Annotated in this window: 107 protein-coding genes and 1 tRNA gene (1 of these 108 only partly in view); 42 read left to right on the top strand and 66 right to left on the bottom strand. The window is 70.4% G+C overall.

Translation table 11 applies throughout. The features are described 5' to 3' along the window. Positions 1 to 553 carry the 5' portion of an NAD-dependent protein deacetylase gene (locus tag AC1MBW_RS13985; RefSeq protein WP_480024859.1) on the bottom strand. It extends 290 nt beyond the left edge of the window, so the window shows 553 of its 843 coding nt (coding positions 1–553); the start codon lies at positions 551 to 553; the stop codon falls past the left edge of the window. 103 nt (positions 554 to 656) lie between these two features. On the opposite strand from AC1MBW_RS13985, the gene AC1MBW_RS13980 reads away from it, so the two are divergent. Continuing rightward, complete coding sequence (locus AC1MBW_RS13980; protein WP_054146112.1) at positions 657 to 1484, top strand: TrmH family RNA methyltransferase; 828 nt, start codon at positions 657 to 659, stop codon at positions 1482 to 1484. Further along, entirely contained in the window at positions 1481 to 2713 is a 1233-nt protein-coding gene (locus tag AC1MBW_RS13975; RefSeq protein WP_480024858.1) for a D-alanyl-D-alanine carboxypeptidase family protein, read from the top strand. Before AC1MBW_RS13980 ends, AC1MBW_RS13975 begins: the two co-directional genes overlap by 4 nt. A gap of 39 nt (positions 2714 to 2752) precedes the next feature. Here the strand turns inward: AC1MBW_RS13975 and AC1MBW_RS13970 are convergent, their stop codons facing one another. After that, positions 2753 to 3541, bottom strand: a complete 789-nt coding sequence (locus AC1MBW_RS13970) for an SGNH/GDSL hydrolase family protein (RefSeq protein WP_054146114.1) — start codon at positions 3539 to 3541, stop codon at positions 2753 to 2755. Positions 3542 to 3563: 22 nt separating this feature from the next. Between AC1MBW_RS13970 and AC1MBW_RS13965 the strand changes: the two genes are divergently transcribed. The 4 genes from AC1MBW_RS13965 to AC1MBW_RS13950 all read left to right on the top strand — a co-directional run bounded on the left by AC1MBW_RS13965 (position 3564) and on the right by AC1MBW_RS13950 (position 8270). Further along, positions 3564 to 4766: an acyl-CoA dehydrogenase family protein gene (locus tag AC1MBW_RS13965; protein WP_480024857.1), complete on the top strand. Its 1203-nt coding sequence runs from the start codon at positions 3564 to 3566 to the stop codon at positions 4764 to 4766. A 79-nt stretch (positions 4767 to 4845) separates the two neighbouring features. Further along, a complete protein-coding gene (dinB, locus tag AC1MBW_RS13960) occupies positions 4846 to 6129 on the top strand; it encodes a DNA polymerase IV (protein WP_071253322.1) in 1284 nt (427 codons plus the stop codon). Between the two features lie 11 nt (positions 6130 to 6140). Next, positions 6141 to 7997: a DEAD/DEAH box helicase gene (locus AC1MBW_RS13955; RefSeq protein WP_054146117.1), complete on the top strand. Its 1857-nt coding sequence runs from the start codon at positions 6141 to 6143 to the stop codon at positions 7995 to 7997. A gap of 18 nt (positions 7998 to 8015) precedes the next feature. Further along, positions 8016 to 8270: a hypothetical protein gene (locus tag AC1MBW_RS13950; RefSeq protein WP_054146118.1), complete on the top strand. Its 255-nt coding sequence runs from the start codon at positions 8016 to 8018 to the stop codon at positions 8268 to 8270. On the opposite strand, the gene AC1MBW_RS13945 is transcribed toward AC1MBW_RS13950, so the two are convergent. From AC1MBW_RS13945 to AC1MBW_RS13895, 11 genes are all read right to left on the bottom strand, one after another. Continuing rightward, positions 8219 to 8785 (bottom strand): hypothetical protein, encoded by a 567-nt coding sequence (locus AC1MBW_RS13945; protein WP_480024856.1) that lies wholly within the window; start codon positions 8783 to 8785, stop codon positions 8219 to 8221. The genes AC1MBW_RS13950 and AC1MBW_RS13945 overlap by 52 nt on opposite strands. A 91-nt stretch (positions 8786 to 8876) precedes the next feature. Next, a complete protein-coding gene (locus tag AC1MBW_RS13940; protein ID WP_480026122.1) occupies positions 8877 to 9374 on the bottom strand; it encodes an FAD synthase family protein in 498 nt (165 codons plus the stop codon). Between the two features lie 89 nt (positions 9375 to 9463). Next, on the bottom strand, positions 9464 to 10912 hold the full coding sequence (locus tag AC1MBW_RS13935; protein ID WP_480024855.1) for a hypothetical protein: 1449 nt from the start codon (positions 10910 to 10912) through the stop codon (positions 9464 to 9466). Beyond that, positions 10909 to 11706 (bottom strand): CDP-alcohol phosphatidyltransferase family protein, encoded by a 798-nt coding sequence (locus tag AC1MBW_RS13930; protein WP_480024854.1) that lies wholly within the window; start codon positions 11704 to 11706, stop codon positions 10909 to 10911. The genes AC1MBW_RS13935 and AC1MBW_RS13930 overlap by 4 nt, the downstream gene beginning before the upstream one ends. Beyond that, on the bottom strand, positions 11703 to 12965 hold the full coding sequence (locus AC1MBW_RS13925; RefSeq protein ID WP_480024853.1) for a glycosyltransferase family 4 protein: 1263 nt from the start codon (positions 12963 to 12965) through the stop codon (positions 11703 to 11705). The genes AC1MBW_RS13930 and AC1MBW_RS13925 overlap by 4 nt, the downstream gene beginning before the upstream one ends. A 77-nt stretch (positions 12966 to 13042) precedes the next feature. Then, positions 13043 to 14614, bottom strand: coding sequence for a sugar transferase (locus AC1MBW_RS13920; protein ID WP_480024852.1), 1572 nt, complete (start codon positions 14612 to 14614; stop codon positions 13043 to 13045). Positions 14615 to 15310: 696 nt separating this feature from the next. Then, positions 15311 to 16324 (bottom strand): glycine betaine ABC transporter substrate-binding protein, encoded by a 1014-nt coding sequence (locus AC1MBW_RS13915; RefSeq protein ID WP_480024851.1) that lies wholly within the window; start codon positions 16322 to 16324, stop codon positions 15311 to 15313. Next, entirely contained in the window at positions 16321 to 17031 is a 711-nt protein-coding gene (locus AC1MBW_RS13910) for an ABC transporter permease (protein ID WP_054146196.1), read from the bottom strand. The genes AC1MBW_RS13915 and AC1MBW_RS13910 overlap by 4 nt, the downstream gene beginning before the upstream one ends. Positions 17032 to 17105: 74 nt before the next feature. After that, positions 17106 to 18368 (bottom strand): ATP-binding cassette domain-containing protein, encoded by a 1263-nt coding sequence (locus AC1MBW_RS13905; protein WP_480024850.1) that lies wholly within the window; start codon positions 18366 to 18368, stop codon positions 17106 to 17108. Then, positions 18355 to 19005, bottom strand: coding sequence for an ABC transporter permease (locus AC1MBW_RS13900; RefSeq protein ID WP_480024849.1), 651 nt, complete (start codon positions 19003 to 19005; stop codon positions 18355 to 18357). Before AC1MBW_RS13900 ends, AC1MBW_RS13905 begins: the two co-directional genes overlap by 14 nt. A gap of 244 nt (positions 19006 to 19249) precedes the next feature. After that, complete coding sequence (locus AC1MBW_RS13895) at positions 19250 to 20638, bottom strand: LLM class flavin-dependent oxidoreductase (RefSeq protein WP_054146126.1); 1389 nt, start codon at positions 20636 to 20638, stop codon at positions 19250 to 19252. Positions 20639 to 20720: 82 nt separating this feature from the next. Between AC1MBW_RS13895 and AC1MBW_RS13890 the strand changes: the two genes are divergently transcribed. Further along, on the top strand, positions 20721 to 21932 hold the full coding sequence (locus AC1MBW_RS13890; protein ID WP_480024848.1) for an MFS transporter: 1212 nt from the start codon (positions 20721 to 20723) through the stop codon (positions 21930 to 21932). On the opposite strand, the gene AC1MBW_RS13885 is transcribed toward AC1MBW_RS13890, so the two are convergent. Continuing rightward, positions 21933 to 23390 (bottom strand): MFS transporter, encoded by a 1458-nt coding sequence (locus AC1MBW_RS13885; RefSeq protein ID WP_056226540.1) that lies wholly within the window; start codon positions 23388 to 23390, stop codon positions 21933 to 21935. It abuts the gene before it with no gap. An 81-nt stretch (positions 23391 to 23471) separates the two neighbouring features. Here AC1MBW_RS13885 and AC1MBW_RS13880 point away from each other — a divergent pair, with 81 nt between their 5' ends. Beyond that, positions 23472 to 24044 carry a TetR/AcrR family transcriptional regulator gene (locus tag AC1MBW_RS13880; protein WP_054146129.1) on the top strand — a complete coding sequence of 191 codons (573 nt, stop codon included), beginning with the start codon at positions 23472 to 23474 and terminating at the stop codon, positions 24042 to 24044. Between the two features lie 89 nt (positions 24045 to 24133). On the opposite strand, the gene AC1MBW_RS13875 is transcribed toward AC1MBW_RS13880, so the two are convergent. The 5 genes from AC1MBW_RS13875 to AC1MBW_RS13855 form a co-directional block, all read right to left on the bottom strand. Next, entirely contained in the window at positions 24134 to 25465 is a 1332-nt protein-coding gene (locus tag AC1MBW_RS13875; RefSeq protein WP_054146130.1) for an NAD(P)/FAD-dependent oxidoreductase, read from the bottom strand. Positions 25466 to 25578: 113 nt separating this feature from the next. Continuing rightward, positions 25579 to 25866: a hypothetical protein gene (locus AC1MBW_RS13870; RefSeq protein WP_480024847.1), complete on the bottom strand. Its 288-nt coding sequence runs from the start codon at positions 25864 to 25866 to the stop codon at positions 25579 to 25581. A 97-nt stretch (positions 25867 to 25963) separates the two neighbouring features. Next, entirely contained in the window at positions 25964 to 26941 is a 978-nt protein-coding gene (locus tag AC1MBW_RS13865) for an aldo/keto reductase (RefSeq protein ID WP_480024846.1), read from the bottom strand. Between the two features lie 54 nt (positions 26942 to 26995). Beyond that, positions 26996 to 27913 carry an alpha/beta hydrolase fold domain-containing protein gene (locus tag AC1MBW_RS13860; protein WP_480024845.1) on the bottom strand — a complete coding sequence of 306 codons (918 nt, stop codon included), beginning with the start codon at positions 27911 to 27913 and terminating at the stop codon, positions 26996 to 26998. 153 nt (positions 27914 to 28066) lie between these two features. Continuing rightward, positions 28067 to 28151: transfer RNA gene (locus AC1MBW_RS13855), tRNA-Leu, on the bottom strand. Between the two features lie 109 nt (positions 28152 to 28260). Between AC1MBW_RS13855 and AC1MBW_RS13850 the strand changes: the two genes are divergently transcribed. The 5 genes from AC1MBW_RS13850 (at position 28261) to AC1MBW_RS13830 (ending at position 33886) form a co-directional block, all read left to right on the top strand. Next, entirely contained in the window at positions 28261 to 29589 is a 1329-nt protein-coding gene (locus tag AC1MBW_RS13850; RefSeq protein ID WP_480024844.1) for a M20/M25/M40 family metallo-hydrolase, read from the top strand. A gap of 28 nt (positions 29590 to 29617) precedes the next feature. Further along, positions 29618 to 30460 (top strand): undecaprenyl-diphosphate phosphatase, encoded by an 843-nt coding sequence (locus AC1MBW_RS13845; protein WP_480024843.1) that lies wholly within the window; start codon positions 29618 to 29620, stop codon positions 30458 to 30460. Then, positions 30457 to 31719 (top strand): cysteine--1-D-myo-inosityl 2-amino-2-deoxy-alpha-D-glucopyranoside ligase, encoded by a 1263-nt coding sequence (gene mshC, locus AC1MBW_RS13840; RefSeq protein ID WP_480024842.1) that lies wholly within the window; start codon positions 30457 to 30459, stop codon positions 31717 to 31719. Before AC1MBW_RS13845 ends, mshC begins: the two co-directional genes overlap by 4 nt. A 131-nt stretch (positions 31720 to 31850) precedes the next feature. Continuing rightward, positions 31851 to 33191, top strand: coding sequence for a sensor histidine kinase (locus AC1MBW_RS13835; protein ID WP_480024841.1), 1341 nt, complete (start codon positions 31851 to 31853; stop codon positions 33189 to 33191). Beyond that, complete coding sequence (locus AC1MBW_RS13830; protein ID WP_480024840.1) at positions 33188 to 33886, top strand: response regulator; 699 nt, start codon at positions 33188 to 33190, stop codon at positions 33884 to 33886. Before AC1MBW_RS13835 ends, AC1MBW_RS13830 begins: the two co-directional genes overlap by 4 nt. Before the next feature lie 58 nt (positions 33887 to 33944). Here AC1MBW_RS13830 and AC1MBW_RS13825 read toward each other — a convergent pair whose 3' ends face one another. Continuing rightward, positions 33945 to 34856: a proteasome assembly chaperone family protein gene (locus AC1MBW_RS13825; RefSeq protein ID WP_054146139.1), complete on the bottom strand. Its 912-nt coding sequence runs from the start codon at positions 34854 to 34856 to the stop codon at positions 33945 to 33947. A gap of 121 nt (positions 34857 to 34977) precedes the next feature. On the opposite strand from AC1MBW_RS13825, the gene AC1MBW_RS13820 reads away from it, so the two are divergent. The 9 genes from AC1MBW_RS13820 to lnt all read left to right on the top strand — a co-directional run bounded on the left by AC1MBW_RS13820 (position 34978) and on the right by lnt (position 45274). Then, a complete protein-coding gene (locus tag AC1MBW_RS13820; RefSeq protein ID WP_235451018.1) occupies positions 34978 to 35670 on the top strand; it encodes an HAD family hydrolase in 693 nt (230 codons plus the stop codon). 67 nt (positions 35671 to 35737) lie between these two features. Then, a complete protein-coding gene (locus tag AC1MBW_RS13815; RefSeq protein ID WP_054146141.1) occupies positions 35738 to 36775 on the top strand; it encodes a tRNA (adenine-N1)-methyltransferase in 1038 nt (345 codons plus the stop codon). A 105-nt stretch (positions 36776 to 36880) separates the two neighbouring features. After that, positions 36881 to 37810, top strand: a complete 930-nt coding sequence (locus AC1MBW_RS13810) for an FKBP-type peptidyl-prolyl cis-trans isomerase (RefSeq protein ID WP_054146142.1) — start codon at positions 36881 to 36883, stop codon at positions 37808 to 37810. A 24-nt stretch (positions 37811 to 37834) separates the two neighbouring features. Then, a complete protein-coding gene (locus AC1MBW_RS13805) occupies positions 37835 to 38854 on the top strand; it encodes a helix-turn-helix transcriptional regulator (RefSeq protein WP_480024839.1) in 1020 nt (339 codons plus the stop codon). Beyond that, complete coding sequence (locus AC1MBW_RS13800; RefSeq protein WP_054146144.1) at positions 38847 to 39839, top strand: helix-turn-helix transcriptional regulator; 993 nt, start codon at positions 38847 to 38849, stop codon at positions 39837 to 39839. Before AC1MBW_RS13805 ends, AC1MBW_RS13800 begins: the two co-directional genes overlap by 8 nt. 104 nt (positions 39840 to 39943) lie before the next feature. Further along, a complete protein-coding gene (gene tatA / locus AC1MBW_RS13795; protein WP_054146145.1) occupies positions 39944 to 40237 on the top strand; it encodes a twin-arginine translocase TatA/TatE family subunit in 294 nt (97 codons plus the stop codon). 78 nt (positions 40238 to 40315) lie between these two features. Further along, on the top strand, positions 40316 to 41071 hold the full coding sequence (tatC, locus tag AC1MBW_RS13790; protein ID WP_054146197.1) for a twin-arginine translocase subunit TatC: 756 nt from the start codon (positions 40316 to 40318) through the stop codon (positions 41069 to 41071). Positions 41072 to 41075: 4 nt separating this feature from the next. Continuing rightward, positions 41076 to 43571, top strand: coding sequence for a DEAD/DEAH box helicase (locus tag AC1MBW_RS13785; protein ID WP_480024838.1), 2496 nt, complete (start codon positions 41076 to 41078; stop codon positions 43569 to 43571). Positions 43572 to 43645: 74 nt separating this feature from the next. Continuing rightward, positions 43646 to 45274, top strand: coding sequence for an apolipoprotein N-acyltransferase (gene lnt, locus AC1MBW_RS13780; protein WP_480024837.1), 1629 nt, complete (start codon positions 43646 to 43648; stop codon positions 45272 to 45274). Between the two features lie 84 nt (positions 45275 to 45358). On the opposite strand, the gene AC1MBW_RS13775 is transcribed toward lnt, so the two are convergent. The 4 genes from AC1MBW_RS13775 to AC1MBW_RS13760 all read right to left on the bottom strand — a co-directional run bounded on the left by AC1MBW_RS13775 (position 45359) and on the right by AC1MBW_RS13760 (position 48252). Further along, positions 45359 to 45724 carry an RNA polymerase-binding protein RbpA gene (locus AC1MBW_RS13775; protein ID WP_480024836.1) on the bottom strand — a complete coding sequence of 122 codons (366 nt, stop codon included), beginning with the start codon at positions 45722 to 45724 and terminating at the stop codon, positions 45359 to 45361. Between the two features lie 116 nt (positions 45725 to 45840). Further along, positions 45841 to 46629: a glycerophosphodiester phosphodiesterase family protein gene (locus tag AC1MBW_RS13770; RefSeq protein ID WP_480024835.1), complete on the bottom strand. Its 789-nt coding sequence runs from the start codon at positions 46627 to 46629 to the stop codon at positions 45841 to 45843. Further along, positions 46629 to 47768: an SPFH domain-containing protein gene (locus AC1MBW_RS13765; protein ID WP_480024834.1), complete on the bottom strand. Its 1140-nt coding sequence runs from the start codon at positions 47766 to 47768 to the stop codon at positions 46629 to 46631. Before AC1MBW_RS13765 ends, AC1MBW_RS13770 begins: the two co-directional genes overlap by 1 nt. A gap of 4 nt (positions 47769 to 47772) precedes the next feature. After that, complete coding sequence (locus tag AC1MBW_RS13760) at positions 47773 to 48252, bottom strand: NfeD family protein (RefSeq protein ID WP_054146151.1); 480 nt, start codon at positions 48250 to 48252, stop codon at positions 47773 to 47775. Positions 48253 to 48375: 123 nt separating this feature from the next. Here AC1MBW_RS13760 and AC1MBW_RS13755 point away from each other — a divergent pair, with 123 nt between their 5' ends. From AC1MBW_RS13755 to AC1MBW_RS13730, 6 genes are all read left to right on the top strand, one after another. After that, positions 48376 to 49143, top strand: a complete 768-nt coding sequence (locus tag AC1MBW_RS13755; RefSeq protein ID WP_054146152.1) for an SDR family oxidoreductase — start codon at positions 48376 to 48378, stop codon at positions 49141 to 49143. Positions 49144 to 49156: 13 nt separating this feature from the next. Then, positions 49157 to 49621 (top strand): NUDIX hydrolase, encoded by a 465-nt coding sequence (locus tag AC1MBW_RS13750; RefSeq protein ID WP_480024833.1) that lies wholly within the window; start codon positions 49157 to 49159, stop codon positions 49619 to 49621. 140 nt (positions 49622 to 49761) lie between these two features. After that, positions 49762 to 50262, top strand: a complete 501-nt coding sequence (locus AC1MBW_RS13745; protein WP_480024832.1) for a hypothetical protein — start codon at positions 49762 to 49764, stop codon at positions 50260 to 50262. A gap of 12 nt (positions 50263 to 50274) precedes the next feature. After that, positions 50275 to 50862 (top strand): GTP cyclohydrolase I, encoded by a 588-nt coding sequence (folE, locus tag AC1MBW_RS13740; RefSeq protein ID WP_480024831.1) that lies wholly within the window; start codon positions 50275 to 50277, stop codon positions 50860 to 50862. Then, positions 50855 to 51796 (top strand): dihydropteroate synthase, encoded by a 942-nt coding sequence (gene folP / locus AC1MBW_RS13735; protein ID WP_480024830.1) that lies wholly within the window; start codon positions 50855 to 50857, stop codon positions 51794 to 51796. Before folE ends, folP begins: the two co-directional genes overlap by 8 nt. After that, the gene (locus AC1MBW_RS13730) at positions 51793 to 52557 is read left to right on the top strand and encodes a pyrimidine reductase family protein (RefSeq protein WP_480024829.1); all 765 of its coding nucleotides are present in this window, start codon (positions 51793 to 51795) and stop codon (positions 52555 to 52557) included. The genes folP and AC1MBW_RS13730 overlap by 4 nt, the downstream gene beginning before the upstream one ends. Before the next feature lie 50 nt (positions 52558 to 52607). Here the strand turns inward: AC1MBW_RS13730 and dhaM are convergent, their stop codons facing one another. From dhaM to dhaK, 3 genes are all read right to left on the bottom strand, one after another. Further along, entirely contained in the window at positions 52608 to 53294 is a 687-nt protein-coding gene (gene dhaM, locus AC1MBW_RS13725; protein WP_480024828.1) for a dihydroxyacetone kinase phosphoryl donor subunit DhaM, read from the bottom strand. Between the two features lie 2 nt (positions 53295 to 53296). Further along, on the bottom strand, positions 53297 to 53947 hold the full coding sequence (gene dhaL, locus AC1MBW_RS13720) for a dihydroxyacetone kinase subunit DhaL (protein WP_480024827.1): 651 nt from the start codon (positions 53945 to 53947) through the stop codon (positions 53297 to 53299). Positions 53948 to 54032: 85 nt separating this feature from the next. Next, positions 54033 to 55034, bottom strand: coding sequence for a dihydroxyacetone kinase subunit DhaK (gene dhaK, locus AC1MBW_RS13715; RefSeq protein WP_480024826.1), 1002 nt, complete (start codon positions 55032 to 55034; stop codon positions 54033 to 54035). A 198-nt stretch (positions 55035 to 55232) separates the two neighbouring features. Here dhaK and AC1MBW_RS13710 point away from each other — a divergent pair, with 198 nt between their 5' ends. Together AC1MBW_RS13710 and glpK are read left to right on the top strand one after the other, a co-directional pair. Further along, positions 55233 to 55970: an MIP/aquaporin family protein gene (locus tag AC1MBW_RS13710; RefSeq protein WP_082383341.1), complete on the top strand. Its 738-nt coding sequence runs from the start codon at positions 55233 to 55235 to the stop codon at positions 55968 to 55970. Between the two features lie 157 nt (positions 55971 to 56127). Then, positions 56128 to 57648, top strand: a complete 1521-nt coding sequence (gene glpK, locus AC1MBW_RS13705) for a glycerol kinase GlpK (protein WP_043594942.1) — start codon at positions 56128 to 56130, stop codon at positions 57646 to 57648. 78 nt (positions 57649 to 57726) lie between these two features. Here the strand turns inward: glpK and trpD are convergent, their stop codons facing one another. Further along, entirely contained in the window at positions 57727 to 58782 is a 1056-nt protein-coding gene (trpD, locus tag AC1MBW_RS13700) for an anthranilate phosphoribosyltransferase (RefSeq protein ID WP_054146160.1), read from the bottom strand. A 106-nt stretch (positions 58783 to 58888) separates the two neighbouring features. Here trpD and ctaE point away from each other — a divergent pair, with 106 nt between their 5' ends. Genes ctaE through qcrB form a run of 4 tightly spaced genes read left to right on the top strand, consistent with a single transcriptional unit; the run spans position 58889 to position 63133 of the window. Next, positions 58889 to 59533 carry an aa3-type cytochrome oxidase subunit III gene (gene ctaE / locus AC1MBW_RS13695; RefSeq protein WP_082059958.1) on the top strand — a complete coding sequence of 215 codons (645 nt, stop codon included), beginning with the start codon at positions 58889 to 58891 and terminating at the stop codon, positions 59531 to 59533. Between the two features lie 21 nt (positions 59534 to 59554). Then, complete coding sequence (qcrC, locus tag AC1MBW_RS13690; RefSeq protein WP_054146200.1) at positions 59555 to 60370, top strand: cytochrome bc1 complex diheme cytochrome c subunit; 816 nt, start codon at positions 59555 to 59557, stop codon at positions 60368 to 60370. 37 nt (positions 60371 to 60407) lie between these two features. Next, positions 60408 to 61475, top strand: coding sequence for a cytochrome bc1 complex Rieske iron-sulfur subunit (gene qcrA / locus AC1MBW_RS13685; protein WP_043594939.1), 1068 nt, complete (start codon positions 60408 to 60410; stop codon positions 61473 to 61475). Positions 61476 to 61522: 47 nt separating this feature from the next. Next, positions 61523 to 63133 (top strand): cytochrome bc1 complex cytochrome b subunit, encoded by a 1611-nt coding sequence (qcrB, locus tag AC1MBW_RS13680; protein WP_054146201.1) that lies wholly within the window; start codon positions 61523 to 61525, stop codon positions 63131 to 63133. Positions 63134 to 64548: 1415 nt separating this feature from the next. Here qcrB and AC1MBW_RS13675 read toward each other — a convergent pair. The 5 genes from AC1MBW_RS13675 to AC1MBW_RS13655 form a co-directional block, all read right to left on the bottom strand. Further along, complete coding sequence (locus AC1MBW_RS13675) at positions 64549 to 64965, bottom strand: cytochrome c oxidase subunit 4 (RefSeq protein WP_054146161.1); 417 nt, start codon at positions 64963 to 64965, stop codon at positions 64549 to 64551. Positions 64966 to 64970: 5 nt separating this feature from the next. Beyond that, a complete protein-coding gene (ctaD, locus tag AC1MBW_RS13670; RefSeq protein ID WP_082059957.1) occupies positions 64971 to 66716 on the bottom strand; it encodes an aa3-type cytochrome oxidase subunit I in 1746 nt (581 codons plus the stop codon). Positions 66717 to 66727: 11 nt separating this feature from the next. Continuing rightward, entirely contained in the window at positions 66728 to 67624 is an 897-nt protein-coding gene (ctaC, locus tag AC1MBW_RS13665) for an aa3-type cytochrome oxidase subunit II (RefSeq protein WP_043594937.1), read from the bottom strand. A 208-nt stretch (positions 67625 to 67832) separates the two neighbouring features. Continuing rightward, positions 67833 to 68195, bottom strand: coding sequence for an iron-sulfur cluster insertion protein ErpA (erpA, locus tag AC1MBW_RS13660; protein WP_043594936.1), 363 nt, complete (start codon positions 68193 to 68195; stop codon positions 67833 to 67835). Between the two features lie 133 nt (positions 68196 to 68328). Next, positions 68329 to 69744, bottom strand: a complete 1416-nt coding sequence (locus AC1MBW_RS13655; RefSeq protein WP_480024825.1) for a M20/M25/M40 family metallo-hydrolase — start codon at positions 69742 to 69744, stop codon at positions 68329 to 68331. A gap of 41 nt (positions 69745 to 69785) precedes the next feature. Between AC1MBW_RS13655 and AC1MBW_RS13650 the strand changes: the two genes are divergently transcribed. After that, positions 69786 to 70364, top strand: a complete 579-nt coding sequence (locus AC1MBW_RS13650; RefSeq protein WP_054146162.1) for a DUF3043 domain-containing protein — start codon at positions 69786 to 69788, stop codon at positions 70362 to 70364. Between the two features lie 84 nt (positions 70365 to 70448). On the opposite strand, the gene AC1MBW_RS13645 is transcribed toward AC1MBW_RS13650, so the two are convergent. The 3 genes from AC1MBW_RS13645 to hisD all read right to left on the bottom strand — a co-directional run bounded on the left by AC1MBW_RS13645 (position 70449) and on the right by hisD (position 73374). After that, entirely contained in the window at positions 70449 to 71501 is a 1053-nt protein-coding gene (locus AC1MBW_RS13645; RefSeq protein WP_480024824.1) for a quinone-dependent dihydroorotate dehydrogenase, read from the bottom strand. Continuing rightward, a complete protein-coding gene (nrdR, locus tag AC1MBW_RS13640) occupies positions 71498 to 71980 on the bottom strand; it encodes a transcriptional regulator NrdR (RefSeq protein ID WP_054146163.1) in 483 nt (160 codons plus the stop codon). Before nrdR ends, AC1MBW_RS13645 begins: the two co-directional genes overlap by 4 nt. A gap of 83 nt (positions 71981 to 72063) precedes the next feature. Then, complete coding sequence (hisD, locus tag AC1MBW_RS13635) at positions 72064 to 73374, bottom strand: histidinol dehydrogenase (protein WP_480024823.1); 1311 nt, start codon at positions 73372 to 73374, stop codon at positions 72064 to 72066. A 33-nt stretch (positions 73375 to 73407) separates the two neighbouring features. Between hisD and AC1MBW_RS13630 the strand changes: the two genes are divergently transcribed. After that, the gene (locus AC1MBW_RS13630; protein WP_054146165.1) at positions 73408 to 73926 is read left to right on the top strand and encodes a flavin reductase family protein; all 519 of its coding nucleotides are present in this window, start codon (positions 73408 to 73410) and stop codon (positions 73924 to 73926) included. Positions 73927 to 73967: 41 nt separating this feature from the next. Here AC1MBW_RS13630 and dnaE read toward each other — a convergent pair whose 3' ends face one another. From dnaE to AC1MBW_RS13525, 21 genes are all read right to left on the bottom strand, one after another. Then, positions 73968 to 77486, bottom strand: coding sequence for a DNA polymerase III subunit alpha (dnaE, locus tag AC1MBW_RS13625; protein ID WP_480024822.1), 3519 nt, complete (start codon positions 77484 to 77486; stop codon positions 73968 to 73970). Positions 77487 to 77530: 44 nt separating this feature from the next. Continuing rightward, positions 77531 to 78454 (bottom strand): RluA family pseudouridine synthase, encoded by a 924-nt coding sequence (locus AC1MBW_RS13620; RefSeq protein ID WP_480024821.1) that lies wholly within the window; start codon positions 78452 to 78454, stop codon positions 77531 to 77533. Next, a complete protein-coding gene (lspA, locus tag AC1MBW_RS13615) occupies positions 78451 to 79122 on the bottom strand; it encodes a signal peptidase II (RefSeq protein WP_082383342.1) in 672 nt (223 codons plus the stop codon). Before lspA ends, AC1MBW_RS13620 begins: the two co-directional genes overlap by 4 nt. Before the next feature lie 4 nt (positions 79123 to 79126). Continuing rightward, positions 79127 to 79903 (bottom strand): DivIVA domain-containing protein, encoded by a 777-nt coding sequence (locus AC1MBW_RS13610; RefSeq protein ID WP_480024820.1) that lies wholly within the window; start codon positions 79901 to 79903, stop codon positions 79127 to 79129. 145 nt (positions 79904 to 80048) lie between these two features. Next, positions 80049 to 80351 (bottom strand): YggT family protein, encoded by a 303-nt coding sequence (locus AC1MBW_RS13605; RefSeq protein ID WP_054146794.1) that lies wholly within the window; start codon positions 80349 to 80351, stop codon positions 80049 to 80051. Between the two features lie 93 nt (positions 80352 to 80444). Further along, complete coding sequence (locus AC1MBW_RS13600; protein WP_054146793.1) at positions 80445 to 80972, bottom strand: cell division protein SepF; 528 nt, start codon at positions 80970 to 80972, stop codon at positions 80445 to 80447. Between the two features lie 37 nt (positions 80973 to 81009). Further along, complete coding sequence (locus AC1MBW_RS13595) at positions 81010 to 81708, bottom strand: YggS family pyridoxal phosphate-dependent enzyme (RefSeq protein ID WP_054146792.1); 699 nt, start codon at positions 81706 to 81708, stop codon at positions 81010 to 81012. A gap of 6 nt (positions 81709 to 81714) precedes the next feature. Beyond that, positions 81715 to 82875 (bottom strand): cell division protein FtsZ, encoded by a 1161-nt coding sequence (ftsZ, locus tag AC1MBW_RS13590; RefSeq protein WP_054146791.1) that lies wholly within the window; start codon positions 82873 to 82875, stop codon positions 81715 to 81717. A gap of 138 nt (positions 82876 to 83013) precedes the next feature. Continuing rightward, positions 83014 to 84057, bottom strand: a complete 1044-nt coding sequence (locus tag AC1MBW_RS13585; RefSeq protein WP_480024819.1) for a cell division protein FtsQ/DivIB — start codon at positions 84055 to 84057, stop codon at positions 83014 to 83016. 148 nt (positions 84058 to 84205) lie between these two features. After that, entirely contained in the window at positions 84206 to 85636 is a 1431-nt protein-coding gene (gene murC / locus AC1MBW_RS13580) for a UDP-N-acetylmuramate--L-alanine ligase (protein WP_480024818.1), read from the bottom strand. Beyond that, positions 85633 to 86748, bottom strand: a complete 1116-nt coding sequence (locus AC1MBW_RS13575) for a UDP-N-acetylglucosamine--N-acetylmuramyl-(pentapeptide) pyrophosphoryl-undecaprenol N-acetylglucosamine transferase (RefSeq protein WP_480024817.1) — start codon at positions 86746 to 86748, stop codon at positions 85633 to 85635. Before AC1MBW_RS13575 ends, murC begins: the two co-directional genes overlap by 4 nt. Then, positions 86745 to 88052, bottom strand: coding sequence for a putative lipid II flippase FtsW (ftsW, locus tag AC1MBW_RS13570; protein ID WP_480026121.1), 1308 nt, complete (start codon positions 88050 to 88052; stop codon positions 86745 to 86747). Before ftsW ends, AC1MBW_RS13575 begins: the two co-directional genes overlap by 4 nt. After that, entirely contained in the window at positions 88009 to 89574 is a 1566-nt protein-coding gene (murD, locus tag AC1MBW_RS13565; RefSeq protein WP_480024816.1) for a UDP-N-acetylmuramoyl-L-alanine--D-glutamate ligase, read from the bottom strand. Before murD ends, ftsW begins: the two co-directional genes overlap by 44 nt. Continuing rightward, complete coding sequence (mraY, locus tag AC1MBW_RS13560) at positions 89571 to 90674, bottom strand: phospho-N-acetylmuramoyl-pentapeptide-transferase (protein ID WP_054146788.1); 1104 nt, start codon at positions 90672 to 90674, stop codon at positions 89571 to 89573. Before mraY ends, murD begins: the two co-directional genes overlap by 4 nt. Next, complete coding sequence (locus AC1MBW_RS13555; RefSeq protein WP_480026120.1) at positions 90671 to 92077, bottom strand: UDP-N-acetylmuramoyl-tripeptide--D-alanyl-D-alanine ligase; 1407 nt, start codon at positions 92075 to 92077, stop codon at positions 90671 to 90673. The genes mraY and AC1MBW_RS13555 overlap by 4 nt, the downstream gene beginning before the upstream one ends. Beyond that, the gene (locus AC1MBW_RS13550; protein ID WP_054146786.1) at positions 92074 to 93624 is read right to left on the bottom strand and encodes a Mur ligase family protein; all 1551 of its coding nucleotides are present in this window, start codon (positions 93622 to 93624) and stop codon (positions 92074 to 92076) included. Before AC1MBW_RS13550 ends, AC1MBW_RS13555 begins: the two co-directional genes overlap by 4 nt. A gap of 14 nt (positions 93625 to 93638) precedes the next feature. Continuing rightward, positions 93639 to 95405 carry a peptidoglycan D,D-transpeptidase FtsI family protein gene (locus AC1MBW_RS13545; protein ID WP_480024815.1) on the bottom strand — a complete coding sequence of 589 codons (1767 nt, stop codon included), beginning with the start codon at positions 95403 to 95405 and terminating at the stop codon, positions 93639 to 93641. Between the two features lie 74 nt (positions 95406 to 95479). Further along, positions 95480 to 96139, bottom strand: a complete 660-nt coding sequence (gene ftsL, locus AC1MBW_RS13540; RefSeq protein WP_054146785.1) for a cell division protein FtsL — start codon at positions 96137 to 96139, stop codon at positions 95480 to 95482. Next, positions 96136 to 97086 carry a 16S rRNA (cytosine(1402)-N(4))-methyltransferase RsmH gene (gene rsmH, locus AC1MBW_RS13535; RefSeq protein ID WP_480024814.1) on the bottom strand — a complete coding sequence of 317 codons (951 nt, stop codon included), beginning with the start codon at positions 97084 to 97086 and terminating at the stop codon, positions 96136 to 96138. The genes ftsL and rsmH overlap by 4 nt, the downstream gene beginning before the upstream one ends. Before the next feature lie 101 nt (positions 97087 to 97187). Continuing rightward, a complete protein-coding gene (gene mraZ / locus AC1MBW_RS13530; protein WP_480024813.1) occupies positions 97188 to 97619 on the bottom strand; it encodes a division/cell wall cluster transcriptional repressor MraZ in 432 nt (143 codons plus the stop codon). Between the two features lie 273 nt (positions 97620 to 97892). Continuing rightward, the gene (locus tag AC1MBW_RS13525) at positions 97893 to 98294 is read right to left on the bottom strand and encodes a DUF3040 domain-containing protein (protein WP_054146801.1); all 402 of its coding nucleotides are present in this window, start codon (positions 98292 to 98294) and stop codon (positions 97893 to 97895) included. Between the two features lie 110 nt (positions 98295 to 98404). On the opposite strand from AC1MBW_RS13525, the gene AC1MBW_RS13520 reads away from it, so the two are divergent. Continuing rightward, entirely contained in the window at positions 98405 to 99526 is a 1122-nt protein-coding gene (locus AC1MBW_RS13520; protein WP_480024812.1) for a polyprenyl synthetase family protein, read from the top strand. A gap of 58 nt (positions 99527 to 99584) precedes the next feature. Here the strand turns inward: AC1MBW_RS13520 and AC1MBW_RS13515 are convergent, their stop codons facing one another. After that, on the bottom strand, positions 99585 to 99941 hold the full coding sequence (locus AC1MBW_RS13515) for an Rv2175c family DNA-binding protein (RefSeq protein ID WP_480024811.1): 357 nt from the start codon (positions 99939 to 99941) through the stop codon (positions 99585 to 99587). A gap of 193 nt (positions 99942 to 100134) precedes the next feature. Here AC1MBW_RS13515 and AC1MBW_RS13510 point away from each other — a divergent pair, with 193 nt between their 5' ends. After that, on the top strand, positions 100135 to 101484 hold the full coding sequence (locus tag AC1MBW_RS13510) for a LysM peptidoglycan-binding domain-containing protein (protein WP_480024810.1): 1350 nt from the start codon (positions 100135 to 100137) through the stop codon (positions 101482 to 101484). Positions 101485 to 101571: 87 nt separating this feature from the next. Next, positions 101572 to 103530, top strand: coding sequence for a Stk1 family PASTA domain-containing Ser/Thr kinase (gene pknB / locus AC1MBW_RS13505; RefSeq protein ID WP_480024809.1), 1959 nt, complete (start codon positions 101572 to 101574; stop codon positions 103528 to 103530). An 88-nt stretch (positions 103531 to 103618) separates the two neighbouring features. On the opposite strand, the gene AC1MBW_RS13500 is transcribed toward pknB, so the two are convergent. The 3 genes from AC1MBW_RS13500 to AC1MBW_RS13490 all read right to left on the bottom strand — a co-directional run bounded on the left by AC1MBW_RS13500 (position 103619) and on the right by AC1MBW_RS13490 (position 106713). After that, a complete protein-coding gene (locus tag AC1MBW_RS13500; RefSeq protein ID WP_480026119.1) occupies positions 103619 to 104947 on the bottom strand; it encodes a class II 3-deoxy-7-phosphoheptulonate synthase in 1329 nt (442 codons plus the stop codon). 95 nt (positions 104948 to 105042) lie between these two features. Then, positions 105043 to 105732: a lysophospholipid acyltransferase family protein gene (locus AC1MBW_RS13495; RefSeq protein WP_054146778.1), complete on the bottom strand. Its 690-nt coding sequence runs from the start codon at positions 105730 to 105732 to the stop codon at positions 105043 to 105045. Between the two features lie 30 nt (positions 105733 to 105762). After that, positions 105763 to 106713 (bottom strand): ROK family glucokinase, encoded by a 951-nt coding sequence (locus AC1MBW_RS13490; protein ID WP_480024808.1) that lies wholly within the window; start codon positions 106711 to 106713, stop codon positions 105763 to 105765. Positions 106714 to 106814: 101 nt separating this feature from the next. On the opposite strand from AC1MBW_RS13490, the gene AC1MBW_RS13485 reads away from it, so the two are divergent. After that, on the top strand, positions 106815 to 108653 hold the full coding sequence (locus AC1MBW_RS13485) for an AMP-dependent synthetase/ligase (RefSeq protein ID WP_480024807.1): 1839 nt from the start codon (positions 106815 to 106817) through the stop codon (positions 108651 to 108653). Here AC1MBW_RS13485 and def read toward each other — a convergent pair whose 3' ends face one another. Continuing rightward, positions 108654 to 109151: a peptide deformylase gene (def, locus tag AC1MBW_RS13480; protein WP_054146775.1), complete on the bottom strand. Its 498-nt coding sequence runs from the start codon at positions 109149 to 109151 to the stop codon at positions 108654 to 108656. 163 nt (positions 109152 to 109314) lie between these two features. On the opposite strand from def, the gene AC1MBW_RS13475 reads away from it, so the two are divergent. Beyond that, positions 109315 to 110127, top strand: coding sequence for a ParA family protein (locus AC1MBW_RS13475; RefSeq protein WP_054146774.1), 813 nt, complete (start codon positions 109315 to 109317; stop codon positions 110125 to 110127). Positions 110128 to 110221: 94 nt separating this feature from the next. Here AC1MBW_RS13475 and AC1MBW_RS13470 read toward each other — a convergent pair whose 3' ends face one another. From AC1MBW_RS13470 to AC1MBW_RS13460, 3 genes are all read right to left on the bottom strand, one after another. Next, the gene (locus AC1MBW_RS13470; protein WP_054146799.1) at positions 110222 to 110770 is read right to left on the bottom strand and encodes a MerR family transcriptional regulator; all 549 of its coding nucleotides are present in this window, start codon (positions 110768 to 110770) and stop codon (positions 110222 to 110224) included. Positions 110771 to 110924: 154 nt separating this feature from the next. Beyond that, entirely contained in the window at positions 110925 to 111623 is a 699-nt protein-coding gene (gene ftsR / locus AC1MBW_RS13465) for a transcriptional regulator FtsR (RefSeq protein ID WP_054146773.1), read from the bottom strand. A gap of 2 nt (positions 111624 to 111625) precedes the next feature. Continuing rightward, the gene (locus tag AC1MBW_RS13460) at positions 111626 to 112114 is read right to left on the bottom strand and encodes an FHA domain-containing protein (protein WP_054146772.1); all 489 of its coding nucleotides are present in this window, start codon (positions 112112 to 112114) and stop codon (positions 111626 to 111628) included. A gap of 233 nt (positions 112115 to 112347) precedes the next feature. Between AC1MBW_RS13460 and AC1MBW_RS13455 the strand changes: the two genes are divergently transcribed. Continuing rightward, on the top strand, positions 112348 to 113850 hold the full coding sequence (locus tag AC1MBW_RS13455) for a S1C family serine protease (protein WP_480024806.1): 1503 nt from the start codon (positions 112348 to 112350) through the stop codon (positions 113848 to 113850). A 62-nt stretch (positions 113851 to 113912) separates the two neighbouring features. Here the strand turns inward: AC1MBW_RS13455 and AC1MBW_RS13450 are convergent, their stop codons facing one another. Further along, complete coding sequence (locus AC1MBW_RS13450; protein ID WP_054146771.1) at positions 113913 to 114896, bottom strand: NUDIX hydrolase; 984 nt, start codon at positions 114894 to 114896, stop codon at positions 113913 to 113915. Positions 114897 to 115343 lie beyond the last annotated feature (447 nt).

Genomic DNA, 115343 nt, shown 5'->3' with positions numbered 1-115343 from the left:
CCGTGCAGGTCGGCACGACGAACGCATCGATGTCGTGCACCTCGACGTCGCCGTCCGGGGCGAGTCGCACCTGGTCGGGCTCGTCGATCCACGGGTTCTCGGCCGCGAGGCGCGCCGCGACCATGTCGCGGGCGAACGCCTGGCCGCAGGTGAGGCAGACCACGCGGTCGACGGTGCCGTGCAGGTCGACCACCCGGCGCGACCCGGCGCGGACGTGCAGGTTGTCGACGTTCTGGGTGATCACGCCGTTCGTCACGCCGGCGGCCTCGAGCCGGGCCAGCGCCCGGTGCCCCTCGTTCGGCCCGGCGGCGCGGAAGTACTTCCAGCCGAGGTGGCTGCCGGCCCAGTAGCGCTTGCGGTAGCCCTCACTCGAGAGGAACTGCTGGAAGGTCATCGGGTTGCGCGGGGGAGCACCCTCGCCCCGGTAGTCGGGGATGCCCGAGTCGGTGCTGACCCCGGCCCCGGTGAGCACGGCGACGCGGCGCCCGCGGAGGGCCTCGACGGCCGCCTCGAGGGCCTGCTCGTCGGTGGGGACCGCGGGGTCGTTCGACACGGGTGGGGCTCCTTCGGGTGCGGTGACGCTAGCCTAAACGCGTCCCCCTCCGAATCGATTCCAGCGGTCGCCCGTCCGCCGGGGCCGTCCCCCGTGGAGCACCGTGCACGTCACCCGCATCACCGACCTCGACCACGAGGCCCTCGCCGACTACAACCGGCTCACCGACGTCGCCCTGCGACGCGTGTCCGAGCCCGAGGGCGGGCTCTACATCGCCGAGTCGACCAAGGTCATCGAGCGGGCGTTGCGGGCGGGCCACGTGCCCCGGTCGGTGCTGATGACCGACCGCTGGCTGCCCGACATCGAGCCCCTCGTGGCCGACCACGAGGGCGAGATCTTCGTCGGCGACGCGGCCCTGCTCGAGACCCTCACCGGCTACCACCTGCACCGTGGCGCCCTCGCCGCCATGCACCGTCCCGAGCTGCCCTCGGTCGGGTCGGTGCTCGACGGTGCCCGGCGCGTCGTCGTGCTCGAGGACATCGTCGACCACACGAACGTGGGCGCCATCTTCCGCGCCGTCGCGGGCCTGGGGGCGGACGCCGTGCTGATCACCCCGCGCTGCGCCGACCCGCTGTACCGTCGCAGCGTCCGCGTCAGCATGGGCACCGTCCTGCAGGTGCCGTGGACGCGCCTCCCCGAGTGGCCGGCCGGTGCCGGGCTGCTGCGCGACGCGGGGTTCGAGGTGGCCGCCCTCGCGCTGAGCGACGACGCGGTGACCCTCGACGCCTACGCGGCCGCGCCTCCGGACCGCGTCGCCCTGCTGCTCGGCACCGAGGGCGACGGGCTCAGCCGTGCCGCCCTGCAGGCCGCCGACACCGTCGTCACCATCCCGATGCTGCACGGCGTCGACAGCCTCAACGTGGCCGCCGCCTCGGCCGTGGCCCTCTGGGCCCTGCGCGTGCCGACGGGCGGGTCGGAGGCGGTCGCGTGACCGGCGTCGACGGGCGTCGTCGTCCGGGTGTCGTCCGGAGGCGCGTGGGCGTGATCACGCTGCTCGCCCTGGTCGTCGCCGTCGGCGGGTACGTCCCCCTCGCGCTGCTCAGCCCGCTGGCGCCCGCCGCGGCGGACGTCGCCGCCTACACCGCGCCGGCCGAGGCGAGCCCTGACCTGACCTTCCCCGCGTACGGCGCGACGGCGGTCGAGGCGATCGGCTGGGAGGACAGCCTGACGACGAGCGGCGACGAACGACCCCGCCCCATCGCGAGCATCAGCAAGGTCGTCACGGCCCTCGTCGTCCTCGACGAGAAGCCGCTCGACGGAGGCGACGGTCCGACCCTGACCTTCGGCCCGGCCGAGGCGGCCCTGGTCGACGCGTACCGGGCGCAGAACGGCAAGGTGGCGCCGATGGCGGCCGGTCAGGCCCTCACCGAACGCCAGGTGCTCGAGGTGATGCTGATCGAGTCGGCGAACAACTACGCCGAGGTGCTTGCCCGGTGGGCGTTCGGCAGCGACCAGGCGTTCGTCGACGCCGCGGCGGCCTGGCTCGCCGACCACGGCCTCACCTCGACCACGCTCGTCGAGCCGACCGGGCTGTCACCGCAGAACACGAGCACCTCGACCGACCTGATCGAACTCGGCCGGCTGGCCCTGGCCGACCCCGACGTAGCCCGCACGGTCGGCACGACGACGACGACCGTGCCCGGCATCGGTGAGATCAGCAACAGCAACGAACTGCTCGGGCTGGACGGCGTGGTCGGCATCAAGACGGGCACCCTCGACGAGGCCGGGGCCTGCCTGTTGTTCGCGGCCGACTACACGATCGGGGGTCAGCAGGTCACGGTCGTGGGAGCAATGCTCGGTGGAGTGGACCACGACCAGCTGGACCGCGACGTGCAGGCCCTGCTCGCCAGCGTCGCCGACCGCTTCCGGACCGTCACGCTGACCACCCGCGGCGACGCCTTCGCCGACTACGACCTGCCCTGGGGCGACGCCGCCCGCGCGGTCGCCGCTGAGGACGCCAGCGTGCTCGTCTGGGGCGACGAGACCGTCGAGGCCTCGGTCGAGACCGACGACGTGGGGGCGGCCCCGGCCGGCACCCGCGTCGGTGACGTCATCTTCACCGTCGACGGAGAACGGCACGTCGTGCCCCTCGAGCTCGACGCGACCATCGGCGAGCCCGGGGCGTGGTGGCGGCTGACGCATCCCGACGAGGTGCTCTGAAGCGACCGCTCGGACTGCGACCGCTCGGACGCCGACCGGTCAGACGTCGTCGCGGTAGACCATCGTGACGGCGTCCGGCCGCTTGGCCTGGACGAAGTCGCCCGACGACTGGTGCCGGATGCGGCGCACGACCCAGGGCACGAGGTACTCGCGGGCCCAGCCCATGTCGTCGGCCCGGGCGCTGCGCCACGGTCGACGCTCGAGCGGCTCGGGCTCGTAGGGGGCGAGGTCGTTCTCGACCGCGAGGGCCTGGAGGACCATCCGGGCGATCGTGTGGTGGCCGAGCGGACTGAAGTGCAGCCGGTCGGGTGCCCACATCCGTGGGTCGACGAGCTGACGCAGCGCCCACATGTCCGCCACCACGGCGTCGTGCCGCAGCGCGATGGCGTGGACGTGCTCGTTGTAGATCGCGACCTTGCCGCGGAGGCGACCGAGGACGGGGGTGAGGCCGATGTCGGGACCGGTGAAGACCACGACCGTGGCACCGTCCGACCGCAGCCGTTCGACCAGCCCCTCGAAACGCGCGGCGACCTCGTCCGGGTCGGTGCCGGGGCGGATGATGTCGTTGCCCCCGGCCGACACCGAGATGAGGTCCGGTCGCAGGGCGAGCGCGGCCCCGGACTGCTCGTCGTCGATCTGCTTCAGCAGTCGGCCCCGGACGGCCAGGTTCGCGTAGGCGAAGTCCTCGGTCGAGGCGCCGAGCACCTCGGCGACTCGGTCGGCCCACCCCCGGTGGCCCCCGGGGGAGCGCTCCTCGGGGTCGCCGATCCCCTCGGTGAACGAGTCGCCGAGGGCGACGTAACGGGACCACGGGTGTTGCTGACTCATGCGACCAAACTACTCTCGACGCGTGCCCGCACCGAAGCCCGCCTCCGCGTCCGACCCGACCCGCGCCTCCTGGTCGCCCGACGAGCTGTTGCCCGACGGGCTGCTCGAACGCTTCCGAGGGCGGGCCGCGGGCCACGACCGCGAGAACACGTTCCCCCACGACGACCTCGCCGAGCTGCGCGAGCGCGGTTACCTGCGGGCCTTCGTCCCGACCGACCGAGGAGGCGCGGGTCTCGGACTCGAGCAGGTCGCGTCCCTGCAGTCGCGCCTCGCGACCGCGGCGCCGGCGACGGCGTTGGCGGTCAACATGCACCTGGTCTGGACCGGGTGCGCGGCCGTACTGCGGGCCCGGGGCGACGACTCGCTGGACCTCGTCCTGGAGGACGCCGCGCACGACGAGGTCTTCGCCTTCGGCGTGAGCGAGCCCGGCAACGACCTCGTCCTGTCCGACTCGACGACCTCGGCCGACCCCACGGGTGACGGCGGCTACCGGTTCACCGGCACGAAGGTCTCCACCTCGCTCTCGCCGGTCTGGACGCGCCTCGGCGTCTTCGGGCGGGACGACTCCGACCAGGACGCGCCGACCCTCGTCCACGGGTTCGTGCACCGCGACCAGCCGGGCCACACCTCGCTGGGGGACTGGGACACGATCGGCATGCGCGCGACACAGAGCCACACGACCCGACTCACCGCGGTCGAGGTACCCGCCGCGCGCATCGTCCGCCGACTGCCCGTGGGCCCGAGCGCCGACCCGTTCGTCTTCGCCGTCTTCGCCGTCTTCGAGACGACCGTCGCCGCCGTGTACCGGGGCATCGCCCGCCGGGCCCTCGAGCTCGCCGTCGAGTCGGCACTCGGGACGACCTCGCGGCGCGCCGGAGGAGCGGCCCGGGCGCTCGACCCGGTCGTGCGGTGGCGCGTCGCCGACGCCGGGCTGGCGGTCGACGGGCTCGAACCCCAGGTGGACCAGGTCGCCCGGGACGTCGACGCGCTCGTCGACCACGGAGCCGACTGGCCGAGGCTCGTGGTCGGGCTGAAGACGCGGGCCACCGAGACGGCCCGCGCGGTGGTCGAGCAGGCGGTCACCGTCGCCGGGGGTTCGTCGTACCGGTCGTCCTCCGAGCTCGGGCGCCTGCAACGCGACGTCCTCGCCGGACGCTTCCACCCGTCGAGCACCGACTCGGCACACGCGACGATCGCGGCGGCACTGCTCGGACCGGGGGCCTGACGGGGTCGTTCTCCCGGTCGACCGAGGGCGCCGCGGCCCGGGCGACGTCGATGTCGGTGGCGCATGTGAGGATGCTCCGGTGAGCAAACAAGACGGCAGCGGGCGACTCGTCACCACGGTGCCGACCGATGACGCGACCGCGCCGATCTTCCATGTCGACATGGACGCCTTCTTCGCCTCCGTCGAACTGCTCGACCACCCCGAGTTGCGGGGCCGGCCCGTGGTCATCGGGCACCGCTCCGACCGGTCGGTCGTCACGGCCGCCACCTACGAGGCAAGAAAGTACGGGGTCAACTCGGCGATGCCCATGGCGATCGCGTTGCGTCGCTGCCCGCAGGCGATCGTGCTCGAACCGCACTTCGAGAAGTACCAGCACTGGTCCTCGCGCGTCATGTCGATGTTCGACGACGTCACGCCTCTGGTCGAGCGCCTCGGCATCGACGAGGCGTTCCTCGACGTCAGCGGATCGATCCGCCTGATGGGCTCCCCGTTCGAGATCGCCACGGCGCTGCGTCGACGGGTGCACGCCGAGACCGGCCTGCACTGCAGCATCGGTGCCGCGTCGACCAAGTTCGTCGCCAAGCTCGCCTCGAGCGTCGCCAAGCCCGACGGGCTCCTGCTCGTGCCGCACCGCCACACCCTGGCCTTCCTGCATCCGCGGCCGATCAGCGCCCTCTGGGGCGTGGGCGGCAAGACCGAGCAGGTGCTGCTCGACCGGGGCCTGCGAACGGTCGGTGACGTCGCCGCCGCCCCCCTCGACATGCTCGTCCACGCGGTCGGGCCGGCGGCCGGCGCGAAGCTGCACGACCTGGCGTGGGGCCGCGACCCGCGCAGCGTCCACACCGAGACGGCCGAGAAGAGCGTCGGCAACGAGAACACCTTCGGCACCGACGTCGTCGACCCGGTCGTCGTCCGTCGCGAACTCCTCCGCCTGAGTGACAAGGTCGGCACCCGCCTGCGGGCCGCCGGCGTGAGCGGCCGCACGGTCGTGCTCAAGCTGAGAACGACCGACTTCGTGACCATCACACGGTCACGCACACTCGCCGATCCGACCGACCTCGGTCGCCGCATCTACGACGAGGTCGTCTCCCTGTACGAGGCCACGGGCAAGCAGCACGAACGCATCCGGCTCGTCGGCGTGCGCGTCGAACAGCTCAGCGAGGGGACGGGCGGCGACTCGCTCGGCCTGTGGGACGACGACGCCGACTGGCGCGAGGCGGAATCGACCATGGACGCCCTCCGGGCCAAGTTCGGGTCGGCCATGCTGACGCCGGCCTCGCTGCTCGGCGCCTCGCGACGTCGGCCCGGCGCGTCGGGTCGGGACGCGGGCGCCGCGTCCGTGGACGACGCCGGTCGAGGGTAAACTCGGTTCGAGTGAGCACCGCCAACGCATCCGACCCCGCCGGGGGTGAGCAGCACCTCGACGGCACGTCGTCCGACCCGCTCGACGTCGGCGTCTCGGCAGGCAACTCGGCCGCCGAACACCTCTCGCCCGCGTTCCCCGAGCGGGCCGCCTGGGGCACCGCCAGCAAGTTGCGCGCCTGGCAGGCCGACGCCCTCGAGCTCTACTTCTCGACGATGCCGAGGGACTTCCTCGCGGCGGCCACTCCGGGCGCCGGCAAGACGACCTTCGCCCTCCGCCTCGCCACCGAGCTCCTGTCCCGCGGCGAGGTCGACCGCGTCGTCGTCGTCGCCCCCACCGAGCACCTCAAACGCCAGTGGGCGGACGCCGCCGATCGGGTCAACCTCCGCCTCGACCCGATGTTCAAGAACGCCGACGGCACCTTCGGGCGCCACTACCACGGCATCGCCGTCACCTACGCCCAGGTCGGAATGAAGCCCGAGGTGCACAAGGCCATCACGACGGCCGGTCGCACCCTCGTGATCCTCGACGAGGTGCACCACGGCGGCGACGCACTGAGCTGGGGCGACGGCATCCGCGAGGCCTACACCGGCGCGACCCGCCGCCTCTCGTTGACGGGCACCCCGTTCCGGTCCGACACGGCGCCGATCCCGTTCGTGCAGTACGCCCCCGACGAGCACGGCATCCGCACCTCGAGGGCCGACTACTCCTACGGCTACGGTCGCGCCCTCGCCGACGGCGTCGTGCGCCCCGTCCTCTTCATGGCGTACGCCGGGCAGATGCGCTGGCGCACCCGGATGGGCGACGAGATGAGCGCGTCCCTCGGCGAAGCCGTGACGAAGGACATCACTGCTCAGGCCTGGCGCACGGCGCTGTCGCCCCAGGGCGACTGGATCCCTGCCGTCCTCTCGGCGGCCGACAAGCGTCTCACCGAGGTGCGCCGTGGCGTTCCCGACGCCGGCGGTCTCGTCATCGCCACCGACCACACCGCGGCTCGGCAGTACGCGGCCGTGCTCCAGAAGCTCACGGGCGAGCGCCCGACCGTCGTCCTGAGCGACGAGAAGGCCGCCTCCGACCGCATCCAGGCCTTCTCCGACGGTGACAGCCGCTGGATGGTCGCCGTCCGCATGGTGTCCGAGGGCGTCGACGTCCCACGCCTCGCCGTCGGCGTGTACGCCACCTCGGCCTCGACGCCGCTCTTCTTCGCCCAGGTCGTGGGTCGGTTCGTCCGGGCCCGGCGGCGGGGTGAGACCGCGTCGATCTTCCTGCCGAGCGTGCCCAGCCTGATGGCCCTGGCCAACCAGCTCGAACTGCAACGCGACCACGCGCTCGACCGGCCCACCGACGCCGACGACGGGCTGTTCGCGCCCGAAGAAGACATGATGGCCGCGGCCAACCGCGACGAGAAGGCGTCGAGCCTCCTCGAGCAGCAACCCTTCGAGGCTCTCGACTCGCAGGCCTCGTTCGACCGGGTGCTCTACGACGGTGGCGAGTTCGGCACCGGAGGCGAGATCGGCAGCCTCGAAGAACTCGACTTCATCGGGATCCCCGGTCTGCTCGAGCCCGATCAGGTGCGCGACCTGCTGCGACAACGCCAGGCCACCCAGGCCCGACGGGCTCCGAAGACCGGGTTGCCCACGACGACTCCGGTCGACGAGGCCCGACCTCTCTACCAGACGATCAAAGAGCAGCGGCAGGAGCTCAGCCGGCTGGTGTCGATCTGGTCGCGTCACTCGAACGAGCCGCACGGGCTGATCCACGCCGACCTCAGGCGCATCAGCGGGGGCCCGTCGGTCGCCCAGGCCAGCACCGAGCAGATCCAGAAGCGCATCGACGTGCTGCGCGGTCGCCTCGGCCAGCGCGCCTGACCCGGGTACGATCGACCGATGCTCGACGAGAACGTCCCCGACCGGTGGACCGTGCGTGCCGACCCCGAGGCTGCACCCGAGGCGGTCGTCGAGCGCTTCGGCGGCGGTTACCGGTTGAGCCGGTGGAGTCCGACCGACGCCGAGCCGGCCCGGCTGGGCGTCTACACGTCCCCGGATCTCGCCGAGACCGCCTGGTGGCGACTCGTCGACCGCGAGCGGGGTCAGGGCAGGCGGACGATGTCGACCAAGCGGACGGGGCTCGAGGACGCCTGAGGGACGGCATCCCGGGCTGCGTGGCCGTCGGTTCCGCTGCCCGCGTCGAGCAGGGACACGCCGTCGTCGCCGCACAGGAGCACCGGTCGGACCTCGAACGGTCGTCCTCGACCGAGCGCCTGGAGCCCCTCGGCCCACCGACGGTCCGAGGGATGGGGCGACGCGGCCCCGACCCTCTCGAGGACGAACGCCACGGTCGCGGCGCCGAACTCCGTGGCGACGGCTGCCAGGGCATCACCGTAGTGGTCCAGGGCGGAGGTGTCGGGCACCTCGGGGATGCCCTCGAGCGGCACCATGAGGGGCAGGGGGACGTCGTCGTCGTCGAAGAACAACGTCCAGAGCTGACGACGCACCGCCACCGGGACGATGGCGTCGATGTGCCGGACGAGGTCGTCGACGTCGCGGACGGGCGCGTGCGGATCGGCGACCCGTGCCGGTTCGGACGCGTCGCGGGCACTGATCGCGTCGGCAGGAGGGCGGTCGAGGGTGGTGTCGAGGACCGAGGTGAGTGTCATGGGTCGAGCATCTCGGGCCGCCACCACGCTCGGGTGGTTCTCCCCAGCCGCACCCGTCGACGACGGTCGGTGCCGGGCTGGGGAGGACCGGTCAGCCCTGGAGCCGGACGGAGTCGCCGACGGTGACCGGTTCGGCGCCGTGGCCCGGTGCACCGGAGAGGGCCCGGAGCGCCCGGCGGAGGACCGTGCTGGACGTGCTCATCGTGTACGGGAAGTAGACGACCTCGACCCCGACCGCGGCGAACTCGCGTTCGAGTCGGAGGCCCTTCTCGGTGCCCCGCCAGTCGTCGCCCTTGAAGAACACGTCGAAGCGCAGCTCGCGCCAGACATCCATCTTGTCGGGCACGGTCTCGGCGTGGACGCCGTCCACGACGTCGATGTGACGGACGATCTCGAGTCGTTCGGCGAGGGGGACGACGGGCGAGATCCCCTTCGTGACCTGGAGCATCTCGTCGGACACGACCCCGGCGATGAGGTGGTCGCACTGCGCGGACGCGTGCCGCAGCAGGTTCAGGTGGCCGATGTGGAACAGGTCGAAGGCACCGGCCGCGTAGCCGACCCGGCCCGCGCCTCCTCGTCCGTTCCCGATCTCGACGGGGTCGAGGGCGAGGTCGGTTGCGGGGGTGGGGATGACGTCCACGGGTGTGGTCCTCTCGTCGGGGTGCTGCTCGGATGCGGTCACGACAGGGCACCGGGCCGACGTCGGAGGCGGGGGAGGTCCTGGAGCGGACGCGACCCGCCCGCGTGGTCTACCAGGTCGGCGATGCTGAACGAGGGCGCGGGTTCCTCGACGGGGTGACGGACGTCGTCGTCGCGCCACGTGGCGCGCACCAGGACCCGACGCCACGGAGGCACGCCGGTCAGCACGACGCCCACGGGCCGGACGTCCAGGCTGAGCAGCTCGGCGCTCAGGCTCCGGAGGGACTCCACGGTCGTGACGCCGGAGCGGACGACGAGCAGCACGCCGTCGACCTCCTCGGTCACGCTGCGCAACGCGAGCGGGTGGGAGTCGCTCGAGGCCTGGACGACGGAGACGTCGTAGTCCTCCCGAAGAGCGGCGAAGAAGGCGTGGGTCCCGGAGCGGACCAGGTGACGGGACGACGCGACGACCCCGTCGGGCACCGGCACGCGGTCGTACCCGTGCCGATCGGCCTCGACCTCCTCGGGCACGGCGCCGACGGGCACCGTCGACGGGCGCGAGAGGGTGCGGGTGTCGAAGTCGGACTGGACGAGGGCGCAGGTGGCGCCGAGCTCGACGACGGCGCGCGCGAGGCCGCCGTCGACGCCTACCGCCTCGCGGACGGAATCCGTCCGTGCCAACAGGAGCGTGGCGGGCAGCGCGCCACCGCGCAGTGCCCGCGTGTTCTGGACGACCTCGCGCAGGGCCGTGCGGGTCCGGGCGGACGAGACCCCGGTGACCGGATCGTCGCCGTGTCGGAGGGCCCCCGGGAGCTGTCCCACGACCGGAAGCCCCGTGATCCGGCGGACGTCCTCGACCGTGTCGACCGTCGGTCGGGCACGGGACAGGACGATCGCACCCGCGAGACCGACCGCCAGGCCGGCCAGGAGTCCCGAGAGGATCGTCAGAGCGAGGCCCGGTTCGTCGGGCGTCGACGGCACGGCCGCCGGGGAGGTCAGGTCGAGTGCGACGGTCTGACCGTCCGACCCGGCCTGCGACTCGACGCGGTCCACGACCGCCGAGAGGCTCTCGGCGACGTCGTCGGCCAACGAGGCCGCCCCGTCGGCCGTGCCGGCCGTCGTCTGCACGCGGAGGACGGCGGTGCCGCCCGGGTTGACCACCGAGACCCGTTCGGCGAGTTCGTCGACGGGGACGCCGAGGTCGGCCGCGACCGGCCCGAGGACCTCGGGGCTCGTGCCCAGCTCGGCGTAGGACGACACACGCTGCTGCGCGAACTGCCCGCGGGCCGCCAGGCCCGATCCCGGGGACTCGACGCGGACCAGGACGGTCGCCTCGGCGCGCCATCCCACCGGAGCGAGCTGCGACGCGCCGGCACCGGCGGCCACCCCGAGCAGGGCCGCCACGCCGACGAGCGCGGCGTGGCGTGACACGGCCCGACCGAGACCGCCGACGAGGGCACGTCGGGTCGGGGTGCCCTCGCGACTCACGGCCTCGACCCGATCGACGGGGGCGTCACGGACTTCAGCTCGCGGAACCATTTCGGCAAGGCGAGGACGAGATAGCCGGCGTTGGCGACGAGGAGGGCCAGGTAGACCACGGTGAACGCGGGCGGCCAGGCCAACAGGACGAACGCGAGGCACATCAGGCCGTAGTCCGTCGGGACGACCGCCAGGGAGTAGAGCAATCCCGTGCGTCGTCCCACGGGCGCGGCGACGCCGGTCCGGGCCGCCTCGGCGCGGCGGAGCTGGTCGGTCAGGACGATGGCGAAGAAGGCCACCGTCGCCACGACCTGGTAGACGAGCGGCGCGGCCAACAGGGCCTCGCGACCGTCCGGTTCACGCAACCACGACGCGAAGACGGCCAGGTGCAGCACCGCGATCTTGGTCGCGTCGATGACGTGGTCGAGCCATTCACCGGCGGGGCTGCCGCCACCGCGGAGGCGGGCGACCTGCCCGTCCGCCGAGTCGAGCGCGTATCCCACGACGAGGAGCAGGACGACGGCCAGGGCCGTGCCGATGCCGGACGGCGCGAGGGCGAGGACGGCGATGCCCGCGAAGGTGCACGCGGCACTCAATGCGGTGACCTGGTTCGGCGTCGCACCCAGCGTGTAGGCCACCGCGGCGGCCCAGCGACCGAGGCGGCGGTTGACGAAGCGGGAGTACGCGGGCGCACCCGTCGACGGCTTCTGGGCCGACGCGAGGGCGGCGAGGGCGGGCCGCACGGCACGGGGCACGGCGGGTCGGGGCGAGGCCGCCTCGGCGGTCGTGGTGGTGTCGCTCACGAAGCCACCGCCAGCGAGTCGACGTCGGCCGTGTGCAGTTCGCGCGTGACGACGGCACCGATGCGGCGGCGCATGCGTTCCGGGGTGAACCGCTGCAGGTAGGCCTCGCGGGCGTTGCGCCCGGCGACGGCCAGGGTGGCGACGTCCATCGAGGCGAGGATCGTCGTCAGGCCGTCGACGTCGCGACGGTCGAAGAGCCAGCCCGTGCGGCCCTCGTCGACGACCTCCTCGGGACCGCCGGAGCGGCTGGCGATGACGGGACGCCCCTGGCTGAACGCCTCGAGCGTCACGAGTCCGAACCCTTCGAGGGTGTCGGTCGGCAGGATGACCGCGTCGGCGTCGCGCAGGTAGGGCGACGCGTCGTCGACCTCTCCCACGACGGTGACCGTCTCGGGCCGCGAGACGATTGCCGCGACGAGACCGGGCACGTCGACGGAGGAGCCGACGGCCGGGGGGCCGCCCAGGACGACGAGCTGGCCGGGGCAGCCCGCCGCGTTCCAGGCGGTGAGCAGAGTCGCGTGGCCCTTGTGGCCGTTCCATCGGCTCGCCACCACGTACTGGGGCACACGACCCTCGGCTCGCTCGACCGCGGCGATCGACCGGTCCGAGACGCCGTTGTGGACCACGACGGCGCGCGAGTCCTCCGAGAGGCCGGACGAGTCGAGCACCGAGCGCGACACGGCGACCAGCGAGGTGCAGGCGCGGGCCATGGGACGGAGGCCACGACGGTCACCGTCGCTCCAAGGCTCCTGCAGGTGTCCCACGACGCGGCGGACGCCCATGGCGCGGGCGACGGGGGCGACGACGAGACAGGCGCTCGTCGCGCAGTAGACGAGGTCGAAGTGGCGTCCCGACAAGCGGAGCGCCGTGCGAGCCGCGTCGCGGGCCAGGCGGACGAGTCCGAGCGGCCCGAGCCGGGTCCGGCGCAGGATCGGCAGGGGCGTCCGCTCGACGCGCGCCCCGAGCTCGCGCAGCCTCGGGCCCAGGGGCCCGACCGCGACGTCGGAGGGCAGCCAGACCGTGACGTCGAGGTCGTCGCGGGCAGCGAGCTCGCCGACCACCTCGAGGACGATCCGGTCCGAGCCGTACATCTCATCGGACGAGTGCACCAGCAGCACCCGGCTGCGACGCGATCCCCTCCGGCGGCGGGGGAGTTCGGGCAGGTCGACGCCCGGGCGGGCGTCCTCCCGCGTGGCCGGTGCGGCGGTCGCCGCCGGTGCGGACTCGCGGTCCCGGTAGTGCCTGATGTCGACGGACATGCTCTCTCCCCTGTCGTCGTGAGCGTGGTCCGGGCCCGTGAACGGCCCGTGGTGGTCTCGGATGCTGCTGGAGGGGCTCAATACGCTCCCCGGTGTTCGAAGAGCACGCGGACGGTGCGCCACATGATGACGAAGTCGACCGTCAGCGACCAGTTCTCGACGTAGTAGAGGTCGAGGCGGACGCTCTCCTCCCAGCTGAGGTCGCTGCGCCCGTTCACCTGCCACATGCCGGTGAGACCGGGCTTGATGTAGAGACGTCGGTGGACGTGGTCCTCGTACCCCTCGACCTCGCGCGGGAGGGGCGGGCGGGGCCCGACGACGCTCATCTCACCCCGGACGATGTTCCACAGCTGGGGGAGCTCGTCGAGCGACCATCGGCGGAGGACACCGCCGACGCGGGTGACCCGGGGGTCGGACTTCATCTTGAAGAGCAGGCCGGCGCCCTCGTCGGCCTGCGTCAGGTCGGCGAGGCGGCTCTCGGCGTCGACCACCATCGACCGGAACTTCAACATCTCGAAGGTGCGCCCGTCCCGGCCGACCCGTCGCTGACGGAACAGCACCGGGCCCGGGCCGTCGAGACGCACCGCGAGGGCGACCACGGCGAACACCGGCGCGAGGACGACGAGGGCGGCGGACGCCAGCACCAGGTCGGACAGCCGCTTGAGGGCGTGCCTCGGGCCGTCGAACTGCGGCAGCTCGACGTGCATCAGGGGAAGACCCTCGACCGGACGGTAGTGGATGCGCGGCCCGGCGACGTTCGTCAGTCGCGAGGCGATGACGAGCTCCGTCGCGCGTCCTTCGAGCGACCATCCGAGGTCGCGGAGGTACTCGCGGCCACGACCGGGTTCGCCGGCGACGATCACGCTCTCGGCGCCCAGACGCCAGACGGCACGGGGAACCCCGTCGAGGTCGGCCACCACGGGGACGACGCGGCCCCCGACGACGATGCCCCGCGGGTCGGCGTCCGGGACGGCGGCCCCGACGACGTCGTACACGGCACCGCTCGTCTTGTCGATGCGACGGACGACGTCGGCGATGTCGTCGCGCGATCCCACGATGACCGCCCTCGAGAGGTAGTGCCCCTTCGCACGTTGGCGCTCGAGCCAGCGCCGCATCGTCCACCGCCCGACGACCAGGCCGGCCCCGCCGACGGGCAACGCCACCAGGAAATAGCCCTCACCGCCGATGTGACCGACCGACGCGAACCCGATCGCCACGACGGCGAAGGCCCAGACGCTGGCCGTGAGGAGGCGCTTGTACTCGACGACGCCGCTGCCCACGACCGCGAGGTCGCGGGTGCGGTGCAGCGTCAGGCAGAGGGTCCAGACCAGCCCCACGACGACGGGCAGCACGGGCGAGCCGACCGACTCGAGGAGGGTGGTCGCGTCCGAGCCCCGACCGGCTGCGATGGCCCGCACGGCGTCGACCGCGACGGCACCGACGATGCTCAGGGTCAGGACGACGGTGTCGACGAGGCGGAGGCGGCGCCGGTAGCGGCGGGCCCAGGCCGCGCCGGACTCGGCGTCGTGGGTCGCGGCCGGGGAGGCGAGGGGCCCCTCCGACTCGGTCAGGTCGAACGGGGGGTCGATCCGTCGGGGTGACGACGGTCCGACCAGGACTGAGCGGAGTTCGCTCTGCGTGCTGGACATCGGGTCTCGGGTTCGGGTAGGAGACGGCGCGCCCACGTCGGTGGTGACGACGGGGCGGTGGCGGGCGGTCGATCGAGATTCGGGTTCGATCGACCGCCCAGGCGTCGCGCCGGGGCACGGACGTCACGAGGGTGCGGGACGTCGGCCGGGGCGGCGACGGGCGCGCCGGGCAGCGGGTCTGCTCGGCGCACGATTCGGGTCGGTGCGGTGATGCGGGAGCAGATGCTCCCGGGGAGAGGGTCGGGTTTCTCAGTTCCTGGTGATTTCGGGTCGACCAGGAGGATGCTGTGACTCTAGTTCGGGGGGCACCCGACACAAGAGCCTATCAAGACCCCCCGTTCGGGGGCGGCCGTGTCCCCCCTGTTGCCGACACCCGAACGGGTGACTCCCGACCCCTGTCGTGTCACCCGTGCGGGGGTGACAAGGAGCCGTGAAACGCGCCGGCGCGGCGTGTCCCTTCGCGGGCAGGACGCAGAGACCACCGCGGTCTCGGAGAAATGCCTGGTCAGGCACCGGTACGCGCTCACGGATCGAAGCCCGACACGCCCACGTGGACGGCGTTCACCATCCCGACAGGTGTCGTTCATCTCGCCTCGTCCCCGTCCTGGCGGTCACCGATGGGGTACAGACGGAGAACGCCCCCCGACCGATCGGTCGAGGGGCGCATCACCCGTCACAATCACCCTCGTCCGCGTGTCACGGACGGGTGACGAATCCCTGCTCGACCATCCAGTCGAAGGCCACGTCGGCCGGCTCCTCGCCCTCGACGTCGACCGCCAGGTTGAGGCGGCGCATCTCGGTGTCGGTGAGGGCTGGCGAGATCTCGTCGTACACCTCGGCCAGCTGGGGGTACTCCGCGAGCGTGGCCGTCGAGAGCACCGGTGCCGCGTTGTAGGCGGGGAAGAACCCACGGTCGTCCTCTAGCACGTCGAGGTCGAGAGAGTCGATCCGACCGTCGGTCGTGAACACCTCGCCGAAGTTGCAGCTGCCCCGGTCGGTCGCGGTGTACACCGTGCCCGTGTCGAGGATGCTGACGTTGCTCGTCGGCACGCCGTCCGCGGCCCCGAGTTCGAGCCCGTAGGCGGCGAGCATCGGGGCGAAGCCGTCGGCCCGCGAGTTGAACTCGGCCTCGACGCAGAAGGTGCGCTGGTCGACGGGCAGGTCGGCGATCTGCGAGAGCGACGTGATGTCGCCCAGCTCGGGCACGGCCTCCGCCCGGACGGCCATGGCGTAGGTGTTGTTGAGGGGCGCCGGCTCGAGCCAGGTCAGTCCGTTGTCGGCGTCCGCGTCGCGGACGACCTCGTACTGCTCTTGCTGGTCGGGGATGCCCTCGGCCTCGGCGAGGTAGGTCAGCCAGGCGGTGCCGGTGTACTCGTAGGTCATGTCGGCCGTGCCGTCGAGCATCAGCTGTCGTACCGCCACCGACCCCGGCACGTTCGTCATGTCGGTCACCTCGAAGCCCGCGGCCTGGGCGGCGAGCACCGCGATCTTGCCGAGGATCAGCTGCTCGGTGAAGTTCTTCGCCGTCACGGTGATGGCCGCGTCGTCGGGCAGCCCTTCGATGGCTCGGATCGAGCCTGGTGCCACCGCGGGCACGAACGCTGTCGCCGGTTGCAGGCCGCATCCGGTCAGCGCGACCGTCGCCGCGGCGACGACGGCGAGGGACGAGGAGGCGCGGCGCAGCTGGCGGGGGAGGCGGGAGGTGGTCATGCGCGGAGTCCCTTCGGACGGGCGACGTACTCGACGACACGACCCAGCCAGTCGATCATGAGGGCGAGCAGGGCGATGAGCAGAGCCCCGGAGACGAGGACCCGGGGCAGGAAGAGGTTGACCCCGGTGGTGATGAGAAGGCCCAGGCCGCCGGCGCCGATGAACGTGGCCAGGGCCGCCGACCCGACGAGCAGCACGAGGGCCGTGCGGATGCCCGAGAGCATCACGGGGACGGCCAGCGGAAGCTCGACCTTGAGCAGGACCGACGACGCGCTCATGCCCATGCCTCGACCGGCTTCGACGAGGCGGGCGTCGACGCTCTGCAGGCCGATCATGGTGTTGCGCAGCACCGGCAGCACCGCGTACAGCACGAGCGCGACGACGGCCGCCCAGAAGGTGAAGCCGAGCCAGAACGCGAGCAGCACGATCAGACCGATGGCCGGTGCGGCCTGTCCGAAGTTCGCGACGACCAGCACGGGGCCGCTGATGCGGACGAACGGGCGCCGGGTGAGCAGCACCCCGAGGGGGATGGCCAGCACGAGCACGATCGCCGCCGACACGAACGTCAGGGCGAGGTGCTCGCCCGTGTAGGCCAGCAGGTCGGAGGGGTTGAGGGTGGTGCGTTCGGCCGTCGTCAGGTCGGCCGTGGTCAGCCAGACGACGAACGCCGCGAACACGGCGAGCACGGCCACGGGTTGCACGAGCAACCCGAGCCACGCCGGGCGGGGCCCGCGCCGACCGGACGAGCGCCCGTCGACCGAGGCCGGAGCGGCCGAGGCGGTCACGCCGCGTCCTCGTCGTCCGCGGGGCCCCCCGGCACGACGTCGAAGGAGCCCGTGTTGGTACCCACCGGCGCGTCGTGCTGGGCCTCCGCCGCCGACGCGCGCGCGCGGGTGATGGCCTCCATCACGACCTCGACCGTGATGACGCCGATGAAGGCGTCGCGTCGGCCCGTGACGAGCGCGGCACCCGCACTCGAGACCAGCATGGTGTCGAGTGCGTCGTTCAGCGTGGCACCGCTGCCGATGACGGGCAGGTCGGCGTCGGGTGTCGAGCCCAGCACGCCGAGACGGCCGAGCTGTCGGCGCGAGGGCCACGCGACGGGTCGTTCCCGATCGTCGACGACGACCGCGTGACCGTGGCCGGCCGCCTCGACCCGGGCGAGGACGTCGGCGGCGGATTCACCCGAGCGGGCGACGACGGCCTCGGCGAGGTCGACGTCGCGCACGCGCGTCAACGTCAGCTGCTTGAGGCCGGCGCCCGACCCGATGAAGTTCTCGACGAACTCGTTCGCCGGCTCGGCGAGGATGCGCTCGGGGGTGTCGTACTGGACGATGTGCGCACCCTCCGAGAAGATGACGATCCAGTCGCCCAGCTTGACGGCCTCGTCGAAGTCGTGGGTGACGATGACGATGGTCTTCTGCAGCTCGTGCTGGATGTTGATCAGCTCGTCCTGCAGGCGCTGGCGGGTGATCGGGTCGACGGCACCGAAGGGCTCGTCCATCAGCAGCACGGGCGGGTCGGCCGCGAGTGCGCGAGCGACTCCGACGCGCTGCTGCTGACCGCCGGACAGCTCGCGCGGGTACCGGTCGCGGTACGTGGCCGGATCGAGCGACACGAGTTCGAGCAGCTCGTCGACGCGGGCCGCGATGCGCTCCTTCGACCAGCCGAGCATCTTCGGCACGATGGCGACGTTCGCCGCGACGCTCATGTGCGGGAACAGGCCGCCGGCCTGGATCACGTAGCCGATGCGACGGCGCAACTCGTCGCCGTCGATCGAGGTGACGTCGTCGTCGCCCAGGACGATCCGCCCCTCGGAGGGCTCGATCAGCCGGTTGATCATCTTCAGCGTCGTGGTCTTGCCACAACCCGAGGGCCCGACGAGCATGACGATCTTCCCGGCGGGGATCTCGAGGGTGATGCCGTCCACGGCCGGCTTCGCCTGGCCGGGGTACCGCTTCGTGACCTGGTCGAGGGTGATGCTGCGACCCGAGACCTCGTCCGAGGGGGACGAGGAGGCGCGGGTGGGGTCAGTTCTGGACACGGATGCCTCTCGAGACGGTCAGGCGGCCGAGGCCGACGAGGAGGAGGTCGAGGACGAGGGCGAGCAGGACGACGCCCACCACGCCCGTGACCACGGAGGCGAGCGCGTTCGCCCCGCCGAGTCGGGACAGGCCCGAGAAGATGAAGCCGCCGAGGCCGGGCCCCAGCGCGTAGGCCGCCACCGCGGCGATGCCCATGACCATCTGCGCGCTCACGCGGATCCCCGTGAGGATGATCGGCCACGCGAGGGGCATCTGAACGGTCGCGAGGGTGCGGAACCGGCCCATGCCGATGCCCCGCGCCGACTCGACGATGGAGCCGTCGACCTCGTGGAGTCCGACGACGGCGTTGCGCAGGATCGGCAGGGCGGCGAAGAACGTCACGACGATGACCGACGGTGCGACGCCGAAGCCCGCGAAGGGGATCAGGAGACCGACGAGCGCGAACGACGGGAGGGTCAGCCCCACGGCGGAGACGCCGTTCGCCAGGGCGTAGAGCCTGGGGCTGCGGTGCACGAGGGCGGCGAGGCCGACCGAGATGAGCACGGCCAGGACGAGGCACTGCACCACGAGGGACAGGTGCTGCCAGGAGGCGAACCAGATCTGGCTCCACCGGTCCACCACGAAATTCCACGCCACGCAGACCATCTCCCCATCACCGGCAACGACCATCGATCCGAACGGTCGCTCCTCGGAGGGCGACCGGCGTCCACACTAACCACGGCCCCGGCACCGCGTCATGTCGTCGACCACCCCCCACGGGACCCCGCAGCCGACCACCGTTATCCGAACGAGCCCCGAAAAGAGCAGATGAGGACGGCGTGTCGGCTTCCACCGACACGCCGTTCTAACGATCCTCAGATTCTCGCCTCGAGGTCCTCCCTCAGGTCGCCGACAACCCGGTCGAGACCTTGTACCGCGCGCCGTGGTGCTCGTCCGGCAGCCGGTCCCCGCGCCCGAACAGCTTCTGCCGCAGGGTGCCCGGTTCGTACTCGGTGGGGTAGACGCCCCGGGCCTGGAGCACGGGGATCACGTGCTCGACGACGTCCTCGAACGTGCCGGGCGTGATCGCGTAGGCCAGGTTGAAGCCGTCCACGTCGGTCTCGTCGACCCACTCCTGCAACTGGTCCGCGATCTCCTCGCCGGACCCGACGATGCGGGGCCCGAGACCGCCGATCCCCGCCGCTTCGGCGATGTCGCGGATCGTCCACTCCTTGCCCGTGTCGCCCTCCTGCGCCTGGAAGTTCGCGAGTGCCGACTGGATGGCGTTGCTCTCGACGTCACCCACGGGGTCGTCGAGCGAGTAGGTCGACAGGTCGACGCCCATCCAGCCCGACATCAGCGTCAGGGCTCCCTCGTGCGAGGCGTAGCGCCGGTACTCGTCGTGCTTGGCCCGGGCCGCCTCGGGGGTGGCGTCGGTGATGATCGTCAGCAACGTGTAGATGCGCGCCGAGTACCGGTCCCGACCTGCGGCCTCGAGGGCGTCCCGGATCTTCCCGACCGTCGCGGCCAGGCGTTCCTTGGTCGGGGCGGCCACGAAGATCGACTCGGCGTTGCCGGCGGCGAAGCGGATGCCCCGCGGCGAGGCACCGGCCTGGTAGATCACGGGCGTGCGTTGTGGGCTGGGCTCGGCGATGTGGATGCCGGGCACCTTGTAGTACGTGCCGTCGTGGCCGATCTCGTGGACCTTCGTCGGGTCCGTGAAGACGCCCGACTCGCGATCGCGCACGACGGCGTCGTCCTCCCACGACCCCTCCCACAACTTGTAGAGGACCTCGAGGTACTCGTCCGCCTGGTCGTAGCGGGTGTCGTGGTCGAGCTGGTCGTCGGCCCCCATGTTGCGGGCGGCGCTCGGCAGGTAGCCGGTGACGACGTTCCAGCCGACCCGCCCCTCGGTCAGGTGGTCGAGCGTGGACATGCGCCGCGCGAACGGGTAGGGGTGCTCGTAGGCCGTACCGGCCGTGATGCCGAAGCCGAGGTGCTCGGTCGCGGCGGCCATGGCCGAGACGAGCAGGACCGGGTCGCCGACCGGTGTCTGGGTGCCGTTGCGCAGGGCCGCGTCGTGGTTGCCGCCGTAGACGTCGTAGGTGCCCAGCACGTCGGCGATGAAGAGGCCGTCGAAGACGCCCTTCTCGAGGAGGCGCGCGAGGGAGGTCCAGTAGCTCAGCTTCGTGTAGTCGGCCGAGCGGTCGTCGGGGTGCCGCCAGAGACCGGGGGACTGGTGCCCCACGCAGTTCATGTCGAAGGCGTTGAACCGGATTCGTCGAGTCATGAGGCCATCCTCACGACCCGGGCTCGTGCTGTCGTCCGTGCTGACACACGACGTCACACTCCACGCCCCGTAGCCTGTGTCGGTGCTCCCGTTCCGCCCCCGCGTCGCCGACGTCGACCGCCCCCGTCTCTCCCGCGACGTCTACGTCCTCGGCGTGATCGCCTTCTTCGTCATGGTCGGCTTCGGCGTGGTCGTCCCCGTCCTGCCGGTCTACGCCCGCAGCTTCGGCGTCGACCACGCCCTGGTGGGCGCCGTCCTCTCGGCCTTCGCCCTCATGCGCCTCGTGGCGAGCCCGTTCGTGGGACGACTCATCGACCTGATGGGCGAGCGGGTCGTGCTCTCGGTGGGCATCGGCATCGTGGCGCTCTCGAGCGGGCTCGCCGGGCTCGCCCAGACCTACCCGCAGCTGCTGCTGCTCCGGGGTGCGGGCGGCATCGGCTCGGCCATGTTCAGCATCGCGGCGATGACGCTGCTGCTCAGCGCGACCGACCCGTCGCTCCGGGCCCGGGCCGTCGGCTTCTACCAGGGCGGGTTCCTCGTCGGCGGCATGGCGGGTCCGGCACTCGGCGGACTCCTCGCCACGATCTCCTTGACGGCGCCGTTCTTCTTCTACGCGGGCACGCTCGCCGTGGCCGGCCTGGTGGGCGTCGTGCTGTTGCGCCGGGCACCGCAGCACTCCTCGACGACCGTCACCGCGCCTCCGGTGCCCCTCGGGGTCGTGCTACGAGACGTGCGGTTCCGGACCGCGTGCGTCGCCAACTTCGCGCAGGGTTGGTCCTCGCTGGGGGTGCGCAGTGCCCTCGTCCCCGTCCTCGTGGTCGAGGTCCTGCGCGGACCGACGGCGTGGACGGGCCTGCTCTTCGCCGCGTCGGCGGTGGCCCAGACCATCGCGCTGGCACCGGCCGCGCGCTTCGTCGACACGGTCGGCCGTCGACCGGCCGTGATCGGCGCGTTCGCGGTGGCCGCCGTGACCCTGTTCGCGGTGTCGCTCGCCCCGGACGTCTGGACACTCGGCGCCCTGCTCTGCGTCTACGGCGTGGCGACGGCGTTCATGGGCACCGCGCCGGCAGCGCTCGTCGGCGACGCCGCGGGCGCCCGGGGCGGTCGTCCGGTCGCGATCTTCTCGATGTGCTCCGACGTCGGGGCGATCGCCGGGCCGCTCGTCGCCGGACTGCTGGTCGACACGGTCTCGTACCCCGCGGCGTTCGGCGTGGCGGCCGTCCTGCTAGCGGTGGCGGCCGGGGCGGCGGTGCGTCTGCCCCGGACCACCGCCGCCGCGCCGACCCCCGCCTGATCAGCCGAGGTGCACGGGAGCCTCGGTGGGCAGCAGGTCCTCCTTGCGGCCGCGGATCAGGAAGAACGAGATCGGCGCCGCGAGCAGCATGGCGATCGCGGCGGCCAGGAACGCCACCGAGTAGCCGTCGACCAACGCACCGAGCGGCCCGCCCACCGTCGACGTCGAGGACGCGACGGCCCCGGCGTAGAGGTTCGTGAACACGGCGAGACCGATCGATCCGCCGATCTGCATCATGGCGTTCGAGGTCGCGCTGGCGGCACCGGCGTCGTGCGGCGCGACCCGGCTGAGCGCCAGGTTCTGCATGGGCACGAAGACCCCGGCGAGGCCGACGCCCATGACGAGCAGGGCGGGCAGCACCTGCACCGCGTACGAGCCGTCGGCCGTGATCTGCGTGGCGAGCCAGAGCAGCCCCGCCCCGGCGACGAGCGGCCCGACGATCATCATCGGGCGAGGGCCGACGACCGGCAGCAGCTTGGTCAGAAGGGGAGCGCAGACCATGATGACGAGCGTCATCGGCAGGCTGGCGAGCCCCGCCTCGAGCGGACCGAAGCCGAGCACGATCTGCAGGTGGAAGGTCAGGTAGAGCAGGGCGCCGATCATGACGCTCCCGACGATCAACTGCACCAGGAAGGCCCCGCCCCGGACGCGGTCGGCGAGGACGCGCATCGGCAGCAGCGGGTGGTCGCTCCGCCGCTCGACGACGACGAAGAGGGCGAGCAGGCCGGCCCCCAGGGCGATGAACCCGATGACGACGGCCGACCCCCAGCCGTCCTCGGCCCGGGTGAAGCCGTAGACGAGGCTCGCGAGGCCGGCGGCGACGACGATCGTCCCGACGACGTCGAGGCGGTTGCGCCCCTCGGCCCGGCTCTCGCTCACCACGAAGGCGGCGGCGACGATGGCGACGAGCACGATGGGCACGTTGACGAGCAGGCACCAGCGCCAGCTGACGAACTCGGTCAGCACCCCGCCGAGCACGAGTCCGACAGCGGCACCCGCGCCCGAGATGGCGCCGAAGACGGCGAAGGCGGTGTTCCGGTCACGGCCCGACGCGAAGGTCGTGGTGAGCACGGCGAGGGCCGCGGGGGCGAGCAAGGCGGCGAACACGCCCTGGAGCCCGCGGGCGAGGATCAGCTCGCCCCCGGTCTGCACGAGGCCGCCGAACGCCGAGGCGGCCCCGAAGCCGACCATGCCGACGATGAAGGTGCGCTTGCGGCCCCAGAAGTCGGCGATGCGACCGCCGAGCAGCAGCAGGGCGCCGAAGGCGAGCGCGTAGGCCGTGACGACCCACTGACGGTTCTCGTCGCTGAGGCCGAGGTCGGCCTGGGCGTCGGGCAGGGCGATGTTGACGATGGTGCCGTCGAGGACGACGACGAGTTGCGCGAGGGCGACGATGACGAGCACCCACCAGCGGCGCGACGAGCGCGTCTCGGTGGGAGCGGGGGCGACGGTGGTCACTGCGGTACCTGTTTCTCTGAGGGGACGACAGATCACCCTACCTACTAGTTGGTTGGTTCGTGAGTCGGCTACGGTGATCCGATGCGAACCGATGCCGCCGAGACCCGTCGAGCCATCCTCGAGGCCGCCACCGCGGAGTTCTCGCGACACGGGCTGGCCGGGTCGCGTGTGGACCGCATCGCGGCCGAGGCCGGCTGCAGCAAGGAGCGCCTCTACGCGAACTTCGGCGACAAGCGGTCGCTCTTCACGACCGTCCTGAACGGCACCTTCGAGACGATGGGTGACGCGGCCTCGCGCCCCGCCGTGAGCATCGAGGAGTTCGCCCTCGCCGTCTTCGACCACATGCAGGCCCACCCCGACCACAGCCGGCTGATCGCCTGGGCCCGACTCGAGGGCGAGCACGACTGGGAGGCCTCGGTCCCCACCCTGCGCGCTGTCCAGGACGCCGCCCTGTCGCAGCTCGACCGCCTGCGCGACGACCCGGCCGTGACGGTGTCCTGGAGCAGCGACGACATCTTCGCCCTCGTCATGTCACTCGCCCGCGCCTGGCAGAACCTGCCCGGTCTCGGCGAGGCGCACCCCGGTGTGGTCCTCGACCCCGCCCTGCAGCGCGAGATCGTGCGCGAGGCCGTGCGGCGCCTCACCACCGCCTGAGACGGACCCGGGGCACCCGACCGGACCGACGACGAAGGAGGCGCGCCCCGGTCACCCGGGACGCGCCTCCTTCACACGGTCGGTCGCGTCTACTTCTTCGCGTCGACCTTCGGGGTGACCTTGAGGAAGCCCGCGCGCGGGTCGCCGAGGCCGACCAGCGGAGTCGTGTCGCGGCCGCCGACGAAGTTCGTCACCCAGCCGGACAGGATGCGGAACTTGCGGTTGAGCGTGGGCATCGCGTACAGGTGGTAGCCGCGGTGGGCCATCCAGGCCGGCACGTTCTTGAGCTGCAGGCCGAACATGCTCGCCGCGCCCTTGCCGATGCCGTAGCTCGCCACGGTGCCGAGCGACTCGTGGCGGTACTCCTTGACGGGCTCGCCCGAGAGGGTGGCGATGACGTTGTCGGCCACGGTGACCGCCTGGCGCACGGCGTTCTGCGCGTTCGGCGGGTAGTACGCGGGCTGCTTCTCGGCCAGGAGGTCGGGAACCTGCGCGCCGTCGCCGAGGGCCCAGACGCCGTCGAGCTTCTGGCCGTCCTCGGTCTGGACCTGCAGCGTCGCGCTGACGTTGACGTGCCCCTTGGGGCCGAGGGGCAGACCCATGTCGCCCAGGACCGGGTTCGGCTTGACGCCGGCCGTCCAGACGATCGTGCCCGCGGGGATGGTCTCGCCATCGCTCAGCACGACGTCGCCGTCGATGCACGAGGGCATCGTCGTCTTGAGGCGGATGTCGATGCCGCGACCGCGCAGCTGGCCGAGGGTCCACTTCGAGAGCTCGGGGCCGACCTCGGGGGCGACGCGGTCGAGGGCCTCGACCAGCACGAAGCGCAGTTCGTCGCGCGACAGGTTCGGGAACGTGTCGACGGCCGAGTTCGCGGCGTCGGACAGCTCGGCGAGGGCCTCGACGCCGGTGTAGCCGCCACCGACGAAGACGACGGTCAGGAGCTTGCGACGGACGGCGGGGTCCTTGACGCTGGCCGCCTCGGCGATGTTGCCGAGGATGCGGTCACGCACGTACTGCGCCTCTTCGACGCTCTTGAAGCCGACGCCGTTCTCGGCGAGTCCCGGGGTCGGGAAGGTGCGGGTGACCGCACCGAGGGCGACGACCAGCTGGTCGTAGGCGATGTCGCTCGACTCGCCGTCCGCACTGGTGACGGTGACCTTCTTGGCCTCGCTGTCGAGCCCGGTGACGGACGCCTCGACGACCTTCGTGCGCTTGAGCGTCTTGCGCAGCGGCACGGTGACGTCGCGCGCGGCGATGTGGCCACCGGCGACCTCGGGCAAGAACGGCTGGTAGGTGAAGTACGGGGCCTGGTCGACGAGGGTGATGCTCGCCGCCTGGGGTGGGTGTCGCTTCTGCAGTTCGAGTGCAGTGGTGAGCCCGGCGGAACCGCCGCCGAGAATTACGATTCGCTTGGTCATGTATGTGTTCCTCCCTCAGACGACCGTACCCCCGGGGCCGGTCGACGGGACGCCACGCGCCGAACGGCCCGGCACCCGCGGGGGGCCGGGCCGGGCGCCGGTGGGCGGTGGGGTCAGCGGCCGCCGTCGACGTCGCTCTGCGTGAACGACCCGTCGGGCTCGCCGTCGTGGGGTCCGCCGTCCGCCGCGGGCTCGTCCGGCACCTGGGCGTCGACGTACGAGCCGTCTCCCTCGCTCGTGCCGGCCTCCTCGGCGTAGGTGCCGTCGGCCTCGCCGTCGTGCGGCCCGCGGGTGCGGGCACCGCCCTCGAGGTCGTCGTCCACGTACGAGCCGTCCTCACCGGAGGTGGGTCCGCCCGTGCTCGACCGGTCGTGCTCGTGGTTGTTGACGTCGCTGCCCATGGGTGCTGCCTTTCGTCGAGGTCGGCCGGCGTCCTCGCCGTCCGTGCCGCTCACCCTAGACCGGCGCCGCCACGGTCGACCGGGCGGAGCGATCCCGTCAGAACCCCTCGTTCTCGCGCGTCACGTAGGGCGACTCGAGCGCGTCCAGCTCGTCGTCGGTGAGCCACAGGTCGACCGAGGCCACGGCGTCGTCGAGGTGCTGCATCTTCGTGGCGCCGACGATGGGCGACGTGACCGCGTCCTGCTGCCGCACCCAGGCCAACGCGACCTGCGCGCGCGAGACGCCCCGCGCCTCCGCGACGTCGGCGACGGCCTGCGCGACGGCCCGGTCGCCGTCCTCGCGTTGCTTGTAGAGCGTCTGACCGAAGCGGTCGGTCTCGGTCCGGGCCGTGGTGGCGTCCCAGTCGCGGGTCAGCTTCCCGCGGGCCAGGGGCGACCAGGGCAGCACGCCCACGCCCTGGTCGAGGCAGTAGGGGTGCATCTCACGTTCTTCCTCTCGCTGGATCAGGCTGTACTGGTCCTGCATCGAGACGAAGCGCGTCCAGCCGCCGAGGTCGGCCGCGTGCTGCATCGTGGCGAACTGCCATGCCCACATGCTCGAGGCACCGATGTAGCGGGCCTTCCCGGCCTTGACGACGTCGTGCAGCGCCTCCATCGTCTCCTCCACCGGCACCTCGGGGTCGAAGCGGTGGATCTGGTACAGGTCGACGTAGTCGGTGCCGAGTCGGCGCAGGCTGTCGTCGATCGCGCTCATCACGTGGCCACGGCCGAGCCCGGCGCCGTTCGGGCCGGGACGCATGCGGCCGTGCACCTTGGTCGCCAGCACGACCTCCTCGCGGGTGGCGAAGTCGCGCAGCGCCCGGCCGACGATCTCCTCGCTGGTGCCGTCCGAGTAGACGTCGGCGGTGTCGAAGGTCGTGATGCCGAGCTCGAGCGCTCGAGCGATGAACGGGCGGCTCTCGTCCTCGGGCAGGCTCCACTCGTGCGTGCCTCGGTCGGGCACGCCGTAGCTCATGCAGCCGAGGGTCACCGCCGAGACGGTCAGACCGCTCGTGCCAAGTCGTGCGTACTCCATGTGTGATCCCTCTCGTCGTGGGGCGGGGCACCGGCGGCCGCGCCGCCTGCGACCTTACGCGCGGGGCGGCGCGGCCCGACCCCCGATCGACGCGTCGCCGCGGACGACCGAGGCGGCGTGACGGAGCGCACGCCGCGCCTCCGGGGTCCAGGGCGCGCCGACGAAGACGTGGAACGCCCCGCGGTACAGCCGCAGCTCGGCGCGTCCATCCGCAGCGGTCACGCCGCGGACCAGCCGCTTCACGTCGGGCGTGAGCAGGTCGCGGTCGCCGGCGTAGGCGGACACGGGCGGCAGACCCGAGAGATCACCCCGCACCGGGCTGACCTCGGGCGAGGCCGGGTCGCGGTCACCGGCCCACCACCGCCCCGCGGCGACGAGGCCGTCGCGCCCCAGCATGGGGTCGAGCGGTGCGACCTCGTCGACCGCGGGGGAGTCGAGCAGGGCGTCCACCCACGGCGAGAAGAGCACGAGGGCGTCCGGCACGGGCCGACCGGCGTCGCGTTCCCGCATCGCCGCGACGAGGGCGAGCGCCCCGCCCGCCGAGTCACCGGCCACGACGACCCGGGACGGGGAGGCGCGGCGCACGTCCTCGAGGACGGCGTCCAGCAGCGGCAGCGCCTCGTCCACGTCGTGGGCCGGGGCGAGCCCGTAGAGCGGCACCGTCACGACGGCCCCGGAGGCGCGGACGAGTCGGGCGAGGAGATTCCAGTGCATGGTCAGGACGGGGTGGACGTAGGCGCCACCGTGGAGGTAGACGACGTGGACGCCGCTCGGGGCCCGACGCGGCCGGAGGGTGACGACGCGGACCTCGCCGACCCGCGCCTCCTCGACGGTCGCGACCCGGCGCACCGCCCGCGAGACCGGGGCCGCGGAGCCCTGACGGGCGATGGAGCGGACGAGGGAGTCCTCGGTCTCGGTCGAGCGGGTACGGAAGCGCAGCAGGACACGCGTGGCGGCCATCGTAAGCGACATGTCACGACCCTACGCACACGCTCCCGGAGGGTGCGAGGCCGGAAACCAAGGAAGGCCCGGACACCTGGGGTGTTCGGGCCTTCCGTCGCTTGCGAACAATCATCTGTCTCAACACAGACCTGGTGAAACATCTCTCGAAGAGGATGTCTCGAGTGTCCGAGGGGGGACTTGAACCCCCACGCCCTATACGGGCACTAGCACCTCAAGCTAGCGCGTCTGCCATTTCCGCCACCCGGACTGGATGGTGCCGACCGAAGCCGACACGAAAGATTAGCACGGCTCGGAGGGCCCTCGTGACCACCGCCACGTCCGTCGGTGCGAGGGGCACGGCAGGTAGCGTGGGACGCATGACGACGACCCCCACGAGCACCGGCCCGACCGAGTCCGAACTCGACGAGACGGCCCGCATCGCCCGCGACCTCATCCGGTTCGACACGTCGAACTACGGCGGTGGGCGGTCGAACGGAGAAGCCGACGCGGCCGGATACGTCGAGGCGGCCCTCCGCGAGCTCGGCCTCGAGCCGCAGCTGTTCGAATCCGAACCCGGCCGGGTCAGCGTGGTCGCCCGGGTCGAGGGAGCCGAGCCGGCGAAGCCCGGCCTGGTGGTGCACGGCCACCTCGACGTCGTGCCGGCCGACCCGGCGAACTGGTCGGTCGATCCGTTCGGCGGGGTCGTCCAGGACGGCATGCTCTGGGGGCGCGGGGCCGTCGACATGAAGAACATGGACGCCATGATGTTGACGGCCGTGGGCGACATCCTGCGGGCGGGCGAACGACCGGCCCGCGACCTGGTGCTGGGGTTCCTCGCCGACGAGGAGGCCGGGGGAGTCCTCGGCTCGCACTTCCTCGTCAAGGAGCACCCCGGGTTGTTCGACGGCGCCACCGAGGCGATCAGCGAGGTCGGCGGCTACTCGACCTTCATCGACGGACGCCGTTCGTACCTGCTGCAGACGGGCGAGAAGGCCCTGATCTGGGTCAAGCTCACGGCCCGGGGCACCGCCGGCCACGGCTCCCAGATGATCGAGGCCAACGCCGTGACGCGCCTGGCCGAGGCCGTGGCCGTCCTTGGCCGCCAGCAGTGGCCGATCGTGTTGACGGACACGACGACGGCTCTCCTGGGCGAGGTGGCACGCATCCTCGACGTCGACGTGCACGAGGTCGCCCCCGACGAACTGGTCCTGCGCACCGGCACCGCCAAGGGCTTCATCCGCGGGTCGCTGCGGACGACGACCAACCCCACGATGCTGACGGCCGGCTACAAGCACAACGTCGTGCCCGACACGGCCGAGGCCCTGGTCGACATCCGATGCATGCCGGGGCAAGAACAGGCCGTGCTGGCCGAGGTCCAGTCGCTGATCGGCGACGACGTCGAGATCGAGACGATGCACACCGACATCGGGCTCGAGACGCCGTTCTCGGGCCCGCTGGTCGACGCGATCACCGCCACCCTCGACCGCCACGACCCGGGGGCACCCGTCCTGCCGTACCTCCTCTCGGGCGGCACCGACAACAAGGCCCTCAGCCTCCTCGGCATCGCCGGCTACGGCTTCGCCCCGCTCCGGCTCGACGAGGGCATGGACTTCCCGGCCATGTTCCACGGCGTCGACGAACGGGTGCCGCTCGACGCACTATCCTTTGGCAGTCGCGTCCTGCGGGACTTGTTGTCGACGTACTAGCAACCCCCGCACCAGAAGGGTCACCCGCGTGGAGCATCTCCTCCAGGCACTCCTGCTCGGCCTCGTCCAGGGCCTCACGGAGTTCCTCCCCGTCTCGTCGAGCGCCCACCTGCGGCTCGTCGGACTGTTCTTCAGCGATCCCGGAGCGGCGGCCGAGTTCGACCCGGGCGCCACCTTCACCGCCATCACGCAGCTCGGCACGGAACTCGCCGTCGTCATCTACTTCCGGCGCGACATCACCCGCATCGTCTCGCGCTGGTTCGCGGGCGTGACCGGCAAGATCCCTCGGACCGACCCCGACGTCCGCATGGGCTGGCTCGTGATCATCGGCACCGTCCCGATCGTGCTCGTGGGGTACTTCGCGCAGGAGTACATCCGCACGGTGTTCCGCTCGCTCTGGATCGTGGCGATCGTGTTGATCGTGTTCGGCGTGCTGCTCGGCCTGGCCGACCGATTCGGCAAGAAGACCGAGCGCTTCGAGGACATGCGTTACGGCCACGGCATCGCCGTCGGCGTCGCCCAGGTGCTGGCGCTCTTCCCCGGCGTCTCGCGGTCGGGTGCCACCACGACCACGGCGCTCGCCCTCGGCTACACGCGGCCCGCCGCCGCGCGGTTCTCGTTCCTGCTGGCCGTGCCCGCCGTGTTCGGCAGCGGTCTCTACGAACTCGTCCAGAGCTTCAGCGACCCCGGGCCCTATTCGCTGGGCGAGACCCTGGCCGCCACGGTCGTCGCCTTCGTCGTCGGCTTCGTCGTCATCGCGTTCTTCATGAACTACATCTCGCGCCGCAGCTTCGCCCCGTTCGTGGCCTACCGCATCGTGCTCGGCGTCGTCCTGCTCGTCCTGCTCGGCACGGGCGTGGTGGCCGCATGAGGTCCTGGGCCGAACCCGTCGTCCCGCGCCTCCCCGGCCTCGGCGACCTCCCTGCGCTCCACGACACGTCGACCGGCACGGTGCACCCGACCGAGGTCGACGGTTCGCGGGCCGGCCTGTACGTGTGCGGCATCACTCCCTACGACGCCACCCACCTGGGTCACGCGTCGACCTACCTGGCCTTCGACACCCTGCTGCGCGTCTGGCGCGACGCCGGGGTCGAGGTGGTCTACGCGCAGAACACGACCGACGTCGACGACCCGCTGCTCGAGCGGGCGACGGCCACGGGCGTCGACTGGCGCGAACTCGCCGACGGCCAGACCGACCTCTTCCGCAGCGACATGCAGCACCTGGCCGTCGTGCCGCCGACGCACTACGTCGCCGTGACCGAGGTGGTGACCGACGTCGCCGACGCCGTGGCGCACCTCCTCGACCGGGGCCTCGCGTACCCCGTGCCGACCGACGCCTCCGGTGTCGGCGACGACCTGTACTTCGACGTCCGGGCCGCCGAGCGCGACACCGACTGGCACCTAGGCCTCGAGAGCCGGTACGACGCCGAGACGATGGCCCGGTTCTTCGTCGAGCGCGGTGGGGACCCCGACCGCCCCGGAAAGCGCGACCCGCTCGATCCGCTGCTCTGGCGCGCGGCCCGCGACGACGAGCCGTCCTGGCCGACCACGCTGGGGGCGGGCCGCCCGGGCTGGCATATCGAGTGCACGGTCATCGCCCAACAGCACCTCGACGTGCCGATCACGGTCAACGGCGGCGGCAGCGACCTGGTGTTCCCGCACCACGAGATGAGCACGGCGCACGGCACGGCCCTCACCGGCCGCCCCTATGCCGTGCACCACACGCACACCGGCATGGTCGCGTACCAGGGCGAGAAGATGAGCAAGTCGCTCGGCAACCTCGTGAAGGTCAGCGAGCTCGTCGCCGCGGGCCACGACCCGCGCGCCGTCCGGCTCGCCCTCCTGGCGCACCACTACCGCTCCGACCGGGAGTGGTTCGACGCCGACCTCGTCGCCGCCGAGCAGCGCCTCGGCCGCTGGCTCGCCTGGGCGGCCACGAGCGAAGGAGGCGCGGTGCCGGTCACGGCCCCCACCCCCTTGGTCGTCGCCCTGCGTTCCTCCCTCGCGGACGACCTCGACACGCCGTCTGCCCTCGACGCCGTCGACGCCGTCGTGGCCCGGGAAGCGGCCCCGTCCGAGGTCGACGTCGACGCCGTCCAGGCGCTGCTGGGCATCGACCTGCGCGCCTGAGCCCATCCGGGAGCACGCACGTGCCCCACCACCCGGGACGACCTTCGAGAAACAGGTCGTCCACCCCGTTCTCGATGCATACGCATGAGTGTTCCTCAATCAGCACGAACGTCTGCCCTACGATGGTCGGCGTGGAACCGTCGATCACCGCTCCGGCCCCGGTCGCGACACCGAGCGACGCCCGCCGACCACTGACCAGACGAGACACGCGCGTCGATCTCTGGATCGCGGCCCTCACCGCCGTGCTCGGCCTCGCCACGCTGTGGCTCAGTGCCGTCATCGTCGCGGGCACCGACGGGGCGGCTTCACCGTCGATCGTCGAGAGCGTGCTGTGGCTCGTGGGCCTCTGCGCGCCGCTCGCCTTCCGTCGACAGCGGCCCGTGGCCGTCCTCGTCGTGGTGTCGGCCGTGTTCTTGGCCGCCCAGCTGAGGGGCTATCCCGACACGCTGACGCCGTCGATCGTCGAGTTCGTGGCCATCTTCACCGCGAACGCCTGGGCCGCCCGACGCGCCCGTGCGCTCGTCGTCAGCGTCGTCGTGACCGCGATCATGTTCGTCTGGCTCGGGGTGTGGCTGCGCTCGGTCTACGTGTCCGACGCCGAGACCCCCGACCCCGTGACCCTCGCCTCGATCGCCTACACGCTCGTGTCGAACGGCATCGTCCTCGTCACGGCCATCGCCTTCGGCCGAGCGGCCCGCGTGTCGGCCACCAGGCTGCACGCGCTCGAGCGCACGGGCGTCGAGCTGCGGGCCGCACACGAACTCGTCGCCGACCGGGCCATCAACGAGGAGCGAACGCGCCTCGCCCGCGAGTTGCACGACGTGGTCGCCCACCACGTCGCCGTGATCGGCATCCAGGCGGGCGCGGCCCGGCGGACCCTCGACCGGCCCGAGATCGCCCGGGGGGCCCTCTCGGCCGTCGAGGGCACGGCGCGCACGACCATCGACGAGCTCGACCGCCTGCTGTCCGTGCTGCGGTCGCGCGACGGCGAGGCCGGGTCCGCCCCCGCGGGCCTCGGTGCCCTGCCGGAACTCATGGCCGACACGCGCGCCCTCGGTCTCGAGGTCCGGTTCTCGGTTCACGGCGACGCCCACGACGTCCCCGAGAGCATCGGGGTCACGCTCTACCGCATCACCCAAGAGGCGCTCACCAACACCCTCAAGCACGGCAACGCCTCGCTCGCCGAGGTGCAGCTCCGCTACGGAGACCGCACCATCGAGGTCGAGGTCGTCGACGACGGCCGTCCCGGCCCCACGCCCTACCCCGGGGCAGGCCTGCCACAGGGCCTGGCCGCGTCCGGCGCCGGACTGGGCCAACGGGGCATGCGCGAACGGGTCGACCTGCACGGCGGTGAGCTCCGGCTCGGCCCCCGACCGCGCGGGGGCTACCGGGTGCACGCCGTCCTGCCCGTGAGCGCCTGCGCCGACGCCCGCCCCCGCGACCACGTCGCCACCGACCCCTCCGAGAGATGATGACCGACACGACCGATCCCGTCACCGTCCTGCTCGTCGACGACCAGGACCTCGTCCGCACGGGCTTCCGCATCATCCTCGACACCGCGCCCGACGTCCGCGTCGTGGGCGAGGCCTGCGACGGGCTCGAGGCCGTCGACCTCGTCCGGCGACTCCGCCCCGACGTCGTCGTGATGGACATCGAGATGCCCGTCCTCGACGGGCTCGAGGCGACGCGCCGCATCCTCGCGCAGTCTCCTGATGCCGGGCCGGCGGTCCTCGTCCTCACGACCTTCGGCCGGGACGACTACGTCTTCCGGGCCCTCCAGGCGGGGGCGAGCGGCTTCCTGCTCAAGACGGCCACGCCCGAGGACCTCATCGAGGCGATCGCCGTCGTGCACCGCGGCGACGCCCTGCTCTCGCCCCAGCTCACCCGTGCCGTCGTCGAGCGCGCCGTGGGCGACCCGGCCACGTCACGGGTCGTCGTCCCCAGTCCGGCCCTGGCGACCCTCACCGAACGCGAACGCGAGGTCCTCGACCGGCTCGCCTCCGGTGCCTCGAACGCCGAGATCGCCCGTCGTCTGTTCCTCGGCGAGGCCACGGTCAAGACGCACGTCTCCAACGTGCTCGGCAAGCTCGGCCTCCGTGACCGGACGGCGGCCGTGGTGTTCGCCTACGAGAACGGCGTCGCCGTCCCGGGCGAGCCCGCCACCTGAGCGAAGTCGTCGAGGCCGGGCCACCGTGCCCCGCCCCACGGGGTGACGGCATGGTGGTTCAGGGGACCGGGGGATACCGCGGGTCGTCCGGTCGGCCGTCCCCGCCTTTGCCGTCGCGCCGCCGCAGGTACCGTTCGAACTCCTGCGCGATGGCCTCGCCGCTCGCCTCTGGGCTGTCCACCGTGTCGCGGGCCTGCTCGAGCTGTTCGATGTAGCCGGCCATGTCCTCGTCGTCGGCCGCGAGGGCGTCGATGCCGGACTCCCAGGCCGTCGACTCGGCGGCGAGCTCACCTCGGGGGATCGTCACGCCCGAGAGCTCGTCGAGCTTCTCGATGAGTGCGAGCGTCGCCTTGGGCGACGGCGCGTTGTGGACGTAGTGCGGCACCGAGGCCCAGATCGACAGGGTCGGCACGCCGGCGGCCTCGACGGCGTCGGCGAGGACCGACAAGATGCCCACCGGCCCCTCGTAGGTGCTGCGCTCGAGGGTGTACTCGTCGCGGACGGCCTCGTTCTCGCTGCTGACGAAGACCGAGATGGGCCGCGTGTGGGGGACGTCGGCGAGCATGGCCCCGAGGAACACCACGCCCGTGACGTCGTGCACGTCGATCAGGTCGACGATCTCGGCGGCGAAGCCCCGCCAGCTGCGCGACGGTTCTGCACCCAGCAGCACGAGCACCTCGGTGGCCGGCGACGCGGGGTCGCGGGGGAGGACCGTCGCGGCGTCGGCGGCCGCGTGCAGCTGGATGCGGGGCCACACGAGAGTCCGCACCCCGTCGTCGTCGAGCCCCACCTGCGGACGGTTGAACTGGTAGTCGATGTACCGTTCGCCGTCGAGCTCGGCCACCGGTTCGAGCGAGAGTGTCTCGACCAGGCTGCGCGCGACGCCGCTGGCGGCCTCACCGGCGTCGTTCCAGCCCTCGAAGGCCACCACCAGCAGGCGTCCCGCAGCGAAATCCGACGTGTTCGTCAACCTGAGTCCTCACCGTGCCGGAAGGGCGTCCGGCGCTTGACCCTCCACGATAGACCGTGACCGCCACCAGGAGGCGCGGGCCGGGAGGCCACGCCGGTCACGCCCGGTAGACTCGTCCGCCGTGACCGAAACCCTGCCTGCCGCCGTCCTGTGGGACATGGACGGAACCCTCGTCGACACCGAGCCGTACTGGTTCCTCTGCCAGGTCGAACTGGTCGAGTCGTTCGGCGGCACCTGGAGCCGCGAGGACGGCGACGCCATGATCGGCAGCGGCCTGTGGCAGTCCGCGCGCGTCCTGCAGTCCCACGGCGTCGACCTGTCCGAGGACGAGATCATCGACCGTCTGACCACGGCGGTCCTCGAGCGTGCCGCGGTCGAGATCCCCTGGCGTCCCGGCGCGAGGGAGCTCCTCGCCGAGCTCCGCCGCGAGGGAGTCCCGACCGCCCTCGTCACCATGTCGATCCGTCGCATGGCCCAGTTCATGGTCGACGCCATCGAGTTCGAGGCCTTCGACGCGATCGTCGCCGGCGACGACGTCGAGCACGCCAAGCCGCACCCCGAGGCCTACCTCCGGGGCGCCGCACTGCTGGGCGTCGACCCCGCCGACTGCATCGCCATCGAGGACAGCACGCCCGGCCTCGCCTCGGCCGTGGCCGCCGGCACCGTCGCGATCGGCGTCGAGCACCACGCGCCGCTCGCCGACGACGGCCCGTACATCCGACGCGACACGCTCGTCGGCACGACGGTCGGCGACCTCCGCGAGCTGCACCGAGCCGGGCGCGCCGTCCGCGACCAGGCGACCTCCGATTCCTGACCCCGGTGCCCACGCCGCGCCTCCTGCGCCCCTCGGGGTGCGACCCGATCGAAAGCAGCACCCCCGCATGACCGCGTTCCGCCGCCAGTCCGGCCCCTTCGTCGAAGGCGACAAGGTCCAGCTCACGGGCCCCAAGGGCAAGATGAACACCATCGTGCTGACCCCGGGTGCCGTGTTCCACACGCACCGCGGCATGATCGCGCACGACGACGTCGTCGGCCTGCCCGACGGGTCGGTCGTCCCGAGCACGACCGGAGACGAGTACCTCGCGCTCCGTCCGCTGCTGAGCGACTTCGTGATGTCCATGCCCCGGGGCGCGGCCATCGTCTACCCGAAGGACGCCGCACAGATCGTGGCGTTCGCCGACATCTTCCCCGGCGCGACCGTCGTCGAAGCGGGCGTGGGTTCGGGTGCGCTGTCGCTCTGGCTGCTGCGCGCCGTCGGCCCCGAGGGACGCCTGGCGTCCTTCGAGCGCCGTCAGGAGTTCGCCGACGTGGCCGAGGGCAACGTCGCGAGCTTCTTCGGCGCCGAGCCCGAAAACTGGTCGGTCACGGTCGGCGACCTGGCCGACGAACTCCCGGCGGCGATGCCCGACGGGACGGTCGACCGGGTGGTCCTCGACATGCTCGCTCCGTGGGAGAACGTCGAGGTCACGGCCGACGCGCTCAAGCCGGGCGGCCTGGTGATCTGCTACGTCGCCACGGCCACCCAGCTCTCGCGGACGGCCGAGGCCCTGCGCGCCTCGGGGTCCTTCACCGAACCCGACGCGTCCGAGACCCTCGTCCGCGGCTGGCACGTCGAAGGCCTCGCCGTGCGCCCCGACCACCGCATGATCGGGCACACGGGATTCCTCCTCACCGCACGCCGCCTCGCACCCGGCGCGGTGCTTCCGCAGCTCAAACGGCGCCCCTCGAAGTCCGACTACAGCGACGCCGACGTCGAGGCCTGGACCCCCGGGGCCCTCGGCGATCGGTCGGCCAGCGACAAGAAGCTGCGCAAGACCGCCCGCCAGGCCCGGTCGGCGGCCGACGCCGCCATCGCGGCGACCGGAGCCGTCGAGGCCGGCACCACCGACGGCACGTCGACCGATTCCGCACCGGCCTGAGCGTCATCGGGGGCCCTGATCGCCCCCGCTAAGCTGTCCCCGCATCCGAACGACCCGACCGGCAGCTCCACTCGACCCCCGGTCGCCTCCACGAAATGAGTCCCCGTGCGCAAGATCCCCGCCCTCGTCGTGACGGTCGGCCTGCTCGCCTCGATGACGGCCTGCTCGACCACGGCCGGCCCCGGCTCGACCGGCTGCCCCCCCACGGGCGACGCCGCCTCGGTCGTCACGGCGACCGGTGACTTCGGTGCGAAGCCCGACGTCGACGTGCCGACCCCCATCGTGACGAAGAAGACCGAGGTCTCGACGCTCATCCAGGGCGACGGCCAGCGACTCGTCGACGGCACCCCGGTCGTCATCGACTACACCCTCTTCGACGGCTCCACAGGGCAAGAACTCGAGGACAGCGGCTACGACGGGTCGACGAACGTCCCGTTGACCGTCGGCGGCCAGACCCTCGCCCCGCTCGTCGACGCGCTCGAGTGCTCCACGGTGGGTTCGCGCGTGGCGGTCGCCGTCAAGGCGAGCGACCTCTCCGCATCGATCAACGGTGCCGCGGCGACCCCGAACGACGACCCCGACGCCGCCTACGTCGCCGTGGTCGACGTCAAGCGGGCGTTCCTCGCGAAGGCCGACGGCGCCCTCCAGCTCGGCGCGAACGGCCTCCCGGCCGTCGTCACCGCCCCCGACGGCGCACCGGGCATCACCATCCCCGCGGGCGACGCACCGGCGGACGAGGTCGTGCACCTCGTCCGCAAGGGCCACGGCACGACGCTGACCGCCGACGACACGGCCGTGGTGCAGTTCACGGCCGTCACCTGGAGCCAGCCGTCCACCGTCGCCGGTTCGACCTGGACGAACGGCGGATCGGCGACGCCGGTCGACCTCGGCGACGAGCAGATCCCCGACGACATCCGCTCGGCCCTGGTGGGGCAGCAGGTCGGCTCGCAGGTCATGGTCGTGCTCCCCGCGTCCGCCGAGAGCGGCGGATCCGCCTACGTCTACGTCTTCGACGTGCTCGGGGCGATCCGATGACGCGGCCCTGCTGAGCCGGTCGCCGTGCCCGCTGCCCGCACCCCCCGCGTCCCCGTCGAAGAGCGCCTGTTCAGCCTCGTGCTGGCCCTGCTCGCGACGGATTCCGGGCTGAGCAAGACCGAGATCCTGTCGACCGTCCAGGGCTACCGCCAGAAGTACTCACGTGCCGGCGACAACGCCGCTCTCGAGCGGCAGTTCGAGCGGGACAAGGACGACATCCGTGAACTCGGCGTCCCTCTCGAGACGATCGACGACCCCTCGGCGGCGGGCAACAACCAGGCCCTGCGCTACCGCATCCCGCGCGGGGCGTACGAACTGCCCGAGGACATCTCGTTCTCCTCCGAAGAGACCGCTCTCCTCACCCTGGCCGCGATGGTCTGGCGCGAGGGGTCCCTCTCGCACGAGTCCCGACGGGCCCTCCTCAAGCTCCGGTCACTGGGCGGCGCAGCGAGCGTCCCCGAGCTCGAGTACGCCCCTCGACTCCGTTCTCGCGACGCGGCGTTCGAGCCGCTGCGCACCGCGCTCGACCGCGGCGTCGTCGTCCGGTTCGACTACCTCAAGCCCGGCGACGAGTCCGCCCGTCGGCGCGAGGTCGCCCCGGCCGCCTTGGTCCAGCACCACGGTCGGTGGCTGGTGTCCGCAGTCGAGGTCGGCACGGGGACGCTCAAGACGTTCCTGCTGTCCAGGGTGGTCGGTCCCGTCCAGCTGACGTCCACCCCGTTCACGCGCCCCGACGACGCCACGGCCGACCGTGCGCTGGCCGACCTCGAGCAGGTCTGGCGCGACCGCACCGCGACCCTCCGCGTCGAACCGATGTCCGACGCCGAGACCCGACTCGGCAAACGTCGCGGCACCACGCGTGTCGATCCGGTCACCCTCACCGTCCACTGGACGGACGAACACCTGCTCGCCGACGAGCTGGCCTCCTTCGGACCCGAGGTGACGGTCGACGCGCCCGAGAGCCTGCGCCTCCTCGTACGGCACCGCCTCGCGAACGTCCTCGCCGCCCACACGGACACCGTCGACGGAGGCGTCCGTGGCTGAATCCCGAGGTGCCCTCCACGCCGCCGACAAGCTGGCCTTCCTGCTCTCGCTCGTCCCCTGGCTCATGGACCACGAACGCGTCAGCGTGGCCGAGGCCGCTGCGCACTTCGGCGTGAGCGTGACCGAGATCCGCCGTGCGGTCGAACTGATCGCCGTCTCGGGCATCCCCGGCGAGACCACCCAGTACCAGCACGGCGACCTCTTCGACATCGCCTGGGACGACTTCGAACAGAACGACGTCATCGTGCTGACCAACCTCGTCGCCATCGACGATTCGCCCCGGTTCTCGGCTCGTGAAGCGGCCGCGCTCATCGCGGGGTTGCAGTACCTGTCGTCGTTGCCCGAGAACGCCGATCGCGCGGCCATCGCCACCCTGATGAGCAAGCTCTCCCGAGGGGCGTCCAGCGAACCGAGCCAGGTCGCCGTCGACCAGTCCGAGACAAACGAGGTCCTGGGGCTCGTCGGACGGGCGGTCGAAGCCGGCGTCCAGCTCGAGTTCGACTACCGCGGCACCCGCGGCGTCGCCGAACGCCGCCGGGTCGACCCGCTTCGGGTCGAATCGGTCGACGCCGACTGGTACCTCAGGGCCTGGGACCACCTGCGCGAGGCCCCCCGCACGTTCCGACTCGACCGCATCGCCGCACCGGCGCTCACCTCGACGCCCATCGCTCACCGGGCCGACGACGTCGCCCTCCCCGAGACGCTCTTCGAGGGGTCTCCGGACGACCTCGTCGTGGTGATCGATCTCGACGCGGCCGCGGCACCACTCCTCGCGGACTACGGCCCCGACGAACCCGAGCCCCTCGAGAACGACCGCGTCCGACTCCGACTGCGCGTCAACCGTCTCGGCACGCTCTGCCGTCTCGTGGCGGGGCTGCCGGGTCGCCCCGAGGTCGTCGCGCCCGAGTCGGCGCGCTCGGCCGTGGCGGACTGGGCCCGTCGGGCGATCGAGCGGTACGACGCCGACCCGCCCCGCGCCTCCTAGGCTCTCCGACCCCACCCGCGCTGTGGATCGTCTGCGCCGCGCCCGTCGCGGACGACCCCGCACGATAGACTGATCGTCACCCTGCCCCGCAAGGAGACCCCATCATGTTCGGAAACGCACTCTCAGGCTGGCACCTGATCATCATCCTGGCGATCGTCCTGCTCCTCTTCGGTGCGCCGAAGCTCCCCGCCCTCGCGAAGAGCATCGCGCAGTCGATGCGCATCTTCAAGAACGAGGTCAACAGCGACAAGAAAGAGTCGGCGGTCGACGACGACTTCGACGACCGTCCGGTCCGTCGCTCCGACGACTCGTCCGCCCGGTACACCGACGGGTCGACCGCTCGCCGCTCCGACGACGGCTACCCGTCGCCGAATCGCGACGTCCCGCCGAAGTCCTGACGCGTGGCCACGACGACGACTCGTGGCGACAGCACCCGGGGGAGGGGCACCGGCCGCAGTCGTGGCCGCGACGGCAAGATGTCGCTCGGCCAGCACCTGCTCGAGTTGCGCAAGCGCCTCTTCATCTCCGCCCTGGCCCTCATCCTGGCCGCTGTCGCCGGCTGGTTCCTCGCGCCCTTCGTCCTCGACGCCCTGAGGTCACCGGTCGAGGCCATCGCCGCGGCGCGGACGGGTGAGACCACCCTCAACTACTCGAACATCACCGGCGCGTTCGACCTCAAACTGCAGATCGCGGTCACCGTGGGCGTCGTCATCTCGAGCCCCGTGTGGCTCTACCAGGTCTGGGCCTTCATCGTCCCGGCTCTCGTGCGCAGAGAGAAGCTCTATGCGGTCGGCTTCATCGGCACCGCCATCCCCCTCTTCCTGGGCGGCTGCCTGGCGGGCTGGTACGTCCTTCCCCACATCGTCGAGGTCATGACCGGCTTCGTCGACACCCAGGACGCCACGATCATCGAGTCGAAGGTCTACTACGATTTCGTCCTCAAGCTGGTCCTCGCCGTGGGCATCGCCTTCGTCATGCCGGTGTTCCTCGTGCTGTTGAACTTCGTGGGCGTCGTCTCGGCTGCCGCGATCGTCAAGGGATGGCGCGTGGCCATCCTCGTCATCGTCTTGTTCACCGCCATCGCGACGCCGTCCGCCGACATCTTCTCGATGTTCCTGCTGGCGATCCCGATGATCATCCTGTTCTTCCTCGCAGCCGGAGTGGCCTGGCTGCACGATCGTCGGGCCGCCAAGCGCGCCGCGGACCTCGACGCCGAGTTGGCGGCGGGGTGACCCGATGAGCCCCGACCTCAGCCCGGCGGAGCGCTTCGCCGCGGCGAAGACACGCGTGAAGACCCCCAAGCTCCAGGCCTTCCGGTCCCGCCTGGGCTTCACCCTCGACCCGTTCCAGATCGCCGCCTGCGCCGCCCTCGAAGAAGGCGACAGCGTCCTCGTCGCGGCTCCCACGGGCGCCGGCAAGACGCTGGTGGCCGAGTACGCCATCCACCTCGCCATGCAAGACCCTCGGGCCAAGGTCTTCTACACCGCCCCGATGAAGGCCCTGAGCAACCAGAAGTTCCAAGAGCTGGTGGCCGAGTACGGCGCGTCCGAGGTCGGGCTGCTGACCGGCGACACGAACGTGAATTCGCGGGCTCGCATCGTCGTGATGACGACAGAGGTCCTCCGCAACATGATCTACGCCGGGTCCGAGATGTTGACCGACCTGCGCTACGTCGTCCTCGACGAGGTCCACTTCCTCGCCGACCGGTTCCGGGGCGCGGTGTGGGAAGAGGTCATCATCCACCTGCCCCTCGACGTCCGGCTCATCTCGCTCAGCGCGACGGTGTCCAACGCCGAAGAGTTCGGTGACTGGTTGCAGACGGTCCGCGGCAGCACCGAGGTCATCGTCTCCGAGGACCGCCCCGTGCCCCTGGACCAGCACGTCCTCGTCGGGGGCAAGTTCCTCGACCTGTTCGACTCCTCGGGGCAGGCGGCGACGAACCGGGTGAACCCCGAACTCCTCCGGGCCACCTCGCTCGGGCGGCGTGGTGGTCGCAGCGGCGGACGGCGGGACTCCCGTTCCGCCGGACGGACGGGTCCCCGGGGCCACGTCGTCCCGCCCACGCAGGGTGGCCCCGGACGCCTTGACCGCTGGAAGATCGTCGAGATGCTCGACGACCAGAACCTGCTTCCCGCCATCTTCTTCGTCTTCAGCCGAGTGGGCTGCGACCAGGCCGTGTCCCAGGTGCTGAGGTCGGGCATCCGCCTGACGACCGCCGACCAGCGTCGAGAGATCCGCGAGATCGTCGAGGCCCGCTGCCGCACCCTGCGCGACGAAGACCTCGCGGTGCTCGGCTACTGGCGCTGGCTCGACGGGCTCGAACGGGGCGTGGCCGCCCACCACGCCGGCCTGCTGCCGGCGTTCAAAGAGGTCGTCGAGGAGCTGTTCCAGAAGAAGCTCGTCAAGGTCGTGTTCGCGACCGAGACGCTCGCGCTGGGCATCAACATGCCCGCCCGCACCGTCGTGCTCGAGAAGCTCGAGAAGTTCAACGGAGAGGCCCGGGTGCCCATCACGCCCGGTGAGTACACCCAGCTGACCGGTCGCGCCGGTCGTCGAGGCATCGACGTCGAGGGCCACTCTCTGATCCAGTGGCAGCAGGGCCTCGACCCGCAGGCCGTAGCCTCACTGGCCTCGCGACGCACCTACCCGATGAACAGCAGCTTCCGGCCGACGTACAACATGGCCGTGAACCTCATCGAGCAGTTCGGTCGATCCCGTACCCGCGAGGTGCTCGAGACCTCCTTCGCCCAGTTCCAGGCCGACCGCTCGGTCGTCGACCTGGCACGCAAGGTGCGGTCGCAGCAGCAGTCGCTCGACGGCTACGCCGCGTCGATGGCCTGCCATCTGGGCGACTTCGGTGAGTACACGATGCTGCGTCGAGAGGTGGGCGACCTCGAGAAGCAAGGGGCGGCTCGTGCCGACTCGCAGTCGCGGGCCGAACGCGACAAACGTCAACGACGCATCGTCGAACTCCGACGGCAGGTCCGGCAGCATCCGTGCCACGCCTGCCCCGATCGCGAGCAGCACGCCCGCTGGTCGGAGCGCTGGTTCAAGCTCAAGAAGCAGACCGACCAGCTGTCGGCGCAGATCCGCAGCCGGACCGGCGCCGTGGCCAAGGTCTTCGACCGCGTCACCGACGTGCTGCTCGACCGCGGCTACCTCCTCCCGACGGGCACGAACGCCGGAGGCGCGGGTCGCGTTCCCCGGGACGCCGAGGTCACCGTCGCCCCGACCGGTCGCACGTTGCGCCGCATCTACGGCGATCGCGACCTGCTCGTGGCCGAGAGCCTCCGCCTCGGCCTGTGGAACATGCTCGACGTGCCGTCGATGGCCGCCATGGCCGCCACGCTCGTGTACGAGCCCCGGCGGGACGAGGGCCAGCTCTCCGAGCGGTTCCTGCCCCGGGGCGAGTTCCGTGCCGCCCTCGACGCCACCCAGCTGCTCTGGGCCGAGCTCGACGACCTCGAGCACGAACACCGCCTGCCCGGCAGCCAGCCCCCGGCACCGGGTCTCGCCCTGGCGATGCACCGTTGGGCCCGAGGTGCCGCCCTCGACTCGGTGCTCGACGACGCCGACCTCGCAGCGGGCGACTTCGTGCGCTGGACGAAACAGACGATCGACCTGCTCGACCAGCTGTCGGTCGTGGGGGACCTGCCGGTCGGCCCGACGGCACGGCAGGCGCTCGACGCCGTCCGTCGCGGCATCGTGGCCTACACCGCGGTCGGCCCCTGAGCCCTCGGCCCGCCGGGGCCGGGCAGTGGCCGACGACGACCGGCCTCCCAGACGCCGCCACCTAGAATCGCGAGGTGTCTTCCCGAGCGACCGACGTCCGACTGCCCCTCTGGCTGGCCCTGATCGTCGCGCTCGGCGCCGGCGCCGTCCTCGACGGTGGCTTCCCTGACGGTGACGTCTGGCCGTTGACGTTCGTCGGCATCGGATTCGTGCTATTGGCCCTCCGAGGCCGGTCGCTCGGTGGCTCCTTCCTGGTCGGCCTCGTGGCGGGCCTGTCCTTCTACCTGATCCACATCTCGTGGGCGACGCTCTTCCTCGGCGTCGTGCCCTGGGCCGCCCTGTCGACGCTCGAGGCGCTCTTCTTCGCCGCGGGGGCGATGCTCATCACCCTCGCGTACCGCTGGGTCCCGCGCATCTGGCCCGGCACCCTGGGCCGAACGGTCCTCCTGCCCGTCGTCGTAGGGGGGCTCTGGACGCTCCGAGAGTTCGTCGCCGGCACCTGGCCCTACGGCGGGTTCGCCTGGGGTCGCGTGGCGCTCAGCCAATCCGAGAGCCCGTTCGCCAGCCTCGTCGCCTGGCTGGGCATCTCGGGGCTGTCGTTCCTCATGGTGGCGATCGTCGCCGCTTTGATCCAGCTCGCCCTCCAGACGACCGTCCGGGGTTCGACCCGTGTGCTCGCGGGTGCCACGGTCGTGGTCGCCGCCCTCGCGGTGCCCGCGTGGCCGACCCACTCCTCCGGCACGGCCACCATCGCCGCGGTCCAAGGTGACGGCGACGCCGGCTACTTCGCCGACCGGCAGTACGGCGACCTGACCAACGCCCAGGTGCTCGCGATGAGCGACCTCCAGGCCCAGCTCGCGCAGTTGCCGGAAGACCAGCGCTCCCTCGACATGATCGTCTGGCCCGAGGGCGGCAGCGACCGCGATCCCACTCGTGACGCCACCGGCCAGTACGTCTTCGACGCGATCTCCCGAGGCTACGACGCACCCCTCGTGTCGGGAGTCATCACCGAGAGCGACGACGGCGAGACCGTCTACAACTCGTCCTTGCTCTGGTCCGACGGAGGCGTGAGGGACCAGTACGACAAGAAGCACCCGGTCCCGTTCGGCGAGTACGTCCCCGACCGTGATTTCTGGCGGCCTTTCGCCCCCGATCTCATCGACCTGATCGGCCGGGACTACACCCCGGGCACGCGTGACGAGGTCTTCGACCTGGGTGACTTCCGGGCGGGCATCTCGATCTGCTTCGACATCGTCGACGACCAGCTCATCACGAACATGATGGACGAGGGTGCCCAGGTCATCATCGGCCAGACGAACAACGCCGACTTCGGCACCCGTCCCGGCCAGACGGACGAGAACGAACAGCAGCTCGCGATCGCCCGACTGCGCGCCATCGAGACGGCCCGGCCCCTGGTCAACGTCTCGACCGTCGCCTCGACGCGAGCCATCGACGCCTCGGGCACGACGACCGCGAGCATCCCCGACTACGAGCCCGGCACCATGGTGGCGGTGGTCGATCTCGGCACCGGGACGACACCTGCCGTCGCGGCGAGTCGTGCGATCGAGCTGCTCGTGTCGTTCTTCGGTCTCGCGATGCTGCTGCTGTCCCGTCTGTTCATCGGTACACGCCGGTCGGCTCGTCGACGCATGCTCGACGAGGCACCCAATCCGATCCTGCCGCGGTGGCGCGTCGTCGACTGACGTCTCGCGACGCCCGGATCGAAAGAAGGCCCGACCACCGTGAGGTGGTCGGGCCTTCTCGTCTTCGTGATGCCGAACGGGCCGTCAGGCGCCGATCTTGTGCTGACCCTTGCGGGCCCTCAAGAAGTCGAGTCGTTCTTGGAGGAGCTCCTCGAGTTCGTCACGGCTGCGACGCTCGAGCAACATGTCCCAGTGGCTGCGGGGGACCTTCACGTCAGCGGCGTCGATCTCGACCGGCTTGCCGTCGGCCGACAACAGACGACCCTCTTGGCCACTCTTGGGGGACTGCCAGATGTCCGGGATCTCGGCATCCGCAGCGAACACCATGTCGAACGTCTGACCGTCGGTCGTCTGGTAGACGGCCTTCTTGCGGGGCGAGAACTCCACGCCCTCTTCGCTCTGCAGGCTCTGGCTGCCGAGCCTCATTCCGCGCAAACTGCGATCTGCCATTGTGTGGTCTCCTCTCGCGTTGCAATCACCCGTTGTAACCCGTTCTGGACCTCCGCCGTTCCGAGCCGTGCGATTTCACAGTCCCTTCACAGTGCCCAGGCAGACGGGGACGTCGGTCACGCAGCGCGTCGACGCACCTCGTCGAGGGCCAGGTCGGCGCGGTCGGTGACGATGCCGTGGACGCCCAAGGTGAGCAGCCGGACCATGTCCACGGGCTCGTTGACGGTCCAGACGTGCGTCTCGACACCCAGATCGGCCCACTCGGCGACGCGAGCAGCCGTGACGATGCGGATCGGCCCCTTGCGCTCGGGGACCTGAACCGCCCGGCACCCGACGAGGGCGCGCCGCATCAGCGTCCGCCTGAGCCCGGGGAGGGGCACGAGGCCTGCCGCCATCGCCGTGACGATGCCCCGGGTCGAGGCCGACGTCGCGACTCCCGGCAGGGCCCGGACCGCCCGCAGACGCCTGCGGTGGTCGAACGAGGTCACGAGGACGCGGTCCGTCGCCCGGACCCGGGCGATCGCTCGGACGGCCGGCGCCACGGCCTCGTCGGACTTGAGGTCGACGTTGAACCGGGTCTCGGGGAAAGCGTCGAGCGCCTCGTCGAGGGTCGGGATCTCGTGTTCACCGTCGAGCCGGATCGCCTTGACGTCCGCGAGGTCTAGGTCGAGGAGGCGCTGCTCGCGTCCCGCGACCCGCCTCAGGTCGGGATCGTGGCTGATGACCGCGATGCCGTCGCGCGTGGCGTGCACGTCGGTCTCGACGTACCTGGCGCCCGCGGACACGGCCAGGGCGAACGCCAGCATGGTGTTCTCGGGAGCATCGACGGCGAGGCCCCGGTGTGCCAGCACCCGGGGGCCGGCCGGCGCGAACCAGCCGGCCGAGACCGGGGGAGCGGACGGCACTACGAGGTCGCCGGGGGAGCGGTCGGGCCGGTGCCCGGGGCACCCGTCTCGGGAGCCGGGCCGGCGGGGCCCGCGGCACCCGCGCCTCCGGACCCCGTGGCGGTGCCCGTCCCACCGGGCGTCGTCACCGTCGGGAAGCCGAGGTCGGGTTCGGCCTCGAGATCGACGGTCGAGGCCAGGTCGGGCGTGACGTCCATCTCGGAGACCTTGGGAGCCTCGGTCGGGGTCCACCCGGGTGCGTTCGGGTCGCGAGGCGCGAAGAAGCCCTGCCCGATGCCCTTGAGCGCCTCGGTCAGCTCACTGGGGATGATCCACATGGTGTTGGCCGACCCGTCCGCGATCTTCGGCAGGGTCTGGAGGTACTGGTACGCGAGCAGCTTCGGGTCGGGGTCGCCGGCGTGGATGGCGTTGAAGACGGTGGCGATGGCCTCGGCCTCACCCTGGGCCCTCAGCACCTGGGCCTTCGCATCACCTTCGGCCTTGAGGATCGACGACTGTCGTGACCCCTCGGCCTCGAGGATCTGCGACTGCTTCGTGCCTTCGGCGGTGAGGATGGCGGCGCGGCGGCTGCGCTCGGCACGCATCTGCTGTTCCATGGAGTCCTGGATCGACAGGGGCGGGTCGATGGCCTTCAGTTCGACGCGTCCGACCCGGATGCCCCACTTGCCGGTCGCCTCGTCGAGCACGATGCGCAGTTGACCGTTGATGTTGTCCCGGCTGGTGAGGGCCTGCTCGAGGTTGAGCCCACCCACCACGTTGCGCAGCGTGGTGGTCGTGAGTTGTTCGACGGCCCCGAGGTAGTTGGCGATCTCGTAGGTGGCCGCGCGCGCGTCCGTCACCTGGAAGTACACGACCGTGTCGATCGAGACGACCAGGTTGTCCTCGGTGATGACGGGCTGCGGGGGGAACGAGACGACCTGTTCACGCATGTCGATGAGGGGCCGCACCCGGTCGATGAACGGCACGAGCAGGTTGAGGCCGGGGGAGAGGGTCTTGTGGTAACGCCCCAGTCGTTCGACCACGCCGGCACTCGCCTGCGGGATGATGCGGACCGAGCGGAACAGGATGACGAGGACGAGCACGACGACGATCGCGACGACCACGATGGTGACGACGGTGCCGGCACTGATGGTGTCCATGGCTTCAGGACCTCTCTGCGGGAGCGACGAAGGCCGTCGACCCCTCGATGGCGGTCACGACGACCGGGGACCCGGTGTCGAGTGCGAGGTCAGCGCCGGCCGACGTCGCGGGGGAGGACAGCACCCGTGCCGTCCAGGTCTCGCCGTTCGACAGCTTCACCTGGCCCGGGTCGGAGCCGATGGGCACGACGACCGTGCCGCGCAGCCCGAGCAGGGCCTCCACGTTGCTGGGGGTCGGGTCGCCCCCGCGGCGGAGCGCCCGCAGCAGCGGCGGCCGCACGGTGAACAGCAGCAGGACGGCGAGCACGCCCGCGATGATCGCCTGCAGCCACCACGGGGCGCCGAAGAGTCCGGCGAGCAGACCGCCGACGCTGCCGATGGCCAGCATGAGGAAGGTGAACTCGAGGGTCGTCACCTCGACGATGACGAACACCAGGATGAGCGCGATCCACGCGACCCATGCGTAATCGTTCAGGACGTCCATGTCGACCTTCTCTCGTTCCCCTGTTATGGAAACTACCACCCACCACCGACGGTGACGAGGGGGATTGGTAGGGTCGAGTCCGGCCCACGGGCCGATCGATCCCCGCACAGTCTGGAGCACGCCTTGTCCAACCCCCTCGCCGCAGAGTCCCTCGCCGGAGCCCGAGTCCTGGTCACCGGGTCGTCCCGGGGGATCGGCGCCGACACCGTGCGGTACTTCGCCGAGGCCGGCGCCAAGGTCGTCGTGAACTACCGCAACAAGGAGAAGCGCGCCCTGCAGCTCGTCGCGAAGATCGAAGAGGCCGGTGGCGAGGCGATCGCCATCGGGGCCGACCTGACCGACGAGGCCAGCCTGGCGACGATGTTCGACACCGTGCGCGACGCCTGGGGCGGCCTCGACGTCCTCGTCATGAACGCCTCGGGCGGCATGGAGACCGGCATGGCCGAGGACTACGCACTCAAGCTCAACCGCGATGCCCAGGTGGCACTGCTGACGGCGGCCCTGCCGTTGCTCGCCCCGGGCTCGCGCGTCGTCTTCGTCACGAGCCACCAGGCGCACTTCATCCGCACGACCGAGACCATGCCCGAGTACCTTCCCGTCGCCCTCAGCAAGCGCGCCGGCGAGGACGCCCTGCGCGAGATGCTGCCGCAGCTCGAGACCGCGGGCGTCGAGTTCGTCGTGGTCTCGGGCGACATGATCGAGGGCACCATCACGGCGACCCTGCTCGAGCGGTCGAACCCCGGCGCCATCTCGTCGCGGAAAGAGAGCGCGGGCAAGTTGTACAACGTCGCCGAGTTCGCCGCCGAGGTCGCGTCGGCCGCCGTCGAGCCCGTCCCGGCAGACCACACCCGGCTGGTGGGCGACACCAGCGACTTCGCGCCGATCGTCTGAGACGGAGGCCCTCGTGACCGAGCGCATCGTGCGGGCGACCTCGCGCCTCCTCGTCCTCGACGAGGACGACCGTCTGTTGTTGATGAAGACGGTGGCGCCCGACACGAGTCGGTCGGCGCGCTGGATCACCCCGGGTGGCGGTGTCGACCCGGGCGAGACCCATGTCGAGGCAGCCGTCCGCGAGCTGCACGAAGAGACCGGCCAGGTGGTCACGGAGGTCGGCGACGTCGTGCGGGTGGACGACTTCGAGGTGGCCTGGGACGACGCCGACCACACGCACGGTCACGCGGAGTTCTTCGTCGTCCGCCTGCCGCACTTCGAGGTCGTCGACGACGACTGGACCGACGACGAGCGGACCGACATCCTCGAGTCGCGCTGGTTCGGCCTCGACGAGCTGACGACCATCGACGAGCCGGTCGAGCCCGGCGACCTGGCCGACCTGCTGCGCGATGTGCTGGACGAGTCGTCCGGCGCCTGAGGGTCAGCGGACGCCTGCGCCCCCTTCCGGCCACTGCACTTAATGACTGATAATGCACATTATGTCAAGTAACGTGGGATCGGGCGTCGGAAGCACTCCCCGCTGACGCACGCCGCGCCTCCTCGGAGTTGCCTGGTCGCATGACGACCGATGCGACCCACACACCGCCCGACGACGCGCACCGCCGACCCGACGGACTCGACGACGACACCGTCGCGGCGCTCGGCGAACTCTCGGCCGCGCTCGAGATCGTCGAGCAGGCCCGGGGATTCCTCTACGGTTTCCACCGACTGACCGGCAAGGCCGACCTGGCACTCGGTGACGCCGTCGAGTCGCTCCGTCGAGCCGGCCACGTCGAGGTCGCGGACCTGCTCGATCGGGACCTCGTCGGTCGCAACGTCGTCGAGGGCCGCTGGACCTACCAGATCGTCGAGGACTACGACGACGGGTACTACGCCGCGTTCCGCGACCATGAGCAGAACATACGTGATTCTCTCGCGGGCGGCAAAAGGCATCTCTTCGAGGCCGAGATGAAGGAGGCGCGGCGCAGCCACGGACGGCGGCACCACGAGGCGCTCCCCCGCGAATCGACGACACCAGGCGCGGACGAGAACGACCCCGCGGTCGATCCCGTCGCCTGAGAAGATGGTCCGATGACTCCCCCGCCCGTCGACCGGCCCCGCATCGAGGCCGCCGTGCTCGAACTGCTCGCAGCGATCGGTGAGGACGTCGACCGTCCGGGGCTCGAGTCCACCCCTCGACGCGTGGCCGACGCCTACGCCGAGTTCTTCTCCGGACTGTCCGTCGACGCGGCCGATCTCGTCCGCCAGGCCACCGTCCCGGCCGAGGCCCATCAGCTCGGCGAGGTCGTGATCGTGCGGGACATCTCGTTCCGGTCGGTGTGCGAGCACCACCTGCTGCCCTTCGTCGGTGTCGCGCACGTGGCCTACGTGCCCGGCGAGACGATCGTCGGGTTGGGCGCGCTCCCCCGGGTGGTCGACGCCGTGGCCTCGCGCCCCCAGCTCCAGGAGCGCCTCGGCGAGGAGATCGCCGAGGCCGTGCAGGCGGGTGCCCGCCCGGACGGCGTCCTCGTGGTGCTCGACGCCTCGCACGGGTGCATCACGACCCGGGGCCCCCGCCAGACCGGCAGCACGACGGTGACGCTCGCGAGCCGGGGCGTCCTGTCCGAGCCGTCGGCGCGGGCCGAGGCGGTCGCCCTGATCGGCGCGCCTCGTGCCTGAGGCCACGGCGCGGCACCGCGAGGGCGACTCCCCCGGGCTCGCCCTCCCCCCTCTGCTCGTCCCCCGACGGCGCATCGGGTCGCGGACCTTCGACTTCTCCCGCCAGGTCGCCGTGATGGCGATCGTGAACCGCACGCCCGACTCGTTCTTCGACCGGGGTGCGACCTTCGCCCTCGACCGCGCCGTGCAGGCCGCCGTGGACGCGGCCGCGGCGGGCGCCGACTGGGTCGACATCGGGGGTGTCCCCTTCGCGCCCGGGCCCGAACTGTCGGCCACCGACGAACTCGACCGGGTCCTGCCCGTGGTGGAGGCGCTCGCGAGTCGGTCGGACGTCGTGATCTCGGTCGACACCTTCCGCCCCGAGGTCGCCGAACGCGTCATCGCCGCCGGGGCCCTCGTCGTCAACGACACCACGGGGCTCCACGACCCGCGGTTGGCCGACGTGGTCGCCGACAGCGGCGCCACGCTGGTCGTTACCCACAGCCTGGCCGCACCCCGACGCCCGCATCCCCGGCCGCACTACGACGACGTCGTCACCGAGGTCGTCGAGTTCCTCGCGCGGCGGGTCGACGTGGCCCGCGCCCACGGGGTGCCCGACGACCGGCTCGTCGTCGACCCGGGGCACGACCTGAACAAGACGACCCGGCACTCGCTCGAGCTGACCCGGCGCCTGTCCGAGGTGGCCGCCCTAGGCCACCCGACGCTCGCAGCGGTGTCCAACAAGGACTTCGTCGGCGAATCCCTCGGTCGCGACAAACCCGACCGCCTGGCCGGCTCGCTCGCAGCGGCCACGATGAGCGTGCTGCAGGGCGCGCGCATCGTCCGGATGCACGACGTCCGGGCCAGTGTCGACGCCGTCCGCATGGTCGAGGCGATCCTGGGCTGGCGCGACCCCCTCGTCGAGCGCCACAACGTCGCCGAGGACGTCTCGTGACCGCGGCCGCCATCTCGCAGTTGCATCCCGCTCCCCCGGTGGGCCGTGGCACGTTGACCATGGACGATCTCGTCGATCTCCACCGGCCCCACGACCGGACGACGCCTCGCGTGCGGGCGAACGTCGTCGCGAGCGTCGACGGCTCGGCGACGGCCGACGGGCGGACCCGCGACCTGGGCGGCCCCGCCGACCTGCTCGTCTTCGACCTGTTGCGTCAGCTCTCCGACGTCGTCGTGGTCGGTGCGGGCACGGTCCGCGACGAGGGCTACGGCCCGATGCGGCTCGGCGAGGAGGCCGTCGCCTGGCGGCGCGAGGCCGGCCTGCCAGATCATCCCGTCTTCGCCGTCGTCTCCGGGCGGCTCGGGCTCGACCCGACGAGCGACGTGTTCGCCGACGCGCCCGTCCGGCCCCTGGTGCTCACCCACGACGAGGCACCTCACGCGGCTCGGTCCCGCCTCGACGAGGTCGCCGACGTCGTGTCGTGCGGTCGTGACCGGGTCGACCCGCGCCTCCTGGTCCAGGCACTGGTCGAGCGGGGGCTGTCGCAGATCCACACCGAGGGCGGACCGGCGTTGCTCGGTGACCTGGTCGCCGCCGACGTCGTCGACGAACTGTGCCTCACCGTCTCGCCGAAGCTCGAGGGCGGAGCCGGGCCGCGCATCGTCGCGGCCCGTGAGGCCATGGCGCTGCGCGGGCTCGCCCTCGACCACGTCCTGCTGTCGGGCGACATGCTCCTCTCCAAGTGGTCGCGACGGCGCTGACCTCGGGACCTGCAGACCCCGAGGTCAGGAGGCGCGGTGCAGGCGGGTGATCAGCTCGCCTTCTCGCCGAAGCCGCCTTCGATCAACGTGATGAGGTCGTCCACGGCGGCCGTGGCGTCCGGGCCGGTCGCCATCACGGCCACCGTCGAACCGACGCCCACGTTCAACCCCATGATGCGCAACAAGCTCTTGGCGTCGACACCGTTCACCGTGACGTCCGCCTGGAACCGCGACGCGTGCGTGACGAGGTCGGCGGCCGGGCGGGCGTGCAGCCCCGACGCGTTGACGAGCACGGCCGATCGCTCGACCGCGTCGCCACCTCGGAGGTCGCGCTCGTCGGCATGTGCGTCGGCGACGCCGGTGGCCGTCCGGGCCGCCGCCGCGACGGCCTCGAGGTCTCCCCCGGTCTCGGCGGAGACGGCCGCGGCCACCGTGCCCTCGACCAGAGGGGCGTCGGCGATGACCACGCGCTGCTTGTCGGCGTCGTCGAGGAAGTCGACGGCCGTCTCGCTCGTGAGGATGGCGGAGCCGAGATCGCAGAGCACCACGGCTCCGCCACCTCGCGAGGCCTCGGCGAGGGCGGCGGAGATCTTGTCGAAGCTGGTCCCGATGGACCCGTCGTCGGTCCCTCCGGCAGCCACGAGGGTGGTCGTCGGGGCCATCTGGCGGGCCAGGTCGACCACCCCCTCGGCGATCTTGGCACTGTGCGAGACGACGACGATTCCGATGGTGGGCATGCTCAGGACTCCTTGCTCGAGCCGTCGGCGGCGTCGGCCGCCGCGGCGATGATGAGGGACGACGACTGCGCGCCGGGGTCACGGTGGCCCACGGCACGCTCGCCGAGGTAGCTGGCTCGACCCTTGCGGGCGACGAGGGGTTCGGTCGACGCGGCACCGGCCGCTGCGGCGTCGGCTGCTGCGCGGAGGACTGCCGCGGGCGACGCTCCGTCCGCGGCGGCCGCGGTCGCCGCATCGACGGCCGGGGTCCACGCGTCGATCATGGTCTTGTCGCCGACCTCCGCCTTGCCCCTCAGCACGACGCCGTCGCGGGCCGCCGTGAGGAAGGCGACCAGCGCCTCCGCGTCCAGCTCGGTGGCGTCGCCCAGAGCCGCCGACCCCTTGAGGTACGCCGTGCCGAGCAGAGGGCCCGAGGCCCCGCCCACCGTCGAGATGAGGGTCGTGGCGACGAGCTTGAGGGCGGCCCCGGGCGTCGCGTCGGCGGGGAGGTCGGCGAGCTTGGCCCGGACGGCGGTGAAGCCCCGCGTCAGGTTCTCACCGTGGTCGCCGTCGCCGATCTGCCGGTCGAGCTCGCTGAGTGCCGTGTGCTCGGCGGCGACGACGTCGGCCGTCCTGTCGATCCAGGCCCGGGTCCAGGTGGCGTCGAGTGTCATGCGGTGGTCGTTCCTCTCGTGGTGCGGTGATGCGGTGCTGCGTGCCCGCCGTCGGGACGGCGTGGTCCGCGGGCGGGACGGACGTCTATCGGCCTCGGCGCAAGGCCGCGGTCTCGACCGGGGCGTCCCAGAGCTCGGTCAGCTCGTCGTCCAGACGGGTCAGCGTGATGGACATGCCCTGCATCTCGAGCGACGTGACGTACGAGCCGACCAGGCTGCGGTACACCTCGACGCCTCGCGCCTCGAGAGCCTCGGCCGCCCGGCGGTAGGCGATGTACAGCTCGACGAGCGGCGTGCCGCCCATCCCGTTCACGAAGAGCAGCACCCGCTCGCCGGATGCGAGTTCGAGGTCGCCGGTCACGGCGGCCAGCAGGCGGTCGACGATGGCATCGACCGGCTCGAGCGGGATGCGCTCACGGCCGGGTTCACCGTGGATGCCGATGCCGATCTCGACCTCGTCGTCGGCCAGCGTGAAGCTCGGCTCGCCGGCGTGCGGGACCGTGCCCGCCGAGAGCGCGACGCCCATCGACCGGGACTCCGCGTTCGTGCGTCGGGCCACCTCGGCGACCGCGTCGAGCGAGTCGCCCCGCTCGGCGGCGGCCCCTGCGGTCTTCTCGACCACGACCGTTCCGGCGACGCCTCGGCGTCCGGCGGTGTACAGCGAGTCCTTGACCGCCACGTCGTCGTCCACGAGCACCGTCCGGACCGTGATGCCCTCGGCCTCGGCGAGGTCGGCCGCCGTCTCGAAGTTGAGCACGTCTCCCGTGTAGTTCTTGACGATGTACAGGACGCCTGCGCCGGCGTCCACGGCCTGCGTCGCGGCGACGATCGGATCGGGCGTGGGCGACGTGAAGACGGGGCCCGGCACCGCGGCAGACAACATGCCGAAGCCGACGAACCCCGCGTGCAAGGGCTCGTGACCGCTGCCGCCGCCGCTGACGAGTGCGACCTTCCCCGGCACGGGAGCCGCCGAACGGCGGACGAACGTCGGATCGTGTGAGACGACCACGAGGTCGGCGTGCGCCGCGCCGAAGCCGGCGACGGCCTCGTCGACGACGTCGGACGGATCGTTGATGAGCTTCTTCATCGAAGTCCCTTTCTCGGCGCGAGAGGCAGTGCTCGGGTGCACCAGGCTGCCGCTCAACCTACTCCCAGGACCCCCTGATGCACATATGTGCAAACACCTGATCTTTCCTTCTCGTCGCATGTGATCACAGCACTAAGGTGTTGACACACGCTCACCGCGGGTGCACTGTCGCCCCGCCGTACGACAAGGAAGGTCGACGTGAACCTGGGATTGATTTTTCTTTCAGAAACGGTGGGCACCGCATTGCTGCTCACCCTCGGTGGCGGAGTCGTCGCCAACGTCGCCCTGACGAAGACGAAGGGCTTCAACGGCGGCACGCTCATGGTCAACTTCGGCTGGGGCCTCGCGGTCTTCGTCGGAATCCTGGCCTCGTACTCGTCCGGGGCGCACCTGAACCCGGCCGTCAGCATCGCGCAGCTGATCCTCGGCAACATCACGTTCGCCGCCTTCCTGGTCTACGTCGCGGCGCAGATGGTCGGTGCCATCATCGGTGCGGTCGTCGTCTGGCTGGCCTACAAGCAGCACTTCGACGACGAGCCCGACCCGGCCACGAAGCTGGGCGTGTTCTCGACCGGCCCCGCCATCCGCAACTACGGCTGGAACCTCGTGACCGAGATCATCGGCACCTTCGTGCTGGTCTTCACGATCATCGCCATCACCAACGGCGCCTCCCCGAACGCCGCCAACCTCGGCCCGCTCGGCGGCCTCGCCGTCGCGCTGCTCGTTGTCGGCATCGGCGCTTCGCTCGGTGGCCCCACCGGCTACGCCATCAACCCCGCCCGTGACCTCGGACCCCGCATCGCCCACGCGTTCCTGCCCATCAAGGGCAAGGGCGGCAGCGACTGGTCCTACGCCTGGGTGCCGGTCGTCGGCCCCCTCGTCGGTGGCGCCCTGGCGGCGCTGCTGTCCTTCCCGCTCCTCCCCCTCGCCGCCTGACCCGGCGACCCACTGATCGGTCGAGGCCGGCTCCCCCGGGCCGCCCGACGCCGATCGATCCACCCGCTCCCAGCAGAGGCTCGGGCCCGTCCGCTCGAATGGACCGACCCGGGCCTCCGTGCGAGCCGCATCCATCAACGACGAAGGAGTTCCACCCGTGAGCGACACCGACTACGTCCTGGCCATCGACCAGGGAACCACCAGCACCCGTGCCATCATCTTCGACCACTCGGGCTCGATCGTGGCCACCGGCCAGAAAGAGCACGAGCAGATCTTCCCCCGCGCCGGCTGGGTCGAGCACGACCCCGCCGAGATCTGGGAGAACACCCGCGAGGTCATCGGCCAGGCCCTCTCCCGTGCCGACATCACGCGCCACAACATCAAGGCCGTCGGCATCACGAACCAGCGCGAGACCGCCGTGGTCTGGGACAAGACCACCGGCAAGGCCGTGTACAACGCCATCGTCTGGCAGGACACCCGCACGCAGCCCATCGTCGACCGCCTGGCCGCCGACGGAGGCGTCGAGCGCTTCAAGCCCATCGTCGGCCTGCCGCTCGCGACCTACTTCTCGGGCACGAAGGTCGTCTGGATCCTCGAGAACGTCGAGGGCGCCCGCGAGAAGGCCGAGGCCGGCGACCTGCTGTTCGGCACGACCGACACCTGGGTCCTCTGGAACCTCACCGGTGGCACCGACGGAGGCGTCCACGTCACCGACGTCACGAACGCCTCGCGCACCCTCTTCATGGACCTCGAGACGCTCGAGTGGCGCGACGACATCCTCGAGGCGTTCGACGTGCCGAGGTCGATGCTCCCCGAGATCAAGAGCTCGTCCGAGGTCTACGGCACGGTCGAGGCCTCGAGCCTGCTGCGCGAGGTGCCCATCGCCGGCATCCTCGGCGACCAGCAGGCCGCCACGTTCGGTCAGGCCGCCTTCGACCAGGGCGAGTCGAAGAACACGTACGGCACCGGCAACTTCCTGATCTTCAACACGGGCGAAGAGATCGTCCACTCGAAGAACGGGCTGCTCACGACGCTCGGCTACAAGCTCGGCGACGCCGCACCCCACTACGCGCTCGAGGGGTCCATCGCCGTCACGGGCTCGCTGATCCAGTGGCTGCGCGACAACCTGGGCATGATCGGCTCGGCCCCCGAGGTCGAAGAGCTGGCCAAGACCGTCGAGGACAACGGCGGGGTCTACTTCGTGCCCGCGTTCTCGGGTCTGTTCGCGCCCTACTGGCGTTCGGACGCGCGAGGTGCCCTCGTGGGCCTCACCCGCTACGTCAACAAGGGCCACATCGCCCGTGCCGCCCTCGAGGCGACCGCGTTCCAGACCCGTGAGGTGCTCGACGCGGTCAACGCCGACTCGGGCGTCGACCTGACCGAGCTCAAGGTCGACGGCGGCATGACCGCCAACGACGCGCTCATGCAGTTCCAAGCCGACATCCTCGACGTCCCGGTCGTCCGCCCGGTGGTCGCCGAGACCACCGCCCTCGGCGCGGCCTACGCAGCCGGTCTCGCGGTCGGCTTCTGGGAGACCCTCGACGACCTCCGTGCCAACTGGCAGGAGGACAAGCGCTGGACCCCGAACATCGACGCCGACGAGCGTGACCGCACGCTGCGTCTCTGGAAGAAGGCCGTCACGAAGACCTTCGACTGGGTCGACGACGACGTGAACTGATCCCCTGCGCGAAGGGCCCGTCCGACCGGACGGGCCCTTCGTCGTCCGCCCCCTCAGGACGAGGAGGCGCGGTGCACCTCAGGAGGCGCGGGTCGCCGCCACCCACTGGTCCAGTTTCGCGATCGCCGCGCCCGAGTCGACGGCCCGGGCCGCGACGTCCAACTGCTCCCGGAAACGAGCGAGGAGAGGCCGTTCGCGCTGGCTCGGATCCGCCGCCAGCCCGTAGGACACCAGCCCGGCCGCGGCGTTGAGCAACACGATGTCGCGGACCGGACCGCGCTCCCCCGCGAGGACCTCACGGGCGATGCCCGCGTTGTGCACCGCGTCCCCCCCGACGAGGTCGGAGATGCGCGCGCGGGGGATGCCCAACTCGAGGGGATCGAGGTCGTGCTCGGTCACCGAGCCCCCGGTGACCTCCCAGATGTGGCTGTGACCCGTCGTGGTCAGTTCGTCGAGGCCGTCGTCGCCGCGGAACACGAGGGCGGTCGCGCCGCGCGTCTGGAACACGCCCACGATCAGCGGGACCTTGTCGAGCGACGCGACGCCGACCGCGCTCGCCTCGGGTCGTGCCGGGTTCACCAGGGGACCCAGGAAATTGAAGACCGTCGGGACGCCGATCTCGCGACGCACGGCGGCGGCGTTGCCGAAACCCGGGTGGAATGCAGCGGCGAAGGCGAAGGTCAACCCTGCTTCCTTCAGGACCTCAGCCACACGGTCGGCCCCGATGGTCAGGTCGATGCCGAGGGCCGACAGGACGTCCGAGGAGCCCGACGACGAACTCGCCGCCCGGTTGCCGTGCTTGATGACCGGCACACCGGTCGCCGCCACGACGACCGAGGCCATGGTCGAGACGTTCACCGTCCCGAAGCGGTCACCACCCGTCCCGACGATGTCGACCGCCATGCTGTCGACCGGAAGGGGCACGGCGTGGGCGAGGACGGCGTCGCGGAAGCCGACGATCTCGTCCACCGTCTCGCCCTTGGCGCGGAGGGCGACCAGGAAGGCTCCGAGCTGGGCAGGGGTGACGTCGCCCGTCATGACCTGCTCCATGGACCACGTGGCCTCGCTGATCGAGAGGTCGCGCCCGGCGAGGAGAGCGTCGATGATGGAGGGCCAGGTGAGCTCGGAGGTCATGGCCCCAGGCTACCGGCGGAGCATAAGGCACTCCGATGTCTCGGCGTCAAGGGAAATTCCCGACCCGGGGTTTCGAGCGCAAACCCAAGGCGACTTACCAGGCATAATGGACCTCGTGACAAGTACCTCTCTCTCGAGACCTTCTGGCGGCCCTGTCGTCAACCGACCCAGCACGGTTGCCGTGGGCACCATCGTGTGGCTCGGCAGCGAGGTCATGTTCTTCGCCGGCCTCTTCGCGATCTATTTCACGCTCCGCTCGACGTCTCCCGGCCTGTGGGCCGACCAGACGGCGCTGCACAACGTGCCGTTCGCGCTGACCAACACGATCACCCTGGTGCTCTCGTCGGTCGCCTGCCAGTTCGGCGTGTTCGCCGCCGAGCGCATGCAGCCGCACCGCACGGGCCGCCTGTTCCAGGTCAGCCGCTGGGGCATGGTCGAGTGGTTCTTCCTCACCTACGCCATGGGCGCGGTCTTCGTCTGCGGTCAGGTCTTCGAGTACGCGACCCTCATCTCCGAGCACGTCACCCTCAGCTCGAGCGCCTACGGCTCGGCCTTCTACATGACGACCGGCTTCCACGGTGCACACGTCATCGGTGGTCTGATCGCCTTCCTGCTCACCATCGGTCGCGCGTACGCGGTCAAGAACTTCGGGCACAAAGAGGCGACCACGGCCATCGTGGTGTCGTACTACTGGCACTTCGTCGACGTGGTCTGGATCGGCCTCTTCATCGTCATCTACCTCCTCAAATAGGCATTGGATCGTCTGCACAGCATGTTCACGAGAACCTCGTCCTCCCGACGCACCAAGAAGGCCGGCCGTCGCGGCCCCGTCGCCACCGCCTCCCTGTTGCTGGTCGGTCTGCTCACCACGGGCGGTGCCTACGCGCTCTTCTCCTCGACCGCCTCGGCGGACGAGAGCAGCGCGACCGCGACCTCGCAGCAGAGCATCGACGAGGGCCAGAAGCTCTTTGCCTCGAACTGCGCGACCTGCCACGGCCTGAGCGCGGCGGGCACCGACAGCGGTCCGAGCCTGATCGGCGTCGGGGCCGCCTCGGTCGACTTCCAGGTCGGCACGGGACGCATGCCCATGGCCGTCAACGGCCCGCAGGCCGAACAGAAGCCGACGCAGTTCTCCGACGAGCAGGTCGCCGCCATGGCCGCCTACGTCGCGTCGCTCGCCCCCGGGCCCGCGATCCCCGACGAGTCGCTGCTCCAGGCCGACGGCGACACGACCAACGGTGCCGAGCTGTTCCGCATCAACTGCGCCATGTGCCACAACGTGGCCGGAGCGGGTGGGGCACTCACCCAGGGCAAGTTCGCCCCCGCACTCGACGGGGTGACCGCCCACCACATCTACGAGGCCATGCAGACGGGCCCGCAGAACATGCCGGTCTTCAACGACCTCAACCTGTCGCCCCAAGACAAGGCCGACATCATCACGTACCTCAAGTACGTCGAGAACAACCCGTCGCCGGGTGGATTCGAGCTCGGGAGCCTCGGCCCCGTCGCCGAAGGTCTCTTCATCTGGATCTTCGGGCTCGGTGCGATCGTCGCGATCACCATATGGCTGACCGCACGGTCGAACTGACCCGCGTTCTCTCCGTACTTCACGAAAGGCAGAATCAATGGCAGAGCACGACGACGAGGCCCCCACGGCGGGCTCGGCTGTCGAGAAGCGCGAGCCTCGACAGGTCTCGGCCGGCACGGCGGTCGTGACGTCCGACGTGTTCCAGAACCCGGGTGAGCCGCCGCACCGCGATCGCGTCACCGACATCGACCCCAAGGTCGAGAAGCGTGCCGAACGCCAGGTCAGCCTGTTCTTCTTCCTGTCGATCGTCGGCAGCATCGCCGCCATCGGCGCCTACGTCGCGTTCCCGATCACGTCGGGCGACTCGGGTTCGGTCCGACTGAACAACCTGTTCCTCGGTCTCGGCATCGCCCTCGGGCTGCTGTCGGTCGGAATCGGTGCGGTCCACTGGTCCAAGACGCTCATGCCGGCTCGAGAGATCACCGAGATGCGCCACGACACGCGCGGTTCCGAGCCGACGCGTGAGAAGGCCGTCGAGGTCTTCGCATTGGGCAACCACGAGAGTGGCTTCGGTCGCCGTTCGCTCATCCGTAACAGCCTGATCGGTGCCCTCGTCGCGACTCCCCTGCCGGCCGTCGTGCTGTTCCGCGACCTCGCCCCGGCCGAAGATCCCAATGCCGTCCTGCGCCACACGCTGTGGGAAGAAGGCATGCACCTCGCCGCCGACCCCTCCGGCACCCGCATCAAGGCGTCGGACGTCACCCTCGGATCGGTGTTCCACGTCATCCCCGAGAACCTCAACGAATCAGAACACCTGCTCGAAGAGAAAGCCAAAGCGGCCGTCCTTCTCATGCGCCTCAAGCCGGAAGATCTCAATCCGGCCGAAGGACGCGAAGACTGGCAGTACGACGGAATCGTCGCCTACTCCAAGATCTGCACGCACGTCGGGTGCCCCGTGGCCCTCTACGAACAGCAGACACACCACCTGCTCTGCCCCTGCCACCAGTCCACGTTCGACGTGACGAACAACTGCGAAGTGATCTTCGGGCCCGCCAAGCGCCCCCTGCCGCAGCTGCCCATCACGGTCGACGCCGACGGGTACCTCGTCGCGCAGAGCGACTTCCACGAACCTGTGGGCCCGAGCTTCTGGGAGCGCGAAAAGTGATCACCACCACCCCGGCACAGGGTGCCGAACCGGCCACGTCGGACAACATCGGCAAGGCTCCGGCCTTCGCCCCGACGAAGACCAACAAATTCCTCGGTGCCACGGCGAACTACATCGACGAGCGCACGAGCATGTCCGGCCTGGTCAAAGAGGTGGGTCGCAAGATCTTCCCCGACCACTGGTCGTTCATGTTGGGCGAGGTCGCGCTGTACTCGTTCGTCGTCATCCTGCTCTCGGGCACGTTCCTGACGTTCTTCTTCCAGCCGTCGATGGCCGAGGTCAACTACAACGGTTCGTACGTTCCGCTCAAGGGCCTCAACATGTCGGCCGCCATGGCGTCGACGCTCGACATCTCGTTCGACATCCGCGGTGGTCTGCTCTTCCGGCAGATCCACCACTGGGCGGCCCTGCTGTTCGTCGCAGCGATCATGCTGCACATGCTGCGCGTCTACTTCACCGGCGCGTTCCGCAAGCCCCGCGAGATCAACTGGGTCGTGGGCTTCACGCTGTGGATCCTCGCCATGGCCGAGGGCTTCACCGGATACTCGCTTCCCGACGACCTGCTCTCGGGCAACGGTGCGCGCATCATCGACGGCATGATCAAGGGCATCCCCGTGATCGGCGTCTGGATCTCGTACCTCGTGTTCGGTGGCGAGTTCCCGGGCACCGACATGGTCGGTCGCTTCTACTCGCTGCACATCATGCTGCTGCCGGCGCTGCTGATCGCCCTGCTGGGTGTCCACCTGCTGCTGCTGATCATCAACAAGCACACGCAGTTCGCCGGCCCCGGCAAGACCAACCAAAACGTCGTGGGCGTTCCGGTCATGCCCGTGTTCGCTGCGAAGGCCGGTGGATTCTTCTTCATCGTCTTCGGCGTCATCGTCCTGATCGCCTCGCTGTTCACGATCAACCCCATCTGGAACTACGGGCCCTACGACCCGTCCCCTGTGTCGGCGGGTACGCAGCCCGACTGGTACATCGGCTTCGCCGACGGTGCCCTCCGCCTCGTGCCCCCGGGCTGGGAGTTCGTGGCCTTCGGGTACACGGTGTCGATGAACATCCTCGTGCCGATCGCGGTGCTCGGTCTCTTCATCGTCGTGGTGCTGCTGTATCCGTTCTTCGAGGCATGGGTCACCGGCGACAAGCGCGAACACCACATCCTCGACCGGCCCCGCAATGCTCCGACGCGCACCGCCATCGGTGCGGCCGGCATCGTGTTCTACGCCAGCCTCTGGGCAGCGGCGAGCTCCGACATCATGGCGACCCACTTCCACCTGTCGTTGAACTACGTGATCCACGCCTGCCAGGCAGCGTTGATCGTCGGCCCGTTCATCGCCTTCTGGGTCACGAAGCGTGTCTGCCTCGCCCTTCAGAAGAAGGACCGTGAGATCGCTCTGCACGGCTACGAGTCGGGACGCATCGTGCGCCTTCCCGGTGGCGAGTACATCGAGGTGCACGAGCAGCTCGACGAGTACGAGCGCTGGCGTCTGCTCGACTTCAACGAGTACGAACCCCTCATGGTCCGTCCCAACGCCAACGGGAAGATCACGGCCCTGCAGCGAGCACGTGCGTCGGCATCGTCGTTCTTCTTCGAGGACCGCATCGCTCCGGTGAAGCGTTCCGAGATCGAGGCATCGCACCACGACGAAGGCCACTGACCTTCGGTAGTCCCCGGGCCCGGTTGCACGCTCTGTGCAGCCGGGCCTTCGGCATTCCCTGGGGAGACCCGCATGCCCAGGCCGTACTCGCAGGGAGCCCAGGGCTTCCCTTCCGGCTCAGCCACACCAGCGCCAGCATGCCATCCCCGGGAGACGGCCAGGTGCCGACGTGACCAGCCCCCGCCCCTCGTAGAGAGCCCGCCCGAGTCGGCATCTCTCAGCCGCATCCACGATATGTGCTCGGGGAGGTGGGCTGCCCGGGGCCGACAAGGGCCTCTTCGTCTCGCCACGACGACGTGCCCACCAGGTCGACCTCGCGCGCTCGAGGGGCTCCCATCCTATTCCCTGGCGCTCGCCCCCCAAGTTGGCGCGTACGCAGCCGAGGATGACAACAGGTCCTTCCCCCGCCCACGGCCTCCGTGTCGGCGCTCGTCGTCGACAGGACGTGACTCGGCCCGGTCACCGCGGGTTCTTCCCGGTCAGTGAATAGACACGGGCTCGACCTCCCGGGCACCCCTCCGCCTGCCCTCATCTGGCGGCGATGTCTAGACCTCCCCTCGGAGAGCATCGTCCCGCGGACCCCCTCGCACCGGTCCTGCTCGCGCGGAAGGCGATTTCCCCGGGCCGATGGAGGTCAGGGCGTCATGGCCGCTCTGTGGACATCATCCACTGCCGGAAGTACGCGCACGGCCTCCGTCGGCTCCGCCGAGACCCCGGCCGACCTAGCGGACTCTGGATGGCCCTCAGGCCGGCCCCGGGTGGCGTCGCAAACATCCTGGGCCGAGTTGTCGCTAGGAGCCATGACACCGAGGAGCTTCACATGCACCAATCACCGGAAGACCGGGCCTCTGCTTCATCGGAGAGGTCTCTCCCCCACGGGTACGGCCTGGCTGGCCACCCCACGGGTACGGCCTTGCTGGCCACCCCACGGTGCGGCCTTGCTGGCCACCCCACGGTATGGCCTTGCTGGCCACCCCACGGTGCGGCCTTGCTGGCCACCCCACGGTGCGGCCTTGCTGGCCACCCCGCGGTGCGGCCTTGCTTGCCACCCCGCGATGCGACCTGGCCTGCCACCCCCCGCGGCGCGGCCTGGCCTGCCCCGCACGGTAAGGCCTGGCTTGCCAACCACGGTACGGGCTGGCTCGCCGCCCTCTGCTGCCCAGAGCGTCGGGATCGAGGGCCCCGGCAGCAGCGCCTGCTGCTGTCGCCACCAGGGCCGTCAAGCCCCACACTCCCAACTGCTCTTGTGGGTCTACCGTCAGTCGCGATGCTGCCGCCTTGAGACCGTCACGTTGATGACCGACGGCCGATGGCGCTCCCTCGAGGCTGCCGTCGAGAGCCTCGCGCCAGACGTGGGACGACGAAGGGCGCCGGTCCGAAGACCGACGCCCTTCCCGCTCGAACGAGCAGGCGAACTAGTGTGCGAAGTTGCCGCGGTAGTACTCGTAGACCCAGCCGACGAGAGCCACTGCCGTCAGAGCGGCACCGATGTAGATGATCCACATGCCCACGGCCAGCGCCAGGAAGATGAGGCTGCAACCAGCAGCGAGGATGATCGGCCACCACGACCAGGGGCTGAAGAAGCCCATCTCGGGGTCACCGTCGTCGATGTTGGCGTCCAGACGGTCCTCGGGCAGCTCGCCCCCCTGGGTGGCGTGCGAGCGGCCCATGTAGAACGCCAAGAAGGCGCCGAGCATGCCGGCCAAACCGATGCCCAGCGTGCCCGCCCACTCGACCTGGCCGGTGTCGAGCAGGCTCCAGAGCACGTAGACCGCGCACATGAGGAAGAAGAAGATCGCGAGGATCCAGAACAGCGTCGCGTTGGTCTTCATCGGGGTTACTTCACTTTCTCGCTGGACGCGTCGTACGTGGGGGCGTCAGGTGCGTCCTTCACCGGGCCGATGCCGACGGGCAGTCCGGCTTCGGGGTGGTTCAGGTCGAATGCCGGCGACTCGGAACGGATGCGCGGGATCGACGTGAAGTTGTGTCGCGGCGGCGGGCACGACGTCGCCCACTCGAGCGAACGTGAGTAACCCCACGGGTCGTTGACCTCGACCTTGGGCGCACGACGAGCCGTGATGTACACGTTGTAGAGGAACGGCAGGATCGAGACACCCAGCAACATGGCGCCGATGGTCGAGAGCTGGTTCATCCACGTGAAGTGGTCCTCGGGCTGGTACGTGGCGTAGCGACGGGGCATGCCCATGACGCCGAGCCAGTGCTGCACGAGGAACGTCGTGTGGAAACCGACGAACAGCATCCAGAAGTGGATCTTGCCGAGGCGCTCGTTGAGCATCTTGCCCGTCCACTTCGGCCACCAGAAGTAGAAGCCCGAGAACATGGCGAAGACGACCGTGCCGAAGACGACGTAGTGGAAGTGCGCCACGACGAAGTACGTGTCGGACACGTGGAAGTCGAGTGGGGGCGACGCCAGGATCACGCCGGTGAGGCCACCGAAGGTGAAGGTGATCAGGAAGCCGATCGCCCAGAGCATCGGCGTCTCGAAGGTGACCGAGCCGCGCCACATGGTGCCGATCCAGTTGAAGATCTTCACACCGGTGGGGACCGCGATGAGCATGGTCATCAGGGAGAAGAACGGCAGCAGGACGGAGCCGGTGACGTACATGTGGTGCGCCCACACCGTCACGGACAGGGCCGCGATCGAGATGGTTGCGTAGACGAGAGTCTTGTACCCGAAGATCGGCTTGCGGCTGAAGACCGGGAACACCTCGGACACGATGCCGAAGAACGGCAGGGCGATGATGTAGACCTCGGGGTGACCGAAGAACCAGAACAGGTGCTGCCAGAGGATGGCGCCACCGTTGGCGGGGTTGAAGACCTGAGCGTCGAAGACGCGGTCGAAGCCGAGGCCGAAGAGAGCCGCGGCCAGCACCGGGAAGGCCATGATCACGAGGATCGAGGTGATCAGGGTGTTCCAGGTGAAGATCGGCATGCGCCACATGGTCATGCCCGGGGCGCGCATCGAGACGATCGTGGTGATGAAGTTCACCGAACCGAGGATCGTGCTGAACCCGGTGAGGCCGAGACCGAACACCCACAGGTTTCCACCCAGTCCTGGAGAGAACGTCGTGTCGCTCAGGGGCGCATAGGCGAACCAACCGAACGATGCCGCACCCTGCGGGGTGAGGAAGCCGGCGACGGCGATGATCGAGCCGAAGGAGTAGAGCCAGAAGGCGAAGCCGTTCAGTCGGGGGAACGCGACGTCCGGCGCACCGATCTGGAGCGGCATGAGGACGTTCGCGAAGCCCGAGAACAGGGGGGTCGCGAACATGAGCAACATGATCGTGCCGTGCATCGTGAAGAGCTGGTTGTACTGCTCTTTGGTGGCGACGATCTCGAGGCCCGGGGCGAAGAGCTGGGCGCGGATGATCAACGCCATGACCCCGCCGAGGCAGAAGAAGAGGAACGACGTGATCAGGTACATGTACCCGATGGTCTTGTGGTCGGTCGACGTGATCCAGTTGACGACGACGTTGCCCTTGCGGCCGACCTTCGAGGCTCCGAAGTTCTGACCGGACGAGGTCCCACCGGTGGTGGGACGGGTGGCGGTGGCTGAGCTCATCGAACCGTGCCTTACTTCTCGGAGTCTTCGGTGCCGGCGGCGTTGGCGGGTGCCTCGGTGCCGGGCTGGTTGGTGTTGGTGTTGTACTGGTCGCCCAGCAGGCCGGTGTTGCCCTCGGCGTCGAGCGTCTGCAGGTACTGGTCGTACTCGGACTGCGACACGACCTTGACGTTGAAGAGCATCAGCGAGTGGTACTCGCCACACAGCTCAGCGCACTTTCCGCTGAACGTGCCTTCTTTCTCGGGCGTGAAGTACATCGAGTTGGTCTTGCCGGGGATCGTGTCCTTCTTGTAGAGGAAGTCGATGATCCAGAAGGAGTGGGCCACGTCGCGCGACTTGAGGTCGATCTGCACGGTCTTGCCGACGGGGAGGTAGAGCTCGGGGAGCTGACTCTCGTCGATCGTGCCGTCACCCAGCTCTTGCGCCTGGATGCCCTGGTAGTAGACGCTCTCGTCTTCGTTCTGCTGGTCGATGTAGTTGAAGTCCCACGCCCAGCGCTTGGCGTAGACGTCGATCTTCACGTCGGGGCTCGCGGTGGGCGCCTCGATGGCGGCCTGGTCGCGGGCGGTGAAGGCGAAGAAGCCCAGCACGAGGATCAGCGGCACGACCGTGTAGAAGATCTCGATCGGCATGTTGTAGCGCAGCTGGACGGGCAGGCCCGTCTGGCCCTTGCGGCGGCGGTAGGCCACGCACACCCAGATGATCAGGCCCCACACGATGACGCCGACGATCAGCAACACGATCCACGAGGTGACCCAGAGGCCGATGACGCGGTCCACGTGGTTGGTCGTGCCCGCGGTGGTGGGCAGCCACCCCTGCAGCTGGTCGGTGGTGCACCCCGCTAGCACGAGAGCCAGGACGACTGCCATGGGGGCGGCAGCCCAACGAAGACGGCGGTTAGAACGCACTGTTACCTCTCGGATGACACGACAGTGGGGGGTGTTCCCAGTGTTGACGGGGACCTGCCTAGCTTACTCGCAGGTTCGACCCCCCAGCGCACGGCACGCGCCGGAAGCCTCTCGACGTCGAGCGAGAACGAGCACGGGACACGCGAGAGGGGATCACCCTCGCGGATGATCCCCTCTCGACGCGCGGCTCGGAGCCGCCCGTCGACGATCAGTGGAAGCTGTCGCCGCAGGCGCAGCTGCCCTGCGCGTTGGGGTTGTCGATGGTGAACCCCTGCTTCTGGATGGTGTCCTCGAAGTCGATGGCTGCGCCGTCGAGGTAGGGGACGCTCATCTTGTCGACGATGACCTCGACGCCGTCGAAGTCGACCGTCGCGTCGCCGTCGAGCATGCGCTCGTCGAAGTACAGCTGGTAGATGAGCCCCGAGCAGCCACCGGGCTGGACCGCCACGCGGAGGCGCAGGTCGTCCCGGCCCTCTTGCGTGAGCAGGCTCTTCACCTTGTCCGCGGCGGTGGACGTGATCGTCACGCCGTGCGCCTTCGCGTCGACGGGAGCGGTTGCGATGTCGGTCATGGTGCCTCCTTCGGGCCGGGTCGAGTGCGGGGCACTCGTCGTCGACCAGTGTAAGCAGCCGGGGACCGGTTTTGTTCCGGACCCGCGCCTCCCCCGGGTGTCGCCGGCGCCGAGGAGGCGCGGGTCGCGCCGGTCAGCCCCTCGCGTCGAGACGCGCCAACAGGATCGCCTCGCTGAGGATCGCCCGGTGCAGCACGCCGAGGTGCTGCGATTCGTTCGGGCTGTGCGCCCGGGTGTCGGGGTCCTCGACGCCGGTGACGAGGATCTGGGCCTCGGGGAAGGTCCGGACGAGGTCGGCGATGAACGGGATCGACCCGCCGATGCCCGTCTGGACCGGCGCCTCGCCCCAGCCCTCGGTCATCGCGACCGTGGCGTCGGCGATGGCCGTGCCGGTCGTGTCCACCAGGAAGGGATCGCCCCGGTCGACGTCGTCGATCTGCACGTGGGCGCCGAACGGTGCGTGCTCACGCAGGTGCGCCTCCAGGGCGGCGTAGGCGTCCTCGGCGGTCTGGCCGGGGGCGATGCGGGCGCTGATGCGGACCGACACCTCGGGGCTCAGCGTGTTGGACGCGTTGGCGACCGACGGGGCGTCGATGCCGGTCACGGTGATCGAGGGCTGCGACCACACCCGACTCAGGATCGGACCGCGTCCGATGGGGCTCACGCCCTCGAGCAGGCCGCTCTCGTCGCGCAACTGCTGTTCGCTCTGCTCCGGGTGCTCGGCCTCACGACTCGTCAACCCGGCCACGGCGACGCTGCCGTCGTCGTCGTGCAGGGTCGCGAGCAGCTTCACCATGGCCAGCATGGCGTCGGGCACCGCCCCGCCGAGCATGCCGGAGTGGGACGCGTGGGCCAGGGTGCGGACGGTCAGGCGGAAGGTCACGTTGCCGCGCAGGCCGACGGTGATGGCGGGCACCGTCGTGCTCCAGTTGTCGGAGTCCGCCACGACGATGACGTCGGCACGCAGCTCGTCCTGGTGCTGCACGAGGAAGTCGGCGAAGGAGCGGGAACCGAACTCCTCCTCGCCCTCGATGAACAACGAGACGCCGACGCCGAGGTCGTCTCCGAGCACCTCGTGCACCGCGCGGAGGGCCGCCACGTGCGTCATCACGCCGGCCTTGTCGTCGGACGCGCCCCGTCCGTACAGGCGATCGCCCTTGACCGTCGGCTCGAACGGAGGGGTGTCCCAGTCGGCGTCGTCGCCCTGCGGCTGCACGTCGTGGTGCGCGTACAGGAGGATGGTCGGCTTGCCGTCGCGAGCCGCACGTCGGGCGAGCACGGCGGGCTGGCCGAGGGTCCCGCTGCCACCGACGGGGGCCCTGCTCACGGTCACCTGGTCGAAGAGGCCCGTGCCCTCGACGAGGGCGGCGACCGCGTCGGCGCTGCGTCGCACGTGCTCGGGGTCGAAGGCATCCCACGAGACGGAGGGGATGCGCACGAGGGCGCCGAGGTCACTGATCGTCGCGGGCAGACCCGCGTGCACGGCCTCCGCGAGTTCGCTGACAGTACGGGGATCGGTCGGTCGGACGGGATGCTGCGAGTCGCTCATGCAGGTAATCTTAGGAACTCGGACAACCCTGAGGATCTCCCGTGGCCAAGCCAGACAGCAAGACGACCGAGACGACCACCGTCGCCGAGCCCGAGTCGACCGCGGTCGGCAAGGGTCGGCCGACGCCCACGCGACGCGAGCGCGAGGCTGCCAACCAGAGGCCCCTCGTCGCCTCGGGCAAAGAAGCCCAGAAGGCCCAGCGGGCCCGTCTGGCCGAGCAGCGTGACCGTGCCCGCGTCGGCCTCGCGAACGGCGAGGAACGATTCCTGCCCGACCGCGACAAGGGCCCGCAGCGACGCTTCATCCGCGACCACGTCGACGCCCGCTTCAGCGTGGGCGAGGCCATGATCCCGATCATGGTCGTCGTCATCGCCATGACTCTCGTGCAGTCGGCCGCCATCCAGTCGATCACGCTGCTCGTGCTCTGGGGATTCTTCGCCCTCGCCGTCGTCGACTGCCTCATCGTCGGCCGCAGTGTCAACCGCAAGCTCGCCGCCAAGTACGGTGCCGAGAACGTCCGCAAGGGCAACCGCTGGTACGCCGCCATGCGCGCGATGCAGCTCAAGCCCATGCGCCTGCCCAAGCCGCAGGTCAAGCGCGGCGAGTACCCGACCGCCTAGGCGCGTCACCCCGGACGACGAACGGCGTCACCCCTGGTGGGTGACGCCGTTTCGCGTCGGTGGCTGCGTGGACCGGAGGTCTCGTCAGGCGGCGGGCCGTCGCCGACGCAGGGCGACGAGCCCTCGGTTGACCTGGCGCGCCCAGAGCGGCCCGCGGTAGAGGAAGGCCGTGTAGCCCTGCACCAGCGTGGCCCCGGCGCGCAGTCGTTCGTCGACGTCCTCGGCGCTCGAGACGCCCCCGACGGAGATGACGCACGTCTCGCTCGGGACGGACTCCCGGACGAGCCTCAAGACCTCGAGGGATCGCCTGGCGAGCGGCGCACCCGAAAGACCACCGGCTCCCGCAGCCTCGACGACGGAGCCTTCGGTGACGAGGCCTTCTCGCGACACCGTCGTGTTGGTGGCGATCACGCCCGCCAGGCCGAGCTCGGTGACGAGGGCACCGATCCGGCGGACCCCGTCGTCGTCGAGGTCGGGGGCGATCTTGACCAGCACGGGGGTGTGCCCCGCGGCGTCGCGGACGGCCTCGAGGAGCGGGGCGAGCCTGTCGAGCTCTTGCAGCCCGCGGAGACCCGGGGTGTTGGGCGAACTGACGTTCACGGCGAGGTAGTCGGCCAGTGGAGCCAGGAGGCGCGTGCTGGCCAGGTAGTCGTCGATCGCGTCGTCGACGTCCACGACGCGACTCTTGCCGATGTTCACACCGATGACAGGCCGTGACGGGGCCGACCGTGCCCTGCTGAGTTCGAGAGCCGCCGCGTGGGCGCCGGAGTTGTTGAACCCCATGCGGTTCACGACGGCGAGGTCGGCGACGAGACGGAAGAGTCGAGGACGGTCGTTGCCGGGCTGCGGCCGAGCCGTCACCGTGCCCACCTCGACGTGCCCGAACCCGAGCGCGCCGAGACCGGGGATGCCCTTGGCGTCCTTGTCGAAGCCTGCTGCGACGCCGAAAGGTGAGGTGAAGTGGAGTCCGAGCGTCTCGACGGCGAGGGACGGTGCCGGGGCCGTCAGGCGTCCGACGACGCCGGCCAGGCCCACCTCGGGGATCGCCTTGATGACCCGGAAGGCGAGATGGTGGGCGTCCTCGGGGTCCATCTTGGCGAAGACGACGTCGAAGAGGACGCGGTACGGGGTCCTCACTCGTCGACCGACCGGGTGGAGAGCGGACGGGACGCGTGCTCTTCGCGCAGTTGACCGATCGAGGCCTCGAAATCCTCGAGCGAGTCGAAGGCCTGGTACACACTGGCGAATCGCAGGTACGCCACCTCGTCGAGGTCGCGGAGCGGAGGCAGGATGGCCAGACCGATGTCGTTGGCCTCGATCTGCGACGCACCGCTCGCCCGGACGGCCTCCTCGACCTTCTGCGCCAGGACGGCGAGGTCGCCGTCGGTCACCGGGCGACCCTGGCAGGCCTTGCGAACGCCCGAGATGATCTTGTCGCGACTGAACGGTTCGAGAACGCCGTTGCGCTTCACCACGTTGAGGCTCGCGGTCTCGGTCGTGCTGAACCGACGACCGCAGTTCGGGCACTGCCTGCGACGACGGATCGACGTGCCGTCGTCACTGGTGCGGGAGTCGACGACTCGGGAATCGGGGTGGCGGCAGAAGGGGCAGAACATGGTGCGGCCAGATTATCGGACGCCGGGGGCGACGTCGGACGCTCGGGGCACCCGAGAGCCCGTCCGCGGGGACCGTTCTCGGTTCAGGGGCGCGACAGCCGGGCCGCGACGGCCTCGCCGTGGGCGGGCAGCAGCTCGGCGTTCGAGAGCGCCACGAGCCGCTCGGCCACGACACCGAGGGCTTCGGCGTCGTACCGGACGATCTGTTGCGGTCGGAGGAACGTGAACGCGCCGAGCCCGGACGAGAAGCGCGACTGCCCGCTGGTGGGCAGGACGTGGTTCGAACCGGCGAGGTAGTCGCCCAGACTGACGGGCGTGTCCGGCCCCACGAAGATCGCGCCGGCGTCGGTGATGTCGGCCAGGACCGCGTCGTCGTCGCGGGTCTGCACTTCGAGGTGCTCGGGCCCGTAGGCGTTGCTGAAGGCGGCGGCCTGCCGGAGGTCGTCGACCAGGACGACCGCCGATTGGCGACCGGAGAGGGCGGTCCGGACTCGGGCGGCGCTCAGGGTGCGGGGCACGAGCCGGGTGAGTTCGGCGACGACGGCCTCGCCGAAGGCGGCTGAGTCCGTGACGAGGACGGCCGAGGCCTCCTCGTCGTGCTCGGCCTGGCTGATGAGGTCGACGGCGACCAACGTGGCGTCCGCCGAGTCGTCCGCGATGACGAGGATCTCGGTCGCGCCGGCCACTGAATCGATGCCGACACGACCGCGCACGAGCTGCTTCGCCGCGGCGACGAAGTTGTTGCCCGGACCCGTGATGACCTGGACCGGCTCGAGCTCGAGCTCGGGCACGCCGTAGGCGAGCGCACCGATGGCGCCGGCACCGCCGATCGCGTAGACCTCGTCGATGCCCAACAACCCGGCCGCACCCAGGATGACGGGGTGGACTCCCCCGCCGTGTTCGCGCTGCGCGGGTGACACGAGGGCGATCGACGACACCCCTGCCACCTGTGCGGGGACGACGTTCATCACCACGCTCGAGGGATACACGGCCTTGCCGCCGGGAACGTACACTCCGGCGCGCGTGACGGGCTGCCACCGCTGCTCGATGACGGCCCCCGGGGCTGGTCTGGTCGTGGTCGACGCCGGGACCTGGGCCCGGCTGGCTTGCGTGACCCGCGCGATCGACTCGACCAGCGCCTCCTTGACCAGGGGGTCCAGGGCTGCCACGGCGTCGTCGATGGTCTGCGTCGCGACGCGCAGCGTGTCGGGACGGACGCCGTCGAAGCGTGCCGCCTGGTCGCGCAGGGCGGCGGCACCCCGCTCGCGGACGTCGTCGACGAGACGCCGGGCGGCGTCCGTCGCGGCGCCGACGTCGGCGTGGGACCGCGGGACGAGGTCGAGCAGCTGGGCGTGGGTCGGCGCGAGACCGCGCAGATCTGTGGTCTGGATCATGGCCCGTCCAGCCTAGTCAGTAGGGTCGGGAGCATGACGGACGACAACGCGACAATCTCGCGGCCCGACGACTCCCTCGAGGTGTTCAAGGAGGCCTTCCGACGCCACGCCGCCGGTGTCGCGATCGTGACGGCGCGAGACGCCGACGGCGCGCCGGTCGGGTTCACGGCCACATCCCTGGCGTCACTGGCCGCCGTGCCGCCGCTCGCGACCTTCAACATGGCCAGGACGGCGAGTTCATGGCCTGCTGTCTCGGAGACGGACCAGGTCATCGTGCACCTGCTCGGCCTGCGCAACCGCGACCTCGCCCGACGCATGGCGGGTCCCGCCGCCGAGCGCTTCGCCGGGGACCACTGGACCGACGGGCCGAACGGGGTGCCGCTGCTGACGGGCGTGACCGCCTGGATGACCGGGACCGTCGTCGAGCGGTTGCCGGTCCACGGCAACGCCGTCGTGGTCGTGCGCATCGGGACGGGCGGCGTCGGCGAGGACGACGACGCCCTGCTGTACCACGACCGGCGGTATCTCAGGCCTGTGCACCTCGAGGACTGACGCCGGGCGCGCCTCGTGTCGGCAGCCGGGTGCCGACCACCTCAGACGAGGCAGCCGGGACCCAACAGGCTCTTGAGTTCGCCGAACAGGTCGGCCGTGACGTCGACCGGCATGGGGATCTCGAACACGCGGGCGGCCTCGCCCTTGACGAGTCGGAGGCGGACCTCGGTGCCGCCGGCATGACGGCCGAGCACCGCCGCCAACTCGGTGACCGTGTCATGTGTGGCCCGGTGCTCGGGCATCTGCAGGAGCAGCGGCCCGTGGGTCACGCCGACGCCCAGGTCGGGCATGAACATGCTCGCGGCGTGCATGTTCATGCCGTCGTCGCGGACGCTGACCCGGCCCTTGAGCACGATGATCGAGTCGCCGACGAGTGACGGCCCGAACTCTTGGTAGGTCTTGCCGAGGAACATGGCCGAGATCTCGCCCCCGAAGTCCTCGACGGTGATGATGCCGTAGGGGTTGCCCGAGTTGCGCGCGACCCGGTGCTGCACGCTGGTGATGAGCCCGGCGATCGTGACCGTCTCGCCGTCGATCGTCGCGGGGTCGCTCGCCAGGATGTCGGTGACCGTCGTCTGGGCGTGCTTCGCCAGAGGCAGCTCGAGGCCTGCGAGCGGGTGATCGGAGACATACAGGCCCAGCATGTCTCGCTCGAACGCCAGCTTGTCGCGTTTGGACCACTCGGGACGTTCGGGCACGTGCTGGACGTCCTGCGGCTCGTCCCACAAGGAGTCGAAGTCGAAGCCGACCTGACCGTTCGCCTCGGCCCGCTTCTCGCTGACCGCGGCCTCGACAGCGGACTCGTGGATCTCGACGAGGGCACGCCGTGTGGACCCCAGCGAGTCGAATGCCCCTGCCTTGACGAGAGACTCGACGGTGCGCTTGTTCGCCACGGGGAGCGGCACCTTGCGCAGGAAGTCGTGGAACGAGGTGAAAGCACCTTCTTTCTTGCGCGCGGCGATGACGTGGTCGACCACGTTGAAGCCGACGTTGCGCACGGCCCCCATGCCGAAGCGGATGTCGTCGCCGACGGCCGCGAAGAACCCGATGGATTCGTTGACGTCGGGCGGCAACACCTTGATGCCCATCCGGCGGCACTCGTTGAGGTAGAGGCCCAGCTTGTCTCGGGAGTCCCCCGTGCTCGTGAGCAGGGCGGCCATGTACTCGGCCGGGTAGTGGGCCTTGAGGTAGGCCGTCCAGTACGAGACCACGCCGTACGCAGCCGAGTGCGCTTTGTTGAAGGCGTAGTCGGAGAAGGGCAGCAGGATGTCCCAGAGCATCTTGACGGCATCGGGCGAGAACCCGTTGTCGAACATGCCCTTCTCGAACCCGGCGTACTGCTTGTCGAGCTCGGACTTCTTCTTCTTGCCCATGGCGCGTCGGAGGATGTCGGCCTGACCCAGCGAGAAGCCGGCGACCTTCTGCGCGATGGCCATGACCTGCTCTTGGTAGATGATCAGGCCGTAGCTGGTCGAGAGGATCTCTTGCAGCGGCTCTTCGAGCTCGGGGTGGATCGGGGTGATGTCTTGCGCGCCGTTCTTGCGCAAGGCGTAGTTCGTGTGCGAGTTGGCACCCATGGGGCCCGGTCGGTAGAGCGCGATGACGGCCGAGATGTCTTCGAAGTTGTCGGGCTTCATCAGGCGGAGGAGCCCGCGCATGGGCCCGCCGTCCAGTTGGAACACCCCGAGCGTGTCGCCGCGCCCCAGCAGTTCGTAGGCGCCCCGGTCGTCGAGCTCGAGGTCTTCGAGCACGAGGTCGAAGCCACGGTTCGTCCTGATGTTGTCGAGGGCGTCGTTGATGATCGTGAGGTTGCGCAACCCCAGGAAGTCCATCTTGATCAGCCCGAGGGACTCGCAGGCCGGGTAGTCGAACTGCGTGACGATCTGACCGTCCTGCTCGCGCTTCATGATCGGGATGATGTCGATGAGCGGATCGCTCGACATGATGACGCCGGCGGCATGCACACCCCATTGGCGCTTCAGCCCCTCGAGGCCGAGCGCCGTGTCGAAGACGGTCTTGGCCTCGGGGTCGGACTCGACCACGGTGCGGATGTCGCCGGCCTCTTTGTAGCGCTCGTGCTGCTTGTCGAAGATGCCGGTGAGGGGGATGTCCTTGCCCATCACGGCGGGGGGCATGGCCTTGGTGAGCTTCTCACCCATGCCGAAGGGGAATCCGAGCACTCGGGAGCTGTCCTTCAGGGCCTGCTTCGCCTTGATGGTGCCGTACGTGACGATCTGCGCGACACGTTCGTCGCCGTACTTCTCGGTGACGTACTGGATCACCTCACCGCGACGACGGTCGTCGAAGTCGACGTCGAAGTCGGGCATGGAGACGCGGTCGGGGTTGAGGAACCGCTCGAAGATCAGACCGTGGCGCAGCGGGTCGAGGTCGGTGATGCGCATGGCGTAGGCGGCCATCGAGCCGGCCCCCGAGCCACGGCCCGGCCCGACCCGGATGCCGTTCTCCTTCGACCAGTTGATGAAGTCGGCGACCACGAGGAAGTACCCGGGGAATCCCATGCCGGTGATGACACCGATCTCGTACTCGGCCTGCTTGCGCACGTCGTCGGGGATGCCCGCCGGGTAGCGGTACACGAGCCCCTTCTCGACCTCTTTGATGAACCAGGTCTCTTCGGTCTCGCCCTCGGGCACCGGGTAGCGCGGCATGTAGTTGGCCGAGGTGTTGAACTGCACGTCGCACCGCTCCGCGATGAGCAGCGTGTTGTCACACGCCTCGGGGTGGTCGCGGAAGAGGTGTCGCATCTGCTGAGCGGACTTGAGGTAGAACTCGTCGGCGTCGAACTTGAAGCGGTTCGGGTCGTTGAGCGTCGAGCCGGACTGGACGCAGAGGAGCGCCGCGTGGCTGGTGGCATCGTGCTCGTGTGTGTAATGGAGGTCGTTCGTCGCGACGAGCGGCAGGTCGAGGTCTTTCGCCAGGCGCAGCAGGTCGCCCATGATCTGGCGCTCGATGCCGAGCCCGTGGTCCATGATCTCGGCGAAGTAGTTCTCTCGGCCGAAGATGTCTCGGAAGTCGGAGGCCGCCTTGAGCGCCTCGTCGTACTGGCCGAGCCGCAGGCGGGTCTGCACCTCGCCACTCGGGCACCCGGTCGTGGCGATGAGGCCCTCGGAGTACTGCGACAGCAGTTCGCGGTCCATGCGGGGCTTGAAGTAGTACCCCTCGAGCGAGGCCCGGGACGAGAGGCGGAACAAGTTGTGCATGCCCGTGGTGTTCTCGGACAGCAGGGTCATGTGCGTGTACGCACCGGAACCCGACACGTCGTCGCGTCCGCCGTCGCCCCACCGGACACGCGTCTTGTCGCCCCGGTGCGTGCCCGGCGTGATGTAGGCCTCGGTGCCGATGATGGGCTTGACGCCCGCCTCGGTCGCGGTCTTCCAGAAGTCGTACGCCCCGAACACGTTGCCGTGGTCGGTGACCGCCACCGCGGGCATCCCCTGCGCCGCGGCCTCGGTGACCAACGGCTTGACCCGGGCCGCACCGTCGAGCATCGAGTACTCGCTGTGCACGTGCAGATGGACGAATGAGTCTTTGCTCGAGGCCACGGGGCTCCTCGTCTGGTGGTGGATCTGGCGACTAGGGGAACAGCCTAACTCCGACGGAGGACATCGAGAGCGAGCTGCAGGTCGGTGGGGTAGGTCGACCGGTACACCACCGGCTCACCCGTCCCGGGGTGACGGAAACCGAGCTGCACGGCGTGTAGCCACTGCCGCGTGAGACCGAGCGTCGCCGAGAGCGTCGGATCGGCGCCGTAGGTCGCGTCACCGACGCAGGGGTGTCGCTGGGCCGCCATGTGGACGCGGATCTGGTGGGTCCGACCCGTCTCGAGGTGGATCTCGAGCAACGAGGCGGACGGGAACGCCTCGACCGTCTCGTAGTGGGTGACCGACGGCTTGCCGTCGACGACCACCGCGAACTTCCAGTCGGACGACGGGTGGCGCCCGATGGGCGCGTCGATCGTCCCGGTGAGCGGGTCGGGGTGGCCCTGGACGACCGCGTTGTAGATCTTCTCGACGGTCCGCTCACGGAACGCCTGTTTAAGCAGCGTGTAGGCCCGCTCGGTCTTCGCCACGACCATGAGTCCACTGGTGCCGACGTCGAGGCGGTGGACGATGCCGGCCCGTTCGGACGCACCCGACGTCGACACGGTGAAGCCCGCGGCGGCGAGCCCGCCGAGCACGGTCGGACCGGTCCATCCGACCGACGGGTGAGCAGCGACGCCGACGGGCTTGTCGACGACCACGATCTCGTCGTCGTCGTGCACGACTGCCATGCCCGGTACGTCGACGGCGACCACGGCGGGGGCCTCGCGCGGTGACCAGGTGACGTCGAGCCACGCACCGGCCTCGAGCCGGTCCGACTTGCCGGCGGTGCGACCGTCGACCGTCACCCCACCCGAGGCGGCGACCTCGGCGGCGAAGGTGCGGCTGAAGCCGAGCAGCTTCGCCAGGGCGGCGTCGACACGTTCGCCGGCGAGCCCGTCGGGCACCGGGAGGGCGCGCGTCTCGCTCACGAGTTGCTCCGGCGGTCGGCAGGAGGCGCGGTGTGAGCAGGAGCGCTCGGCTCCCCGTCAGGGGTCGTCGGCTGGCCGTCCGGCGCCGGGTCGACCACCGGCGAACCGCCGTCCTGCCCGTCCTCCGCCGAACGCCGAGCCTTCTTCGTGCTCGGCGTGCGCGTGCCGTCGAGCCCGATGCCCAGCAACGTGAGCAGGAGGAGCAATCCCATGCTCGAGACGATGAAGACGTCCGCCACGTTGAAGATGGCCGGCAGGAGGGACGGGAAGTAGATGAAGTCGATGACGTGTCCCTGCCCGAAGGAGGGCTCTCGGAGCAGGCGGTCGGTGAGGTTGCCGAGGGTGCCACCGAGCAGCATGCCCAGCATGATCGACCAGGCCAGCGATCGGATGCGCCGGGCCACGATCAGGATGGCGACGGCGACACCGGCGGCGGCGATCGAGAAGATCCACGTCGAACCGCTCGCGAACGAGAAGGCGGCGCCGGGGTTCTTGACGAAGTGCAGTTGGAAGAACTCGCCGACGACGTCGACGGAACCGCCTTCGACGAGGGTGCGGGTGACCAACAGTTTGGTGCCCTGATCGAGGCCGTAGGCCACGACCGCGACAAAGGCCAGCGTCGCGAGAACGCGGACGCTGGCCTTCGTGGTGGGCTTGTCGCTCGACAAGACCTTAGTTCGAGCCGAAGCCCTGGGCGCTGGCCGGAGTCGACCGGGCGGCCTCGCCCGTGCCCTCGCCGTCGAGCTCGTGGAGCTGACCTTCGATGTAGCTCTTGAGCTTGGAGCGGTAGTCACGCTCGAACGACCGCAGGTCGTCGATGCGACGTTCGACACTCGAGCGCTCGGTGTTGAGGCGATCGAGGATCTCGCGCTGCTGCGTCTCGGCGGCACCGACGATGTCACGCGACTTCGTCTCGGCCTCGGCGACGACCTCACGCTGACGGGCCTCGGCCTCGGACACGAGGCGTGCGGCGGTGGCGTGACCTTCGGCGATGAGAGCGTCACGCTTCTCGACACCCTCGCGGACGTGCTCTTCGTGCAGACGACGGGCCAACTGGAGCAGGCTGTTGGTGCTGCTGGTCTCGTCGGCCTCTGACACGGCCGGGGCGGAGTAGGCGGGAGCGGACGCCACGGCGGCGGGGGCCGCGACGACGGGCTCGGGCTCGACGACCGGCTCGGGCTCGACGGCCTCGGGGGCCGAGGCGGGAGCCGGTGCCGACGCAGGAGCCGGGGCGCTGGCCACCGGGGCCGACACGGGGGCGGCCTGCGTCGCGGGGGCGGACTCGCCCGACGAGAGGCGTTGACGCAGCTCGTCGTTCTCCTGGTTGAGACGTCGCAGCTCGGCGACGACCTCGTCGAGGAAGTCGTCGACCTCGTCCTGGTCGTATCCCTCGCGGAACTTCGTCGGCTGGAACCGCTTGTTGACTACGTCTTCCGGCGTCAAAGCCATTGCCGTCACCTCGTGCATCTGTTGGATCGTGTGATCGTGGTCTGTGTCGTTCTTCTACACCGTAGAGGAACGGGACCCGGTCGGGCCGGGGTCGTGCCGTTCAGGCGCTGCAGTGAGCCTACCCTGTCACTCGCCGACGACGTGGTCAGCCGACGGCGCGGAGCCCGGAGGCGACGCTCATCAGGATGATCACGGCCAGCATGATGATGCTCCAGCCGAAGTCGAGTGCGACCGAACCGAGCCGCACGGGCGGCAGGATCTTGCGCACGCGACGGATGGGCGGATCGGTCACGGTGTAGGCCACCTCGGCCAACACGAGGACGGGCCCTCGGGGACGCCAGCCACGACTGAACGACTGCGCCAGGTCGAGCACGAAGCGCGCCCACATGAGCAGGAAGAAGATCAGCAGCACGTAGTACGCGATCGTGGCGATCAGGTAAGTGATCATCGGGGGGTCATCAGCTCACACGAGTCGGCGCGAGGGGACTCGCGGGCGGGCAGGTCGTCACGTCGACGCGGAGAAGCCGGGACGACGGACTCGTCACGACTGGGCGAAGAACGACGCTTCGATGTCGGATTCTACCTCAGCCTGCTCGCCGCTCACCGCGATGTGCGCCGGTGACAGCAGGAAGACCTTGTTCGTCACGCGCTCGATCTTGCCGTACAGCCCCTGCGAGAGTCCGCTGGCGAAGTCGACCAGACGACGGGCGTCCGCCTCGGTCATCTGCGACAGGTTGATGATCACCGGGATGCCGTCTCGGAAGCTCTCGGCGATCGCCTGGGCGTCCTTGTACTCGCGGGGGTGGACCGTCAGGATCTCGTTCATGTCGTGGGGCACCGTGTTCTTCGGGGGCGAGGAGCGACGCAGGGGCGTCACGGGGGCGCGGGTGGGCGCGGGGGCGGCAGTGGGAGCCGAATGGACCGGGGCGACCGGAGCCGGAGCCTGCGCGGCCGCCTGAGGTCGCGACGACTGCTGGGGCTGCGCTCGCTCGTGGGGCTGCTCGTCGTACTCGAGCTCTTCGTCGGCGAGGCCCAGGTAGACCATCGTCTTGCGCAGCGGGTTGGCCATGGTGTTCCTCCGAGTCAGTGGATCGTCAGGTCCGACATTAACGAGCATCGGGGCGAGAACCCGTGATTGCCGTGCCGATCCGTAGGTGTGTCGCGCCCTCGGCGACGGCCTCGGCGAAGTCGGGGGACATGCCGGCCGAGATCGCGTCGGCCGTCGCCTCGAGGGACCGCACCCGCTCGGAGACCGCCCGGAGGCGCGCGAAGGCGGGTCGCGCCTCCTCGTCCAAGGGGGCGACCGCCATGACGCCCCGCAGCCGCAGCCCCGGGGTCGAGAGCACCTTCTCGGCCAGCGTCTCGACGTCCCGCTCGGCGACTCCCCCGCGGCCCGGATCGTCGGTCAGGTTGACCTGGACGAACCCGTCGACGACGGAACCGGAGTCGTCGGACAGACCGTCGACCACGGAGTCACGGTCGAGCGAGTGCACGGCGTGTGCGTAGCGCCGGGCCTGCCGCGCCTTCTTCGACTGCAACTGACCGACGAAATGCCACCGGAGCCCGTCGAGGTCGCTCAACTCGGCGGCCTTCGCCTGCGCCTCTTGATGACGGTTCTCTCCGACGTCGCGGACGCCCAGGGCGTACAGCGCACGGATCAGGCCGGGCGGGTGGAACTTCGTGACGACGATCGTGGTGAGCTCGTCCGGAGACCGTCCCGCGGAGGCGCAGGCATCGTCGACGGCCGCGGCGACCCGGGCGAGACGCTCGCCCAGGTCGCCGTCGACACACGTCGGATCGGTCATTCGTCGTTACTTGAGGAAGTCCGGGACGTCGAGGTCGTCGTCACCGTCGTCGAAGGCCGGGTCGACGGCCTGGGTCGCGGGCTCTTCGGGCCGCTTCCAGGCAGCGGGCTCGTGCGTCGCACCGCTGTCGGCGATGGCCGAGACGCCGGCGACCGAGGTCGCCGTGGGGCCCTCGGAGTCGACGAAGCTCGACCGGCGGTCCTTCACCTTGGTCGAAGGCTCGCCACCGTCGAAGCCGGCTGCGATGACCGTCACGCGCACCTCGTCGCCGAGGGTGTCGTCGATCACGGCACCGAAGATGATGTTGGCCTCGGCGTGGACGGCCTCTTGGACCAGACGGGCTGCGTCGTTGATCTCGAAGATGCCCAGGTTCGAACCGCCCTGGATGGACAGCAGCACGCCGTGCGCACCGTCGATGCTCGCCTCGAGCAGCGGGGAGGCCACGGCCAGCTCTGCCGCCTTGATGGCGCGATCGGCGCCCCGCGACGAACCGATGCCCATGAGGGCCGAACCCGCGCCCTGCATGACCGACTTGACGTCGGCGAAGTCGAGGTTGATGAGACCGGGCGTGGTGATCAGGTCGGTGATGCCCTGGACACCCGCGAGGAGCACCTGGTCGGCCGTGCCGAAGGCCTCGACCATGCTGATGCCGCGTTCGCTGATCTCGAGCAGACGGTCGTTGGGGACGACGATGAGGGTGTCGACCTCGTCCTTCAGGGCGGCGACCCCGGCCTCGGCCTGGGCCTGACGGCGCTTGCCCTCGAAGCCGAAGGGCTTCGTGACGACACCGATGGTCAGGGCGCCGATCGACTTGGCGATGCGAGCGACCACCGGGGCGCCGCCCGTGCCGGTGCCACCGCCTTCACCGGCCGTGACGAAGACCATGTCGGCACCCGCGAGGGCTTCTTCGATCTCTTCGGCGTGGTCCTCGGCCGCACGGCGTCCGACCTCGGGGTCGGCACCGGCGCCGAGGCCCCGGGTGAGCTCGCGACCGACGTCGAGCTTGACGTCGGCATCGCTCAACAGCAGCGCCTGGGCGTCGGTGTTGATGGCGATGAACTCCACCCCGCGGAGCCCGAGTTCGATCATGCGGTTGACGGCGTTGACGCCACCGCCGCCGACACCGACGACCTTGATCACGGCTAGGTAGTTATGGTTCGTTGTCACGTCCGGGCCTCCGCTTGAACCTTAACTCTGCAGTTGAAGGTTAAAGTTGTACATGGTATGCAAGTTCTGCAGTCACAAGGTATGGGTGCGCTGCAAGCGCCGTCGCCAGGGTGTCCAGCGTGTCGCGAAGACACCCTCTCATCTCGTCCTGATGATCCCGTTGTCGGGAGCGGACACGTCGTACTCGACGCTCGCACCCGGGTCGCGCCGGGCCTGGTCCGCGATCAGACCCGCGAGCACCTGAGCTTTCTTCGCCGACTCGTCGGCGCTGCCCCACACGACCCGTTCGCCGGAGGTGAGCTGCAGGGTCACGTCGTCGGCCGTCGATGCCGTCACGGTGTCGACGGTGGACCGCAGCGTGACCGGCAGCGCCAACAGCACCTCGGCGACCGAACGGTACGCGGGGCCGTCCAGGGCCGCTCCCCCGACGTCGACGAGGGGCACCCCCTCTTGCCGGGCGTCGAGCTCCTGGACGACGACGCCGGCCGGGTCGACGAGTTCGAACCCCTCCCCCGCGGCGACCGTGGCGACGGGCTGGCGCTCCTGGATGCGGACGACGAGCGTGTGCGGCGGAGCGGTCTCGGTCACGTAGCTGGCGATCAGGGGGAAGGCCGCGAGCTCGCGGGTGACCTCGTCGAAGTCGATCATCGCGAGGGGGGTCCCGAGCTGTCCGTCGAGTGCCTTCCGGACGGCGGAGGCGTCGACGCGTTCGGTCCCTTCGACGCGGATGGTCTGCAACGACAGCAGCGGAGAGAACACGGCGACCGCGACGGACGCGACGAGGAGGAGGACGACGGCCCCGAGCGACACCAGGGTCGCCCGACGGTGTCGGCTGCGACGCGTGAAGCGACGAACCTCGACGCGTTCCACGCGCCTCCGTTCGCTCGACGCCCGACGCGCCTGCTTGCGGGCCGCGGCGGCTCGCGCCTTGGCCTCGGCGGCCGTGCCGTCGGGTGCCACGATGCGCGGCGGCTCGGAGCCGCCGGGGGCGCCCGTCGCGCGCGAGTCGGTCGCATCCGTGGACCCGGAGTTCGCCAGGCGGTCCCGCAAGGCCGCGGGGGCTCCGGCGACCGTCCCGAGACGGCCCCTCAGCGTGGACGGGGGCGACGACGGGCCGGTGCCCCCGTCGCCCTGCGCCGTCGAGCCACCCGTCGCCGCGCGTCGAGGACGCGGATCGCCCACGACGGGGACGGGCCCCGTGGCCTCCGCATCCCGGCCTCGCCGGCGACGGGTCGGAGCCGCCGGAGGGGTCGCGGCGGGTTCCGGCTCGTCGAATCCGTCGGGCCGCTTCATCGGAGGGCCCCCGACGCCACGGACCTGCTGTGACGAGTCACTCCGCGGAGTCCTCCGCGACGGCGACGACGGGCTCGTGAGCCGCGTCGAGCGAGCCGAGCAGTTGCGGCACGATGCGGTAGACGTCGCCGCAACCGAGCGTGATGACGAAGTCCCCGTCGCGCGCGACCTCGGCGGTGCGGTCGGCCGCGGCCTGCCAGTCGGACACGTAGTCGACCCGGTCGGGGTCGGCGAAGCGTTCGGACACGAGAGCGCCGGTGACGCCGGGCTCGGGGTCCTCGCGCGCACCGTACACGTCGAGCACGATGGTGTGGTCCGCGAGCCGCTCGTAGGTCTCGGCGAACTCGCCCGCCATCATCCGGGTCCGGCTGTAGAGATGCGGTTGGTGCACGGCGATGAGGCGCCCGTCGCCCACCACGGAGCGCGCGGCCTGCAGTGCGGCGGCGACCTCGGTGGGGTGGTGGGCGTAGTCGTCGTACACGCTGACACCCCGGACGACACCGTGGAGCTCGAACCGTCGCTCGGTGCCCCCGAAGGTCTCGAGGCCCGCGATGGCGGCCTCGGGGTCGACGCCCAGACCGACGAGGACGGCGAAGGCACCGGCGGCGTTGACGGCGTTGTGTCGCCCGGGCACGCGCAACTGCACGGGCCACGAACGGCCCTCGGCGTGCAACGTGAACGAGACGGGACCGATCGAGGCGATGTCGCTCAGGCGCACGTCGGCGTCGACGGCCTCGCCGAAGGTCACGACGTGCGGGTGGTCGAGACGCCCGGTGACGCGGACGGCCCCGGCGTCGTCGCTCGAGACCACGACGAACTCGCGTGCGGCCGACGCGAACCGGACGAAGGCGTCGTCGAACGCCTCGTGCGAACCGTAGTGGTCGAGGTGGTCGGCGTCGACGTTGGTGATCAGGGCGACCGAGGTGTCGTAGAGCAGGAACGACCCGTCGGACTCGTCGGCCTCGACGACGAACAGGTCGTCGTCGCCGCCGCGGGCGCTGACACCCAGGGACTGGATGACCCCGCCGTTCACGAAGCTCGGGTCGTGCCCCGCGGCGAGCAGGGCGGTGACGATCATGCCGGTCGACGTGGTCTTCCCGTGCGCTCCGGCCACCGACACGAGCCGCTGCTGCCCGATGAGCCAGGCGAGTGCCTGCGAGCGGTGCAGGACCGGCAGGCCCTTCGTCAGCGCGAGCTGGTACTCGGGGTTGTCCTGCCAGAGCGCCCCGGTCACCACGAGCGTGTCGGCCTCGCCGACGTTGGCGGCGTCGTGACCGATCACGATCTCGGCGCCCAGCGACCGGAGGGACTCGACGGCTGCGCTGTCGCGGGCGTCCGACCCGGTGACCCGGTGGCCCGCGGCGAGGAACACGCGGGCGATGCCGCTCATGCCGGAGCCGCCGATGCCGACGAAGTGGACGGCGCCGAGTTCGGCGGGGATCGGCTGGTCGAGGTCGGGCTTGATCATGATGTCTCGCTGAGGTCGGAGTTCTGGGAGGACGAGGAGGCGCGGCCCACGGCGTCGAGGACGAGGTCGACCGTGCGGTCGGTGCCGTCGCGCACCCCGACCGAGGCGGCACGGACCGCCATGTCGGCCACGACGGCCCGGTCGAGCAGCAGCGGGACGAGCATGCGCTCGACCCACGCGGGCGTGAAGTCGGCATCGGCGACGAGCAGCGCTCCCCCGGCACCGACGACGTCGGTGGCGTTGTGACGCTGCTCGCCGTTGCCCACCGGGTAGGGCACGAGCACCGAGGGCAGGCCGAGGGCGGTGAGCTCGCTCACCGTGGCCGAACCGGCCCGCGAGACGACGAAGTCGGCCGCCGACAGCGCGAGGTCCATGCGGTCGCAGTACCGCACCAGGTGGTGTCCGTCGAGATCGGTCGAGGTGAGGTCGGATTTCTCACCCGTGATGTGCAGGATCTGCCAGCCGGCGCCGAGCACGCTGACGGCTGCCTCCGACATGGTCTCGTTGAGGCGACGAGCACCGGTCGAGCCGCCCGTGACGAGCAGCGTCGGCCGCGCGGGGTCGAGGTCGAACGTCGCGACGGCCTCGTCGCGGTGGGCACGCCGGTCGAGGGACTCGATCTCGTCGCGCAACGGCATGCCGACCTGCCGTCCACCCCGGAGGCGGGTGGAGCGGAAGACGACGCCGACGTGGGACGAGAGGAACGAGCCGAGGACGTTCGCCATGCCGGGCTTCGCGTTGGCCTCGTGGACGACCACGGGCACCTTCGACCGCCATGCGGCGACGTAGGCGGGGGCGGCTGCGTAGCCGCCGAAACCCACGACGACGTCGACGTCGTGTTGTGCGAGCAAGGACCGGATGCCGTCGATCGCGCCCGCGAGGCGGCCGGGGAAGCGCAGAGCCGCCGCGGAGGGTTTGCGGGGGAAGGGCAGCCGGGGCACGGTCAGCAGCTCGTACCCGCGTTGCGGGACGAGCCGGGCCTCGAGCCCCTCGGCCGTGCCGAGCACGAGGACCGTCGCGTCGGGTTCGCGCCGGCGGAGTCGGTCGGCCACGGCGAGGAGGGGGTTCACGTGCCCGGCGGTGCCACCGCCGGCGAGGAGATACGTCGTCACCGCAGAGACCCTACCCGCTGTCGCGGGAGCCCCTGGGGCGCGCCTGCCTCTTCGGGGACCCGGGCGAAGGAGAGCACCACGCCGATGGCCACGAGCGTGACGATCAACGCCGACCCACCCGCCGAGATCAGTGGCAAGGGGACGCCCAGGACGGGCAGCAGCCCCAGCACGACCGCGATGTTCACGAGCGCCTGGCCGATGATCCACGCCGTGATGGCCCCGGTCGTCACGCGGACGAAGGGGTCGTTCGTCCGCCGGATGATCTTGACGAAACCGACGGCGAGGACGATGAACAGGGCCAACACGACCATCGCGCCGATCAGCCCGAGCTCTTCACCGATGATGGCGAAGATGAAGTCGTTGTCGGCCTCGGGCAGCCAGGACCACTTCGACTTCGAGTTGCCGAGGCCGACGCCGAAGAGTCCCCCCGAGGCCAACGCCCAGGTGCCGTGGAGGGTCTGCCAGCATTCGGCCTGGTACTGGCTCGAGTCGGTGCAACCCGACAGCCAGGCGGCGATGCGTGAGTTGCGCGAGCTCGAACCCTGGGCGATCAGGGGCACGACGACCGCCAGGAACGCAAGCGGAGCGAGCAGGTAGCGCAAGCGGACACCGGCGAACCAGACGGCCGCGAAGACGAGCAGGAGCATGATCATGGTCGTCCCGAGGTCGCCGCCGAGCACGACGAGACCGATCGCGACGCCGGCGACGGGCACGAGCGGGATCGCCAGGTGCTTCCAGTCGTCGAGCAGGTCGCGCTTGACCGAGAGGATCATGCCGAGCCAGATCGCCAACGCGAGCTTGACGGCCTCGGAGGGCTGCGCCGTGAACGAGCCGAGGTCGATCCAGTTCCGGTTGCCGCCGATCTCGTAGCCGAGGGGCGAGAAGACGAGGAGTTGCAGGACGATCGTCGCGCCCAGGACGTGCCACGCCCAGCGCTTGAGGAACGACACGGGCAGCCGCGACACGATGAGCATGAGCGGGATGCCCACGGCCGCGTAGGTGCCCTGCCGGATGAACGCGCCGAAGAACGACGTGTGTCGCGACGAGATGTACTGCTCCACCGACGACGACGAGAGCACCATGACGAGCCCGAGCACGACCATGAACAACGTCGTGCCGAGGATCACGAAGTACGAACCGGTCTCGGCGGCGAAGAGCTTCTTGACGCGGACGACGGCACCGGCGGTGCGTTTCGAGGACCCCAGGCCGCTCGACGCGTCGTCGGTCGGTCGGACGGGCCCGCGGCGCGTGCGACTCGACTCAGTCGGCCGACGGCGCGGGAGGCTGGACGGCGGGTTGGCCATCGACGTCACCCCTCAAGTGTTCGTGTACGGCCTGGGCGAAGGATCGCCCGCGGGCCGTGTAGTCGGTGAACTGGTCCATGGACGCCGCCGCCGGGGCCAGGAGCACGGTGTCTCCGGGTCGGGCCAGGCTCGCGGCGAGGCGCACGGCCGTCGGCATCACCTGCCCAGTGTCGGTGGCGTCGACCTCGAAGACGGGGATGCCGGGCGCGTGTCGGGAGAAGGCCTGTCGGAGGGGCTCACGGTCGACTCCCACGAACACGGCTGCCCGGACGGCGCCCGTGGACTCGAGGACGAGCGGCTCGACGTCGACGCCCTTGAAGAGGCCTCCGACGATCCACACGACCGACGGGAAGGCCGTCAAGGAGGCGCGCGCGGCGTGGGGGTTGGTCGCCTTCGAGTCGTCCACCCACGTCACTCCGCCGGACTCGGCCACGACCTCGGTGCGGTGGTGGTCCACCGCGAAACCGGCGAGGGCGTCGCGGATCGAGACGGGGGCGACGCCCACCGCACGCACGAGCGCGGCGGCGGCCAGCACGTCCTCGACGAGGTGGTCGGCCCCGAGACCGACGCCCTGGAGCGCCTCCCGGGTGGTCAGTTCGAGCGCCTGGGAGCGACGCTCGGCGAGGAACGCACGGTCGGCCAGCACGGCGACGCCGTCACCCGTCACGATGCCGACCTCGCTCGGCCCCGGGGCGTCGAGGCCGAAGCCCACGGCGCGACAGCCCTCTTCGACGTCGGCCTCTTCCACCATGCGGAGGGTGGCCTCGTCGGCCTTGTTGTAGATGCAGGCCACGACCGTGTTCTCGTACACCTTGGCCTTGGCGGCACGGTAGGCGTCCACGCCGCCGTGCCACTCGAGGTGGTCCGCCTCGAGGTTGAGACAGACGGAGGCGCGGGGTCGGAGGGCACCGGGCCCCTCGGTCGGCAGGTAGTGCAGTTGGTGGCTCGAGAGCTCGACGACGAACAGGTCGAAGCCGTCGGGGTCGCGCACCGCATCGAGGACGGGGACGCCGATGTTGCCGCAGGGCGCCACGCGGCGGCCGTCCGCGGCGGCCATCGCCGCCGCGAGCTGCGTCGTCGTGGTCTTGCCGTTGGTCCCCGTGACGAGCACCCAGTCGGCCACGCGCTCGACCTTGTCGCGGACGCGCCAGGCGAGCTCGACGTCGCCCCAGACGGCCAGCCCCGACTCGACGGCCCACCGGACCAGGGGGTGATGGGGAGCGAACCCCGGGCTGGCGACGACGAGCTGCGCGTCGAAGGCCGTGAGCGTGGACGAGGGTGCCTCGAGGGACTCGACCTCGTCGAGACGCGCCCCGATCAGGTGGAGCAGTTCGGCTTTGTCCGGATCGACGGCAGGGGCCACGACGAGGACGTCGGCACCCAGCTCGGCCAGGGTGTCGGCCACCGAGAAACCTGTCGCACCGAGCCCGAGGACGGCTACCCGGAGGCCGGACCAGTCGGCATGCCAACTGTCGAGCCCGGACAGTCGTTCGACGAGGGGGGCGGTGCTGCCGTCGCTCATGAGGTGCGGAGGATCCATTCGAGGTAGAAGGTGCCGACGCCGGCGGCGACGAAGAGCCCGGCGATGATCCAGAAGCGGACGACGACGGTCACCTCGGCCCAGCCCTTGAGCTCGAAGTGGTGGTGCAGGGGGCTCATCAGGAAGATGCGCTTGCCCTTCGTGATCTTGAAGTACGCGCGCTGCAGGATCACCGACCCTGTGACGACGATGAAGAGGCCACCGATCAGGACGAGCAGCAGTTCGGTGCGGCTGAGGATCGCCAGGGCGGCCAGCGCCCCGCCGAGGCCCAGTGACCCGGTGTCGCCGAGGAAGATCTGTGCGGGCGAGGTGTTCCACCACAGGAAGCCGATGAGACCACCGCAGATGCAGGCGGCGACGACGGCGAGGTCGAGCGGGTCGGCCACCTGGTAGCAGGCGGCCCGTGTGGCCTCGTCGAGACGCACGCTCGTGCAGAGCTGGTTGTTCTGCCAGAAGCCGATGAAGATGTACGACGCGATCGCGAGGATCGAGGCACCTGTGGCGAGGCCGTCCAGGCCGTCGGCGACGTTGACGCCGTTCGAGGTGCTCACGGTGATGAGGACGACCCAGATCAGGAACAACCCGCCGCCGATGATCGTCCCGAAGAACATGAAGTCGAGCCACGGGATGTCGCGGAGCCCGGAGATCATCGTCGACGCGGGTGCCAGCCCGCGCTCGTTCGTGAACGAGAGCGCCAGGACGGCGAACACCGCCCCCACGACGACCTGCCCGGCGATCTTCGCCCAACCGCCGAGTCCGAGGCTGCGCTGGTTGCGCACCTTGAGGAAGTCGTCGAGGAACCCGACCACACCGAGGCCGACCATCATGAACAGCACGAGCATCCCGCTGAGCGTGAGCTCGTCCCGGCCGACCAGGTGGCCGATGAAGTAGCCCAGCACCGTGCCGATGATCAGGACGATGCCGCCCATGGTCGCCGTGCCGCGCTTCGTGTGGTGGGACTGCGGGCCGTCGTCGCGGATGAACTGGCCCCAGCCGAGCCGGTGGAACAGCTTGATGAACGCCGGTGTCATCAGCAGCGTGAAGGCGAGGGAGAACCCGCCGCCGATCAACAGCGCGATCATGCGGTCACCCCGGCCAGACGATCGCCCAGGAGGCGCAGGCCGGCCGACTTGGACGACTTCACGAGGACGACGTCCCCGGCTCGCAGGGTGCCTTGCAGGAGGTCGTACGCCTCGTCGATCGTCTCGACCAGCACGCTTTCTCCGTCCCACGAGCCTTCGAGGCCCGCCGCCATGTGGATGTGCCGCGCCTCGTGACCGACGACCACGAGCTGGCGGACGTTCAGCCGGACGACCAGTCGGCCGACGCGGTCGTGCTCGTCACGCGCGTACTCGCCGAGTTCGGCCATCTCGCCGAGGACGGCCACCGAGCGGTGGTCGGGACCGGTGATCTGGGCGAGCGTCTTCAGTGCCGCGGCGACCGAGTCGGGGCTCGCGTTGTAGGCGTCGTTCACGACGGTGACGCCGCCGGGCGCGTCGAGGACCTCCATGCGCCACCGCTCGGCCCGCGTCACGCCCTCGAGGACCGAGACGGCCCGGTCGAGGTCGACGCCCCATTCGCCGACGACACTGAGGGCCGCCAGGGCGTTCATCACGTGGTGCTCGCCCAGGATGCGCAGCGAGACCCGGCGACTCGTGTCGCCGTGCTCGAAGGTGAAGGAGGTGCCCGCGGCCGAGACGTCGACGTCGGACGCCCGGTAGTCGGCCGACGGGCTCTGCCCGAAGGTCACGACCCGGGCGGCGGTCACGGACGCCATGCCGGCGACGCGGTCGTCGTCGGCGTTGAGGACGGCCGTCCCCGAGGCGGGCAGGTCGGTCACCATCTCGGCCTTGGCCGCACGGGTGCCCTCGATGCCGCCGAAGCCGCCCGCGTGGGCGAGCCCGACCTTCAGCACCACCCCGGTGTCGGGACGGGCGATGTCGACGAGACGGGCGATCTCGCCCGGCCCGCTCGCACCCATCTCGACGACCAGGTACTCGGTGGCCTCGTCGATGCGTAGCATCGAGATCGGCGCGCCGACGTGGTTGTTGAACGACCCCTGCGGCGCGACGGTGGGTGCGACGTCGCTCAGGACGGCGCGCAGCATGTTCTTGGTGCTCGTCTTGCCGTTGGAGCCCGTGACACCGACGACCTTCAGACGGCCGAGACCTCGGACGTGCTCGACGACGGCGGCGGCGAGGCGCGACAGCGCGACGACTCCGTCGTCGACGACGACGAGCGGTGCGGTCGTCTCGACCTCGCGCTCGGCGACCACCAAGGCCGCGCCGTTCGCGGTGGCGGCCTCGACGAAGAGGTGGCCGTCGGTGACCTCACCCCGCAGGGCGAAGAAGAGGGACCCCGGAGTGACCAGACGCGAGTCGGTCTCGACCGTGCCGTCGACCGGGGTGGCGACCCGCGCCTCCTCGGGGTGGACCAGGCGACCGCCGGTGATCTCGGCGATCCGGAGGGGCGTGAGCGCGATCACTCGGACCACCCGGCTTCGCGCAGGGCCGCTCGGGCCTCGTCGCGAGCGGAGTACGGGGTGCGCTCGCCACGGATGTCGCGGTAGTCCTGATGGCCGGGGCCGGCCCAGAGGATCGAGTCCCCCGCGCCGGCCAGGGCCACGGCCGCTCGGATGGCGGCCTCGGGCGGGCTGACCTCGTGGATCTCGTGGTCGGGGTAGGCCTCGCGGGCGGCGTCGACGAGGGTCTTGCGGATCGAGGCCGGGTCCTCGAAGCGGGGGTGGTGGTCGGTCACGACCAGGATGTCGGAACCGGCGGCGGCCACCCGGGCCATCTCGCCGCGCTTCGTCGTGTCGCGGTCGCCGTCCGCACCGAACAGCATGATGACCTTGCCGGGTGTGAAGGTGCGGACCGCGGCGAGAGTGGTGAGGAAGGCGTCGGGGCTGTGGCCGAAGTCGACGTAGACGCTCGGGCCGGTGTCACCCGAGACGCGCTCGGTGCGCCCGGGCAGGTAGGCCACGATGCCGCCGTCCGCGTCGAGGGCCTGGCCGATGGCCTCGAGCTCGAAGCCCGCCTCGACCAGCATGACGATCGCCAGGGCCGCGTTCGCGACCATGTGCCACCCGATCAGCGGGACGCGCGTCACGAGCGATCGCTGCTCGGGACCCGACAGGCGGAACTCGGTGTACGCGGCCTGCTCGTCGAGGATCTCGACCGTCCAGTCGGCCTCGACGTCGGGGAGGATCGTGATCGTCGTCAGGGGGATGCGGGCGTTGTCCACCACGCGCTGGCCGTACGGCGAGTCGAGCGACACGACGGCACGACGGGCACGGTCGGGCTGGAAGAGCGGCAACTTGGCCTGGAAGTACTCCTCCATGTCGGCGTAGTCGTCGAGGTGGTCGTGGCTGAGGTTGGTGAAGGCGGCGACGTCGAAGACGAGACCGTCGACGCGGTTGCGGCTGAGCGCCTGCGCACTGACCTCGACGGCCACCGCACGCACCTCGCTCTCGCGCATGCGAGCCAGCAGGGCGTGCATCTCGCTGGCCTCGGGGGTCGTGAGACGGCTGACGACGGTGAGGTCGCCGATGTGACGCTCGGCCGTGCTGCTCAGACCGGTGACGAGGCCCAGCTGTCGAAGGACGCCCTCGAGCAGGTACGACGTGCTGGTCTTCCCGTTGGTGCCGGTGACCGCGAGGAGCAGGGGCGCGTCGTCGCTGTCGGTGCGGTAGATCCAGGCCGAGAGCTCGCCGAGGGCCGCCCGGGGCGAGTCGACGAGGACCACGGGCAGCCCGCTGGACCGGGCCAGCTCGGCACCCGCGGCGTCGGTCAGCAGGGCCACGGCACCGCCGTCACGTGCCTGGTCGGCGAACTCGGCTCCGTGCCGGTGCGCGCCGGGCACGCCCACGTACAGGTCGCCGGGGTGGAGGTCCGCCGTGCTCAGCGTGATGCCGGTGATCTCGATGCCGTCGAGGGAACCCTCGTGCTCGAGTCCGAACTCGCTGACCAGTTGGGCGAGTGACCTCGCCGACGGATGTTCCGGTCGAAGGACCGGGGGGATCCGGGCGCTCAAAGAATCCTCTTCTCTCACCAGGTCTCGGGCAGGCTGGGTGCCGGCTCCGTCGACGGAGGGACCCGATACATCTCGAGGACCTGGGACATGATCTTGTTGAAGGTCGGCGCCGCAGCGGCCGACGTCTTGATGGTACTGGGCTTGGTGAAGGTCACGACGACGACGTATTGCGGGTTCTCGGCCGGAGCGATGCCCGCCACCGAGACGATGCGGTCAGAACCGTAGCCGGTTCCGTCCGAGCGCGCGACCTCGGCGGTGCCGGTCTTGGCGGCGACGCGGTACCCGGGGATCGACAGGACGTCCTTGAGGTCGCCGTCGCTGACGACCTTCTCGAGCATGTTGACGGTCGTGTCGGCGGCCCACGGGGAGACGACGCTCGTGCCCTCGGCCGAGGGGGTCTCGGTGACGGTGCCGTCGGGGGCCGTGCACCCGGCGACGAGGTTGACCGGCAGACGGGTACCGTGGTTGGCCAGCGTCTGGTAGATGCTCGCGATGTGGACGGCGGTCGTCGAGACACCCTGCCCGAACATCGTGTTGATGCTCGTCTGCTGGTCCCACTGCGAGGCCGGCCGGATGCCCGTCGTGGGCTCGCCGAGGAAGGCCACGCCGGTCGGGTCGTTCAGACCGAACTTGACCATGTAGTCGTGACGTTGCTGGGCCGACAGCGACTGACCGAGCAGCGAGATGCCGACGTTGGACGAGTCGCGCAGGATGCCGGTCAGCGTGAGGTTCTCGGTCGGGTGGAAGGTCGCGTCGTGGATCTCGCCGCCCCACGGGAACGTGCGCGAGTAGGGCACCGTCGCGCGCGTCGCGGGATCGGCCTTGCCCGAGTCGAGCAGCATGGCGGCGGTCATCGCCTTGAAGGTCGAACCCGGCTCGTACGAGTAGGTGAAGGCCTTGCTGCCGAGGTCGTCGACGGCGGTGCCGTTGACGTCGTTGGGGTCGACGGCCGGGTAGTCGGCGACCGCGAGCAACGAGGCGTCGCTCGCCTTCATGACGACGGCCGTGGCCGACTCGGCTCCGATGGCCTCGGCCTGTTCGCCCAGCGCCTGCTGGGTCATGTACTGGAGGTCGCTGTCGACGGTGAGACGAAGCGTGCCACCGGCGACGGCCTTCTTGGTCGTGACGGTGCTGCCGGGCAACTGGACGCCGTCGGCTCCTCGCTCGTAGGTCTCGGAGCCGTCGGTGCCCGCCAGGCACGCGTCCTGGCTCAGCTCGAGTCCGGCCTGCGGCCCGTCGGTACCGATGAAGCCCGTGAGGTTGCCCGCCACCGCGCCGTTGGGGTAGGTGCGTGCGGCCTGGCGTTGGAAGTACACCCACGACACGTTCATCTCGCGGACCCCGCGGAAGGCGTCGACGTCGACACCCTTGACCAGGTAGGCGAAGTTCGCCTCGGGGTCGGTGGTCAGCGCCTTCTTCATGGTGGCGGAGTCGCCCCCCGTGATCTTCGCGATGCGCTCGACGACCTGGTCGACGGTCAACTCGGTGGTCCCGCCGTCGTCGCCCTTCACCTTGGCCGTCGTGGCGAACGCCGGAGCGGCCGTGATGTTGTACCGGGTGACGCTGCCGGCGAGCACGGTGCCGTCCACGTCGGTGATGTCACCACGATCGCCGTAGGTCGTCTGCACGATCTCGCGCTTGTTCTGGGACTGCTCGTTGAGCTCGGCCGCCTGCACGAGCTGGATGTCTGCCAGGCGCACCACGAACACGCCGACGAGGGCGATGATCAGCGCCATCGCCAGCGTCACGCGGAGACGGCGGCTTCGGGGAGCTGCTTTCACGAGAGGTTCCTCACCGCGACCGGGCGCCTGCCCGACCCGCTGTCGTCGATCGATGTACCGGTGACGGCACGTCGCTAGCGGGTCTGGGGAGCCGCCAGCTCGTTCGCGCCCGACGCTACCGACTCGTCGGCCGATCCCTCGTCCGCCGCGCCTGCGTCGGTCGGAACGGCCGTGGCTCCCGCCGTCGTCGGAGCACCGATGGACGTGGCGGCGGGGTCGGTGCCGGCAGCAGCGTCGTCAGCGGCGGCGGTCGCGGGGGCCTTGGTCGTGAGCGGGACGCCCTCGAGGAGGGTGTTCGGGATCAGGTTGCCGGACGTCGCCTCGTCGGCACCCGCCGCGGGTGCGGGTGACCCGTGGACCGCACCCGTGGCGAGATCGAGGTAGACGGGGTTCGAGTTGCGGACCATGCCGAGTTCGTCCGCGTTGGCGGCGAGGTTCTGCGGCGAGGACAGGACGTCGCGTTGCTCGCTGTACTTCTGCTGGTCGCGGACGAGCTCGGTCTTGGCGGCCTGCAGGTCGGAGATCTTGTACGCGCCGTCGCTGAGAGCGATGCTGATGGCCAGTTGGGCCAGCAGGAGGACGAACAACGCCGCCGTCGCGATGAGTGCGTAGGCGATCTTCGGCCGGGCTCGTCGCTGTGCCCGACTCGTGACGATCTCTACCGGTCGCGCCGCCGGGCTGGACGACGGCTGCGGACGGGTCGACGGGGTCGCGATGGCCAGGTTGCTGCTCATGCTGTTCTCCGGATTCGTTCGGCGGCGCGCAGTCTCACGGGCTTGGCTCGGGGGTTGAGGTCGCGCTCGGCGTCGGAGGCCAGTTCGGCCCCGCGGACGAGCAGGCGGAAGTCGGGACGGTGCTCGGGCAGCTCGACCGGAAGACCCTGCGGTGCCGTGGACGTCGTGCGGGCGGCCAACTCGCGCTTGACGAAACGGTCCTCGAGGGACTGGTAGGCCAGCACGACGATCCGCCCCTCGACGGCGAGGCGATCGAGGGCCACCGGGACGGCCGCCTCGAGCGAGGCCAGCTCGCCGTTGACCTCGATGCGCAGTGCCTGGAAGACGCGCTTGGCGGGGTGACCGGCACGTTGCAACGCCATGGGCGTCGCCGCGATGAGGAGATCGACGAGCTCGCCGCTGCGGGTGAGCGACGAGTCGCTCCGGTGCTCGACGATCCGTCGGGCGTACCGCGGAGCCAGCTTCTCTTCGCCGTACTGGTAGAAGATGCGGCGAAGTTCGCTCTCGGGGTACTCGGCGAGGACGCGCTCCGCCGTGACGGGAGAGGTGGGGTCCATGCGCATGTCGAGCGGGGCGTCCTTCGAGTACGAGAAGCCGCGCTCGACCCGGTCGAGTTGCAGTGACGACACGCCGAGGTCGAAGAGCACCCCGTCGACCGTGTCGAGGTCGAGGTCGTCGAGGGCCTCGGCGATGCCGTCGTACGTGGTGTGCACGAGGCGGGCACGCTCGCCGAAAGGGGCGAGCCGCTCGCCGGCGAGGGCGAGGGCCTCGGTGTCGCGGTCGAGCCCGACGACGGTGAGTTCGGGGAAGGCCTGCAGCATCGCTTCGCTGTGGCCCCCCATGCCGAGGGTGCAGTCGACGACGACGGCGCCCGGACGCGAGACGGCCGGGGCGAGGAGTTCGAGGGTGCGCTCGAGGAGGACGGGGGTGTGGATCTGATCGGCCATGACGACACGGGCTGCGCTCGTCGGCCCTGATCCCCATCCGTCGGGACCTGGCACCGGGGAAGGTGCGCCAGGGCTGACGGCTGAGGGTCGGGGCCCACGGGCTAGAAGAGCCCGGGGATCACCTCCTCGGTGGTGTTGGCGAACTCGGCCTCCTGGGCCTCGTAATAGATGTTCCACGCGTCGGTGGCCCAGATCTCGGCACGGTTGCCCGCACCGATCACGGTGAGGTCTCGACCGAGGCCGGCGTACTCGCGCAGGGACACCGGGATGGTCACCCGGTGCTGCTTGTCGGGGATCTCGTCACTCGCGCCGGAGAGGAAGAGACGCATGTAGTCACGGGCCTGTTTGCTCGTGACCGGCGCCTGGCGGATGCGCGAGTGCATGTCTTCGAACTCGCGCTGGCTGAAGACGTAGACGCACCGCTCTTGCCCACGGGTCATGACGAGGCCGGAGGCCAGTTCGTCACGGAATTTCGCGGGGAGGATGATGCGCCCTTTCTCGTCGAGCTTGGGCGAATAGGTGCCGAGGAACATGCGCCCGTCTCCCCTCGCCCCCGCGCCCCTCTGTGGCACGTTCCTCCACTTTACTCCACAAGCCACCACCCAGCAACGAAAAGACGGCTGCACCCGCACGTGTCTCGCTTGCGATCCGCTCCAGTTCGGGGGCCACGCGTGTGGAGGAGGGTGGAGGGAAAACGACGTGAGGAGGCGCGTCCTGCGTGTCGCAGACGTCCTGCCGGTCGATCCGGCGCACGAAAAAGGGGCCGGCCCGAAGGCCGACCCCTGAGGTCGTGGTGATCGTGGAGGCTAGGCGTCGCGCCCGTCACCGTCTTGACGACGGTCCCACCGGTCGTTGAGACGGTCCATCAAACCGCCCTTGGCAGGATGCGCCGGACGCGAGGTGGAGGAACGGGGAGCGGGCGGCACGGAAGCCGTCGCCGACCCCTTGCGCTTGGGCGGGGCGATGGCGAAGAGAACGCCGGCCAGCATGACCACGAACCCCGCCACGCCGATCAAGGGCTGACGGAAGATGACGCCTGCGACGATCACGGCGATGCCGACGAGCGCACCGAGGACCCCGACCACGACGAGCGTGTAGTTGGGTCGGCCACCGCGGTTGCCGACCGTCGCCACGAAGTCGGAGTCGTTGTTGTAGAGACTCCGCTCCATCTCTTCGAGGAGCCGCTGCTCCTGTTCGGAAAGTGGCATCTTGGTGTTCCCTTCGAGCACGGGCTCTCAAGCGCGAGGCGGGAGCCTCGGGATCGACGCGATGAGTAGCTGCGAGTGTATGCCCGACAGCTATCGCTAGGCTAGGCAGCGTGGCTGAGAGTACGCGGTTAGTGGACGTCGTTCAAGAGCGCATCGACCGGTTCCTCGAGCGGCAGCGACCGGCCCTGACAGGCATCGCTCCCGACCTCGATCCCTTCTCGCTCTACTCGAGCGATCTGCTCCGCGGCGGGAAGCGCTTCCGGGCTCTCTTCTGCTACTGGGGCTGGCAGTCGGTCGCCGGGCTCGACACGGGCTTCGACCCGCTCGGAGAGGCCCGCGACGAGCGCGAGATCGACGCGGTCATGACCGCCTCGGCAGGGCTCGAGTTCTTCCACGCGGCGGCGCTCGTGCACGACGACATCATGGACAACTCCGACACGCGCCGGGGGTTGCCCGCGGCGCATCGGCGCTTCGAGGCCCTGCACCGTGAGGGGTCCTGGCTCGGGTCTCCCGAGGCGTTCGGCCGGTCGGGCGCCCTCCTCATGGGCGACCTGCTGCTGGCGTGGAGCGACGAGCTGCTGAGCGAGGCACTCGACTCCCTCCCGTCCCGCGAGGCCGCCCGCGCGGCCCGCCTCGAGCTCAACCGCATGCGGACCGAGGTCACGGTGGGCCAGTACCTCGACATCCTCGAGGAGAACGCCTGGCGGACGGTCGACGAGTTGCAGCTGCTGCCGCGTGCCCAGCGCGTCATCGTCTACAAGTCCGCGAAGTACAGCGTCGAGGCTCCACTGACCGTGGGCGCGGCGATGGCGGGGGCCGACCGGACCGCCCTCGAGTCCCTGCGGCACTTCGGACTGCCCCTCGGCATCGCCTACCAACTGCGTGACGACCTCCTCGGCGTGTTCGGCGACCCGTCCGTCACGGGCAAGCCCGCAGGCGACGACCTCCGAGAGGGCAAGCGCACGGTCCTCGTGGCGACCGCTCGTCGAGCACTGCCCCCGGGGGCCGTCCGCCTGCTCGACGAACTCCTCGGCGACCCCGAACTCGACGACGACCAGATCAGCATGCTGCAGGCGACGCTCCGCGACAGCGGTGCCGTCGACGCGGTCGAGCAGACGATCACCGATCAGGTAGAGCGCGCCGTCCACGCACTCGAGAGGTCCGGCCTCGCGCCGTCGGCACGGACGCAGCTGACGCGACTCGCCGAGACCGTCACACGCCGCGCCTCCTGAACCCGCTCACGGCTCGACGGCCGTCGCCTGACCTTCCGGGGGCCGTACGGGGAAGAGGCTAGAGCAGACTCTGTGCCACGCGCCGGACCTCGGCCTTGCGCCCGGCCTGCAGGGCAGCGACGGGACTCGTGCCGAGCGCCTCGTCGTGGGACAGCATCCAGTCGATGGCCTCGTCGTCGTCGAATCCGTTGTCCGAGAGGACCGTCAGCGTGCCTCGGAGGTCGTGCCTCGGCTCGGAGCCGTCGAGGAAGACGGCCGGCACCTTCGTGACGCCGTCCACGCGGGTCCCGAGCAGGACGTGCTCCTCGAGCAGACGACGCACGCGACTCACCCCGAGGCCGAGACGCTCGACGAGGTCGGGCACGGTGAGCCATTCGGTGTCGGCGAACCAGGGGCGTTGAGAGAGATCGGTCACGCGACAACCTTGCCACGGGTTCGTGACCCTCGCCGCGCCTCCCCGTTCTCATCCCCCAGTGCGAGTCACATTCGCAACATGCGCCCCACTGATTGACTTGGATATCCACGTGTGCCAACTTGGGACGACGTGGCACCGCGGCTCTCCGATCACCCAGCGACCGTGTCCCCGCCCCCGAACCGAGGATCAGCCCATGAACGACGTCAGTCCCGCCCGCCCCGACTCCGAGTCCGCACCGACCCCGGACGCTCGGTCGACCAGCGCGTTCGGCCCCCTCGGTGGAGGCGACGAGCGTAAACCGCTCTCGCGCATGGCTCGATCCATGCTCAACACGGTCCCCATCGTCCTGGCGGGCTCCATGGCCCTGAGCATGGGCGTCACCGGCCCCGTGTTCGCCCTCGACCAGGGTCCCACGAAAAAGCCCGACGCGTCTCCGCGTCCCGTCCTGCCACCTCGGCTGTCGGCGCCCGAGCAGAAGACCGCGGCCACCGTCGAGACCGCTGCGAGCTCTGCACGCGTCTTCGGCGCCGCCCCGGCCACCTACACCGTCAAGTCGGGTGACACCGTCGCGAGCATCGCCGGCTCGTTCGGCCTGAGCACCGCGTCGGTGCTCGCCCTCAACGGCCTGAGCTGGAAGTCCACCATCTTCGCGGGCCAGACACTGAGCCTCAGCGCCGCCACGAGTGCCGCGGCCAAACCGTCGTCCGTGCCCGCTCCGGTGAAGGCGACGGGCGGCCGGTACGTGATCGTCCGCGGGGACACGCTGAGTTCCATCGCGCGAGCCCACGGGGTCACGACCAGCGCGCTCATCCAGGCGAACGGGCTGGGACTGTCGAGCATCATCTACCCGGGCCAGACCCTGACCGTCCCGACGGGTTCGTCCGCGTCCACCGCCGCGACGCCGGCCCCTGCCGCCGGACCCGCCGTGGGCAGCTACGTCATCCAGCGGGGTGACACCATCGCCTCGATCGCCTCGAAATCGGGCACGAGCGTCAAGGCCCTCCTCGCCGCGAACGGGCTCTCGTTCACCAGCACCATCTACGCCGGCAAGACCCTCACCCTGCCCGGTGCCGCGGCGCCGACCGCCACGACCGTGGTCGCGGCGACGTCGGCCGCTCCGTTGGGCGTCAGTGCGACGCTGACGGCCGAGCAGGCCGGCAACGCCCGGACCATCATCTCGGTGGGACGCCAGCTCGGGGTCGGAGACCGCGCCATCGTCATCGCGCTGGCTGCCGCCGCACAAGAGAGCAGCCTGCGCAACCTCGATCACGGCGACCGGGATTCCCTCGGCCTGTTCCAGCAGCGCCCGAGCACGGGGTGGGGAACCCCCGCCCAACTGCGCGACCCGGTGCACGCGACCAAGCTCTTCTTCGGTGGTGCGAGCAACCCGAACACGGGCAAGACGCGAGGCCTCCTCGACGTCAAGGGGTGGCAGTCGATGTCCCTGACGAAGGCGGCGCAGGCCGTGCAGTACTCGGCGTTCCCCGACGCCTACGCCAAGTGGGAGGCTCCCGCCACCACCTGGCTCGCGACCCTCCGCTGAACCGCGGACGGCCCGCGCGTCGGGCGGTTTGCCGCCGTGCGGTGAGTTGAGGCACCGGCACGGCCCTCGGTCCGTAAAATCACGAGGGTGAGCGTGAACCAGACTGACCCGATGATCGGCCGTCTCATCGAGGGCCGGTACGAGGTCCGTTCACGCATCGCCCGAGGCGGCATGGCCACGGTCTACCTGGCCACCGACCTGCGACTCGAGCGTCGCGTGGCCATCAAGATCATGCACGGTCACCTCGCCGACGACGCGTCGTTCAAGGAGCGCTTCATCCAGGAGGCGCGATCGGCCGCCCGCTTGGCGCACCCCAACGTCGTCAACGTCTTCGACCAGGGACAGGACGACGACTCGGCGTACCTCGTCATGGAGTACTTGCCCGGCATCACGTTGCGAGAACTCCTGCAGGACCACAAGGTGCTGACGCCCGAGCAGGCGATGGACATCCTCGAAGCGGTCCTCGCCGGTCTCGCCGCCGCCCACCGGGCCGGCATCGTGCACCGTGACCTCAAGCCCGAGAACGTCCTCCTCGCCGACGACGGACGCATCAAGATCGGCGACTTCGGCCTGGCGCGGGCCGCGACGGCCAACACGGCCACGGGCGCCGCCCTGCTGGGGACGATCGCCTACCTCTCCCCCGAACTCGTGACCCGGGGCATCGCCGACACCCGCAGTGACATCTACGCCCTCGGCATCATGCTGTACGAGATGCTCACGGGCGAGCAACCCTACAAGGGCGACCAGCCCATGCAGATCGCGTACCAGCACGCCAACGACACGGTCCCGACCCCCAGCTCGGCCAACCCCCGCGTACCGGTCGAGCTGGACGAACTCGTCCTCTGGGCCACCGCACGCGACCCCGAGCAGCGCCCGCGAGACGCCCGAGCCCTGCTCGACCAGCTGCTCGACGTGCAACGGGTGCTCGCCGACCCGTCGGGACCGCCCGCCCACAGGACGATGGTGCTCCCGGCCGCCGGCGCGACCTCCGTCCTGCCGTCGGGCGGCACGGGCGAGACGCAGATCCTGCCGAAGGCCCGGCACCGGACCGGACCGGTCCAGGCGGAACCCGACGACGCCGCCACGACCCTCGCCGCCGTCGCCGACCGGCGTCGGCGACGGGGTCGGGTGCTCATGGCCCTCGTCGTCGTGGTGGCGCTGCTCGCAGGAGGGGTGGGCTGGTGGTTCGGTTCGGGGCCCGGCGCCCAGGCGTCCGTCCCCGACGTGACGGGACAGGACCCTGCTGCGGCATCGGCCGCCCTCACGTCGGCCGGCTTCGTGGTCGCGCCCGACCCCCAGTCGGACTTCTCCCCGGTGGTGCCCACGGGCCAGGTCACGCGCACGGACCCCGACGCCACGTCTCGGGTGCAGAAGGGTTCCACGATCACCCTCGTGGTCTCCCAGGGACCCCGTCAGCTGCCGGTGCCCACGGTCGTCGGCGGGACCGAGAAAGCTGCCACGGACGCACTCTCGGACTTCACGCTGCAGCCCACGTCGAGTCAGTTCGACGCGTCCGCCGCCGGCACCGTCCTCGCGATCAGCGGCGTGGACGACGCCGGCACCCCGGTCGATCTCGCCGGGGCCGCCCAATACGGCGAGCAGCAGCCGGTGACGCTCACCGTCTCGCTCGGACCCGTTCCGGATGTGGCGGGCCTCTCCGTGGCGGATGCGCAGAGCGCCCTCGCGGGGGTCCAGTTGACGGGCGTCGAGAGCGGGACGGAGTTCAGCGACGGAGTCACCTCGGGGGAGGTCATCCGTTACGAGCAGCAGGCCGAGGGGGCACTCCGCCAGGGCGACACGATCAACCTCGTCGTGTCGAAGGGCCCGCCGCCCATCACGATCCCGGACGTCCGGGGCAAGACCATCGATGCGGCCACGTCACAGTTGCAGGGGCTCGGCTTCCGGGTGAGCTACCCCCGCTGCACGGCGTTCACCTGCGCGTTCTACGACTGGGAGGCCAGCCTGCCGGTCACCGCGACCGACCCCGAGGCCGGCCTGACCGCCACCAAGGGCGCGACCATCACCCTCTCGTACCGGGTCGAATGACACGCGACACCGCCTGACGTCGAGGGCACCCACACGACGACGGCCCCGGGGACCGATGGTCCCGGGGCCGTCGACGTGACGACGAGAGTCAGTCCGCAGCGAGCTCTTCGGACACCAGGAAGGCCAGTTCGAGTGACTGCATGTGGTTGAGTCGCGGGTCGCAGAGGGACTCGTAGCGAGTGGCGAGCGTCGCTTCGTCGATGTGCTCGGAACCCCCCAGGCACTCGGTGACGTCGTCACCGGTCAACTCGATGTGGATTCCGCCGGGGTGCGTTCCGGCTGCACGATGGGCCTCGAAGAACCCCTTCACCTCGTCCACGATCTCTTCGAACCGCCGCGTCTTGTAGCCCGCGGGCGTCGTCAGACCGTTGCCGTGCATGGGATCACTGACCCACAGGGGCGTCGCGTCCGCCTGCTTGATGGCCTCGAGGAGGGGAGGCAGGGCATCACGGATCGTGCCCGCGCCCATGCGGGTGATGAAGGTCAGACGCCCGGGCTCACGCTCGGGGTCGAGCTTGTCGATGAGGCGCAGCATGTCGTCGGCCGTCGTCGTCGGGCCCAGCTTCACACCGATCGGGTTGCGCACCCGCGAGAGGAAGTCGACGTGGGCACCGTCGAGGTCGCGGGTCCGTTCGCCGATCCACACGAAGTGGGACGAGAGCACGTACGGAGTGCCCGTGCGCGAGTCGATCCGGGTCAGGGGGCGCTCGTAGTCCATGAGCAGGCCCTCGTGGCTGGTGTAGAACTCGACGCGCCTGAGCTCGTCGAAGTCCGCCCCGGCCGCCTCCATGAAGCGGATCGCCTTGTCGATCTCGCGGGCGAGGTGTTCGTACTGCGCGTTGGCCGGGTTGCTGGCGAAGCCCTTGTTCCAGCTGTGCACCTGACGGAGGTCGGCGAAGCCGCCCTGTGTGAAGGCCCGGATCAGGTTGATCGTCGAAGCCGAGGTGTGGTACCCCTTCACCAGTCGAGACGCATCCGCGCGCCGGGACTCGGGGGTGAAGTCGTAGCCGTTCACGATGTCACCGCGGTAGGCCGGCAGCGTCACGCCGTCCCGGGTCTCGGTGTCGCTGGAGCGCGGCTTGGCGAACTGGCCGGCCATGCGGCCCATCTTGATGACGGGGACGGACGCGCCGTACGTGAGGACCACTGCCATCTGCAGGATGGTCTTGACGCGGTCACGGATCTGGTCGGCGGTCGCTCCTGCGAAGGTCTCGGCGCAGTCACCGCCCTGCAGCAGGAACGCCTCGCCCCGGGCCGCCGAGGCCAACCGCGTGCGGAGGGTGTCGACCTCGCCGGCGAAGACGAGTGGCGGCAGGGTGGACAGCTCGGCCGAGGCGGCCTCGACGGCTGCACCGTCGTGCCAGGTGGGCTGCTGCTTGATGGGGAGCGTGCGCCAATGGTCGAGACCGTCGATCACGTCGGGATCGGTGACGACGAACGGTTCGGTGAGCTGGGCCACGGTCTTCCTTGCCAGTTGACGGTCTCGAGGCCGAACGACCTCGACAGGCGAGCCTACCGTGAAAGGGTCGAGCGCTTCTCTTTCACGCTGGTCGCGTAGACGTCGCGGTACTGCTGGCCGCTGAGGGCGTTGAGCTCGTACATGATCTCGTCCGTGATGGACCGCAGGATGAACCGGTCGCCCTCCATGCCCTCGAAGCGGCTGAAGTCGAGCGGCTCGCCGAAGACGATTCCGACGCGGTGCAGACGCGGGATCTTGGTCCCGGTCTTCATGACCTTCTCTGTTCCGATCATGGCGACGGGGATCACGGGCACGTGACCCTCGAGGATCATGCGCGCCACCCCCGTCCGGCCGCGGTACAGCTTGCCGTCGGGGCTCCGGGTGCCCTCGGGGTAGATGCCGAGTTGCTCTCCGCGGCGCAGGACCGACAGGCCCGTCGCCAGCGAGGCCTCGGAGGCCTTGCCCCCGGACCGGTCGATGGAGAGCTGCCCCGTGGCCGTGAAGAACAGCCGGATGGCCCAGCCCTTGATGCCCTTGCCGGTGAAGTAGTCGCTCTTGGCGAGGAAGGAGATGCGCCGATCGAGGGCGAGCGGCAGGAAGATCGAGTCGACGAACGAGAGGTGGTTGCTCGCGAAGATGACGGCACCCGAGTCCGGGACGTGCTCGCGACCGCTGACCCACGGTCGGAAGATCGACAGCACGAGTGGACTCGCGACCATCGTCTTCAGGAACCAGTAGAGCATCGGTGCTCCTCTCGTCGGGGCGTCGGGAGTCTAGCGGTCGCCGGCGTGGAGGCGGGCGAGGTCGGCGGCTCCCACGACCCCCGCGTCGTTCACGAGCTCGGCGATCACGAACTCGGGCTCGGGATGGTAGCCGCGAGCAGGCAGGTGCTCGAGGTACGCCGCGCGCACGGGTGCCAGCAGCAGCTCGCCGGATTGCGCCACGCCACCGCCGAAGACGAAGACCTGCGGGTCGAGGATCGCGCTCAGCGACGCGGCGGCCTGACCGAGCCAGGTGCCGAGACGGCGCAGGGCCTCGACGGCACCGACGTCGCCGGACTGGAGCAGGAGGCTGACGTCGTGGCCCGAGAGCTCACCGCTCTCGGCGCGCAGATCGGCGAGGCCGCGGCCGACGCCACCCTCGTCGGCGACCTCACCTGCGATCCGCAGCAGCGCGCGGCCCGAGCCGTACTGCTCGATGCACCCGCGGGCCCCGCAGCCGCAGGGAAGGCCGTCGGGCACGATCCGCATGTGACCGAGCTCGCCACCCGTGCCGAAGCCCCCGCGCAGGAGGCGGTCCTGCGCCACGATGGCACCGCCGACCCCCGTGCCGATGGTGAGCATGGTCATGTCGCTGGCGAGACGGCCGGCCCCGAACCGGAACTCGGCCCAGCCGGCGGCGTTCGCGTCGTTGTCGATCGTGATGTGCAGGTCGAGTCGTTCGGACAACCGCGCCCGCAGGGGTTCGTTCCGCCATGCGATGTTGGGTGTGTAGTAGACGGTCGACTGGGCGGCGTCGATGAAGCCGGGAGCGGCCACTCCCGCGGCGACGACGTCGGGGTGGCGTGCCTGCAACGAGGTGATCATGTCGACGACCGCGTCGACGATCGCCCCCGCGTCACCCGCGGGCGTCGCGACTCGCTCTTCGTCGACGATCTCGCCGAACTCGGTGACCACCCCGCCCGCGATCTTCGTCCCACCGATGTCGATTCCGATTGCCTGCACGAGGATCGAGTCTATCCTCGACGACCGATCACGTTCAGCACCGCCCCCGGCGAGGTCACGTTAGGGTTGTCGAACCATCGTTCGGTACCGAAGGAGCTGCCGTGAACGAACACATCGTCCCATCCGCCGTCCCCGCCGACCCGTCCGCCAACGTGACCGACCTCCTGCTCGCCCGGGCCGCGGCCACGCCTGACGAGCCCCTCTTCGCCGTCCCGGACGGAACGGGCGGGTGGCGCGACGTCACGGCATCCCGGTTCCTCGAGCAGGTACGGGCCCTCGCGAAGGGACTCATCGCAGCAGGCGTCGGACCAGGCGACAAGATCGGCCTCATGTGCCGCACGCGCTACGAGTGGACCCTCGTCGATTTCGCGACGTGGTTCGCCGGTGCCCTGCTCGTCCCTGTCTACGAGACCTCGTCGCCCGCACAGGTCCACTGGAACCTCAGCGACTCGGAGGCCGTGGCCGTCATCGTCGAGACCGCGGACCACTTCTCGCGGTTCGACGAGGTGCACCCCGAGCTGCCCGCCGTGACGCGCGTCTGGCAGATCGACCTGGGCGACCTCGACAAACTCGCCGCCTCAGGTGTCCACGTGTCCGACGACGAACTCGAGACCCGCCGCAGCGCGGCCGTCGCCGACGACGTCGCCACGATCATCTACACCTCGGGCACCACGGGCCGCCCCAAGGGATGCGTGCTGACCCACGCCAACTTCGTCGAGACGAGCCGCAACGCCGCCGTCGCCATGGGCGACGTCGTGGCCCCCGGCTCGTCCACCCTCCTGTTCGTGACGACCGCGCACGTCTTCGCGCGCTTCATCGCGGTGATGTCGGTCCACGCCGGGGTGAAGGTCGGCCATCAGGCCGACACGAAGCAGTTGCTGCCCTCACTGGCCTCGTTCAAGCCGAGCTTCCTGCTCGCGGTCCCCCGCGTCTTCGAGAAGGTCTACAACTCTGCCGAGCAGAAGGCCGAGGCCGGGGGCAAGGGCGGCATCTTCCGGCAGGCCGTCGCCGTCGCCATCGCCCACAGCAAAGCACTCGACGAAGGCACCGTGCCCCTGGGCCTCAAGCTCCGCTTCGCGCTGTTCGACAGACTCGTGTACGGCAAGCTCAAGAAGGCCATGGGTGGCAACATCCGCTACGCCGTCTCGGGTTCGGCTCCACTCGGCACGCGCCTCGGGCACTTCTTCCGCAGTCTCGACATCCGCATCCTCGAGGGCTACGGGCTGACCGAGACCACGGCTCCGGCGGCCGTGAACCTCGTCTCGAAGTTCAAGATCGGAACGGTCGGGCCGGCGTTGCCCGGGGTCGGCATCAGGACCGCCGACGACGGAGAAGTGCTCGTCAAGGGCGTCAACGTCTTCGCGGGGTACTGGAAGGACGACGAGGCCACGGCTGCCGTCCTGGACGACGGATGGTTCCGCACCGGAGACCTCGGCTCGCTCGACGCCGACGGCTATCTCACCATCACCGGCCGGAAGAAGGAGATCATCGTCACCGCCGGAGGCAAGAACGTCTCCCCCGCGGCTCTCGAGGACCCGATCAGGGCGAATCCCTTGGTCGGTCAGGTCGTCGTCGTGGGTGACCAGCGGCCGTTCGTCGCCGCCCTCGTCACCCTCGACACCGAGATGCTGCCCGTGTGGCTGAACAACGCCGGCGAGGCGGCCGACATGCCCCTGGCCGAGGCCGCCCGGCACCCGAAGGTCCGCGCCGAGGTCCAACGGGCCGTCGACGCCGCGAACGCCGCCGTCTCGCGGGCCGAGTCGATCCGCAAGTTCGAGATCCTGCCGGTCGAGTTCACCGAGGCCGGTGGTCACCTCACCCCCAAGATGAGCGTCAAGCGTGCCGTCGTGGTGAACGACTTCGCCCAGCAGATCGCCGACATCTACACCGCCCACCCCGACACCGAGTCGGTGCGGACGATCACCGCACGGGGACGGTGATCACGCCCGCCACCAGTCGGCGGCACGGATCTCGCGCATGGCCTCGCGCTTCGTCTCGGGCTCGAGGGTGAGTACGTAGAGCGTGCCGTCGAGGTGGTCCGTCTCGTGCTGCAGGGCCTGGGCCATGAGCCCGGTGCCCTCGAGCACGACCTTGCGGCCGTCGAGGTCGACCCCCTCGACCCGGGCGTACTCGTAGCGCGGGGTCGGGAACCAGAACCCGGGTACCGAGAGACAGCCTTCGTCGACCAGGGTCTTCTCGCCCGAGACCTCGACGACGACGGGGTTCAGGACGTAGCCGACCTGCCCGTCGACGTTGTAGCTGAAAGCACGGAGGGACACCCCGATCTGGGTGGCCGCGACCCCGGCCCGTCCCGGCTCGCGAACGGTGTCGAGGAGATCCTCGACCAGGGACGCGAGGCGCGGGTCACCGATCGTCACGGGGTCGGACGTCGATCGAAGGACGGGATCGCCGAACAGGCGGATGGGTCTCACGCTCACGGCGCGCCTCCTGGGGTGGGTCTGGGTGTGGTTCGGACGACACGTCGCGACACCGTGACGACGACGACGGGCGGGCCGGCGCGGTCACTTCGTGGAAGCGGACGCACGCCGCATCGACGTGGCTGTTGGGTGATTCAACAGTAGTGAAGGTATCGTCTGTGTCGTGCATGTACTCAGCGTCAGCTCTCTCAAAGGGGGCGTCGGCAAGACGACGGTGACGCTCGGACTCACGTCGGCCGCCTTCGCCAAAGGTCTCAGGACCCTCGTCGTCGACCTCGATCCCCAGTCCGACGTCTCGACCGGCCTCGACATCACGGTCTCGGGCCACCTCAACGTCGCGGACGTCCTCGCTTCGCCGAAAGAGAAGACGGTCCGGGCGGCGATCGCGCCCAGCGGCTGGACGAAGGGTCGCCAGGGCAAGGTCGACGTCATGATCGGCAGCCCCTCTGCCATCAACTTCGACGGTCCGCACCCGTCGATCCGTGACATCTGGAAGCTCGAGGAGGCCCTGGCCAACGTCGAGGCCGACTACGACCTCGTCCTGATCGACTGCGCCCCGTCGCTCAACGCCCTGACGCGCACGGCGTGGGCCGCGTCCGACCGCGTGACGGTCGTCACCGAACCGGGTCTGTTCAGCGTGGCCGCTGCCGACCGAGCGCTCCGCGCCATCGAGGAGATCCGTCGGGGTCTGTCACCGCGCCTCCAGCCACTGGGCATCATCGTCAACCGCGCCCGCGTGCAGTCGCTCGAGCACCAGTTCCGCATCAAGGAGTTGCGCGACATGTTCGGCCCCCTCGTCCTGTCGCCTCAGCTTCCCGAGCGCACGTCGCTGCAGCAGGCCCAGGGCGCGGCCAAGCCCTTGCATGCCTGGCCCGGCGAGAGCGCTCAGGAGATGGCCCGCAACTTCGACCAGTTGCTCGAGCGGATCATGCGCACGGCCAAGATCGGTGACTACGCCGAGCCCGCCGCCCGCTGAGCCGGCACCCGTCCCCGACGCGACGGCGAAGGCCCCGCACGAGATCGTGCGGGGCCTTCGTCGTTCTCGACCACGTGACGCGGTCGAGGGCTGATCAGCTGGCGCGTGTGCCGCGTCGGGCCGCGAGCTCGTCGGACGGATCGGAGGCGGGTGTGCTGTCGATCTCGACGAGACTCGACTCGACCTCGCGGAGGACCTTGCCCACGGCGATGCCGAAGACGCCCTGACCGCGGCTGACGAGGTCGATGACCTCGTCGTCCGACGTGCACAGGTAGACGCTGGCCCCGTCGCTCATCAGGGTCGTCTGGGCGAGGTCGTTCACCCCGGCTTCGCGGAGCTGGTTGACGGCCGTGCGGATCTGCTGGAGCGAGATGCCCGTGTCGAGGAGGCGCTTGACGAGCTTGAGGACGAGGATGTCGCGGAAACCGTAGAGGCGCTGCGAGCCCGAGCCTGCTGCGCCGCGGATGGTCGGCTCGACCAGTTCGGTGCGCGCCCAGTAGTCGAGCTGGCGGTAGCTGATTCCGGCGGCCTTGGCCGCGACGGTGCCGCGGTATCCGCTGTCGGCGTCGTGTTCGGGCAGACCGTCGGTGAAGAGCAGACCCAGCTCGTAGCGGGATTCCTCGGGGGAACCTGACTCACTCATGCTGTTGCCTTCCACGTTCTTCTTCCGGAGCTCAACGTTCAACATCGGGTTGATGGTTGTACAGGACTCACGGTACCCACAACGGGGAGCTGCCTGGGCGACATTCGCTCCGACGGGTCGGCGTGTCGAGGATATTCGCCCGGAGCGTGGACGTCTAGGCGTCGAGACGCCCCAGAGCGGATCGGACCAGGCCCGAGCGGACGACGTCGACCTGCGCCGCGAGCTCGCGGGAGAGCTCGGCGACCCGCGCGCGGGACGCCGCGTCGTGCTTGCGCGCGAGCGGAGCGAGGGCCGTCTCGATGAGGCCGAGTTCGCGGTCGACCGAGGCACGGACCGGCCGTAGGTGCCGAGGTTCGATGCCTGACCTGCCCAGCTCGACGAGGGCCGACAGCACCGAGACCGCCTCGTCACCGTATCGACCCGCCGACGGCAGGAGCGACGCCGAGACGGCCTCGTCGAGCAGGGCGGGAGACGCCCCCGTCTCGCGCAGCAACTCGTCGCGACCGAGCCGACGACCGTGCGTCAGGATCGAGACGGGTGCCGCCCCGGACGGGAGCGACGCCGGGCGCCCGGCGTCGAGGTCGGCGAGGTGCTGACGGATGACCTTGAGCGGCAGGTAGTGGTCACGCTGGAGCCCGAGGATGAAGCGGAGGCGCTCGACGTCTGCCGGCGAGAACTTGCGGTAGCCGGACGGGGTGCGCACCGGCGTGACCAACTCGCGCTCTTCGAGGAAGCGCAGCTTGCTGTTCGACAGGTCGGGGAACTCGGGCTTCAGCCGCGAGAGGACCTGCCCGATCGTCAACAGGTCGGACGGCCCGGTCTGCGACGACCGGGCGGCGGCGGTGCGGGGCACGACTACTTGATCGCCAGGTTCGCGAGGTCGACCCGCGATGCGTAGAACGTGAGGCGGAACTTGCCGACCTGGACCTCGGCCCCGTCGGAGAGCCGGGCCTCGTCGATGCGGACACCGTCGAAGTAGGTGCCGTTCAACGACCCGAGATCGTGCACGCTGAAGCTGAGGCCCTCGCGGCGGAACTCGGCGTGCTTGCGGCTGACCGTGACGTCGTCGAGGAAGATGCCGGCCTCGGGGTGACGCCCGGCGATCGTGACGTCGGAGTCGAGGAGGAATCGTGCGCCGATGTTGGGGCCGCGGCGGACCACGAGGAGCGCGGAACCCGAAGGCAGGGCGGCGACGGCGTCACGCTCGTCGGTGGACACGCCTCCCTCGAGGGCTGCCAGTTGCGCCTGGAACTCTTCGTTGAAGCTGAGGGTCGTGTCGACCTCGCGAGGGGCGCCGGGAGCGCGGTCCTGCTCGCCGGGTGCCGGGTTGGCGGGCTGTGCCATCGTGGACCTCCTTTGGCGTCCCAGCGTATCGGAACTCCGACCCTCGTCGGGAACCGATTTCGGGGACCGCCCGCCCGGATGGCGGGTACCGGCCGTGGTGAGACGATCTCGGCTTCGTTCACCGCGCCTCCTCATGGGACTCCCCACCGCCTCAGGGTCTGGTCATAGGGATCTCTTGGGGTCGCACCGTTCCATGGACCCATCGTCACCACCACCGCCACAGGAGGCACACCATGAACGACCGAGACGGCGACACCACCGGCACCCCGGACGACGCCACGCCCGTGACGCCCTCCGCGTCGACCGAGCAGCAGGGCGGGGAGAACGCCGAGCAGGCCACCGGGCAGCCCGCCGAGGCACACACGCTCCCCCACGTCACCGGCGCGTCCGACGCACGCTACGTTTCGGCGGCCCCGACCTGGATGGCCCACGACGACGCGCACCAGTCGTACGACGCGACGTCGGGAACGTCCGCGACGACCGGTGGTGACGGTGCACACGGCACGGTGCCCCCAGCCTTCGGCGGCTCGCCCAGGCCCCGCCGGTCGAAGAAGTGGCTCGCCCTCACCGGTGCGGCGGCGGCCGTCGTCATCGTCGCGGGTGCGGCGGGCGGCGGTGCCTACGCCGCCGGTCGCTCGGCCGGAACCGCAGCGGCACAGGCCGCCAGCGAACGCCAGGCCCTCGAGCTGCTGCCCCAGCTCACGCAGCCGGGCAGCGGGTCGAGCGGCTCGACGTCCCCGTTCGGCGGCTCGACCCCGCAGGACGGATCGTCACAGGGCGGGTCGTCGCAGCAGGGGACCTCGACCCAGACCAGCGCCACGGCGGCGACCGACGAGGAGAAGGCCGGCGTCGTCACCATCGTGTCGACCCTGAACTACGACGCCTCGTACAAGTCCGCGGGCACGGGCATGATCCTGACCTCGGGCGGGCTCATCCTGACGAACAACCACGTCGTCCAGGGCGCGACCAGCATCCAGGTGACCGTCGAGTCGACGGGCGAGACCTACACGGCCGACGTCGTGGGCACGGACGCCACGAACGACGTGGCCGTGCTCAAGCTGCAGAACGCGACCGGCCTCACCCCGGTGAGCTTCGACTCGTCCGGCGACGTGGCCACGGGGGACGTCGTCCACTCGACGGGCAACGCCGAGGGCACGGGCGACCTGGTCACCGCCCAGGGCACGGTCCTCGCCACGGACCAGTCGATCACGGTCCAGAGCGAGTCCGGCTCGGGCACCGAGTCGCTGTCGGGTCTCATCGAGGTCGACGCGGACGTGGTCTCGGGCGACTCCGGCGGCCCGCTGCGCGACGGCGACGGCGACGTCGTCGGCATCGTGACGGCGGCTTCGCAGGGCTCCTCGACGATCACCGGGTACGCCATCCCGATCGATCACGCCCTGTCGATCGCCAAGCAGATCCAGTCGGGCACGGGGAGTTCCACCGTGCAGATCGGCCTGCCCGCCTTCCTCGGCGCGCAGATCTCGAGCACGGCGACCGGCACCGCGGGCGGCGTCACGATCGCCGGCACCGTCGAGGGCAGCGCGGCCGCGTCGGCCGGCCTCGTGGCCGGCGACGTGATCACCGCGATCGACGGGACGGCCGTGGCGGACTCGTCCGCACTCACGGCCGCGATCCAGGCTCACGACTCGGGCGACCAGGTCTCGGTCACCTGGACCGACACGGCCGGCACGTCCCACACCGCGACGGTCACGTTGGGCGACGGACCCGCCGCCTGATCCGAGATCGGGGACGGACGGGCCCGCGCCACCGGTCGGTGGTGCGGGCCCGTCCGTCCGTGTCAGTCGAGGCCGACGGCGTGGCGGAAGACGCCGGGACGCACGACGGTCGCCCCGAGGGCGGCCACCCGATCGGTGAGGCCCCGGTCGGCGGTCACGACGACGACACGGGGCGCCACGCCGGACACGTCGCGCAGGCCGCGCACGCGGGCCACGATCGCCGAGTCGCCGTCGGCCTCGGCACGGTCGACGGTCAGACCGGGGAACGTGTCGCCGACGGCCCGCGCCTCGCCTTCGACGACGGCGGTCGTCTCCGGCCACCGCCAGGTGGGTGCCCCGGGCGGTTCGGCGGCGGTGCCGTCCGCGAACGCCGCGGCGTCCGTCGGGGAGGCACTCCGGTCCGGCCCACTCGGCGCGACCGGCGTGTCGTCCCCTCCGCCGCCGGACGAGACCAACGACTCGGCCACTCCGTCCCGGGCGCCGCGCGAGAGGGTGTCCAGGAACCGGTTCGTGGCGCCGACGCGGTCGCGCCACCATCCGTCGGGTCGGGAGCCGAGGACGTTCGCGACGTCGACGACGACGTGCACATCGCTCCTGAGCTCGGGCCGGAGCCTCGGCCACGAGGCGGCGAAACCGGGGTGCAACGGGAGACCGACCACCTCGTCGGCGGGCACCCAGCCCAGGGCGATGCTCTCGGCGTCGGACACCACGGGTTCGAACGGACGCACGGCGCGGGCCACGACGGTCGTGTACGACCAGAAGCCGAGGTCGAGCTCGGCCGCGAACAGCAGTCGCAACGCGTCGCGCGGCACGGCTGCCTCTTCACCGCTCTCGCGCAGGGCGCCCTCGACCGCGCTCTCGCCGTGATGGCGGGCGCCGCCGGGCAGCCCCCACGTGCCGCCGAAGTGACTCCAGTCGGCCCGGTGCTGCAGCAGCACCCGGTCGTCGGGGTCGACGACGAGCAGACCCGCGGCCCCGGCGCGGCCCCAGAACCGACGTCCGTCGGGGGCCTCGACCCAGCCGTCCGCGGGCTCCTGCGTGTTCACACGGTCGAGCTTGCCACAGGGACGAGGAGGCGGTGCCCGCGTCGCGCGCAGGACGTCACGTCGACCGGTCGACGCGGTGGCGGGCGACCAAACCGACGGGGCGGGAGCTCCGAAGGCATGCATGGGGCTGGCCCGCGACCCGATGTCGGGCCAGCCCTCCCCCGGTTCCGGCACCGCGCCTCCTCGGGTCCGGTGTCGGGTCGAGCAGGTCAGGGCTGCTGCACGGAGAAGACGTTGTCGGCCGGGTCCGTGAACCAGGCGATGTCGGGGCCCCACCGCACGCCGCGCCTCCCGGCAGGCGCAGACGGAACGTCCTACCGTCGACGACGGTCTCGGTCTCGAGGCCGAGGACGTCGCGGGAGAAGGACGTGGCGGCGGGCACGTCGTCGACGCCGAACCCGGTCCAGCCGGACTGCGGACGGAACACGGTGGCCCCTCTCCGGCGCG

Source organism: Frigoribacterium sp. AP1 (assembly GCF_056680555.1).
The sequence above is the reverse complement of the archived record's forward strand: the minus strand, read 5'-3'. Positions and strand labels throughout refer to the sequence as shown.

What these genes read in the sequence shown, in the direction of transcription:
- AC1MBW_RS13745 (WP_480024832.1), top strand. Translation starts at nt 49,762, where the DNA reads ATGACGACCGATGCGACCCACACACCGCCCGACGACGCGCACCGCCGA.
- mraY (WP_054146788.1), bottom strand. Translation starts at nt 90,674, where the DNA reads ATGATCGCGCTGTTGATCGGCGGCGGGTTCTCCCTCGCCTTCACGCTG.
- AC1MBW_RS13470 (WP_054146799.1), bottom strand. Translation starts at nt 110,770, where the DNA reads ATGAGTGAGTCAGGTTCCCCCGAGGAATCCCGCTACGAGCTGGGTCTG.
- mraZ (WP_480024813.1), bottom strand. Translation starts at nt 97,619, where the DNA reads ATGTTCCTCGGCACCTATTCGCCCAAGCTCGACGAGAAAGGGCGCATC.
- ftsW (WP_480026121.1), bottom strand. Translation starts at nt 88,052, where the DNA reads ATGGCCAACCCGCCGTCCAGCCTCCCGCGCCGTCGGCCGACTGAGTCG.
- AC1MBW_RS13785 (WP_480024838.1), top strand. Translation starts at nt 41,076, where the DNA reads ATGAGCCCCGACCTCAGCCCGGCGGAGCGCTTCGCCGCGGCGAAGACA.
- qcrA (WP_043594939.1), top strand. Translation starts at nt 60,408, where the DNA reads ATGGCAGAGCACGACGACGAGGCCCCCACGGCGGGCTCGGCTGTCGAG.
- tatC (WP_054146197.1), top strand. Translation starts at nt 40,316, where the DNA reads ATGTCGCTCGGCCAGCACCTGCTCGAGTTGCGCAAGCGCCTCTTCATC.
- AC1MBW_RS13460 (WP_054146772.1), bottom strand. Translation starts at nt 112,114, where the DNA reads ATGGCACAGCCCGCCAACCCGGCACCCGGCGAGCAGGACCGCGCTCCC.
- AC1MBW_RS13455 (WP_480024806.1), top strand. Translation starts at nt 112,348, where the DNA reads ATGAACGACCGAGACGGCGACACCACCGGCACCCCGGACGACGCCACG.
- AC1MBW_RS13495 (WP_054146778.1), bottom strand. Translation starts at nt 105,732, where the DNA reads ATGCTCTACTGGTTCCTGAAGACGATGGTCGCGAGTCCACTCGTGCTG.
- AC1MBW_RS13510 (WP_480024810.1), top strand. Translation starts at nt 100,135, where the DNA reads ATGAACGACGTCAGTCCCGCCCGCCCCGACTCCGAGTCCGCACCGACC.
- AC1MBW_RS13775 (WP_480024836.1), bottom strand. Translation starts at nt 45,724, where the DNA reads ATGGCAGATCGCAGTTTGCGCGGAATGAGGCTCGGCAGCCAGAGCCTG.
- tatA (WP_054146145.1), top strand. Translation starts at nt 39,944, where the DNA reads ATGTTCGGAAACGCACTCTCAGGCTGGCACCTGATCATCATCCTGGCG.
- AC1MBW_RS13610 (WP_480024820.1), bottom strand. Translation starts at nt 79,903, where the DNA reads ATGGCTTTGACGCCGGAAGACGTAGTCAACAAGCGGTTCCAGCCGACG.
- AC1MBW_RS13600 (WP_054146793.1), bottom strand. Translation starts at nt 80,972, where the DNA reads ATGGCCAACCCGCTGCGCAAGACGATGGTCTACCTGGGCCTCGCCGAC.
- ctaD (WP_082059957.1), bottom strand. Translation starts at nt 66,716, where the DNA reads ATGAGCTCAGCCACCGCCACCCGTCCCACCACCGGTGGGACCTCGTCC.
- AC1MBW_RS13970 (WP_054146114.1), bottom strand. Translation starts at nt 3,541, where the DNA reads ATGAGTCAGCAACACCCGTGGTCCCGTTACGTCGCCCTCGGCGACTCG.
- qcrC (WP_054146200.1), top strand. Translation starts at nt 59,555, where the DNA reads ATGTTCACGAGAACCTCGTCCTCCCGACGCACCAAGAAGGCCGGCCGT.
- AC1MBW_RS13850 (WP_480024844.1), top strand. Translation starts at nt 28,261, where the DNA reads ATGACGACGACCCCCACGAGCACCGGCCCGACCGAGTCCGAACTCGAC.
- ctaE (WP_082059958.1), top strand. Translation starts at nt 58,889, where the DNA reads ATGGACCTCGTGACAAGTACCTCTCTCTCGAGACCTTCTGGCGGCCCT.
- AC1MBW_RS13675 (WP_054146161.1), bottom strand. Translation starts at nt 64,965, where the DNA reads ATGAAGACCAACGCGACGCTGTTCTGGATCCTCGCGATCTTCTTCTTC.
- hisD (WP_480024823.1), bottom strand. Translation starts at nt 73,374, where the DNA reads ATGATCCAGACCACAGATCTGCGCGGTCTCGCGCCGACCCACGCCCAG.
- murC (WP_480024818.1), bottom strand. Translation starts at nt 85,636, where the DNA reads ATGATCAAGCCCGACCTCGACCAGCCGATCCCCGCCGAACTCGGCGCC.
- AC1MBW_RS13830 (WP_480024840.1), top strand. Translation starts at nt 33,188, where the DNA reads ATGATGACCGACACGACCGATCCCGTCACCGTCCTGCTCGTCGACGAC.
- erpA (WP_043594936.1), bottom strand. Translation starts at nt 68,195, where the DNA reads ATGACCGACATCGCAACCGCTCCCGTCGACGCGAAGGCGCACGGCGTG.
- AC1MBW_RS13880 (WP_054146129.1), top strand. Translation starts at nt 23,472, where the DNA reads ATGCGAACCGATGCCGCCGAGACCCGTCGAGCCATCCTCGAGGCCGCC.
- AC1MBW_RS13765 (WP_480024834.1), bottom strand. Translation starts at nt 47,768, where the DNA reads ATGGACACCATCAGTGCCGGCACCGTCGTCACCATCGTGGTCGTCGCG.
- AC1MBW_RS13655 (WP_480024825.1), bottom strand. Translation starts at nt 69,744, where the DNA reads ATGAGCGACTCGCAGCATCCCGTCCGACCGACCGATCCCCGTACTGTC.
- AC1MBW_RS13860 (WP_480024845.1), bottom strand. Translation starts at nt 27,913, where the DNA reads ATGTCGCTTACGATGGCCGCCACGCGTGTCCTGCTGCGCTTCCGTACC.
- murD (WP_480024816.1), bottom strand. Translation starts at nt 89,574, where the DNA reads ATGAGCGACGGCAGCACCGCCCCCCTCGTCGAACGACTGTCCGGGCTC.
- AC1MBW_RS13895 (WP_054146126.1), bottom strand. Translation starts at nt 20,638, where the DNA reads ATGACTCGACGAATCCGGTTCAACGCCTTCGACATGAACTGCGTGGGG.
- AC1MBW_RS13815 (WP_054146141.1), top strand. Translation starts at nt 35,738, where the DNA reads ATGACCGCGTTCCGCCGCCAGTCCGGCCCCTTCGTCGAAGGCGACAAG.
- rsmH (WP_480024814.1), bottom strand. Translation starts at nt 97,086, where the DNA reads ATGGCCGATCAGATCCACACCCCCGTCCTCCTCGAGCGCACCCTCGAA.
- AC1MBW_RS13595 (WP_054146792.1), bottom strand. Translation starts at nt 81,708, where the DNA reads ATGACCGATCCGACGTGTGTCGACGGCGACCTGGGCGAGCGTCTCGCC.
- AC1MBW_RS13760 (WP_054146151.1), bottom strand. Translation starts at nt 48,252, where the DNA reads ATGGACGTCCTGAACGATTACGCATGGGTCGCGTGGATCGCGCTCATC.
- nrdR (WP_054146163.1), bottom strand. Translation starts at nt 71,980, where the DNA reads ATGTTCTGCCCCTTCTGCCGCCACCCCGATTCCCGAGTCGTCGACTCC.
- AC1MBW_RS13875 (WP_054146130.1), bottom strand. Translation starts at nt 25,465, where the DNA reads ATGACCAAGCGAATCGTAATTCTCGGCGGCGGTTCCGCCGGGCTCACC.
- AC1MBW_RS13945 (WP_480024856.1), bottom strand. Translation starts at nt 8,785, where the DNA reads ATGACACTCACCTCGGTCCTCGACACCACCCTCGACCGCCCTCCTGCC.
- AC1MBW_RS13865 (WP_480024846.1), bottom strand. Translation starts at nt 26,941, where the DNA reads ATGGAGTACGCACGACTTGGCACGAGCGGTCTGACCGTCTCGGCGGTG.
- AC1MBW_RS13925 (WP_480024853.1), bottom strand. Translation starts at nt 12,965, where the DNA reads ATGTCCGTCGACATCAGGCACTACCGGGACCGCGAGTCCGCACCGGCG.
- mshC (WP_480024842.1), top strand. Translation starts at nt 30,457, where the DNA reads ATGAGGTCCTGGGCCGAACCCGTCGTCCCGCGCCTCCCCGGCCTCGGC.
- folE (WP_480024831.1), top strand. Translation starts at nt 50,275, where the DNA reads ATGACTCCCCCGCCCGTCGACCGGCCCCGCATCGAGGCCGCCGTGCTC.
- AC1MBW_RS13870 (WP_480024847.1), bottom strand. Translation starts at nt 25,866, where the DNA reads ATGGGCAGCGACGTCAACAACCACGAGCACGACCGGTCGAGCACGGGC.
- dhaL (WP_480024827.1), bottom strand. Translation starts at nt 53,947, where the DNA reads ATGACACTCGACGCCACCTGGACCCGGGCCTGGATCGACAGGACGGCC.
- dhaK (WP_480024826.1), bottom strand. Translation starts at nt 55,034, where the DNA reads ATGAAGAAGCTCATCAACGATCCGTCCGACGTCGTCGACGAGGCCGTC.
- AC1MBW_RS13920 (WP_480024852.1), bottom strand. Translation starts at nt 14,614, where the DNA reads ATGTCCAGCACGCAGAGCGAACTCCGCTCAGTCCTGGTCGGACCGTCG.
- dhaM (WP_480024828.1), bottom strand. Translation starts at nt 53,294, where the DNA reads ATGCCCACCATCGGAATCGTCGTCGTCTCGCACAGTGCCAAGATCGCC.
- AC1MBW_RS13605 (WP_054146794.1), bottom strand. Translation starts at nt 80,351, where the DNA reads ATGATCACTTACCTGATCGCCACGATCGCGTACTACGTGCTGCTGATC.
- AC1MBW_RS13950 (WP_054146118.1), top strand. Translation starts at nt 8,016, where the DNA reads ATGCTCGACGAGAACGTCCCCGACCGGTGGACCGTGCGTGCCGACCCC.
- AC1MBW_RS13630 (WP_054146165.1), top strand. Translation starts at nt 73,408, where the DNA reads ATGACGGACGACAACGCGACAATCTCGCGGCCCGACGACTCCCTCGAG.
- trpD (WP_054146160.1), bottom strand. Translation starts at nt 58,782, where the DNA reads ATGACCTCCGAGCTCACCTGGCCCTCCATCATCGACGCTCTCCTCGCC.
- AC1MBW_RS13525 (WP_054146801.1), bottom strand. Translation starts at nt 98,294, where the DNA reads ATGCCACTTTCCGAACAGGAGCAGCGGCTCCTCGAAGAGATGGAGCGG.
- AC1MBW_RS13915 (WP_480024851.1), bottom strand. Translation starts at nt 16,324, where the DNA reads ATGACCACCTCCCGCCTCCCCCGCCAGCTGCGCCGCGCCTCCTCGTCC.
- ftsL (WP_054146785.1), bottom strand. Translation starts at nt 96,139, where the DNA reads ATGAGCAGCAACCTGGCCATCGCGACCCCGTCGACCCGTCCGCAGCCG.